This is a genomic window from Bisgaardia hudsonensis, from assembly GCF_004345785.1.
In the GTDB taxonomy this organism is placed as follows: domain Bacteria; phylum Pseudomonadota; class Gammaproteobacteria; order Enterobacterales; family Pasteurellaceae; genus Bisgaardia; species Bisgaardia hudsonensis.
Window position 1 is genome coordinate 318,449 of record NZ_SLXI01000002.1, and the last position, 115,343, is coordinate 433,791.

Genomic DNA, 115,343 nt, shown 5'->3' on the forward strand with positions numbered 1-115,343 from the left:
TTGGTTATCGTTATAACAAACATCAATTCAAAATTAAAGGGCACTTTAATCCCCGTAGTCAAAAAGGTGGTATTGAAGCAACTTATACTTACCCATTAACAAAATACATTAGATTATATACACAATATTATGGTGGGTATGGTGAATCATTAATTGATTATCAAAAAAATATTCAAAGAATTGGTATTGGTATATCACTTAATAATGTTTTTTAATAAAAATATTATTTATCAAATAAATAACAATCCGCACGTAAAACGTGCGGTTTTTCAGCTACCCTATAAGGGCTTAGTACTTCACATGCCCCTCAAGGGGCATGTGAAAACTGACAACCGTACTATAACTCTATGGCTCACCCCTTAAAGGGGTCTATATATTCCTTCTTCGATAAATTATCCTGAAGCATGTCTTCCTTTTCTTGGTTCCTTATATATTCTTCTACTACCTTAGTATTTAAACCTACTGTACTTACGTAATAACCTTTAGACCAAAAATTCCTATTCCCATACTTATATTTTAAGTTCGCATGCCTTTCAAAAATCATTAACGAAGATTTCCCTTTTAAATATCCCATAAAACTTGAGATGGCTATCTTAGGCGGAATTTTTAATAACATATGAATATGATCTTTCATTGCATGTGCTTCGATTATTTCTACATTTTTGTACTTACATAACTGCATTAATATACTCCCTATATCCATACGCAATTTTCCATAAATTGCCTTTCGTCTGAATTTCGGAATAAAGACTATATGATACTTACAGTTCCATCTTGTGTATGATAGACTTGAATCGTCATTGGATTTATTTGCCATTGGCACATCCTCCTATATTTTGAATTTGGTTGTCAGCCTTCTTCATTATATCGGAGGATTTTTTCATCGCTAAAGCTCTTTTATACCATACGCATAGCGTATGGTTTTTATAGATAGACACCGTCTATCTATAATAAAAATAGTTGCAATATAAGCAACTATTTTTATCCGATTAAATACGTCTAGCTTGCCAGTAAGTTTTTTTCCAGTAAGGACTATTTAGGGAAGAATAGATTACACCACCTTTAGTAGAAGCATGAAGAAATTTATCTTCTTTGACATAAACACCAACGTGATAGCCATATGGACCTCGTCCAGTTTTAAAAAAAACTAAATCACCTGTTTGGATTTCATTTCGATTAATTTTATAGCCCATTTTAGCTTGCTCTTTTGTTGTTCTTGGTAAATTTATACCAAAACGATCAAAAAATGTAGTTTGAACAAAGCCAGAACAATCTATTCCTTGACGAGTACGACCACCTAACCGATAAGGTGTTCCTGCCCATTCCCGTTGTTGTTCTGTCAATAAGGTTATAGCCATTATAGGATCATTAAATGTACCTTTATAGTCAATAGAATGAGTTATTACTCTTTTATTGGTTGTTGTACTACAAGCAGCCAGTAATCCAAATGTAACAATAATAAAAAAACATTTGCAGAATTTCATGTTAACCTATGTATATGAAAAGAATTTTTTATTTTCTAATAAAAATAGAAGGCTCAAAGTATTTTGAGCCTTCTATCATTATAATAAACTAATTTTGAGGTTTTGTTTTAACTACCCTAGAACGCAATTTTTGACCTGGTCTAAAAACCACAACTCGACGAGCTGAAACAGGTACGCTCTCCCCTGTTTTTGGGTTGCGTCCAGGTCTTGAAGATTTATCTCTGAGTTCAAAATTACCAAATCCAGATAATTTTACATCTTCTCCATTTTCTAATGATAAGCGAATTTCTTCAAAAAAATTCTCCACAAAAACTTTAGCATCGTTTTTGTTTAAATTGTATTTTTCAATCAAGTTATTCGCAATTTGCATTTTAGTTAAAGTCATAAATTCTAATCCCTCAAGTAAGCATTAAAACGTTGTTCTAATTCAGATAATACAACAGAAATCACTGTATTAATATCTTTTTCTTCAAGTGTTTTTTCTAGATCTTGGATTGTTAAACTAATCGCTAAACTTTTTTTATCTTCAGGTAGGTTTGCACCTTGATAAACATCAAATAAAGTTACATCAACTAGTTGTTTTCCCCCGACTTCAAAACAAGCCTTACATATCTCATTTGCTGGTATATTTTTATCTACAACAATAGCTAAATCACGTTTGTTTGCAGGGAAACGAGATATTTCTTTCGCATCTGGTATATGACGTTTTGCTATCGGTGCCCATAATATTTGGAAAACAACTGGTTTACCTGATAAGCCGAGCTGTTGAATAACTTTAGGATGTAATGTACCAATAAACCCTATTTCTTGCCCTTCAAGAAGAATAGCGGCTGATTGTCCAGAATGTAGCGCTGGATAAGTTTTTGCTACAAATTCCAAATTATGTTTAACTTCAGTTAATGATAAAATTCTTTCTAAATCCCCTTTTAAATCAAAGAAATCTACTTGCTCACCTTTATATTCCCAATGAGTTGGGCGCTTATCTCCAACGATAACACCACCAATAACATGCTCTTGTCGAATACCATTTTCTGCTGTCTCATCAACAATAAAGCGTAATCCACTTTCAAATAAACGAATACGTGACTGTTGTCGGTTTTGATTATAAGCAACAACACCTAATAAACCAGTTAATAATGACACTCTCATTGCCGACATTTCACTAGAAATTGGGTTAGGTAAAACTAATGCTTGTTGTTCTGGATGTAAGATTTTTTGTATTTCAGGATCTACAAAGCTATAAGAAATAACTTCTTGATAATCACTGTCTACAAATGCCGTACGAACTCGAGAGATATCAAGTAAATTCTCGGGTGATTTTTTCATTTGTAAATGAGCAAGTGGCGCATTATTTGGGATACTATTATAGCCATAAATACGTGCTATTTCTTCGATTAAATCTTCTTCTATTTCAATATCAAAACGCCAGCTAGCAGAAGTTACTGACCAAATATCATCACTATAAGAAACAGCTAACCCTAATTTTTCAAGAATTTCTGTTACCGTATTTGTTTCAATATGATGACCGAGTAAATTATCTAATTTACTACGTCTTAGCTGTACTTGTTTTAATTTAGGTAAATGCTCTATATTAATTGATTCGCAAATTTCAGCCGCTTCACCACCACAAATATCAAGTAAAAGTGAGGTTGCCATTTCCATTGCTTTATATTGTAATTCAAAATCAACCCCACGTTCAAAACGATGTGAAGAATCAGTATGTAAGCCATATTCTCTAGCTCGCCCAGTAATAGCTAATGGTGCAAAAAATGCAGCTTCTAAAATAACATTCTTCGTTTCAGTATTTACCCCACTTTCCTTACCACCAAAGATCCCTGCCATTGCTAAAGCATTATTTTGATCCGCTATCACTAATGTATTAGAGCGTAGTTTTACTGTATTTCCATCAAGTAGCACCAATTCTTCCGCTTCTTTTGCCATACGCACTTCAATAGGTTGCGTGATTTTATCAGCATCAAATGCGTGCATCGGTTGACCTAGCTCAAGTAAAACATAATTAGTCACATCTACAATAGGATCAATAGAACGAATACCACAACGACGTAATTTCTCTTGCATCCAAATAGGTGTTTTTGCATTCACATTTACATTTTTTATATAACGAGCTAAATAACGAGGACAAGCCTCTGGAGCAGAAATATTAATCGCTATTTTTTCATTGATTGTAGCTTTAACCGATGGAAATTCTGGTGTGTGAATAGGTAATTTATTTACCACGCCAATTTCACGGGCAATCCCCGCAATGCTTAAACAATCAGCTCGATTAGGTGTTAAACTAATTTCGATACTTTTATCATTTAATTTTAAGTATTCACGTAAATCAGCCCCTATTGGTGCATCAGCTGGTAATTCAATAATACCATTTTGCTCACTAGAAATACCAAGTTCAGTAAATGAGCAAAGCATTCCTTCTGAAGGTTGACCTCTTAATTTTGCTTTTTTTATCTTAAAGTCACCAGGTAATACCGCACCAACAGTTGCACAAGCCACTTTTAAACCCTTACGGCAATTAGGTGCACCGCAAACAATATCTAATAATTCTTCATTACCAATATTTACCTTAGTAACTTGTAATTTATCAGCATCAGGATGGCGACCACATTCAACGACTTCACCTATTACAACACCAGTAAATTCACCAGCAACTTCTTCAATACCATCAACTTCTAAACCAAGCATAGTAATTTGTTCGCATAATTGCTCAGTACTAATTGCTGGGTTTACCCATTCTCTTACCCATAATTCACTAAATTTCATATAATATCCAATCCTTTTTATATTCGGCTAAAGCTCAACGATAATTACTTAAATTGCTTTAAGAAACGAAGGTCATTTTCAAAAAATGAACGTAAATCCGTGACGTTGTAACGTAACATTGTTAAACGCTCAACCCCCATACCAACAGCGAAACCAGAGTATTCATTCGGATCAATACCAACATTTCGTAAAACATTAGGGTGAACCATACCACAACCTAATACTTCTAACCATTTACCATTTTTCCCCATTACATCCACTTCTGCTGAAGGTTCAGTAAATGGGAAATAGGAAGGACGAAAACGCACTTGTAAATCTTCTTCAAAAAAAGCACGTAAGAAATCATGTAATAACCCTTTCAACTCAGTAAAATTAGCTTTTTTATCCACATAAAGTAATTCTATCTGATGAAACATTGGTGTATGAGTCTGATCATAATCATTACGATAAACACGACCAGGTGCAATAATTCGAATAGGTGGTTGTGTTTTTTCCATTGTACGAATTTGAACACCTGAAGTTTGTGTTCTTAATAGACGGTTTGCATCAAACCAAAATGTATCGTGATCAGCTCTTGCTGGGTGATGTTTTGGAATATTTAACGCATCAAAATTATAATAATCCGTTTCAATTTCAGGACCTACTTCAACGGTAAATCCTAAGTTTGCAAAAAACTTAGTGACACGCTCAATCGTAATTGATACAGGGTGTAAACCACCTAAATCAGTTTTTCTACCAGGTAAACTCACATCAATACTTTCTTTTGCTAATTGTGCATTTAATGCTTCCTCTTCCCATTCTGCTTTTTTAGTATTTAATATAGCTAATACAGCTTGCTTAGCTTCATTAATTTTAGCACCAATGATAGGGCGTTCTTCAGCTGTAACATCACGCAAACCTTGCATGAGCTGTGTAAAATGGCCTTTTTTACCGAAATATTCTACACGAATGGCATCTAATGCTTCTAGGCTTTTATCTTGCAATTCATCAATTGCTTTTTTTGCCTGTGCTGTAATCTCGTTTAGGTTTTGCATTCCTGTCCTCTACTTTATTTGAAAATCTTAATTGTAAAAAATACTGCTAATAATAATACTAACACCTTAAAAAATCACGTTTTTATTCAATAAATATTCGTATTATTTATTATATTGTATATATTTGTGATTATTTTTTATAAAACTTATATGATTCGATCATTACTCTCTTTTTTTGAATAAAAAATCCCAAAAATTATTTGATTGTTGACGCTCTGTTCTTGAATCAATGCGTTGATTAATTAACCGAGAAAGTGGTATTTCATCTTCTTTATAATCTCTATTTTCCTCTTCCACTAAAGATCGATTAAATAAAATTTCACAAGTTTGAAATACATCCTCTACTGTCCAAATAAAAAATTGTTTATTTTTGACCGCACTTATTACATTTTCAGATAAACTAATCTGCTGAATTACTGTCGCTGGAATAATAACACCTTGTTTACCGGTCAAACCTCGTCGTTCACAAATTGTAAAAAATCCCTCTATTTTATCATTTACACCGCCAACTGAATGAACAAGTCCAAACTGATCAATCGCACCAGTTATCGCAATGGATTGTGACAAAGGCAAGTTTGATAAAGCACTTAATAGAACACAAAAACTTGCAAGGGAAGCACTATCCCCATCAATTTCAGCATAGGATTGCTCAAATACAATTGAAGCGGAAAATGGTAATTGTGCGGGTAGTTCCAAAATACTGGCTAAACAAGTTTCTGAGATCATCGTACCTTTACTATGAATATTGCCAGCTAACTCATTTTTACGCTCAACATCAATAACCTCACCTTCACCAAATTGAACAGTACAACTAATACGAGAAGGCTCTCCAAAGGATAAAGGTGTTCCTGAATATTCAATTACGGATAGCCCATTTATTTGACCAACCATTTCTCCTTCAGTTGCTACATAAACTTGCTCTTGCAAAATATCAGAATAAGTTTGCTCTCTTAAAAATCCGTGTTGTAATAATTTATTTTGTAAATAAATTTCAAAATCTTTGTCTGTTAATTGAGGTTTATTAACTAAAAGTGCGGTAGAAATTAGAATTTCTTTCAATCTTAAGGGCGAAATGCTAACAGTATTACGATCTTCGCTTTCTCTTACTAGTAATTGATATAATTTATTTAATCCATCTAAATCAAGAGAGCATTGACATTCTGTTGCTATATTTTGTATATAATTAGCCCATAATGTTTGATTTTCTTGTGTTTCTAAATTAAAAAAACTCTCTATTTCACCATAATGTGCCGTATGGTATAAAGTTTCATCAAGTTCTTCTAATGCAGCTAGCTCCGAACGTGTTCCTAATATAATAATTTTTAAATCTAATTTATAACTAGGGATTTCACAAGGTAATGTTTTTAATGGATGTAATGAATACCAATCAAATAACCCCGTTTTTAATAATTGTTTTAATCTTGCCCAAATTTCAAATTGATTTAATAACTCACCAGCACCTAAAATCAATACCCCTTGATTTAATTGATGGACTAATCCTGGGTTTAATTGCAGTTCTTTTGAACTAGGATGTATTCTAATTGAACCAAATAATTGATTCTGGTCAAAATAAAGTGCAGTCGCCACCGTTTTTTTTGCAACAAAATTATCTTCTTTAGATTCTGCTGGAATGACATAAATAGATGGAAAAGAAAAACTATCGCCTTGTTCAACAATGTATTTTACACCTACAATGGCGTCTGTGTTTTTTCTATATTTTGACTCTATATAGGATTCTAGTAATGGTGCATATTCTGCCTGATCATCGGCTTTTAAAATTAAAAGGTTACTCTTAGGATATTTTAAAAATTGATCGACAGCAAGCGAAGCTCTTTGCTGTAAAGATAAAAAATCTATATTCTCATAAAGTGGTAATTTATCTAAAACTAAAGTAGGCAATAAGTCTTGCCAACCTAAAGCTCGTTCAGATACGAAAGGTAACATCATTGCAGTCTCTCATAAGCTAAATATTGATATAAACGAGCATTATCGCATATTTCTTATTAATTATTTATATAAGAATTACAGTTTACTGGTAAATTTTAACAATAACCTGTATATTAATATAAGTTACAATGTCACGAATTTGGGATTAAATATAATGAAATACCAAAAATTAGATAATCAAGAAGCAAATTGGAAATGGGTATATCTGATAAAAAAACATCGAGATGGTATAAATATCACGAAATATCAGGAGCGTAGCTTACAAGATAATATAGTACTTCAATTACTTGATTATCAAAATAATCCACAACATATTGAAGAATGGATACAGCAACATCTCTCTCCTGATTTAGTTATAAAATTAGATCAGGCTATCCGAGCAAGGCGAAAGCGATTTTTTAATGCTGAAAAAAAGCTAACTAAGAAAAAATCAATAGACTTGGAGTATTCTGTTTGGTCAAGATTATCTAAATATTCAAAAAAAATGAAAATGACTTTATCAGAAACCATTTCTTATATGATTGATGAAAGGGAAAGTAAAGCATTATATGAAAGTCAAATGACTGCAATGAAAGCGGATATTAAAGATCTCTTAAAATTAAAAGATTAATTTTAAGTTTTAATAAAAAATAAAAGACAAGATATATAACACCTTGTCTTTTATTTGATGACTAAAATAGTTAATATTATTCAACAATAGGAATAATTTTTGTTGCGTGTGAGCCTTTATCTCCATGCACCGCTTCAAAATGAACTCTTTGTCCTGCTTTTAAAGAGCGATACCCATCCATTTCAATAACAGAATAATGAGCAAAAATATCAGCATCACTGCCTTCTGCGGAGAGAAAACCAAATCCTTTTGCATTATTAAACCATTTAACAACACCAACTTCCATAATAACCTCTTTTATGTGGTTTAACGTCTGAGGCCTAAAATCCTTAACAGACAACTTAGTTACTAAATAAGGAAAACCCTTATCCCCTTGCTAAGCACAAATATTCAATTAATTTACTTTTTTTTGCAATCACATTTATTTAAAAATCTAATGTAGATCACAAAAATACCCTAATTTTTTATTGTATTAGTTTAAATAAAAAGATTATCTTCTTTCCTTAGCGATTTTTTTCTTCTCTTAATTCTTTTGCAACAATAGCAATAGCTTGAGCAACAGAAACCCCCTCAGCCATTAATTGTTGAATTTTTTCTACCGCTTTTTGTTGCTCTTGATGTGTTAAACCTAAGAGTGTTTTATCTAACATTATTTGTTCCCATTATTTTTAGAAAATACAGTAACATTATTAAAGCCATTCTCTTTTAAGTATAAGGCTTGTAATTTACTCATCACACCACGCTCACAATATAAAACATAATTTTTAGTTTGATCCAATTCAGGAAATTGATTAGATAAACGATAGAATGGCAGTTCTATCACCTTATTATTCGGTATAACGAGAGGATTTTCTTCTGTTTCTTCAGGACTACGAATATCAATAATAATATCATTGTTAGACAATGTTGAGGTAACATCAACTTCAACCACATTTTCTTTTGTCTTCTCTGCAATTTGGCGAATATCTAAATATTGTGCATTTTCTACCGCACTTTCTAAAATAGAAAAATCAAAATTTAATTCTTCTGCTTCAATTTTTTCTTTAATTGCTTTTACTGTCGGATTCTTAGATATAACACCACAGAATTCAGGCATTGATTTTGCAATATCATCTGTACCAATATGTTTTGCTATCGCTATAATTTGTTCTTTATCATGAGTAATTAAAGGTCTTAACACTAAGGTATTTGCAGCCTCATCAATTAAACGTAAATTAGTTAATGTTTGGCTGGAAACTTGCCCCAATGCTTCCCCTGTCACAATAGCTTGAATACCAAAACGCTCAGCCACTTTACTCGCTGCTCGTACCATCATTCGTTTTAATACTACCCCCATCTGACCGTTATCAACTTTTTCAAGAATTTCACCAACAACCTCTTCAAAATTAATAGCAACAAAACGGACTTTATGTGAACCACTAAAGCGTTCCCAAATTTGATAAGCCATTTGCTTAACGCCAATTTCGTGGGTTGCCCCCCCTAAATTAAAGAAGCAATAATGAACTCGAGAACCACGACGAATTAGCATATAACTAGACACGCTTGAATCAAAACCACCAGAAATTAGCGATAATACGTCTTCTTGAGTACCAATTGGATAACCGCCAATACCTGGATGACGAGCTTTAACCAACATCATATTGTTATTTTCAATATCAATACGTACCGTTACATCTGGTTTAGTTAGTTTTACTTTAGCACTTTCAATGGCTTGATTTAATCCACCACCTACATATCGTTCTACATCTAATGATCTAAATTCATGCTTTCCTTTACGTTTTACTCTTACAGCAAAAGTTTTGTTTTCTAATTCACTTTTTACTTTTTCTAAGGTTTCTTCAAAAATATCATGTAATGTTACAAATGGCTTTTCCTCCACTTCTAAAAAATGATGTATTCCCGGAATACGAGTCAACAATTCGATCAATAACTCTCGATTCTCTTCATTTTTAGACCGCACTTCTATGTAATCCCAATGGCGTACTACCGCCACGGAATCATCATATTTATTCAAAATATTACGAATATTACTAGTCAAAATTTTTACAAATCTTTTGCGAACACTTTCGCTTTTAATCATAATTTCAGGGAAAAGCTTGATTATAAATTTCATAAATATCACTCAATTTAAATTAAAATAATGGCAGTTATTCTACAATAAATTGAAAAAATCCCCTATTTACTTTAGTTAATATCAATCAGAAAATAATCTATTTATTCAAATTTATTTATAAATTTACAAAAAAATGTTTAGTCTTTCACAAAATTACATTGTTTTTTTAACAAGTCTAAAAAAATAAAGTACAATAGCAAATTCAATAAGTAAGTAATAAGAGATAAATATGGCAGAAAAGAAAACTTTAGATTTTGAAACAACATTAGCAAAGTTAGAAAATATTGTTTCTAAATTAGAAAGTAGTGAGCTTTCCCTTGATGAATCCTTAAAAGAATTTGAAAATGGGATAAAATTAGCTAAGCAAGGGCAAGAAAAACTACAACAAGCGGAACAAAAAATACAGATATTGTTACAAAAAAGCGGCCTTGTAGAATTATCCGATTATCAACCCGATGAATAATTAGTAGGCTTGAAATGCGTCAATTCAATGAAGATCTTCAACAAACTCAAGAGCGTATTAATGTATTTTTAGAGAATCAATTTCTAAATTTAGATACTTCGCCGTCCCCTCTTTCTGAAGCAATGAAGTACGCTTTACTCTTGGGAGGAAAACGTATTCGTCCTTTTTTAGTTTATGAAACAGGAAAAATGCTGGGTGCGGATATTCAGCAACTTGATTATATTGCAGCAGCCATTGAGTGTATTCATGCTTATTCACTCATTCATGATGATCTTCCTGCTATGGATAATGATTCCCTTAGACGTGGTCAAGCAACTTGCCATATTGCTTTTGATGAAGCGACTGCTATTTTAGCAGGTGATGCACTACAACCTTTTGCATTTGAACTACTGACCAAGATACCAAATTTATCCTCCGAACAAAAATTAAAACTAATAGAAACACTTGCAAATGCTTCTGGCATCAACGGAATGTGTTTTGGGCAGAGTCTCGATCTTATCTCTGAGCAAAAACAAGTTACGCTTGATGAATTAGAACAAATTCATCAGAATAAAACGGGGGCATTATTAAAAGCTGCCGTAAAATTAGGATTTATTTGTTCTCCACATTTTCAAGATAATAATATAGATAAAAAGTTAACTGATTATGCCGATGCTATTGGACTGGCTTTCCAAGTCCAAGATGATATTCTTGATATTGAAGGTGATACAGAAATAATAGGAAAAAATGTAGGGGCTGATATTCTTGCTGATAAGAGTACATACCCTAAATTACTCGGTTTAGAAGGTGCGAAACAAAAAGCACAAAATTTATATCTAAAAGCGATTGAAGCATTAAATAGCATTGGTTTTGATACCTATGTACTCCAAGAATTAGCTAAATTTATTATTACAAGAAAAAGCTAACGAATATAACAACTAATTTATATTGGTTTCTTAAAGAAACTAAAACTACTCGAATATTGGACAAATAATAATGAAGAATTATCCACTTTTATCATTAATAGAAACCCCCGAAGATCTTCGCCATTTCAGTAAAGATCAGCTACCGCAAATATGTGATGAATTAAGGGAATATCTATTAGAAAGTGTTAGTCAAAGTAGTGGACATTTAGCCTCAGGACTAGGAACTGTTGAATTAACAGTTGCACTTCACTATGTATTTAAAACCCCCTTTGATCAGCTTATTTGGGACGTGGGACATCAAGCTTATCCCCATAAAATACTTACTGGCCGTAAAAAGAGAATGTCAACAATTCGACAAAAAAATGGCTTACACCCTTTCCCTTGGCGAGATGAAAGTGAATATGATGTATTAAGTGTCGGACATTCTTCGACTTCTATTAGTGCGGGATTAGGTATAGCAATTGCCGCCGAAAGAGAAAATGCAAATCGTAAAACTATTTGTGTGATTGGTGATGGTGCAATTACCGCTGGAATGGCATTTGAAGCACTAAATCATGCAGGTTCATTGCATACTAATATGTTAGTTATTCTTAATGATAACGAAATGTCTATTTCTGAAAATGTAGGGGCATTAAATAATCATCTTGCTCGCTTATTATCAGGGTCTTTCTATTCTAATTTACGAGAAAGTGGCAAAAAAATTCTATCAGGCGTCCCACCAATTAAAGAATTTGTGAAAAAAACCGAAGAACATGTAAAAGGTTTTGTGTCGCCAATGGGAACGATGTTTGAGCAATTAGGATTTAATTATATTGGTCCTATTGACGGACATAACATAGAAGAACTAATTAGTACCTTAAAAAATATGCAATCTTTAAATGGACCTCAATTTCTGCATATAAAAACACAGAAAGGCAAAGGTTACGCCCCAGCAGAAAAGGATCCCATTAGTTTTCACGGCGTACCTAAGTTTGATCATACTATTGGAAAATTACCTAAAGTAAAAGATGCTCCACTCACCTATTCACAAATATTTGGGAACTGGCTCTGTGAAATGGCAGAACAGGATCAAAAACTAATTGGTATTACTCCCGCAATGCGAGAAGGATCAGGTATGGTTGAGTTTTCTCAACGTTTTCCAAAACAATATTTTGATGTTGCTATTGCAGAACAACATGCGGTTACTTTTGCTGCAGGATTGGCGATTGCAGGCTATAAACCTATTGTTGCAATTTATTCCTCTTTCCTTCAACGTGCTTATGATCAACTCATTCACGATGTAGCAATACAAAATTTGCCTGTTTTATTTGCAATAGATCGTGCAGGGATTGTAGGGGCAGATGGGCAAACTCATCAAGGTGCTTTTGATATTAGTTTTATGCGTTGCATTCCTAATCTCATTATTATGACACCAAGTGATGAAAACGAATGTCGCCAAATGCTATATACTGGCTACCATTGCGGTAAACCTGCAGCAGTGCGTTATCCAAGAGGAAATATTATGGGCGTAACGCTGGAAAAAATGAACGTTCTTCCTATAGGTAAATCAAAAACTTGTCGTCGAGGTGAAAAAATTGCAATTTTAAATTTTGGTACTCTGTTAGCCGATGCCATCGCTGTTGCAGAAGAAATTAATGCTACAGTTGTAGATATGCGATTTGTAAAACCATTAGATAAGGAATGTATCATTGATATAGCGAACAATCATCAACTAATTGTAACCCTTGAAGAGAATGCAATACAAGGTGGTGCTGGTAGTGCTGTTGCAGAAGAACTATATCGACAACAACTTAATGTAAAATTATTGCAATTAGGGTTACCAGATTATTTTATCCCACAAGGGACTCAAAAAGAGATTTTAGAAGACTTAAAACTAGATAAAAATGGTATTAAACAACAAATTTTAAATTTTTTATAAATTTTATGAACTATTTTAATATTAAGTAGTCTTAGTTAATGCTAGTACGCTGCAATATGCAAATGCAGTTGTCTTTTTCAAATCTTCTTGTATAAAATATTTTGCCACTTACAACTGTAAGTGGCTTTTTTATGAATTTAAAAATATAAAAAATATGAGGAGATCCCCATATTTTTTATAATATTAATTAACTAACAAGGTTGATTACCGTACTCTTCTTTTCTTAACAACGTTTTTAAATCTTCTTCAAACTGAGTAAGAAGTTGTTGTGCATTTTCTAATGATTCCCCTCGAACATCTAAATAAAACTTAATTTTAGGTTCTGTCCCTGAAGGACGAGCAATTAAACGGCTACCATTTTCTAATGTAAAAATTAAGATATTATTTTTACGTTCAGTTTTTTGATGATCAATAAATTCAGCAACTTTACGTTCTCCAATATGACTAGGTGGATTATTTCGTAATGCTTCCATTAATTGAGTAATCTTTGATAAATCAGTAACACGAATAGACACTTGACCACTTACATAAGCACCAAATTCTTCGATAAAATCATCAATATAATCTAATAACGTTTTATTTTCTGATTTTAAATGGCGAACAAGATCAAGTAATACTACTGCGGCAGAGATACCATCTTTATCACGAACTTTATCGGGATCAACTAAATAACCTAATGCTTCCTCAAACCCAAATAATAATCCTTTTACCTTACCAATATATTTAAAACCAGTTAATGTTTCCTCAAATCCTAGTTCGTATTTTTGTGCTATTTTAGCTAAAGCTGGTGATGAAACTAATGAACAAGCTAACACCCCATTCTTATTTTTTGCCTGTTGAGCTAAATGCCAACCTAATACACAACCAACAGTATTTCCATGCAATATTTTCCATTCCCCTACTCTATCAGGTATTGCTACGGCCAATCTATCTGCGTCAGGATCATTGGCAATAATTAATTCTGCATTCTTTTCTTTTGCTAGTTTTATGGCTAAATCTAATGCGCCTTTTTCTTCAGGATTAGGGAAATTTACCGTAGGGAATGAGCTATCAGGATAAGCTTGTTCCTTAACAATATGTGGTTGTGGCAATCCTGCTTTTTCAAGTGTTTTACTTAGTACTTCATAACCTACACCGTGCATTGCAGTATAAACATAGCTAATATCTATTTTAGGTTCTTTTGCTAATGCCGCAGTTTTTTCAATATAAGCATTCACTACCTCATCATTTAATACTTCAAAATTTTGACTACGAGGCAAGTCAGAAATACTCCCTAATGCAACTTGGTCAATTAATTTTGCTATATCTTTATCTGCTGGTGAAACAATTTGTCCTCCACCATTTTCTTTACCTAAATAAACTTTATAGCCATTATCTTCAGGTGGATTATGGCTAGCGGTTACCATTACACCGGCGGTTGTATCAAAGTGATTAACTGCATAAGCTAAAACAGGAGTAGGTAATTTTCTTGGTAACAAATAAGCCTTGATTCCAGCACCAGCCATAATCTCAGCAGTATCACGAGCAAAAATATCAGAATTTTTACGACCATCATAACCAATCACAATTGAAGGCTCTTTATCATAATCTTTTAAATATTTAGCTAAGCCAGCAGCAGCTTGACTGACTAAAACTCTATTCATACCCATTGGTCCTGCTTGTAAAGGACCACGTAATCCAGCTGTACCAAATTGTAATCTATCAGAAAAACGAGATTGTAAATCCAATAATGATTTTTCATCGCCTGCTTTTGCCTGATTAATTAAAGTTTCTAATTCAGAATAAGTTTCCTTATCTGGATCTTGATTTAGCCAATTTTGAGCAATATCTAACAATTCTTTCATAAATAATCCTTCCTTATTTTGTAACACTAATAAACAATATGATCTAGTCTATATAAAAAGGTAACTAATTAAAATCATCATTTTAATATTTTTATCAATTATTTGACCTAGTTAACATAGCAAACGTTTACCTAAAAATAGAGAAAATAAAATAAGTTTTATTCCACTCGTTCTCCATGAATACTAATATCTAATCCTTCCCTTTCTTCATCTCGTTCTACACGTAATCCATTGCACAATCTAGCAACAACTTTGAGAATAAAGAAACTCATTACAGCAGAATAAGCAATTACAATTCCAGCATCTTTTAATTGAATAATTAATTGTTTATAAACTGTTGTATTACCAGAAAATATACTATTATCAAAAAAGATACCAGTTAAAATAGCACCAATAATTCCGCCAAAACCATGAATACCAAAAGCATCAAGCGTATCATCATAACCTAACTTATGTTTTAACCTAGTCACTGAAAAATAACAAGCAATGGTTGTTAGTAAACCAATAAAAATTGCCCCCATTGGATTGACAAAACCTGCTGCTGGCGTAATTCCAACTAATCCAGAAACAGCGCCAGAAGCTAAGCCTAATGATGTTGCTTTACGATGTTCAATACCTTCACAAACTAACCAAGTCAACGCACCAATACCAGCTGAAACTTGAGTAACAACCATTGCCATACCTGCCGAAGCATTAGCACTTAAAGCCGATCCAGCATTAAAACCAAACCAACCAATCCATAACATTGAAGCACCAATTAAAGTAAATACCATATTATGTGGAGCCATACTTTCTCGCCCATAGCCAATACGCTTACCTAACATAATTGCAGTAACTAAACCAGCAATACCAGCATTAATGTGTACTACTGTACCACCTGCGTAATCAAGTACTCCACCTTGAGCCATAAAACCACCACCCCATACCCAATGACAAATCGGTACATAAACAAGCAAAAACCAAGCTCCCGAAAACCATAGCATAGCTGAATACTTCATTCTTTCTGCAAAAGCACCAGAAATAATTGCTACCGAAATAATAGCAAATGTCATTTGAAAAAACATAAAAACAGATTCTGGAATAGTTTGTGCGTTAGGTGCAATAGTCAATAATCCTTTAGAAAGATCTAGTCCCATACCAGATAAAAATAATCGATCTAAACTGCCAATAAACCCATTACCTTCAGTAAAAGCTAAAGAATATCCAGCAACAATCCACAAAACAGAAACTAACGCCGTAACAGAAAAGCTATACATCATTGTACTTAGTACATTTTTTTTACGTACCATTCCCGCATAAAATAAGGCTAAGCCAGGAATTGTCATAAATAAGACAAGAATAGTTGAAATCATTACCCAAGCAGTATCACCAGTATCAAGTTTGCTAAACGGTTGCCACCAATCTGTTTTTGCCTTAACAGTTGATGAAAAAATAAAGCCAGATAATAAAGTCATTAATAAATATAATTTTTTCATTTCAAAAGTCCTTTTTATTTATATTTCTTTTCTTAAAGAAATAGTATCAGTTGCATATCAAATAATGCACTCTAAACTATCAATAATTTTAAATAAAAAATAATTTATTTAATTAAAAAAATCAAATAAAGTTTATAAAAAAACTATAATAAAAATAAAATAACAATATAAAATCTAGAAAAACACAAATATTATTAGATAAATAAAAAAGCGGACAACTTATCCGCTTAATTTAATTAGATATAAACTACTAATAAAAATTAACTACGCAACCCTACTCCACGACTAATTAAATAGTAAGAAAAACTATAAAGTGCGGTAATAAATAAAGCTAAAACGATGAATGTATAACTTAGATCAATATCGCTAATTCCCAAAAAGCCATAACGAAAACCGTTGATCATATAAACAATGGGATTTAATTTAGATACCCCTTGCCAGAATTCAGGCAATAATGAAATCGAATAAAATACGCCACCAAGATAAGTCAATGGTGTTAATACAAAGGTAGGAATAATACTAATATCATCAAAAGAACGAGCAAAAACGCCATTAATCAATCCACCTAAAGCAAAAGTTGCCGTCGTTAATAATAAAGTAATAACAATCACTAACCAAGATTGGATATCAAAAGAAACAAATAACATTGATACAATGGTAACAAGAACACCAACTGCAATCCCTCTTGCCATACCACCACAAACATAGCCTAAAATAATAATATGTGGAGAAACAGGGGAAATAAGTAATTCTTCAACATTTTTTGCAAATTTTGTACTATAAAATGATGATGCAACATTAGAAAAAGAATTAGTTAATGCAGACATCATAATTAATCCTGGTACAATAAATTGCATATAGCTAAAACCATTCATTTCGCCAATACGACTACCAATTAACTGTCCAAATATTACAAAATATAAGGTCATCGTAATAACAGGGGGTACTAAGGTTTGAATCCAAATTCGAGTAAAACGGCGAATTTCTTTGGTTAAAATTGTTTTAAATGCCACCCAAGCTAATGTCATTATACTTCTCCTCCTGTTGTAGAATGTTTATTTAAAGACATAGAAACAAATAATTCTTCTAAACGATTGGACTTATTACGCATACTTAATACTTTAATACCTTGCACTGTTAATTGCTCAAATAAATGATTTAAACCTTGCTCACGTTTTACCTCTACTTCTATTGAATTATCGTCAATAAAAGTGACATTGTAACTATTTATTTCTTGTAAATTATGATTAATCGATAAATCAAGAATAAAGGTTTCTGTTTCTAATTTAGCAAGTAAGTCTTTCATCGGCATATCTACCACTAAACGTCCTGATTGAATAATACCAATATTACGACAAAGCATTTCGGCTTCTTCAAGGTAATGAGTTGTTAAAATAATTGTTGTACCTTGCTCATTCAGCTCTTTTAAAAAAGACCACATCGAACGGCGTAATTCTATATCTACCCCAGCCGTCGGCTCATCTAAAATTAACAATTTAGGTTGATGAATTAAAGCCCTTGCAATCATTAGTCGGCGTTTCATACCGCCAGATAACCGCATTGCTTGTTGTTTACGTTTATCCCATAAATCTAGCTTTTTAAGCCAAATTTCTGCTTGTTTTAAGGATTCATTTCGTTCAATACCATAATAACCAGCTTGGTTTGTTAAAATATCAATCACTCGTTCAAATTGGTTGAAATTAAATTCTTGTGGCACTAACCCTATACATTTTTTTAAGTCAGCAACTTCTTTATCTAAATCATAACCAAAAACGCTCACTTGTCCTGATGTTTTATTTACTAAAGAACTGACGATACCAATAGTTGTTGATTTTCCCGCACCATTATGTCCTAATAACGCATAAAAATCGCCTTCTTTTACTTGTAAATCAATTCCTTTTAAAGCGGTTACACCATTTTTATATGATTTTGTTAGCCCTTTAATTTCTAATGCAAACATTTATTAAATCCTTGTTATATCAAATTTTGAGAGATCAATTCCCTCCCCTGTATTATAAAATTTTGCTAAGGCTTGGCGTAAAGTTTCTGCTCGTTTTGGTAAACCATTTTTAGCATAAAATTTAACTTGTTCATAAACAGCTTGCTTAAAAGGTTGTGTATCCCCTACCCCTCCATTTAAATTATCACTACTTGCAAAATAGCGGAAACCAGCTGCCGTTGCTAATATCCATTCTAATGCTTGCGGTTTGACTTCCACTTGTTCAAATTCTCGCTGTTTTTCTTCAGTTCGTCCATCTGGTTCATACCAATAACCAAAATCTTCTAATTTTCGACGGGCTTCACCTGCAATTAACCAATGAGATATTTCATGCAAAGCACTACTATAAAAGCCGTGAGCAAAATAAATCGCGTGATAAGGGCGTTCTTCATTAGCTGGTAAATAAATAGGCTCATCACCGCCCTTAATGAGTTTTGTATTAAACTCTTTTTCAAAACATTGATCGAAAATAGCAATAATATCTTCTAATTTATGTTCCATTTCATACTCCTTAAAATATCTTGCAAACCTTTCATTACTATTTTTCGCTAATTTGGCACTACAATTATATTTATTAAAAAAATAAAAACTATATGATACTTACAGTTCCATCTTGTGTGTGATAGACTTGAATCGTCATTGGATTTATTTGCCATTGGCACATCCTCCTATATTTTGAATTTGGTTGTCAGCCTTCTTCATTATATCGGAGGATTTTTTCATCGCTAAAGCTCTTTTATACCATACGCATAGCGTATGGTTTTTATAGATAGACACCGTCTATCTATAATAAAAATACCGCTCTTTCGAGCGGTATTATCTTTCAGGGTTACTCTTCGTTGAATAATTTCAATTCTCGAGAGCGAACTTGATTTTTCAACATTTCTGTAAATTCTTCAATTGTGAATGTACCTAAATCAGCCCCTTTACGAGTTCTTACTGCTACTTTGCCTGCTTCAATTTCTTTATCACCACAGACTAACATATAAGGCACTCGACGTAAGGTATGTTCACGAATTTTGAACCCAATTTTTTCATTACGTAAATCTGATTTAGCTCGTAAGCCTGCATCAGAAAGTGTTTTTACTACTTTTTGTACATAATCAGATTGGCTATCAGTAATATTCATTACCACAGCTTGCACAGGTGCTAACCAAGATGGATAGAATCCCGCATATTCTTCCGTAATAATACCGATAAAACGCTCTAATGAACCTAAAATCGCACGATGAATCATTACAGGAGTTTTACGGTCATTATCTTCTGCCACATAAGAAGCATTTAATCTTCCCGGTAAGGCGAAATCTAATTGAATTGTACCGCACTGCCATTCACGATCTAAACAATCACGTAAAGCAAACTCAATTTTAGGACCATAAAATGCACCTTCACCTTCTTGAATTTCGTATTCTAATCCATTTGCTTTAAGTGCTGCGGCTAAACCAGCCTCTGCACGATCCCACATTTCATCTGCACCAATACGACTTTCTGGACGAGTAGAAAGTTTTACACGAATATCTTGGAAACCGAAAGTACTGTAAATATCATAAACCATTTTAATACAGCTAGTAACTTCGCTTTCAATTTGTTCTTCTGTACAGAAAATATGTGCATCATCTTGAGTGAAACCACGTACTCGCATTAGTCCATGTAAAGAACCAGATGGCTCATTACGATGGCAAGAACCAAATTCTGCCATACGTAAAGGTAAATCACGATAAGATTTTAAACCTTGATTGAAAATCTGTACATGTCCCGGGCAGTTCATTGGTTTGATAGCATACTCACGATTTTCTGATTGAGTGGTAAACATTAAATCGCCATAATTTTGCCAATGCCCTGTTTTTTCCCAAAGTACACGATCCATCATAAATGGACCTTTTACTTCTTGATAATCATATTCTTTTAATTTTGTACGTACAAAGGTTTCTAACTCACGGAAAATTGTCCAACCATCATTATGCCAAAATACCATTCCAGGTGCTTCTTCTTGCATATGATATAAATCTAGAGCTTTACCAATTTTTCGATGATCACGCTTGGCCGCTTCTTCTAAACGTATTAAATATTCTACTAATTGTTTTTTATCTGCCCAAGCCGTACCATAAATACGTTGTAACATTTTATTTTTACTATCGCCACGCCAATATGCTCCAGCAACTTTTTGTAATTTAAAATGATGGCAGAAACGCATATTAGGAACATGAGGTCCACGACACATATCGATGTATTCTTGATGATGATATAACGCTGGTGTCGCCGAACGTTCAATATTCTCATCTAAAATTGCCATTTTATAGGGTTCATTACGCTGTTCAAAAGTATCTCTAGCTTCTTGCCAAGATACAGGCTTTTTAACCACATCATAATTAGTTTTTGCCAATTCAAGCATACGTTTTTCTAATTTATCTAGATCTTCTTGTGTTAAAGAGCGGTCTAAATCAACATCATAGTAAAAACCATTTTCAATCGTTGGACCTATTGCCATTTTCACATCTGGAAATAATTGTTTAATTGCGTGTCCAAGCAAATGGGCAGTTGAATGACGAATGATTTCTAGACCATCTTCATCTTTTGCTGTAATAATTTCTAGACTTGCGTCTTCATTAATCATATCACAGGCATCACGACGCTCACCATTAACTCTTCCAGCGATAGTCGCTTTAGCAAGACCAGCACCAATACTTTGTGCAACTTCTAATACAGAAACAGGATGATCGAATTGACGTTGAGAACCGTCTGGTAATGTAATAATAGGCATTTTTAATCCTTATACAGTGGTAACCCATACGAAAGGCTACTTGTCGTTAATTGAATAAAACAAAACAAGGGATAAATTATCCCTTGTATCAATTTAGTGCTATTTTGCACCGCACTTTTATTTATACCCACAATGTATAATAAAAAGCGCAGTATGATTTTATCATAGATTTTACCAAACCCCCAACTAGATTGCACGATCAGTATAAAGATCAATTTTCGTCAATTCTGACATTCTCTCTATATACGCTTTAATCTTTGTAGGAAAAATAAGTCCTTTCACACAAGTTAAATTACGTAACATTGGGAATAAAATAATATCTTCAAAAGATAACTTTCCGTTAAATGCACTCTCACTAACAAATAATTTTTCTAATTCAGCTAGATCATTTTCTAATTGTTTAATATATTCATCACTTTTAGCCAAATGTTCATTGAAGCTACCAATACTTGCTGTTTTTTTCTTAATAAAATAATCCACTGCCGTTTCTGTTACGTATTCCTTCAATCCCAATTTAATCACTCTTGGATGAAGTAAATAATAATAGTAATTCCCTACTTTTTTAACCCAATTATCAAATTCGGAACGAGTTTCCTCAGAAAGCAATTTTTCACCATAATTATCATCGATATAACGAACAATATCTAAGCTTTCAGGCATTGCTGAACCATCATCTTTAATTAAAATAGGCACCATTTTTTTACCTACTAAACCAATTGGTGTTTTTTCATCATCATTGAGTAAAGTAATATTTTCAACGGGAATATTTTTTAAACCAAATATCATTCTAGGGCGAACACAGTAGGGACAATGATCATAAATATATAATTTCATATTAATTTCCTTTATTAAATAATATCAAGATGAATATTAACATAATATAAATTTATAAAAATTCAATAGTGAGTTACAAAAATTTGAACTTTATCACAGATAATTCTCAATATTCTATTTATTATTGAGCATAAGCTAGACAAAATAAGGAGGTTTATGATGTGGAAATCAATTTCTCAAGTATTAGCCGATCAATTTGGAGCTTATTATTTTATCAAAACTAAGCAAAAAATACATACAGGTGAAACAAACGAAACTTGGTTAATTAATGATGGAATTCAGCCTGTTTTTGTCAAAATAAATGATAGATCTTATCGTTCTATGTTTCGAGCTGAAGCGGAACAATTAGAAAGATTATATCAAACTAAAACAGTTAATGTTCCCAAAGTATATGGAGTCGGAATATCTCAAAGCCATAGCTTTTTATTATTAGAAGCCTTACCTATTCAAAAAACATCAAATCAAAATATGGGCATTTTTGGTCAACAATTAGCAAAATTACACTTATTAGATGGATCTGAAAAATATGGATTGGATTTTGACACTTGGTTAGGTTCTATTTATCAACCTAATGATTGGAAAAATAATTGGTCAACTTTCTTTAGCGAATATCGTATTGGGTGGCAATTACAACTATGCTACGAAAAAGGCATAGATTTTGGAAATATAGAATTAATAATACAAACAGTGACTAAAAAATTAAATAAGCACCAACCTAAGCCATCTCTAGTGCATGGCAACTTATGGACTGAAAATTGTGCTTTAGTAAATAACCAAATTTTTACCTATGATCCGGCTATATATTGGGGAGATAGAGAATGTGATTTAGCTTTTACTGAATTATTTGAGCCATTTTCAAAAGAATTTTATGAAAACTACAATAGCATCTATCCTGTTGATAAAAATTTTAATGAGCGTAAAAAAATTTATCAACTTTATTATCTATTAAATTTTAGTCATCGATTTCCTAATCATTATATTAACTTGACGAAAACTTTTATTGACGATTTATTGAAATGAAATAAAAAGGCTTTTTGAATGATTAACCAAAAAGCCTTTTGTGGAATTAAACTAAATTATTTTTGATAGTATGGAGCAGGTCCTGTTGTACCACCCATCATCTCACCAGAAACGTTTTCTTTAATAATAGTACCTGATGATGAAATCTCAACACGACGATTAGGACGTAAACAATCTCTTAACGCCTTACCTTTTTCCCCACTACAAACTTTAACTTGTTGAGTTTCTCCATAGCCTACAGCAGTAATTTTAGCAGTTACACCATCTTGAATCAGACGAGCTGCAACTCGATCTGCACGACGTTGAGATAAATCTAAATTATAACTATCTGAGCCTAATGGATCAGTAAAACCAGCAACTTTCACTGTTTTTGCACTAGATTTAATCAACTGCACAGCAACATTGTCAACAACTTCTTTACCTTTTGCTGTCAAAATATCTTTATCAAAATCAAATAAGAAATCACCACTGAGAGTAAAAGAGGTATTACCATTACAACCATTAGGATACCAGAAGAAGCTTTGAGCATTCATATTTTTATCAAATAAAATTTTATATTGACAAACTTTGTGTACGCCATTTTCACGGTAATTAAATGCATAATCCCATTCACGAACACCATATAAACCTTCCGCGAAATGTGGACGCCCTAATAAATTATAAAGTTGATCTTTATTCATTCCTCTTTCAACCATGCGAACGTTATCCCAGTTTGGCCATGAACCAAATTGGCTTCCATCGTGGTTAAATACTGACTCATCAACTTTAGGCCATACCAAATTATCTGATGTACCCTCGTCAGTTACTTTACTTAGGTTTCCGCAAGCAGCTAAAGTCGCAATAGCAACAGCTGATAATAAAACACGTGATAGTTTCATATTTTTCCTCAATTATTATTTTCAATGTGTAAATATCTCAATAGATGAAAGTATAAATGTATATTAGATAAAACTAACACTAGCCTATTACTATAACAACCAATAATTCATTATAATCATAACTTTCATAATATTGTACTTCACCTATACATAATAATGTTATTTAGGATTAAAGTAAATTGATTAATATTAAATATTAATCAATTCTATATTATTTTTGTCAACTAATGCAAAGAACTATAGCGATAAATTTAAAAAAAACTTCTTTGATTACGATTTAATACTTTCAGTAAAATATTATCGGCACTTTCTTCTGTTTGTTTAGCAAGTTTTTGCAATAAAGATTTCTTAATTTCATATTTTACAGACAATACCACTTTCTCTTTAATTGCATTTAAAATAACGTCATCACTAGTTGAAATTTCATCGACTAATTGTAAGTCTATTGCCTGTTGACCAAACCAATGTTCGCCTGTAGCAACTTTATCAATATCCAGTTTTGGTCGATTTTGAGCAACAAAAGACTTAAATAAATTATGTGTTTCTTCCAATTCTTGCTGAAATTTTTGTTTACCCTTATCGGTATTCTCACCTAATATAGTAACTGTTCTTTTATATTCGCCTGCGGTCATTACATCTACATCCACATCGTGTTTTTTCAATAAACGGTGAATATTAGGTACTTGAGCGACAACCCCAATAGATCCTACAATAGCAAAAGGTGCTGAAATAATTTTATCCGCCACACAAGCCATCATATAACCCCCACTTGCAGCCACTTTATCAATGGCAACCGTTAATTTTATATTATTTTGTTTAAGTCGCATTAATTGTGAAGCAGCTAAACCATATTCATGAACGATTCCACCTGGACTTTCTAATTTAAGTAATACTTCATCTTCTGGTTGAGCAACCGCCAATATTGCACTGATTTCTTCACGTAATGCAGCACTTTCTGATGCGGAAATATCACCTTTAAAATTTAAAACAAAAAGATGAGGTTTTCTTTCCTCCTTAAGTATTACTTTTTTCTTTTTATCTTTTTTTGCTTGTATTTTTTCTTCTTTTTTCTTCAATTTCTCTGCTTGTTTAAGCACTTCTTCACTTAAATGGAAATCCCGCAATTTTTCGGTATTTTCTTGATAATTTTTAGATAAATCAATAATTGATAATTCACCAACTGCCTTTTTATTTTTCATTTTTAATGAAAAAATAACCGCACTTATTCCCGCAACGATCAAAATAATCGTTAATATTTTTAAAATAAATAATCCATAGCCTACAAAAAATTCAGACCACATAATACCACCTTGTTGTAATGTTATATTGAGTAAAATAATGGCTATCAATCATAACGAATTTTCATAAAACTTCAATTTTATTTCTGAAATAAATCCTTTAAATAAAATTAGGCGATAATTAAATAGAACTATCGCCTAAACTTTCTAGTTATATATTGAAATAGATAATATAAATGATTAAAGCTTAATTGGTGTCGCAGTTTTTTCTAACACATCAAGTAATTCACTGATATTTTTCTTACCTTGTGTTTTTAACCAATCTCTAGCTGAATCAACACCTTCATTTTTATAAGCTTCTGTTGCTCCAGCCCAAGTTGCTCGACCACATAGAACACCATTAAATTCACTACCTGCTTCTTTAGCAAAAAGGAGTGTTTCTTGGAATAATTTTGCAGAAACACCTGCACTTAAGAAAATAAATGGTAATGTTGTCGCTTCACTTTGTGCTTTAAAAAATGCCTTAGCTTCCTCTTGTGTATAAAGCACTTCTCCAGTAGCAAATCCTTCAACATAATTCATATCAACAGGAACTTCTACTTTTAGTACATCAACACCAAAACGTGGTTTTGCAAAGAATTTCATTGCTTCAATCACTTTACGAGGTTTAACTTTAGCATAAAATGCTTTATCATCATTTGTAGCATCATAAGCAATAATTTCCAGAAATAAAGGTAACCCTTCAGTATGGCATTCAGAAGCAACACGCTCAACAAAAGCAGCTTTACGATCATTTATTTCAAAGGCTTCATCAATATCAAAATAAATTAGTAATTTAACTGCTTCCGCCCCTTTTTCTTTCAAACGGTACACAGAAACATCATCTATTAAATCAGGAAAACGACCAACTGCGGTCTTATCATAGCCTGTTTTTTCATAAGCCATAATTAAACCACAATTCCCATCGCGTTTTTCAGATGCAGCCCAACCAAATTCAGGATCTAATAGAATAGATGAAGCGTAAGGTGTTAGATCTTGAGAGATTAATGTTTTAAACTCACTTACTTGCTGTGGTGTAATATCATCTCCCATCATTCGACGTAATGCACCACGTTGATCAATAGCGAGTGCTGCGATCACCCCATCTTTAGTACAAAGTTTTTTTAATAATTCTTGCTTCGCCATTTTCTTCTCCTTATTCATCATCATTAGACGTTAAATTTTTTAATTGATAAGCTACATCGTAAATTTGATCTTTGGCATTTTCTAATAACCCATCAGTACCTTCTTCACTCACATAGCTAATAACCATAGGTAAATTCATTCCACTGTATAATCCTGATAATTTACTTAAATAACGCATAGCAACATTGCAAGGTGTTCCGCCCATAATATCGCAAAAGACAACATCATCACCTGTCGCTTTTTCTAATGCATCTTCAAATTTTTTTTGAAAATCTTCAGCACCTTCTTCTGGATATAAACAAACTGTTTGTGCATTATCAATTTTTCCTAAAATCATTTCTGCGGTTTCTAATAATCCTTTAGCAAATTCACCATGACTAATCAAAATCAAACTCATATATTTCTCCTATAATAACTAAGTTTATAAATTCTTACTGTCTAACTGTTTATAAATCGGTCTATCACTAAATTTCAGTGTTTCTGGTCTTATCCCTTCAGTTTCAAAAATAATAATTTTATTATCCCCTTTATGAAGTAAGGGAGCTGGTAAATAAAGATAACAAGTAGGTCCTTCATTCCAATAACGTCCTAAATTTTCACCATTAACTAAAATCACACCTTTTCCTAACTCACTTGTATCAATAAAAGTATCTTTAGGCTCTTGGTCTAGAGTTAAATTAAATTCATAGAAAGAAGGTGTTTGGGGATCACTAGCACTAGAAAAATCAATTTTATCCAACTTTTCAAAATCAATCGCATATTGCTGCCAACCTGTATGAAAATGCAAATCTAATACTACTCCTGCAGCAATACCTTTTCGTTGTGTAGGTGAGAGTAACTTACCGCCATAATTCACTCGCCCCATATTTTCAACCAATAAATCTAATTGAAACTCGTCATTCGGTGTTTTCAACATAATTTCATGACCAATTTCATGTTGATATTGTGTTGCCACTTTTTGATAGTCATTAAATACCTGTACACGATCTCGACATTGATAAATTCTTAATTTAATTTCATCGCTATATACTTTAGGCTTAGCTCGATAAAGAACATAGCCATAGTAATGCCCTAGATCTTCCATTGTTTGTGTAATAGGACTTTCACTATATTTACTGATCCTCTCTAACGTACTAAATAAAGAAACTTCATTTTGTAAAGATAATGTTGGATAAGCGACTATCTCAGGTAAAATAGGTTCATTGATTTCACTTGCATCTGGATAAGTAGCTAATAATTGTTGTAATAAATAATATTTTTCTGACGGCTCTCCCCACTCACGTACAGGTGCATCATAATCATAAGAAGTTACTTGTGGTAAGTCTGTATCTAAACGTGCAGAGCAACCATTCCAAAAACCGAAATTCGTGCCACCTTGAAACATATAAAAATTAATACTTGCTCTATCTAAAAGAGCTTTTACACAATCGACTAAGTCCCGAGGCTCACGTGTTATAACAGGCTCTTTCCACCGATTAAACCAACCATCCCAAAATTCCATACACATTAAGGGATAAGACTTTTGATGATTATCAAAATAACGTTGTAATTCATCTAAATTCTCATTAGAGCGAGAACCAAAATTGCCCGTAGGTAAAATATCATCTTCAATCAAAGCACCTGCTTCTAAAGCATTTTGCCAAGCACCGTCAGAAGTAAAGAGCGGTACATTTACTGCGTATTTTTGCATTAATGAACGAATAGCTCTTAAATAAGACTTATCATTACCAAAAGAACCATATTCATTTTCAATTTGCATCATTAAAATATTACCACCTTCAGTAATTTGATAAGGTGTTACCATTGATAATAATTTAGAAAAATAATGATCAACTTGCTCTAAAAAAATGGGATCATTTTGACGTAAATGAATATTAGGAATAGTAAGTAACCACGCTGGTAATCCACCAAATTCCCACTCGGCACAGATATAAGGTGTTGGACGTAAAATAACATAAAGCCCTAACTCTTGTGCAATCTGTAAAAATTTCACAAGATCTGCTCTGCCATTAAAATTAAATTCATTAGGTTTTGGTTGATGTAAATTCCACGCTATATAAGTCTCAACCGTATTACACCCCATTGCTTTTAAATTATATAAAGTTTTGTGCCAATACTCAGGTACAATTCGGAAATAATGTACAGCACCTGAGATAATTTTGAATGGTTTACCATTTAATAAAAAATCTTTTTGTCCTATCTCAAATTTCATTTTTCGTCCTATTTTTAAAATGTAACCTTTTAATAATATCCAAAATTTCCAACATATTTTTTCCTTTATAATCAGCTAAAGTTTGATCTATTGCTATCCTTGTTTCTTCATAAGCAATAACGGTTATTCCCGCTTTTTTGGCAGCTTGAATACCATGAGAGGAATCTTCAATAGTTACTGCTTTATTAGCAGGTATTGAAAAATGTGCTAAAACTTTTTGATAGATAGCTGGATTAGGTTTACTTTGAGGTAATTCTTTACCACTTATAATAAAATCAAAGTGCGGTCTAATTTTGCAAAGAATTAAAATATTTTCTATTTGCTGTCTTGAGGAAGAAGATGCTATAGCTAGCTTAATATTTTGCTGTTTTGCAAAATGAATAATTTCGATAATATCTTTTCTAAAAATGGAAATATAATCAATTTCTTTTATATGCTTTTGTACATATTCAGATAACATTTTACCAATGTCATTGACTGATAAATCTGTTTGACTAAGTGTTTTAATGGCTAAATAAAGATCATCATAAGAACGCCCTATAATCGCAGAATATTCTTGATGACTAATTGGTGATTGTCTTGTTTTAATTTCATCAATAAAATTTTTCAAATGTTCAAATCCAAAATATTCGGTATCAACAATTACGCCGTCCATATCAAATATAATAAGATCTAACATTGTATTTCCTTGTTCATGTATTTTTATGATAAGTTAAAAATAATGTTCCCGCTTAATATTCATATTAAAGCGGGAACATTTGTAGCATTAGCCTTTCGCTAATAACCCTGCCCAAGAAAGCAAAATACATAATGCAATAATAATCATGATCGCTTTATTGGAATTCATTTTTGGTCTACCAAGCAACCAATAGATAAAAAATACAACTAATGCCGGCACCAATCTTGGTAAAATTAGATCCAAATTTTCCTGTGCAGAAACTACTTTTTCACCTATCGTTGCAGTGAATGGCACCATGACATTAACCATAGTGGCACACATTACTCCTACAACGAAAACCCCTAAAACAGTCGCTGCATTAGTTAAAGCATTTAATTTATGCCCTAGATTAGTCACTAAATGTACCCCCTCACGATAGGCAATTTTGAGTTGTACCCAACGGAATACCATTGTCGCAATAGCAACCGCTACCCACAAACCAACACCTAAAGGATTACCGCCTATTGCCATAGTTGCAGCTATCGCCCCCATAATAGCAGGTATTAAGGAAGCAAAAATTGCATCTCCAATAGCTGCAAATGGTCCCATTAAACCAGATTTAATCCCTGCTACAGCTTCCAGTGATTTAACACCTTGTTTTTCTTCAAGAGCTAAGTCAATCCCCTTTACAATCGTATTAAAAAATGGACTAGTATTAAAAAACTGATTATGCATCACCATCATTTTATGTAATTCTGGCGTACGATCACCATACATTTTACGAAGCTGTGGTAGTAAAATCCAAAGATAGCCAGATCCTTGCATACGCTCATAGTTCCAACCTACTTGGTTAAATAACAAGTTACGAATATTAATCTGACGAAAATCTGCATCAGTTAATTTATAACCTTTTGGATTGCCCACTTGTTGATTAGAGTTCGTCATCTTCAATTTCTCCTTTTGTAGAAGTTGTATTCTTTGAAACAGGTGCAGATCCTGACTCTACACTACGTTGATAAACCATATAAGCTAATGCAAAACCAATCGCTGCCATTGCGAGCATAGGCACGCTATTATAAGAACGTCCAAGTGAGGCAGGAAGTAATCCATCTAATGCATTACCAATTGCAGCAACATTACCAAATAAAGTAATAAAAATTGATGTTAATGCAAAACTTAAAATAAGATAAGCTATATGACGTTTCGTTGGTAAATAGCGAAGTAGAATAGCAAATCCAAGTGCGGGTAAAACACCACCAGCTAAGGTTAAACCATCAGCAATAATTTTTAAAACACCATGCTGCATTGCCTCTGCTAAACTAGCAACAAACGGACCTCCAAATAACAAAGCTAATAAAATCGGAATTGCACGAGATAGCCCCCAAGGAACAATACCTAAAAGATAGTTAATACTGATACCACGATAATCATGATTATCAACGTTCTTATCAATACGATGAGCAAAGAATACGTTAGACATTCTGCCTAAAATATCGGTATAAACCATTAATGCTGCAATAGGTACCGCTAACGTGGTTAAAGCAAGTTGTGGATCCATTCCAGCAGAAACTGAGAATGCAGTTGCGATAACTGTGCCTGAATTTGCATCAATACGTGAAGCACCACCAAAAGTACCAACGCCTAGTACCGTAAGTTGCATTGAACCACCAATTAGTAAACCTGTTGTTAAATCTCCCATAATTAAACCTGTAACTAACCCAGCAAATACAGGTGAACCAGCACTAGATACAATAGTTATTTCATCAATAATTTGATAAAATGCGTAAAGCGTTATCAAGAGAATTTGCCACCATTCGATCATAATCGTTACTCCTCTATAAAAGTTTCATTAAATCTACTTTTTCTTCATTAGGTACTAACTGAGCAGTTAATTTAATACCTTTTTCAGAAAGCGTTTTAAACACAGCGATATCATCATCAGTCACATGAACTGTTTTTCTAATTGGACGTGTTTGATCTGTTTTTGGCATATTTCCAGCATTAATCTCTGTTAATACAACACCTTGTTCAACCAGTCTTAATAGAGTTTGTGGATTACGGGTTACAACTAATACTCGTTGAGAATCATAGCGTCCCTCAATAATATTAGTTGCAGCCCTTTCAACAGGTAAGACACTTAAATTTACCCCAGCAGGACAAGCTAAACGTAGCCCAGCTTTATCAATATCATTAGCAGCTGCAACATCATCAACAACCATAATTCTGGTAATATCTAAATAAGATGTCCATAAATTCGCCACCTGACCATGAATCAAACGTCCATCAATTCTCACATTTATTATTGCCATATCAATCTCCTTAACTTACTTATATGAATAAAGGGTAACGCCTTGTACCACTCGATTAACCTCTCCTGTAGGACAAGGATTATCTGTGGTATAACCAAGATGTAATGAACTATAAAAAGAATACAGTTGACCAATGACAAGATAAGGGAAAATTCGAGCCGCATCATCTAATGTAGAAATATCAGTTTTGAATAATCCATTTTCATCACCAAGTAATACTACTTCATGTGCTTTCTTGTCTTTTAATAATTCGTTGTAAAGATCTTTATCGTATTTTTGAGTATATGAATTTTGAGATAAGAAAATAAAAATAAGTGTGTCACCTTGCACCAAGGATTTCGGTCCATGACGAAAACCCATAGTGGACTCAAAGAACCCTAAACGCTCACCAGCAGTTAATTCAAGTAACTTTAATGCTGTTTCTCTTGCTAACCCTTGAAAATGTCCACTACCTAAATAAACAATTCTCTTAAGAGGTAAATGAGCTAATTCCTGAATTTTAGTAATATCTTGTTTCAATAAACATTCAGTAACAGTAACAAAACTATCTACCCAATGATGATCAAAACAGTTGGGAGCAAAGGTTAATAAAGCGGCAAGTATCATATTACTTGCACTTGATGTCATCGCAAATCCTTGATCATGTGTAGAATCAGGTAATGCGAGTGAATAAGCATTTGAATTACCAGAACATTTAATAAAAAGAGAACCATTTATATTATTAGTAATAGCTAAATGATAAACCTCTTTAACAATATCATTTACACGATCAACAGCCCCAATACTTTCAGGACTATTACCTGAACGAGCAAAAGAAACTAATAACGTAGGTTTATCTTCAAAAAGATATTGATACGGACTGGATACTAAATCTGTACTAGCAATAGCCTCTACAACACAGCCTAATTTTTCGCTTAAAATAGGTGAAACAACATTGCCAATAAAAGCTGATGTACCAGCACCAGTAAAAATGATACGCAACTCTCCCCGTTTTGCTCGTTTAACTAACGGTTCAACAAAAGCTCGAACTCCAGTGTTCAAAACAATATCTAATGTTTCACGCCATGTAGCTGGTTGTTGAGAAATCTCTTTTGCTGTCCAAAAAGCCTTTTGATCTTCTAAGGCTTGGTTTGAAATATTAAGAATCATTCCACTTTCCTTACACAATAAGTGAATCTTTTTAGAAAAAATGAAGTAATACTTTGTAACTACGCAAGTAAAACTGTTACGCCTGAATTTTCAAGATATTCTTGATAGTTTTTAGGTAATTGATGATCGGTTACTAAAACATTAATCTGATTCGCTTGACAAATAACAAAATCACTATATTGTCCAAACTTACTAGAATCAGTTACCACAATAACTTGATCAGCCGCCTCACACATCAAACGATTTAAATGAGCTTCTTGCTCATTAAATGTTGTAATACCTTTTTGTAAATCAAAACCATCAACACCAAGAAAAACTTTATCAAAACGATATTGACGTAAATTGTTATCAGCCATAATGCCTGAAAAAGACATTGCATTTTTACGTAATACACCACCTGTCATTCTCACTTCTACATTAGGACAATTAGCTAACTCCACAGCAATATCTAATCCATTTGTTAGTACAGTTAATGCTAAACTACCCAAATGACTTACGATTGCTTTCGTTGTTGTTCCGGAATCTAAAATAATACGGTCACCATCACTAAGTAATGAAGCCGCCATTTTCCCTATTTGGTATTTTAACTCAGGATAATTATTACATTTATCAGTGATAGAAAGTTCAGCAACTAATCTAGAACTTAATACAGCAAAACCATGAGAACGAGTAATATGCCCCTGTTGCTCTAATGCGTTTAAATCACTACGAATAGTAACTGTTGACACACCAAAATACTGAGCTAAAACTTCAACTCTTTGGCTATTGGTTTGTTGTAATAATTCTAAAATATCAGAACGTCTTTCAACTGTACTTTTCATTTTTTCTCCTAGCTAGTAAGCAATCACAAAAACTTCCGATTGCTTTCGTTTAATTATAAAAACAACAAAATCAAAAGCAATCATAAAGTTTAAAAAATAAGATGAAGATCACAAAATTTAAAATATTAATATAAAAATAACCGCACTTTATCTATACAAATAATAAACAATTTAAATAACCACGCCTATTCCTTTAATTTTTTAAATTTACGGTTTTTTAATTCTCCGCTATACTAATGTCAGTATTTTTAGGAGTATCAACAATGAAAAAAATTGAACAACTTTTTGCGAATAATTACAGCTGGGCAATCCGAATGAAAGAGGAAAATACCCAGTATTTCAAAGAGTTGGCAGAACATCAAACACCACATTACTTATGGATAGGTTGCTCTGATAGTCGAGTACCTGCCGAGAAATTGACAAATTTGGGACCAGGAGAATTATTTGTACATCGTAATGTAGCTAATCAAGTGATTCATACCGATTTAAATTGTCTTTCTGTTGTTCAATATGCTGTTGATGTATTAGACATAGAACATATCATCATCTGCGGTCATACTGATTGTGGTGGAATAAAGGCGGCAATCTCAAATCAAGAACTAGGATTAATCAACAACTGGCTATTACATATTCGTGATATTTGGTTTAAACATAGTCATTTACTTGGAAAATTATCACCAGAGAAACGAGCTGATATGATGACAAGACTTAATGTTGCAGAACAAGTTTATAACCTTGGGCGTTCTTCTATTGTACAGTCAGCCTGGAAAAGAGGTAAAAAACTTTCATTACATGGTCTAGTCTATGATGTTAAAGATGGTTTCCTTGTTAATCAGGGCGTAATGGCAACAAGTAGAGAAACATTAGAAATTTCTTACTCAAGTGCAATCTCTCGTTTACTTACCGTAAAAGAAAATGAAATTATGGATAAAGATCATAAAATGAGTGAATAAATCCCAAAAAATAAAATATAATCTAATAAAAAATCTAAAGGATAATCTAATGCAAAAAAGTGCACTATACCCAACAATTTATGTTTTAGGAAATGGTCAACTTGGTAGAATGTTACGTTATGCTGGTGCCCCACTTGATATAAATGTACAACCATTACCTTTTGACGCCCCTGTATTCGATCTACCTAAAGATAGTATTATTACGGCTGAAATTGAACGTTGGGAAAAAACACCATTAACAGAAATGCTCGGAAATCATAGTAATTTTATTAATCAATCCATATTTGGAAAATTAGCTGATCGACTAACGCAAAAATCCTTACTTGATGAACTCAATCTCAATACCTCAACTTGGACATTACTTAAAAATACTGATCAATGGCAAGAGATTTTTAACAATATAGGTGAAAAGGTTGTCGTTAAACGTCGAACAGGTGGCTATGATGGCAGAGGACAATGGATTGTAACTCAAGACAATAAAGAACAAATTAGCGATGATCTTTTAGGTGAAGTCATTGTCGAAAAGTTCATTCCTTTTGATTATGAAGTTTCCATTGTCGGAGCAAGATTTAAAAATGGAGAAACAAGATTTTATCCAGTAACCCATAATCTACAACAAGATGGTATTTTACGTTATAGTGTAGTTGATACTTCATTCCCTGCACAAGAAGCCCAACAAAAACAAGCAGAAGCAATGCTTAGTAAAATTATGCACAAATTAAATTATGTTGGCGTGATGGCGATGGAATGTTTTGTTGTTGGTAATGAACTATTAATCAATGAACTCGCACCAAGAGTACATAATAGCGGACATTGGACACAATTAGGTTCTTCAATCAGTCAATTTGAACTACATCTACGCGCATTACTCGATCTCCCTACACCAAAGCTTGAAATCACCGCACCAAGTGTAATGATTAATCTAATTGGTACAGAACATAATCCTCAATGGTTAAATACCGCATTTTGTCAACTTCATTGGTATGGAAAAGAAGTTAGAACAGGTAGAAAAGTCGGACATATTAATCTTTCTCATCCAGATAAATCTATACTAATTGCTCAGTTAGAGAAATTATCTAATGAATTACCAAAGGATTACCAATCTGGTTTAAATTGGGCGATAGAAAAATTAAAATAGTCTAAATTTTTATATAAATAATTAGTAAAGATCTAATATAATATAAAAATAAAAAGATTATTTTAAATAAAACTTGATTAATAATATATTAATCATATAAATTAGAAAAACACGACATTCAATAATAAATAAAGGAAGTATTATGTTTAAAAATATTACCGCAGCACCCGCTGACCCAATTCTAGGTTTAGGTGAAGCGTTTAAATCTGAAACACGTCAAGAAAAAATTAATTTAGGTATTGGTGTATATAAAGATGCTAATGGCGATACACCAATAATGACTGCAGTCAAAGAAGCAGAACAACGCCTATTTGATTTAGAATGTACGAAAAACTATCTTGCCATTGATGGCGTTGCAGAATTTAATGCTCGAACAAAAGAATTACTCTTTGGTGCAAACTCTGAGATTGTGACAAAAAATAGAGCAAAAACAGTACAAAGTCTAGGTGGAACAGGTGCATTACGTATCGCTGCTGAATTTATTAAACGTCAAACTAAATCACAAAATGTCTGGATCAGTAATCCTACCTGGCCAAATCATAACGCCATTTTTAATGCAGTTGGAATGACTATTCGTGAATATCGCTATTATGATGCTGAACATAAAACACTAGACTGGGATAATCTAATTGCTGATTTAAGTAATGCAGGGAAAGGTGATGTAGTTTTATTACATGGTTGCTGTCATAACCCAACAGGTATTGACCCAACACCAGAACAATGGAAACAACTTTCAGAAATGTCTGAAAGAAATGGTTGGTTACCACTGTTTGATTTTGCTTATCAAGGCTTAGCAAATGGTTTAGAGGAAGACGCGATTGGTTTACGCACTTTTGCAGCAAATCATAAAGAACTATTAGTTTCCAGTTCATTTTCTAAAAACTTTGGTTTATATAATGAACGTGTTGGTGCATTCACACTTGTAGCTGAAAATGAAACAATTGCAGCAACTGCACTAACACAAGTTAAATCCATCATCAGAACGCTTTATTCAAACCCAGCCTCTCATGGTGCCGCAACCGTGTCAATCGTATTAAATGATGATAAATTACGAACAGAATGGGAAACAGAATTAGCTGAAATGCGCCAACGTATTAAAAAAATGCGTCATTTGTTTGTTGAATTACTTAAAGAATATGGTGCAACAAGTGATTTTAGTTTCATTATTCAACAAAATGGAATGTTCTCATTTAGTGGATTAACTCCTGAACAAGTAGATCGTTTGAAAGATGAATTTGCAATTTATGCTGTACGCTCTGGTCGTATTAATGTTGCAGGTATCACAGAAGACAATATTCGTTATTTATGTGAAAGTATCGTAAAAGTACTTTAATTCTACTTCAGATAAAAACTGTAATAAAAACAGCTACACTTTGATTGCTAGATCAAAATGATCTGCACTCCAACAATTGGATATTCCAAATTAGGGTGCAGATTTTTATAGGTAAACATTATCACATATCATTTAAACATCAAATACAATGTGAAGAACGACAAAAAAGTATTTTTATAAAGTGATAAAACAGTTATTCCTTATATATAAGAATTAGGTCTTCGTCTATATGTAAAAGTTAAACACCATTAAAAAGTAGAAAAAACAAGTTATATTGCCACTAGTTGATTTAATCAAAATTCTTTTGCAGTAAAGTTAATTACCATGTCACTGAATTTAAAGTTTAGCAAAAAATTATCTTAAATTGATAAAGATAATTTACTAGTCGTTCATATAAACCGAGGCTATCTATGGAACAGAATGTTAATCCATTAAAGTGGTTCATTTTATATAATAATTGAACTCTTTTTTATCCTATTAAAATCAGAATATTTTTATCATTATCACTTTTCAAATATTGAAGAGTCAGAATAAGTTTCATATAAATATCATCGTTATTATAAACCGAGCTTAAAAATTAACAATTACACTTCTAACATAAATGTTTCTCGCAATTCTTGTAATTGATCTCTTATGGCTGCGGCTTTTTCAAATTCAAGATCTTGAGCATATTTATACATTTGAGTTTCTAATTTTTTAACTTGTAGTTGATATTCTTTTGGATTTTTTGGTATTGCATAACTACCATTATCTTCTTCAATTTTTGAAATCCGTTGTTTTGATTTTGATTTATAATTAGCTCCCTGACCAATATCTAGTAATTCGCCAACTTTTTTATTTAATGCTTGAGGAACTAATCCACGATCTTCATTATACTTGATCTGCTTTTCTCGACGGCGGCTTGTTTCAGAAATAGCCTTTTCCATTGAATTCGTGATTCGATCTGCATATAAAATTGCTTTTCCCCGTAGATTACGTGCTGCTCGCCCAATCGTTTGAATTAATGAACGTTCAGAGCGTAAGAAACCTTCCTTATCCGCATCTAAAATAGCGACTAAAGAAACCTCAGGAATATCTAAGCCTTCTCTCAATAAGTTAATACCAACCAAAACATCGAATTCCCCTAAACGTAAATCACGAATAATTTCAACTCGTTCAACCGTATCAATATCAGAATGCAAATAACGTACTCTTGCCCCATGATCTTCTAAATAATCAGTTAAATCTTCAGCCATTCGTTTCGTTAAAGTAGTCACTAAAACTCGTTCATTTTGATCCGCTCTTTGTCTAACTTCTGATAATAAATCATCAACTTGAGTTGCCACAGGACGAATTTCAATTTCAGGATCAAGTAATCCTGTTGGACGAACAACTTGATCAATTATCTCACTACCCGATTTTTCTAGTTCATAATTACCTGGTGTAGCTGACACATAAATAGTTTGTGGTGCTAATCGTTCAAACTCCTCAAAACGCAATGGACGGTTATCCAAAGCAGAGGGCAAGCGAAAACCATATTCAACTAGAGTTTCTTTACGAGAACGATCTCCTCGATACATTCCCCCAATTTGTGGAACAGTAACGTGAGATTCATCAATAATTAATAATCCGTCAGAAGGAATATAATCAAATAAGGTTGGTGGTGGTTCGCCTTCATTACGTCCTGATAAATAACGAGAGTAATTCTCTACTCCAGAGCAATAACCTAACTCATTCATCATTTCAATATCAAATTGAGTGCGTTGTGTGATACGTTGCTCTTCAACAAGTTTATTATTTTCTAATAAGAATTGACGACGATCAGCTAACTCAACTTTAATTTTCTCAATCGCATCTAATACTTTCTCTCTCGGTGTTGCATAATGAGTCTTTGGGTAAATCGTATAACGAGGTACAGCACCAAAACTCGTACCAGTTAAAGGATCAAACAAACTCAAACGTTCTATTTCATCATCAAAAAGTTCTATTCTAACGGCACGATCATCTGATTCAGCGGGAAAAATGTCAATAATTTCACCACGAACTCTAAATGTACCTCGCTGAAATGCTTGATCATTACGTGTATATTGTAACTCCGCTAATTTTGCCAAAATTTGTCGCTGACTAATAATCGCCCCTGATTGCAAATGTAGCATCATTTTCAAATAACTATCAGGATCACCTAGACCATAAATTGCCGAAACAGACGCAACCACAATAGTATCTCTACGTTCCAAAAAAGATTTGGTTGCGGATAAACGCATTTGTTCTATTTGATCATTAATAGAAGCATCTTTTTCAATAAAAGTATCACTACTTGGTACATAAGCTTCTGGTTGATAATAATCATAATAGGAGACAAAATACTCTACTGCGTTTTCAGGAAAAAACGCTTTCATTTCAGCATAAAGTTGTGCGGCTAACGTTTTATTTGGAGCAAGCAACATCGCTGGGCGATTTAATTTTGCAATAACATTAGCAATAGTAAAGGTCTTACCTGATCCTGTTACACCAAGTAAAGTTTGATGGGCTAATCCATCATTGAGATTTGTTACTAATTTTTTAATTGCTTCTGGCTGATCCCCTGATGGTTGAAAATCAGAGTGTAAAATAAAAGGTTTTTTATTTATTTTATTCATTATTTTAATAAAGGCTTTTATAAATTATGTTAACTGAAAGTCTAGCATATTTGTTTAGAATATTTAATTAAAATAGTAAGTTTTACACAGACTTAATTTTGTCAATATTTAAAATAAAAAAATTTTTTAATTTTTTAAAAAAAACATCTGGATTTTATATATCTTATTGAAAAATAATAAAAAGTTATTTTACAACCAATTTCATTCTCTCTTATCAGTCCCCTATATTTTATAAGGGTTTAGCAATTTTAAAAACATTTAATCCACAAAGTTATCCACAGCCTCTGTGGAAATAAAATTTGTATTATTTTTTTAAATAATTTTATTTTCAAAACTTGACAAGATCTATGAATATTCATATCATACGCCACATTCCTTGTGATATAGAATTATTCCTCCTTAGTTCAGTCGGTAGAACGGCGGACTGTTAATCCGTATGTCGCTGGTTCAAGTCCAGCAGGAGGAGCCATTTTTCTTTTGGTTAGTTTTTATTTGTCTCCTTTTATAAAAACTATTTTTTTCAAAAGAGCTTATTAGCCCATATTTTTTATGGGCTTTATTTTATCTCTTTGATTTTCTTGTATTTCATATTTTAGTTTAAAGAACATATATGCTATTACCTATTCTCTCTATTGTTATTGGATTATTTTTCTTACTATGGAGTGCCGATCGCTTTATTGATGGAGCAGCTTCTCTTGCAAACAGATTAGGTATGCCTTCTTTGCTCATTGGTATTGTGATCATCGGATTTGGTACATCAGCCCCAGAAATGATTGTTTCCGCTTTTTCCGCTCTCAATAAAAATCCAGGTATTGCATTAGGTAATGCTTACGGCTCTAACATTACTAATATTGCTTTAATTTTAGGAACAACAGCCCTTATAAAACCGATTATTGTACAATCAATTGTTCTTAAAAAAGAATTTCCAATATTAATTACCGTAACCTTGCTATCAGCCTATCTAATTTATGATTCAGAAATATCTTTATTAGATTCCATCATATTACTTACTATATTCACTCTCTATATGATGTGGACTATTTATCAAGGTATCAAAGATAAATCCGAAGATAAACTCGCTGAAAATATTGATCAAGAATTAACTGATCATCTTACAATGCCATTAAAAAATGCGATTATCTGGCTTATCATTGGTATGTTAGTATTACTAGCTAGCTCAAAACTTCTTGTTTGGGGAGCGGTAGAAATTGCTACCTTTTATGGAGTCAGTGATCTAATTATTGGTTTAACAGTTGTTGCCGTAGGCACATCATTACCAGAATTAGCCTCCTCTATTGTTGCGGCAAAAAAAGGCGAAGCAGATCTTGCAGTCGGTAATATCATTGGCTCGAATTTATTTAATACACTTGCAGTTGTCGGCATTGCGGGCTGTATAACGCCAATATCTGTTGAACCTGAAGTATTTACACGAGATATGCTGATAATGCTTTCTTTAACCTTTTTACTGTTTATATTTGGATACAGTTTTAAAAATAAACAAGGAAGTATCAATCGAATAGAAGGTGGGTTATTTTTGTTAACTTATATAGCCTATAATACTTATCTAATTTATAGCGTTATTTCTTAATCTCAATGGCTTAAACTCAATAACAAAAAATAAAGACAAGTTATTTCCCATTATTGAGTTCTTCTATTAATTGTTATCTTGCAAACAAAATAGCACCACCAGTTACAGGTAGTGTTGTGCTATACAAAAATGCTATTGCAAAAAATAATAAAATCGATCCTGCAACAAATTTCAAAACATAACTAACTTGTTGTTTTCTATTATGAGAAAAGTAAAATGCTCCCAACTTTTCTGCACTTCTTCTCGCATATAGCACCATTAAAGCAAATCCACTCAAAGTAATCGATGTCCCAACTCCCATTGCTAAAGTTGCCCAAATCCCCCACCAATAAAGATCAAGCATATAAGAAAGAAACAAGATAAAAATTGCACCCGAACAGGGTCGCATACCAATACTTAAAATTACCAAAAATTGAGATTTAAAACTTGAAATATTTTCTAATTGTTGTGCATTCGGTAAATGTTGATGCCCACAACCACAACTTTCAGTATGAATATGATTTTTTTGATTATTTATAACCGCACTTTTTTGAATAGACAAAGAATTTACTGAAATCGGTGCAATTGAATGGATTTTAAAAGATTGTTTTTGTGATTTATAATGATTAAACCCTGCCTTAATCCCTTGATAAATCCATAATAATGCCATAATAAGAACTAAGGAATAAGCGGTACGTTCTAACCATAATTGGCTTAATTGAAAATAACGAGAAGATAATTGCAATCCAACAACAACAATAGAAGTAGCAATAATCGCCACTAATGCTTGCATTAAGGAAGATAAAAAGGTTAATCGCATACTGGTTTTCACACGAGAATGATGCGTAGAAAGATAACTCGCAATCACAAATTTACCATGTCCTGGACCTAAAGCATGTAGTATCCCATAAGCGAAACTAATAAAAATTAATAAACTGCCAAATTTCCATGAGTTCTCTTTAATTTGATGCAAATAACTTGAGATAAGTTGATTAAACTCTCTTTGCCAATCAATTAATTGAGAAAAGAGATAGGGGAATAAATAAATAATTCCCAACAATAATAAAACTAATAATAGTAAATATTTAATATTTATTCGCATTTAATTACAACTCTCTGTGCAAATATTTTTCCCAATGAAGTATCAACATTAACCTGATTTTTATCCAATGATGAAGCATATTCTTTTATTTTTTGATCAACATTAGGCTCAACAACTCTTCCCTTACAATTTTTAGGTAATTGAGAAAAATCAACTACCTTTTTAATTTGTTCCTTATCGTAATACATCGAAACATAATAGCTTTCATCATAAGTGGATAATTCAAAAATATTATTTTCTAATTTTTGAGGTTGCGATAATAAGAAATCAAAATAGTACAAAGCCTCTGTACCATTAGATTTCATACCATAATTTTTAGGCTTAGAAAGATATTTAATTTTATTCCCTTGTTTATCAAAAAAGTAACTAAAATAATGCTCACTAGTAATATTTTTCATCATACTATCAACAAAAGCTTGTCGTTCTTTAGGATCTTTTATTTGTTTCAAATCATACAGCACTCCTGCTGAACTCACTTCATCTAATACCCATTGCACAGAAAATCCCATAAGATTTCCTTTTTCCACAAGCACTTTATTAGTCATTGAAATAAAAGCGTGAGGATGAGCAATTGTATAGCTAGAAAATGTCAATAAAAATACAGAAAATAAAAAAGAAATAATTTGTTTTTTCATCTTATACCTTATGAAAAATCAATTGGTGCAAAATACTAGCATAACTATAGTAGGAATGAAATAGAACTTAAAAATTGCTAAGATGATGAAAAAATAAATATGAGATATTTAATTTATGACTTATATCAAAAAAAATATAAAATCACAGTATATTTATAACTATTTATTATGTAATATAACAAATATCAAGTTTAGCTTGATATTCATAAAGTTCCTAAATAATCATAAATAAATAACTAAACTAATTTTGCCACCCTATTATAAGGGTGGTTTTTTTATGCCGGATTTAACCTTACATATTTATAAAATTTCAAGTAAAATAACCGCACTTTTTAACATTTAATGAGAATAATTATGTCATCACAATTTGTTTATACTATGCATAGAGTGGGTAAAGTTGTTCCACCAAAACGACATATTTTAAAAAATATTTCCTTGAGCTTTTTTCCTGGTGCAAAAATCGGAGTATTAGGGCTAAATGGTGCGGGTAAATCAACTTTATTACGTATTATGGCGGGCATTGATAAAGATATTGAAGGGGAAGCTCGCCCACAACCAGGTATTAAAATTGGCTATCTTCCACAAGAGCCTAAACTCGAACCACAACAAACAGTACGTGAAGCAGTAGAAGAAGCCGTTTCTGAAATAAAAAATGCACTGACAAAATTAGATGAAGTCTATGCTCGCTATGCAGATCCTGATGCAGATTTTGATAAATTAGCAGCAGAACAAGCAAAGTTAGAAGCTGTCATTCAAGCCCATGATGGACATAACTTACAAAATCAACTTGAACGTGCTGCCGATGCTTTACGCCTACCTGATTGGGACGCTAAAATAGAACATCTATCTGGAGGGGAACGTCGTCGTATTGCCCTTTGCCGTCTATTACTCGAAAAACCTGATATGTTATTACTTGATGAGCCGACGAACCACTTAGATGCGGAGTCAGTAGCTTGGTTAGAACGATTCTTACATGATTATGAAGGAACCGTTGTTGCAATCACCCATGACCGTTATTTCTTAGACAACGTAGCAGGTTGGATTTTAGAACTAGATCGTGGTGAAGGTATTCCTTGGGAGGGCAACTATTCCTCTTGGTTAGAACAAAAAGAAAAACGTTTAGCACAAGAGCAAGCGACCGAATCAGCTCGTCAAAAATCCATTGAAAAAGAACTTGAATGGGTACGTCAAAATCCAAAAGGTCGTCAAGCAAAAAGCAAAGCACGTATGGCACGCTTTGAAGAATTAAATAATGGCGAATATCAAAAACGTAATGAAACCAATGAACTCTTTATTCCACCTGGTCCACGTCTTGGGGATAAAGTAATTGAAGTACAAAACTTGGTGAAATCTTATGGTGAGCGTACCTTAATTGATAATCTATCTTTTAGTATTCCTAAAGGGGCGATTGTCGGAATCATCGGTGCAAATGGTGCCGGTAAATCAACGCTATTCCGTATGCTATCAGGACAAGAAAAACCTGATGCGGGAACAATCACGCTTGGCGAAACAGTCGTAATGGCATCAGTAGATCAATTCCGTGATGCAATGGACGATAAAAAAACAGTATGGGAAGAAGTTTCTGGTGGTTTAGATATTATGCGTATCGGTAACTTTGAAATTCCAAGTCGTGCTTATGTTGGACGCTTTAACTTCAAAGGAGTTGATCAGCAAAAACGTGTTGGAGAATTATCCGGTGGGGAACGTGGTCGTTTACACTTAGCTAAATTATTACAAGTTGGTGGTAATGTCTTATTACTTGATGAGCCAACCAATGACCTTGATGTTGAAACCTTACGTGCATTAGAAAATGCTATTTTAGAATTTCCAGGCTGTGCAATGGTTATTTCCCATGACCGTTGGTTCTTAGATCGTATCGCCACCCATATTTTGGATTATGGTGATGAAGGAAAAGTCACTTTCTATGAAGGTAACTTTACAGATTACGAAGAATGGAAAAAGAAAACTTTTGGTGCAGAGGCAACACAACCTCATCGTATTAAATATAAACGTATCAGCAAATAATTTTAAATATAATAAGGGCGAAAATGCCCTTATTATATTTAAATTGTAAATTCTGTAATAATAAAACAAAAAATAATGATGAAAAAAAGTGATGGCGTTTTAGATCCACATAAAGACAAAGAATTAGAATTAATGCTAGATGGTAAAAAAATCTCGCACTTTTTTATACTGATTCAGAAATTCCAGATAAATTCTTACCCTATTTAAAAAATGGTATTTTTAAATTAAAAGTATTGTCCTTCACATTTCGATCTAAAAATGATTTCCATTACTATATTATTTACAGACCCGAACATATAGATTATGCGGAAGAACTCGCATTGGTACTCAATAAAAGCTTTGGTAAAATCGATCTAGATTTAGAAAGAAAGATAGGACAATTACTTGGATATAATGAAAATGATATAGAATTTTATATTCAAAATGCTTTGCTTCATTTTAAGCATCAAATGTAACAACAACTTTACTTAATAATGTATAAAATCAATATTTAACAATCGTATTTACTACTAATGATATTTTTTATACTTTTTTCTAAATTCTTCTGGGCTTAATAACCCATCAAACTGCCACAAACCTAATTTATTTTTTCTCGCTTTTTCTTCCGCTTGAATATATGCCTTATCTTTAATATATTTTTTATATGCATAAGCATTCCCCGTTGCCACCATAATATAATTCACGGAATAAGACTGATTGTATAAAAATACTTCACCAAGTAGACGTTTATATTTATCTTTTTTAGCATAAGATACCAATACATAGCGACCATTTAACAAAGATCTCAAATAATTTTGACTAGCCTTTCCCCAGCGTTGTCGCTTTTCAGGTGCATCAATATTTGCCAATCTGACAATCTTTTTTACATTATTTATCTCACATTTTATGGTATCACCATCAATAACATACAATACTTTACAAACAACATTTTGATTATGCCCATCAATACGGTTATAAGTAGCCCAAACAGGCATACTCATAGATAAAATGAAAATAAAAAATAATTTTATTAATAAAAATACTTTTAACATAATCTCTCTTAATCCAGCAATTAATTACAATTCTTATTATTTACAATAAACTTGTTCAAAACACACGAATAACCACTGAAAATTATCATAAGTGCGGTGCTTTTTTAGTATATTTCAAAAAACTGTCAGTTTACTTTGATCATTGTATATTCTGTAGATCAAAAATGGTCTAATCCCTTTTATATAGGAATTAGACCATTTATAGAAATTTTAATGCTATTTATTTTTCAAATTTTGGATTTTATTAATAACATTACTCGTTGAGCAACCATTTTCAAAATTAAGCACCCTAACATCGCCACCATTTGCCCATACTTCCTTACTCCCCGCAATATCTTCAGGCTTATAATCACCACCTTTTACTAACAAATCAGGTAGAATTTCACCTATTAAGCGTTGTGGCGTGTCTTCATCAAAAGAAACAACCCAATCGACAGAGGACAAACCTGCAAGCACCGCCATTCTAGCAGAAAGATCATTAATAGGACGATTTTCCCCTTTTAAACGTTTCACTGAATTATCTGTATTTACTGCAACAATTAAGCGATCCCCTAATTTTCTTGCATTATCAAGATAAGAGACGTGTCCAGGATGAAGAATATCAAAGCAACCATTTGTCATCACAATCTTTTCACCACGTGCTTTGGCTAAGGCTACCACTGATTTTAGATCGGTTTCAGACATCACACCAAAACCATCTACATCACGTCCATGAATCGCATTTTCTAATTCTACGGTAGAAACGGTTGAAGTACCTAATTTCCCCACAACAATACCGGCAGCAACATTAGCAAGATAACAAGATTCCTCTAAACTTCGACCATCAGCAATTGCGGTAGCTAATGTAGCAATGACCGTATCGCCAGCCCCTGTTACATCAAACACTTCTTTTGCTTCTGTTGGTAAATGATAAGGAGCTTGATTTGCTCTTAATAAGGTCATTCCTTTTTCTGAACGTGTAATCAAAAGGGCGGATAAATCAAAATCGTTAATAAGCTTCAAGCCTTTTTCAATAATATCCTCCTCTGAATGACAAACACCAACTACGGCTTCAAATTCAGACATATTAGGCGTCAATAAGGTAGCACCACGATAACGTTCAAAATCAGTACCTTTAGGGTCAATTAGAACAGGAACATTTTCTTGACGAGCAATCTCAATCATTAATTTAACATCATTAAGCGTTCCCTTTCCATAATCAGATAAAATTAAAGCACCACAATTTTTGACCGCACTTTTTAATTTCCCCAATAAACTATCACTTTTCACATCATTAAAGTTTTCTTCAAAATCAAGGCGTAATAATTGTTGATGACGAGAAAGCACACGTAACTTGGTAATGGTAGGATACCCCTCTAATTCAACAAAATTACAATGAATACTCTGTTGATTAAGTAGCCTAATTAATGATTGTCCAGTTTCATCGTTACCAATTAATCCAAGTAACTCTACTGCGACATTAAGAGAGGAGATATTCATTGCAACATTAGCTGCACCACCTGCTCTTTCTTCATTACTATTTACCTTAACAACTGGAACAGGGGCCTCTGGTGAAATACGATTCGTTGCGCCAAACCAATAGCGATCAAGCATCACATCGCCTAGTACTAATACTTTTGCATGATTAAATTGAGCTGAATATTGTGCCATTTTCTTCTCTTACTTAAATATAAATAAAAATTTTACTAATTTTAACACAGGAAAAATGCTATTTCCTAAAAATTTAGTTAAACTATTCAACCATATTCATCAACACTATCGACTTAACTTATGGCTAAAACATTATTACCTACATTTAACAAGTCTTTCTTACTCCCTAAATATTGGGCATTTTGGTTCGGTTTAGCTATCTGGCGACTGATTTTATTACTTCCCTATCCTATACTAGTAAAAATTGGTGGATTACTAGGGAAATTATTTGCCTTCTTAAAAGTGGGTAAAAAAAGAGCTAAAATTGCAAAAAGAAATCTTCAACTTTGCTTTCCAGAATATAGTGATGAACAGATTGAAAATATTTTACAAGAAAATTTACGATCCGTTGGTATGGCGATTATTGAAACTGGTATGGCCTGGTTTTGGTCGGATAAACGTATCAAAAAATGGTGTAAAATTGAAGGTGCTGAACATTTAAAAAATAATATTCAAGATGGCATTATTCTAGTCGGCGTACATTTTCTTACTTTGGAACTAGGAGCGAGAGTTATCGGTTTATCTCAACCAGGAATTGGGGTATATCGTCCGAATGATAATCCTTTTATGGATTGGCTACAAATTCGTGGACGTATGCGTTCCAATAAAGATATGCTTGATCGTAAAGACTTAAGAGGAATGATTAAAGCAATTCGCAATGGTGAAATGATTTGGTATGCGCCCGATCACGATTATGGTCGTAAAAGTGCTGTTTTTGTGCCATTTTTTGCGGTTAAAGAAGCGGCAACTACCACTGGAAGTTATTATTTACTACGTTCATCACCAAATAGTAAAGTTATTCCATTTTCGCCAATTCGTAACAACGATAACTCAGGTTATAAAATTATCGTTTCTCCACCAGTAGATTTTCAGGATCTAACGGATGAAACAGCAATAGCCATTAGAATGAATTATATCGTAGAAAAAGAGATATTACGTGGTATCGAGCAATATATGTGGTTACATAAACGCTTTAAAACTCGCCCAAATGAAACTGATCTCAGTTTCTATGAATAAAAATAACACATTATTTACTAGAAATTTAAGCATGAGTTTAATAATATCTCTGGTATGATAAAAAATAACTTATGCTTAACTATTTACTTACAACCTTCGCTATTACGACTTTATCTACTTGTTCATCAATAAATAATGCCATTTTGGTTGTATATTAAAAAAATATAGATTTTTCGGCATTTACCAAAATCATTTTTCTTAATTCATTTGGTATCCCTATTTCTCATTCGAGAACAAATCAAAAAAAGATTGAGAAAAAATAAAACAATCCAATCTAAAAGAAAACGGTCTGATTTTTTCCGGAAAAATCGACATATTGATATTTACATAGGAAACAGGCAATTTATGCATTCTAGCTCATCACAAGGTGTCACGATTAGTTCTTTAGATAATTTATATTGGAAAAGAACCTATACCCAGTCTAGACGTATCTTATAATTATATTGACTTACTACTACTCTGCTTATAGATTATTAACAGAATATATAAATATCATTATTAGGCTTATTCCCTAAAATAGGATCCTATACTACTAGGATTCACTTATATATTAGGCTGTTCTTATTTTAATTTATAACTTAATAAAGGTAATTATCATAAATTAAATAACCTAAAAAATACCTAAGCCCATGTCCTATTAATTGCTTAGCTAATAACATATGAAATAAAGGAAATAATATGAAAAAACTTAATGAATTAACACAAGAACAACTTAGAATTTGCATAAATAGTGGAACAGAAAAACCCTTTACAGGAAAATTCTTAAATGAAAATCGTATAGGAACATATCGCTGTGTCCGTTGTCACAATCCATTATTTCGATCAGATACGAAATTTGATGCAGGCTGCGGTTGGCCTAGTTTTTATGAAACAATTAGCAAAAATTCCTTGCGCTATATTGATGATTATAGCCTAGGACGTCATCGTACCGAAATTCGCTGTGGTAACTGTGACGCACATATGGGACATGTTTTCCCCGATGGTCCAGCACCAACAGGATTACGTTTCTGCCTAAATTCTGTTGCTTTAAATTTTAAATGGGATGAAACAGGTGAAAATATAGATGGTTAATCAATAACAATAACCTTTATAAGAGTATTAATAAAAAGAGCTAGATTGCAATATTTATAATCTGGCCCTTCGGTTATTAAGGTAAATAATTAAGCCACAAATTTCATCTTTTTTTGAGGTCTCATTTGGTGAATATTATTTGTAATTACTCCAACGATTGGTAGGCTATGCCAATCTTCTACTTTTATCAGCTGCTGTTTATTATCTACAGGTAAAAAAATAAATTGTTTATCTGTGTGAGCAATAAATTCGTAAATACTAAACTGATTATTCTTTTCTAAAACAATTAAATCATTTATTGTTAATTCACTAACTTTTTCAACAACTAATATATCACCTATTTCAATTCCCCAACTAACCATTGCTTCATTTGTAACTTGAATAAAACAAGTTTTATGTGGACGCTTTATGCAAAACAAATTTAGATCCAATTTTTGCTTGATATTACTGATAGTTTGTTCTGTATCTTTAAAAAAAGGTATTGGTCTATAAGAAATAATATTATCTACTTTGGCAATGATATTCGGGGTATTCATAATAAGCTCCTATCTCACTTATACTTTTGTTTTTGATGACTTATATTCAACTATTATTTATTTAACTGTTTATACTCAACACCTACCACACTGTGTTTTTATACAGCTAAATAATACTGTTTAAATACACAGCATGTCAATTGAAATAATTATCTTTTTTTAAGCATTTTTTGAATATTATATGGTTAAGTCTTTTTTTTTGATGAAAATACATTATTTTTACTTTTTTATGTTTTCTTTGAGTTCATTTTAAGTTATCTTTTGAAACTTGGGGGATCTTTAATTAGGTCTGATGATTAACAATAAGTATTAATTACACAACATTATATTATCAATTATGAATCAATCTCGTTTATTCTCATTATTTTTTCACGGAAGTTTAGTTAAAAGAATTTCTATTGGTCTTCTTTTAGGTATTTTATTAGCCTTAATCTCGCCCGCTCTACAAGGTGTTTTAGGCGTTAATCTTGCCGAACAAGTTGGTTTCTTAGGTAAAGTCTTTGTGCGTTCATTACGTGCTATTGCACCTATTTTAGTTTTCTTATTAGTTATTTCGGCTATTGCTAATAAGCAAATTGGTGGTAAAAGTAATATGAAATCAATTATTACTTTATATTTAATAGGTACATTTTTTGCTGCGTTAGTGTCTGTATTATTCAGCTTTGCACTTCCAACTGAAATAGTCTTGAAAACACAAGAAAATTCTTTATCACCACCAAGTGAAATTTCAGAAGTATTAGGTACACTCGTTTTAAATGTCGTTGATAACCCTGTTAATGCGTTATTTAGTGCAAACTTTATTGGTGTATTATCTTGGGCAATTGGTTTAGGTTGGGCATTACGACACGCTTCTGATACAACTAAAAATGTAATGAATGATTTTTCTGAAGCAATTTCAAAAATTGTTCACGTAATTATTAGTTTTGCACCTATTGGGGTATTTGGTTTAGTCGCAGAAACATTAGCCGATAAAGGATTAGGAGCATTATTAAATTATGCCCAATTACTTTTCGTATTAATTGGTTCAATGCTAATCAGTGCATTTGTCGTGAATCCAATTTTGGTTTATTGGAAAATTCGATCTAATCCATATCCATTAATCTTTACTTGTATTCGTGAAAGTGGATTAACCGCATTTTTAACACGCAGTTCAGCAGCAAATATTCCAGTTAATATGGAATTAGCTAAACGTTTAAATCTTGATGAAGAAACTTACTCTGTTTCTATTCCATTAGGTGCAACGATTAATATGGCTGGTGCTGCAATTACAATTACCGTTTTAACACTTGCAGCCGTGCATACCTTAGGTGTTGAAGTGTCTTTCTTTACTGCTGTATTATTAAGCCTTGTTGCGAGTATTTGTGCTTGTGGTGCTTCAGGTGTAGCAGGTGGCTCTCTTTTATTAATCCCACTTGCTTGTAGTTTATTCGGTATTTCAAATGATATTGCAGCTCAAGTTATTGGGGTAGGTTTTATTATTGGTGTACTTCAAGACTCAGCAGAAACCGCATTAAACTCATCAACCGATGTAGTATTTACAGCTGCTGTTTGTATGGCTGAAGAACGTAAAGATGCTTAATTAAATTCTTTATTTTGTAATAATAAGGCGGATCAGTTGATCCGCTTTTTTTATAATAAATAATCATAAAAATAACTATTTATTATGTACAAAGCATAGACTAATTTGCTAGACTTCCAGTGAGAATTTTCTCTTTATAATTAAGGATTTTATATGGATATTTTAGATATATTACCTATAACCACTATCTTGTTTGTAGTACTAATCATTGTGGTACTTTATTCTACATTAAAAACTGTTCCACAAGGTTATCATTGGACGATTGAGCGTTTTGGTCGTTATACCAGAACCTTAACACCTGGTTTAAATTTTGTAGTGCCTTTTGTTGATCGTGTTGGTCGTAAAATCAATATGATGGAACAGGTGTTAGATATTCCCTCCCAAGAAGTTATTTCTAAGGATAATGCTAATGTTTCAATTGATGCCGTTTGCTTTGTTCAAGTTGTCGATGCGCGTCGTGCTGCTTATGAAGTAAATCATTTGGAACAAGCTATTATTAATCTAACAATGACTAATATTCGTACGGTATTAGGTTCAATGGAACTTGATGAGATGTTATCACAACGTGATAATATTAATGGACGTTTGTTATCTATCGTTGATGAAGCGACAAATCCTTGGGGAGTAAAAGTAACCCGTATTGAAATTCGTGATGTTCGTCCACCTCATGAACTCATTGATGCGATGAATGCTCAGATGAAAGCAGAACGCCAAAAACGTGCTGAGATTTTAGAAGCGGAAGGTATTCGTCAAGCACAAATTTTACGTGCAGAGGGAGAAAAGCAATCTCGTATTTTAACTGCAGAAGGGGAAAGACAAGAAGCCTTTTTACAAGCAGAAGCTCGGGAGCGTGCTGCTGAAGCAGAGGCAAAAGCTACTCAGATGGTTTCTGATGCGATTGCACAAGGGGATACTAAAGCAATTAATTACTTTATTGCTCAAAAATATACTGAAGCTCTTAAAGATATTGGTCGTGCAGAGAATAGTAAAGTTGTTTTAATGCCGTTAGAGGCAGGAAATTTAATTGGTTCTGTTGCAGGAATTGCAGAATTATTAAAAGGCGATAAAAAATAAACGATTAAGTTAATTCGGACGTATTAAAAGTGCGGCCGTTTTTTAAAAAGTTTTTGTAACAACGATGATAGGATTATAGTTATGGAATGGCTAACGAATTGGACCCTTTGGCATTGGTTAATTTTAGGATTTGCTTTGCTCATTGGTGAAATTATTATTCCTGGTGTTTTTCTACTATGGTGGGGGCTAAGTGCTATTGTAATTTCTGCTGTAATGGCAATTTTTCCAAACTTATCTTTAACGACATTGACGATTATTTATGCTATTTTAGCATTTTTACTCAGTCTGCTTTGGTGGAAATATCAATCTAGTAAAGATAAAAAAGATCAGATGAATTCATCACTTAATCAACGTGATCATGCGATGTTAGGAACAAGAGGAATTGTAAAAGAAATTTCAGAAAACAATATTGGTCGAGGTCATTTTGGTGATACAACTTGGCGTATTCAAGGCGATAATTTGCAGATAGACGATGTTGTTGAAGTTTATGATGTTGAAGGAATTACTTTATTTGTGCATAAAGTAGATAAATAAAAAAGATAACAATAGAGATACACACAATGAAACATTTAGTTATTTTTGCTCATCCAAATAATGAAAGTAGTTTTAATAAAGCTATTTTAGAAACAACCTTAAGTGCGAGTAATGAATTAGGCGTAGAAACAGAGGTAAGAGATCTTTATACCCTTGATTTTAATCCTATTCTCTCTTGGAATGAAATTTTGGGCTCTCACCAAAAAATTATTCCTTCTGAAGTAAGATTTGAACAAGAATTGATTAATCAAGCTGACTTAATAACTCTGATTTATCCCCTTTGGTGGATGGGATTTCCTGCTATTTTGAAAGGCTATCTTGATCGCATTCTAAGTCATGGCTTTGCCTATAAAACTGAAAATGGGGTTTCTGTGGGCTTATTACATGGTAAATCAATGCAACAATTTATTACCATTGGTAATAATCTTGAGAAGTATCAATCTCAAGGATTTGACCATTCTTTATGTGATTGTTTGGTTGATGGGCTTTTTAATTATTGTGGCATTACTGATATTCAACATAATTTCTTTGGTGAAATTCACGGAATCAATGATGATGAAAGAAAAAAAATATTAGATATTGTTTATCATAAAACAATTAAAAATTTAACCGCACTTTTAGAAAATAAATAGTTTAGAGTATTACTTAATGACAAAAGATAATAATATTAACAATTTTTCACTTATCAGCCGTTTATTTGGTAATTTATTTTATCGTTCTCCAAATGATCCCACTTTAGCCAATGTTTTTTTATGGTTAAAACAAAAAGGACTGTCATCAATTTGGTGCTTGGAATTAGATAAAGAAAGCCAAAAAGCACTAGATAATCTACAAATGGAAATTGATTTATCGGTGTTAAAACAAGAATACCAAACATTATTTATTGATAATTCAAAGGTTTCAATAAAGATCTCTGATTACGGTATCAGTAGTGCTGATTTTCTAAATTTTAGAGCGATAAGAGGAATGCCTCTAGAAAGTGCAGATAATTTTGGACTCGTTTTCTTAACTGCTTCTTGGATTGAAGATAATTTAGATTCTGTTGATGCTCAGAAAGAGCTGTTTGAAAAATTCTTATTACCTTGTGCAAGTCAATTTTTAAAGCAGGTAGAATTAAAGGCAAGCTTACCTTTTTATAAATCTTTAGCATTACTTTCTCGTGAAATTTTATCTGCGATGGCGGATGAATTAGAGGAAATTTAGTTAAGTAAATAAGATGAAATAACAATCCGCACGTAAAACGTGCGGTTTTTCAGCTACCCTATAAGGACTTAGTACTTCACATGCCCCTCAAGGGGCATGTGAAAACTGACAACCGTACTATAACTCTATGGCTCACCCCTTAAAGGGGTCTATATATTCCTTCTTCGATAAATTATCCTGAAGCATGTCTTCCTTTTCTTGGTTCCTTATATATTCTTCTACTACCTTAGTATTTAAACCTACTGTACTTTTAATAACATATGAATATGATCTTTCATTGCATGTGCTTCGATTATTTCTACATTTTTGTAATTACATAACTGCCTTAATATACTCCCTATATCCATACGCAATTTTCCATAAATTGCCTTTCGTCTGAATTTCGGAATAAAGACTATATGATACTTACAGTTCCATCTTGTGTGTGATAGACTTGAATCGTCATTGGATTTATTTGCCATTGGCACATCCTCCTATATTTTGAATTTGGTTGTCAGCCTTCTTCATTATATCGGAGGATTTTTTCATCGCTAAAGCTCTTTTATACCATACGCATAGCGTATGGTTTTTATAGATAGACACCGTCTATCTATAATAAAAAAGCCTTTCTTATTTATTTTTATAAGAAAGGCTCATTGTGTATTACTTAATATAAATTAATTAAGTTATTTTTTCACTGCTTTTGGATTTGGTAAATCGGTGATCGATCCTTCAAATACTTCTGCAGCTAATCCTACTGATTCATGTAATGTTGGGTGAGCATGAATAGTTAAGGCTAAGTCTTCTGCATCACAACCCATTTCAATAGCCAAACCAATTTCACCAAGTAATTCACCGCCATTAGTACCGACTATTGCCCCACCAAGAATACGATGTGTTTCTTTATCAAAAATAAGTTTAGTCATACCATCGGCACAATCAGAAGCTATCGCACGACCAGAGGCAGCCCAAGGGAATTTTGCTACTTCATAGTTAAGTCCCTCTGCTTTACATTCTTTTTCAGTTTTTCCAACCCAAGCCACTTCAGGTTCAGTATAAGCAATAGAAGGAATTACTTTTGGATCGAAGTAATGTTTTTTCCCTGCAATAACTTCTGCAGCAACATGACCTTCGTGAACGCCTTTATGAGCTAACATTGGTTGCCCAACAATATCCCCAATAGCAAAGATATGTGGTACATTTGTTCTCATTTGTTTATCTGTTCGGATAAACCCACGATCGTCCACTTCTACACCAGCAACACCCGCATCAATTAATTTGCCATTTGGTGTTCTACCGATTGCAACTAATACCGCATCATAACGACGTGTTTCATTCGCAGCTTTGCCTTCCATAGAAACATAAATACCATCTTCTTTTGCTTCAACTGCTGTTACTTTTGTTTCTAAAAGTAAATTAAATTTATTTTCGATACGTTTGGTATAAATTTTTACCATATCTTTATCTGCAGCAGGTATCACTTGATCAAACATCTCTACCACTTCAACTTTAGAACCTAGTGAGTGATAAACTGTTCCCATTTCAAGCCCAATAATACCCCCCCCCATAATTAATAGGTTTTCTGGTACTTCTTTTAACCTTAACGCATCTGTTGAATCCCAAATGCGTGGATCTTCATGGGGAATAAAAGGTAATTGAATTGGACGAGAACCCGCTGCGATAATAGCATTATCAAATTTAACGGTGATCTCACCTTCTTCACCAGCTACAATAATACTATTTGGTCCAGAAAATTTACCATAGCCATTAACCACTTGAACTTTACGCATTTTAGCCATTCCTGCTAAACCACCAGTAAGTTGATTAATCACTTTTTCTTTCCAACCACGAATTTTATCTACATCAGTACTTGGTTCACCAAATACAATTCCATGTTGAGCTAATGCTTTTGCTTCTTCAATTACTTTTGCTACGTGTAATAATGCCTTTGATGGAATACAACCTACATTTAAACATACACCACCTAAAGATGAATAACGTTCAACGATGACCGTTTCTAATCCTAAATCAGCACAACGAAATGCAGCAGAATAACCAGCTGGTCCCGCACCAAGTACAACGACTTGAGTTTTAATTTCTTTGTTCATTATTTACCTCGTTAAAACTTTACGATTTAATACCGCACTTTGTAATAGGGTATGATTAACACACCCTATTCTTTACTTCATTACATTACTAAACGGCGTAGATCACTTAATACTGCATTTAAGAAAGTAATAAATCTTGCACCATCAGCACCATCTATTACTCTATGATCATAAGATAATGATAATGGTAACATTAATCTTGGTGTAAATTCTTTACCATTCCATACTGGTGCCATTTCTGATTTAGAAACACCTAAAATCGCTACTTCTGGAGCATTAACGATTGGAGTGAAATGTGTACCACCAATACCACCTAAACTTGAAATAGTAAAGCAACCACCCTGCATATCAGATGCAGTTAATTTACCCGCTCTTGCTTTCTTAGAAATAGCAGCTAATTCACGAGATAATTCAATAATGCCTTTTTTATTCACATCTTTGAATACTGGAACAACAAGACCATTTGGCGTATCAACTGCCACACCAATATTGACATATTTCTTCAGAGTTAAGCGTTGACCATCTTCTGATAATGAACTATTAAAACGAGGATAAGCTTCTAATGCTTTTGCTGCAGCTTTCATAATGAAAACTAGTGGGGTAATTTTTACCTCTAGTTTTTGTTTTTCAGCTAATACATTTTGTTCTTTACGGAATTTTTCTAATTCCGTAATATCTGCTTTGTCCCATTGTGTTACGTGTGGAATCATTACCCAGTTACGATGTAAATTCGCCCCTGAGATTTTTTGGATACGACCTAATTCGACGTCTTCTGTTTCACCAAACTTACTGAAATCAACTTTCGGCCATGGTAATAATCCTAATCCAGCACCATTTGCTGCTCCTGTTGTTGCTGTTGCAGAAACACTACCACTTTCCACCGCTTTAATTGCAGCTTTAACATAAGCTTGTACGTCTTCTTTAAGAATACGACCTTTACGACCAGTACCTTTTACTTTATCTAAATTCACACCAAATTCACGAGCTAAACGGCGAACTACTGGCGTTGCATGACTAAATTCTTTACTTGTTGTTACATCAACTTGTGCTACTGGTGCAGTAGTTGCTGTATTTTGAGCTACTGTTGTAGCTGGTTGAGCTGGTGTTTGTTGAGCTGGAGTAGCTACTACAGGAGCAGAAACAGTGCCAACTACTTCAAAACGCATAATCAATGAACCAGTAGATACTTTATCACCAGATTTCACCAGAATTTCTTTTACTACACCAGCAAATGGTGCAGGCACTTCCATTGAAGCCTTGTCGCCTTCAACTGTAATAAGAGATTGTTCTTCTGACACCGTATCGCCAACTGCTACCATTATCTCAGTAACATTAACTTCATCACCACCGATATCAGGTACATTAACATCTTGTATTGCACTTGTCGTTGCTGTTGTTGATGAAGGAGCAGCCACTTCTTGAGTAGGCACTTGTGCCGATGAAGTTCCTGCCACTTCAAATTTCATAATTAACGATCCTGTAGAAACTTTATCACCAACTTTAATTAAAATTTCTTTTACTACACCAGCAGTTGGTGCAGGAACTTCCATTGATGCTTTATCGCCTTCAACATTAATGATTGATTGTTCTTCTGAAACGGTATCACCTATATTGACTAAGATTTCCGTTACATTAACCTCATCACCACCAATATCTGGCACATGAATTTCAACAACTGAGGTTGCTACATTATTATTTGTTGATGCAGATGCTGGTGCTTCAGTCTCTAAAGCTGTGTTATTATCTGCACTTTCTAAAATAAACATTGGTGTACCCGTTGTCACTTTATCGCCTTCTTTTACTAGAAGTTCTTTGATTATGCCAGCTTCTGGAGAAGGTACTTCCATTGAAGCTTTATCACCTTCAACATTAATCACTGATTGATCAACAGCGACAGTATCACCTACTTTTACCATTACTTCCGTTACGGTAACTTCATCCCCACCAATATCAGGGATTGCAATTTGTTTAGCCATATTATCTTATCCTTTATCATATTGCAGTGGGTTAATACCCACTGCTTTCTCACACTATTTACATAAAATCAGAAATAGTTGTTACAAATTATGCATATAATGGATTAATTTTTTCTGCATCAATACCATATTTAGTAATTGCTTCAGAAACAACTTTAGCATCAATTGAACCTTCTTTTACTAGTTCAAACAATGCAGCTACAACGATATAGTGTGCATTTACTTCAAAATGTTCTCTTAAGTTCTCACGACTGTCTGAACGACCAAAACCATCTGTTCCTAATACGCGATAACTTTTCGCTGGTACATAAGCACGAATTTGATCAGCAAATAATTTCACATAATCAGTTGCCGCAACAGCTGGAGCCTCGTTCATAACCTGAGCAATATAAGATACTTGAGGTTTTTCTTGTGGGTGTAATAAATTCCAACGTTCTGTATTTGCGCCATCACGAGCTACTTCGGTAAATGACGTTACACTATATACATCTGAAGTAATACCAAAATCATCTGCAAGTAATTTTGCTGCTTCACGAACATGACGTAAAATCGAACCTGAACCTAATAATTGAACTTTGCCTTTACCCTGTCCTGTAACCGTTTCAAACTTATAAACACCTTTACGAATACCTTCTTCAGCACCCTTTGGCATTGCTGGCTGATCATAAGTTTCATTCAATGTAGTGATGTAGTAATAAATATTTTCCTGTTCTGGACCATACATACGACGCACACCGTCTTGCATGATAACAGCAACTTCATAAGCAAATGCTGGATCATAAGAAATGCAATTAGGGATAACAGAAGCTTGAATATGGCTGTGGCCATCTTCATGCTGTAAGCCTTCACCATTTAATGTTGTACGACCAGATGTACCACCAATCATGAAACCTCGAGCTTGTTGGTCGCCCGCTGCCCACATTAAATCTCCAACACGTTGGAAACCAAACATTGAGTAATATACAAAGAATGGAATCATTGGAACATCATTTGTTGAGTAAGATGTTGCCGCCGCTAACCAAGATGCTGTTGCACCTTGCTCATTAATACCTTCTTGTAATACTTGACCATCAACAGCTTCACGATAGTAAGATACTTGTTCACGATCTTGTGGGGTATAATTCTGCCCATGTGGATTGTAAATACCAATTTGACGGAAGAGGCCTTCCATACCAAATGTACGCGCTTCATCTGCAATAATTGGTACAATATGTTTACCAACAGATTTATTTTTTAGTAATACATTTAATGAACGCACAAATGCCATCGTAGTCGAAATTGGACGAGATTGAGCTTCAAATAATTGAGAAAACTCTTCTAAAGCTGGAATAGCTAGCTCTTGAGAGAAACGTTTTAAACGAGTTGGTAAATACCCCTTCAATGCTTGACGGCGTTCATGTAAGTATTTGTATTCTTCTGAACCTTCTTCAAATTTAATGTATGGTAATTTTTCGATTTCATCATCAGATACATTAATGTTAAAACGATCACGCACATGTCTAACACCTGACATATCCATTTTTTTCACTTGGTGTGCTATATTTTTACCTTCTGCTGCATCACCCATTCCATAACCTTTAATTGTTTTTACTAATAAAACAACAGGTTTATCTTTAACTTGTTTTGCTTTGTTAAATGCCGCAAAAACTTTTAATGGGTCATGACCGCCACGATTTAATGCCCAAATTTCATCATCAGTCATTTCAGCGACTAATGCTTCTGTTTCAGGATAACGACCAAAGAAATGTTTACGAACATAAGCACCATCTTTGGATTTCATTGTTTGGTAATCACCATCAACAACTTCCATCATTAATTGTAATAATTTACCTGATGTATCACGTTGTAATAAACGATCCCAACGACGTCCCCAAATAACTTTGATGACTTCCCAACCTGCACCATTAAATAAACCTTCAAACTCTTGAATGATTTTACTGTTGCCTGTTACTGGTCCATCTAAACGTTGTAAATTACAGTTAATAACAAAAACAAGGTTATCTAATTTTTCACGAGCAGCAAAAGAAATAGCACCTCTAGATTCCACTTCATCCATTTCGCCATCACCAAGGAAAGCATAAACTGTTTGATCCGTTGTATCTTTCAAGCCTCTATTGTGTAAATATTTTAAGAAACGAGCTTGATAAATAGCATTAAGTGGTCCTAACCCCATTGATACGGTTGGGAATTGCCAAAATTCTGGCATTAATTTTGGATGAGGGTAAGACGAAAGTCCTTTACCTTTCACTTCTTGACGGAAGTTATCTAATTGTTCTTCTGTTAAACGACCTTCTAAGAATGCTCGTGCATAAATTCCTGGCGAAATGTGTCCTTGGAAGAAGACTAAATCTCCCCCATTTTTTTCATTACGAGCCTTAAAGAAATGATTGAAACATACTTCATAAATTGTTGCTGAAGATTGGAATGATGACATATGACCACCAAGCTCTAAATCTTTTTTAGAGGCACGTAACACCATCATTATTGCATTCCAACGCACTGCTCCACGAATACGACGCTCCAAATCTAAATTACCAGGATAGTTAGGCTCTTCAGAAGTTGGAATAGTATTAATATAATCAGTTGTCACCCCTGTTGGTAATGAAACTGAATTAGCTCGAGCATGTTGAATTAATTGTTCGATAATAAATTGTGCTCTTTCAACACCTTCTTCACGAATAACCGAATCGATCGCCAATAACCAATCACTGGTTTCGACAGGATCTACGTCATTTCTAAGAATGTCTGACATAGTCTTTTCCTTATTTACTAAGTTAAATGTTAAGTTTAATTTACAGCTGAAAATTAAACGACAGATTAAGAACTAAATTCTAATAATTAATTTGTTTTGCTCCATAAAAAAGCACGTTACAAATTTTTAACAAATTCTGTAAATATTAGTAGATTTTTTAAAATAAAGATAGTAATTTTTCTTCATAAAATAGGGAAAATATCATTTTTAAGCAAAAAATTTAAGATTAATATTTATTTTAATAACATTCTCTCTTATTTTAACAGAATAAGATTATTTGATGATTTCTCCCATAATTCTAATGGAGTGATATTTACTTAAGTTTAATAAAATATAACTTTGGTTATAGATAAAAAATAAGCACACTAAGTTATTTAAACTGTGTGCTTATTTCTTTTATCTATAATATCTAGGCTTTATTTATTTAAAACTAATACAACACTTTCTCCTGCAACAACAGTACCAGATTTTTTATCCATAGTATTAATTTCATCCATATTTGAAATTACTACAGGTGTAAGTACTGATTTAGCCTTGCTTTCCAAAAATGCTAAATCTAACTCGATAATAGTATCACCATGTTTCACTTCTTGTCCTTCTTGAGCAATACGAGTAAAGCCTTCGCCTTTTAATTCAACCGTATCAATACCAAAATGAACAAATAACTCTACGCCATCTTTAGATTCCATAGAGAAAGCATGGTTGGTTTCAAAAATTTTACCAATTACACCATCAACAGGCGCAACTAATCTATTATCAGTTGGACGAATAGCTACACCATCACCAACAATCTTTTCAGAAAAAACCACATCAGGTACATCTTCAATACTGACAATTTCTCCTGAAACTGGTGCATAAATTTCGCAGGTAGTCGCTTTACCTTCCTTTGAACCAAAAAATAATTTATTAAATCTATCCAAAAAACCCATTTTAAATCTCCTACTAAATAAAGATCGCTTTATTCTAGCCTAAAAATTTTACTAATGGTATTAATTAAGTGCTTTTTCTGTTAAAAAAACATTAATTAATCTATCAATATCTTCACTTGTAGGTTGTTCAAGTGCCTGAGCAGCTAATAATTTAGCATCCTGATAATTCACATTTCTAATTAGTTTTTTAATTCTAGGAACAGAAATTGCACTCATACTAAACTCATCTAATCCCATACCTAAAAGTAATAATGTTGCTTTTTCATCTCCAGCTAACTCTCCACACATACCAGTCCATTTACCCTCTGCATGAGAAGCATCAATAACTTGTTTAATTAAGGAAAGAACCGAAGGGGCCATTGGATTATATAAGTGTGAAATCAGTTCATTTCCCCTGTCCACCGCTAATGTATATTGTGTTAAGTCATTAGTTCCTATACTAAAGAAATCAACTTCTTTTGCTAAGAATCTTGCATTAACCGCAGCTGAAGGAGTTTCAACCATTACTCCAATTTGAATATCTTCATCAAAAGCAATATTCTGTTCTCTTAGCTCCTGTTTTAGGGTATTAATTACCCCTTTTAATTCTCGGATTTCTTCCACAGAAATAATCATTGGAAACATTACAGCTAATCGTCCAAAAGCAGAGGCTCTTAATACCGCTCTTAATTGTGCATTTAAAATTTCGCGACGATCCAGAGCAATACGAATTGCACGCCACCCTAAGAATGGGTTCATTTCTTTAGGTAAATTTAAATAGGGAAGTTCTTTATCACCACCAATATCCATCGTTCTCAAGATAACTAATCTTCCATTCATTGCCTCTACAACCTCTTTATAAGCAATAAATTGTTCTTCTTCTGTAGGTAGTTGATCCCGATCCATAAATAAAAATTCTGTTCGATATAATCCAACGCCCTCGGCACCATTACGATCTGCCCCCTCGCAATCGCGGATAGTACCAATATTCGCAACAACATCTACACGATGCCCATCTAAGGTTAATGCAGGTAAATCTTTTAGTTTTGCTAACTCTAACTTTTCTTCTTTTATTTGTTTTTCTAATGCTTTTAAACGATCAATATCTTCTTTACTAGGATTAATATAAATTTGATTATTGACGGCATCTAAAATCAAAAAATCGCCCGAATTAACTTTCTTTGTAATATTATTAGTTCCAACAATAGCTGGAATCTCTAAAGAACGAGCCATAATAGAAGTATGTGATGTTCTACCACCAATATCCGTAATAAAACCAAGCACTTTATCAAGGTTTAATTGTGCCGTTTCTGATGGAGTCAAATCATAAGCAACCAAAATAGCTTCTTCATTAATATCACCTAAATCAACAACTTTCATTCCTAAAATATTTTTAATCAGTCTATTACCAATATCACGAATATCACCAGCACGTTCTCTAAGATATTCATCATCTATTTCAGATAACATCACAACTTGTTGATCAATGATTTTACTCGCAGCAACTGCTGCATTTACTTTATTTGAACGTAAGTAATCTATAATCTCCTCTTCTAACTCTTCATCTTCTAAAATCATTAAATGACCTTCGAAGATTGAGGCTTTTTCTTCGCCCAAAGTTTTAGCTGCTTTATCTTTGATTGATGTAAGCTGTTCTACAGCAAGCTCTCGTCCTCGATAAAATTTTTCAATTTCATTTTCAATGTCAGACTCTAAAATTTTTTGTGTATCAAGAACAATTTTTTCTTCTTTTAATACAAGTGCTTTACCGAAAACAATGCCTGGAGAGGCGAGAATACCTGAAATCATATGAACCTTCCAAAATTAAGAAATAAAAATTAGTTGCTATAATAAAATATTAGCCATAAAACTACCGCACTTTATTTTAATAAAAAATAAAATTGAGTATTATGGCTAATTTCTAGATTATTCTAAGGTTGGAATAAGAGCAACTAAATGATCGACAGCTTTTTGTTCGTCTTCACCTTCAGCTGAAATAGTAATTACTGTACCTTGTGTTAAACCTAGAGTTTGTAATTTGAATAAACTCTTAGCACTTGCACTTTTTCCAGCCGAAGTTACAGTAATATCAGAAACAAATGCTTTAGCTTCTTTCACAAACTGTGCTGCTGGGCGAGTATGTAAGCCACTTGGTGCGGTAATTTCAACATCTTTTGAGTACATAATTGTATCCTGTTATAAGTAAGTAAATTCTTCATAATTAAAAATCTGGATAACAATATTGCTATCGCTACCTAATTAATTTTATATTTATTTTTAAATAAAAAATAAATTAGTGCTAGTATCAGACTTCAACGTAAAATAATCAAGAAAAAACACACTAACTTTTGAAGTAAATCACAAAAAAAGATTTTTTTGTGCAATATTTAGACACTTTTTAACCTTATTTTAACGATATTAACTTGTAGAAAAATGTCGTTGTGCCTTATTTTCAGCCAAACTAGCCACTAATCGATGATAATTTTCAAATCGAGTTTTATGAATTTTACCCATTTTTACTGCTTCACATATTACACAACCTGGATCATTTAAATGTTTACAGTCTCGAAATTTACAAGCACCTAAAAAATATTGAAATTCCCTATATCCTTTGGTTATTTGTTCAAGCTCTAAATGCCATAAACCAAATTCTCTAATTCCTGGAGAATCAATTAAGTTCCCTCCTTGAGGCAAATGGTACAAAGTTGATGATGTTGTTGTATGTTGTCCTAATCCTGAATTTTCACTTACTATATTAGTAACGGCGTTGACTTCTGGTAATAACATATTGATTAAACTTGATTTTCCAACACCGGATTGCCCAACAAAAATTGATGTTCCAGAAGAAAGCAACACTTCCAGTTTATCCATATTCTCTTTTGTTTCAGCAGATATAATTAATGTCTGATAACCAATGTCCTCATAAATTTTTAATTGCTGTTCAACTTCTTTTCGTTGTAATTCATTAAGAAGATCGCCTTTATTAACAACGATAACAGCAGGTATGTTTGAGGTTTCACAAATTACTAGATAACGATCAATAATATTTAAAGATAAGCTAGGAATTACCGCAGAAACAATGATAATACGATCAATATTTGCGGCAATAGGTTTTAAACCATCATAGTAATCTGGTCGAGTAATTTCATTTTCCCTAGGATAAATTCCTTCAATAACACCACTAATACCTTGTAATTGTTCATTCCCTTTACGCCAAATGACTTTATCGCCAACCACTAAACTTGATAAGCTACGACGCATATTACAACGAAAAATCTCGCCATTTTCAGTTTCAACATCAGCATGTGCTGAATATCGAGTTACCACTGTACCATTTTGAGAGTTACCTAACATATCATCTTGCCAATCAATATCTTTTTTATTTTTTCGTTGATGGCGTTTTAAATTCTTTATATTGTTAGACTGAATTCTACGTTGTTGATTTTGTGTTAATTTACGTTTGCTCAAAGATAAATCCTTAAAGTGCGGTCATTTTTAGGTTAGAATATTAAAAAACTAGTTATAGGATACCCTAAAATATGCAATTAGATAAACAAAATCTTATTTGGATTGATTTAGAAATGACAGGTCTTGATCCAGAAAAAGAACGTATTATAGAAATCGCTACTATTGTAACTGATAAAAATTTAAATATTCTCGCCGAAGGTCCAGTAATAGCAATACACCAATCTGATGAACTATTAGCTAATATGAATGAGTGGTGTGTTAAAACCCATAATGCAAATGGGCTAGTTGAAAGAGTAAAAAATAGTAAATTAAGTGAACGAGCAGCAGAATTACAAACCATTAATTTCTTAAAAAAATGGGTACCTAAAGGTGTATCTCCGATTTGTGGTAATAGTGTTTCTCAAGATAAACGTTTTTTATTTAAATATATGCCTGATCTTGCTGATTATTTCCATTATCGTCATTTAGATGTGAGTACCTTAAAAGAATTGGCAACTCGTTGGAAGCCAGAAATTCTAGCTGGATTTAACAAAAAAAATACCCATTTAGCTTTAGATGATATTCGTGAGTCCATTGCAGAGCTTGCTTATTATCGCAAAACTTTTATCAAAATTGATGAATAATTTCGCAACTACTGTATTTTTTCATTGAACCACTTGCACCTAATAAAAATATTTGTATAATGTCGTCCGTTCAGTAAATGAATGGCATTTTAGCGGGAATAGCTCAGTTGGTAGAGCACGACCTTGCCAAGGTCGGGGTCGCGAGTTCGAGCCTCGTTTCCCGCTCCAATCCATCTCATTCATCTCTTTTGCGGGAATAGCTCAGTCGGTAGAGCACAACCTTGCCAAGGTTGGGGTCGCGAGTTCGAGCCTCGTTTCCCGCTCCAATTAAATATCTGAATTATTTTGCAACAATAACACTGATTAAGTTATTTATGTTAGCAACATTTACACCTACAAATAAATCAAATTGGTAATAATAAAAAAGCAATATGATTTATTCTCATATTGCTTTTGTTCTTCTAAGTTTAATTAAAATTTATTTAAATACTTTTACACGATTTTCAAGCGGTTGAAATGTTTTTTCACCTGCAGGTTGAACTATCCCACCAAAAACCATTTGTGCAACTAATTTCCAATTTTTATCAATATTCCAAGTTGTTGCAACTTGTTCATCAATAATTGGATTATAGTGTTGTAAGTTTGCACCAATATCAATACTTGCTAATGCTGTCCAAATAGCATATTGATGCATTGCACTTGCATGTTCTGCCCAAACAGGGAATCTATCAGCATAAGCTGAGAAATTATCTTGTAATCCTTTTACCACATTTTGATCTTCAAAGAACAAAATAGTACCAGCTCCAGCTTTAAATAAATTCAATTTTTCTTCAGTTGCTTTAAATTTCTCATCATCTGCAACAATACCACGCAATACATCTTCTGCTATTTGCCATACTTTTTTGTGTTCTTCACCAAATAATACAACAACACGTGATGATTGTGAGTTGAATGCTGATGGTGTATGTAATACTGTATGTTCGACTAAATCAATAAGTTGTTGCTGATCAACAGGTAATTGATCGTTTAATACATAAATTGAACGGCGTTTTTCTGCATTTTTTTGTAAAATTTTTAAATCTGACATAATTTTTCTCCTGAAATATACTTAATTTTAAATAGTGCCATTTTTTAATTATTGTTCTCAATAATTACATTGGTACATCCATAAGTAATACTTTTGCATTATCTAATACATCAACGGTAAAACTTTCTGTATCCCAAATACCTAGACCGTCACGTGCATTTAATGTTTTCCCATCAATACTTACCGTACCTTCAATAACAAAAACATAAACACCATTGTTAGATTTTTTAATATTGTAATTTCTACTTATTCCTTTATCAAATTTACCTAAGCTAAACCATGCATCTTGATGAATCCATACACCTTGATCATCTGGATTTGGAGATAACACTTGATTAAACTCATTTGCTTTCATTATGTCGCTGAGTTTAATTTGTTGATAGCGTGGCTCTACTCTATTTTTATTTGGTAATACCCAAATTTGTAAAAATTTAACTGGTTCAATTTCATCACCATTCATCTCTGAATGAACAACGCCAGTTCCAGCTGACATGACTTGAATTTCACCATTTTCAATAATACCTTGATTTCCCATACTATCGCCATGATTAAGTTTTCCAGATAACGGAATACTAATAATTTCCATATCACGATGTGGGTGTTTTCCAAAACCATATCCACCAAGTACATAATCATCATTAATAACTCTTAATGCACCAAATCCCATACGTTCTGGATCATAATAATTAGCAAAACTAAAAGTGTGTTTGCTTTTCAACCAACCATGATCAGCATTACCACGAGAATCAGCAGAATGATAAATTGTTTTCATAATAAGTCCTTAGTTGTTGTTTGAAATAATAAGAAAACACATACTTTTTATGTGTCCCCCTTAATTTGTTGGATTTATTCTATCTATTGATGAGATGAAGATAAATAACCATAAAATCAAATCATAATTCTTTAAAGCAGAACAATAAAATAATGTTCCTATCAATAAAATTAAAATATCTAATGACCGATATAGTTATCAAAACAAAAAATCGGGCATTCATAACAAAAATATCTCCTTAATTTCGGTTTGTTTATGTGAACTAATTCACAAAAAACAAACCAAAAATTTTATTTTATTGATAATACGAAATAAAAATTTCAAAATATTCTTCAGTATAAACCAATCTTGATTTTGAGGAGATTTTATGAAACAGAAACGCTACTGTGCTGACTGGAATTCAATTAAAACCCATGAGGTACCCAAATGGTATGAAGATGCAAAATTTGGTATTTTTATTCATTGGGGAATTTACTCGGTACCAGCATTTGCACCACCAACTTGCCAATTGGGTGAAATTGATATTGATGAAGAGTGGTTTTGTAATAATCCCTATGCGGAATGGTATTCTAATTCAATTAATGTTAAAAAAGGTCCTACTTATGAACATCATTTAAAAACTTATGGTGAAGATTTTACTTATAATCAGTTTATTCCTCAATGGAAAGCAGAAAAATGGCAACCAAACCAATGGGCTGAATTATTTGCACAAGCGGGAGCTAAATATGTCGTCTTAACAACAAAACATCATGATGGCTTTTGCTTATACCCAAGTAAACATACTGATTTTAACTGTATGAATAATGGACCTAAACGTGATCTAATGGGTGAACTAACTGAAAGTGTTAGAGAAAAAGGTCTACGTATGGGAGCCTACTATTCAGGCATTATTGATTGGCAATATGCCTCCGATCCAATTTTCACAGAAAGTCAAAATTTTTCTAATGCCTGTCCTACCTATGAATATGCTGATTTTGCTTATAAACAAGTGATAGAGCTAATTGATCGCTATAAACCTGATGTGCTATGGAATGATATTGGTTGGCCAAAAGTTGGTGAACATATGTTACCTCACCTTTTTGCTCATTATTACAACACTGTATCTGAAGGGGTAGTTGATGATCGTTGGAATAAACTTTGGTGCGATTTTACCTCAAAAGAATATAAATATGGTATAGCCTCGAGAGATAAAAAATGGGAAATGTGTCGAGGTATGGGATTATCTTTTGGTTATAACCAAATTGAAGATGAAAGCCACCTTATTTCAGTGAAAGAATTAATTTCATTACTTGTTGAAACAGTATCAGATAACGGTAATTTATTACTCAATATTGGACCTAAAGCCGATGGCACTATTCCAGAAGAGCAAGTCGAACGCTTGTTAGCGTTAGGTCAATGGTTAAGAATAAATGGTGAAGGTATTTATTCCTCTCGCTGTAGTCAACATCTCACTACAAAATATCAAGAAATCACTTATTATCATACGCGTGTAAATAATGATTTATATCTATACTTAGATGGATTAAAAGAAGGTAAAAATATTATTCCGCTTTCACTCTATGGTGATATTCAAGCCCTGCATCCTGATGTGCAATTCCATATAGAAAACACCCTACAAGGACGAGAACTTCATATTGATAATTATCAGGATAACTGGTTTACCCTTGGATTTAAATCACCAAAAGGAGAAAAATAATTATGGCAACAATATCAGAACGTTTTATTGATTTTATGAATGCAAAAGTTGCGCCAACAGCAAAACGCATGGAAAACCAACCGCACATTTCTGCAATTAGAGATGGTTTTATTGTTGTATTACCATTCTTAATCGTTGGTAGCTTCATTATGATTTTATTAATTCCACCTTTTGATGAAAATACAACTAATGCTTTTGGACAAGCCTGGTGGGCGTTTTCTCATTGGGCAAGTGATTATGGTTGGCGATTCTTCCAAGTATCATTTAATGCCATTTCATTATTTACTGCCGCGAGTATTGCTTATAATTTAGCAAAAGCCTACAAGAGAGAACCACTTCCAGCTGCATTTTTATCTGTAATGGCTTTTTTATTGGTTGCAACTCCAATAAAAGATGGTGCAATGGATATTAAATTTTTTGGTGGAATTGGTTTATTCTCCGCAATTTTTATTGCTATTTATACTGTTGAATTAACAAGATTACTTGAATATTTAAATATAAAAATTCGGTTACCAAAAGAAGTACCTACCGCTGTTGCTGAATCTTTGAATATAGTTATTCCTATTTTAGCAGTCTTGCTTACACTTTATCCTTTTGCTTTATATATTGAACATTCAACTGGTACAACGATCCCGCAATTAATTATGGATTTTATGGCTCCATTAATTAAAGTTAGTGATTCTTTAGGCGCTATTTGCTTATTTGTATTCGCTACCCATTTATTATGGTTTTTAGGTATTAATGGTTCATTGGTGTTAATGCAATTATGGACACCATTTTTACTTCAAAATATGGCAGCTAACTTAGCGGCACTACAAGCTGGTGATCCTCTACCTTATATTGTTACCAATTCTTTCTGGGATTTTTACATTGTTCATGGTGCTTCTGGTGGAGTTATTGCATTAGCGTTCCTATTAGTACGTAGTAAATCAGCTCATCTACGTTCTATTGGTAAAATTGGCTTAGTTCCATCCTTCTTTTCTATTGGTGAACCTATAGTGTATGGTGTGCCAATGGTTGTAAATCCAATGTTCTTTATTCCATTAATTTTTGCCCCAATGGCGAATGCAATTATTGCTTATTTGATCTTGGATTTTAATCTCATTCATCGTGTTTATTTAATGGCGCCTTGGACAACCCCTGCCCCAATAGGTGCTTATTTGGTTTCAGGTGGTGATATATGGGCTCCAATACTTAGTATAGGATTAATTGTATTAGATATAATTATTTATTATCCATTCTTTAAGATTTATGAAAAAACTTGTATTGCTAAAGAGCAAATACAACATACTGAAGCAACAATAAAGTCATAAATCAATCTTAAAGTTAAAATAATACAGTGATAATTTTAGCCAATCTCTCAAAATGAAAATATAAAATTGTTCATTTTAGGAAATTGGCTAATATATAAAGGTTATATTGATTTTATGATAATTTTTTATTCAACCAAGCATCGATAGAATAAGTACCAGCACCATAAGCAACGAGCATTAAAAAACCACCGGCAATCGAAACATTCTTCATAAACATAATCATTTGTATCTGATTACTAAAATCAGCATGAAATATTATTGCAGATAAAAGGTTAAACCCTACCATTAACAATGCAAATAAACGAACTTTAAAACCCAATAAGATAGCAAGTCCACCAAATATTTCAAAAGTGATCACTAAAGGCAACAGCATTCCTGGTACCCCCATTGACTCCATATAACCTTGAGTCCCTGAATATGCAGCTATTTTGTCAAATCCAGATGTAATGAAAATTGCTGACAGAAAAAATCTACCAATCACTACTATTAAATTTTGTAACTTTTCCATAAATGTTCTCCTAAATGATTAAATTAACAGTATTAAAAAATAAATTTATTACTATTTATAAATAGTGGTCACATTGTATCTATTGACGAAAAAGAGATAAACTACGATAATCGCAAATTAGTGTTCATCTAAAAAGAACAATAAGAGTAAAAAATGGGTCAATTAGAAGATATGCAAATATTTATCCGCATTGTTGAGGCGGGTAGTATTACTAAAGCATCGGAGCAACTCAATCTAGCAAAATCAGCTGTTAGCCGCCGATTAAATGATCTAGAAGAACGTTTAGGGGTTCAACTCTTAACAAGGACTACAAGACAATCTCATTTAACTGATGCAGGTAAGTATTATTATCAACAAACTAAAAATATTTTAGAAAAAATTGATGAACTTAATGAAGAAACAACTCATTCGCTTACTACGGTAAATGGGACACTGAGAATGACTGTTCCACTATCTTTTGGTTTAATCTATTTCTCTGATATTATTGATGAATTTTCTAAGGAGCACCCTAATTTAAACTTTGAATTAGATTTTTCAGATAGAATTGTAGATTTAGTGGAAGAAGGCTTTGAGCTAGCTATTCGAATTAATAAACTAGAAGATTCAACTTATCAAGCAAAACGTTTAACGCCAATCAAATTTGTTTTATGTGCTAGTCCTGATTATTTAAAAAATAAAGGGACTCCTCAAAAAATTGATGATTTAAAAAATCATACTTTTTTACAATATAGTTTAGATAAAAGTATTACATTAACACTTACCGATCCACAAGGAATTACGCATCAATTACCCGTTACTTCTAAAATAAAAGCAACAAATGGTGAATTTTTGGTTGATATGGCAATAAAAAATCATGGCATTACTTATATTCCAACTTTTATTGCTTACAATGCACTAAAAAATGGCAAACTAATTCCTTTACTCACAGAGTATAAACTACCAAGTTTAACAGCCTATGCCGTTTATCCTAGAAATCGATTTTTATCTTTACGTTGTCGTTATTTGATTGATTATATTAATAAGCGTTTTAGTAATGATAATCACTGGAATGGTACATTTTGATATATTAAATTTATTATGTAAATAAAAAATGGCATAAAACAATGTTTATGCCATTTCGTGTTTTACCGTAACTAAATAACTATTAGAAATAAGCCACCATTCTTTTTGGGTGAATTACATTATTTTCAACAATTGCGACACCTAGAAAAATATTCTCGTGAGAAAACAACCGCACTTGTCCTGATTGAGCTTGAACATTATCAAATTTGACCCGTTGTCCAAAACCTACTGCTTTCGTCTGAGCTTCATCTAATTGTAAACGAGGTAAACGAGAAACCGCACTATCTATTGATAATAAATGTTGATCAAGCAAATCAAGATTATTTTGCTCGGCAAGTTGTTGTAATTCATCAATAGTTACCATTTTCGATGTTGGATAATCAGCAACGGACAAACGTCTTAACATTGTAACATGTGCCCCACAACCTAGTACTTCACCTAAATCATCAATTAATGTTCGAATATAAGTGCCTTTTGAACAATGTACTTCTAAAGTTAAATAAGGTGCTTCATAGCTGATAAAAACTAACTCAAAAATATGTATCGGACGAGCTTCTCGTTCTATAGTAATACCCGCTCTCGCATATTCATACAATGGTTTACCTTGATATTTTAAAGCCGAAAACATTGTTGGCACTTGCATAATTTCACCACGAAATTGCTCAAGTGCGGTCAAAATTTGTGAAGTTTTGAGATTAACTAATCTTGTTTCTACAATAGAACCTTCAGAATCTGAGGTGTCGGTTCGCTCCCCCAATTTAGCTGTTACTCGATAAGTTTTATCTGAATCAAGTAAAAATTGAGAAAATTTAGTAGCTTCACCTAAACAAATAGGTAACATTCCTGTGGCTAAAGGATCTAATGCCCCTGTGTGTCCTGCTTTATTTGCTTTGAAGAGACGTTTTACTTTTTGCATAATGTCATTGGAACTCATACCTTGAGATTTATCCAATAAGAATATACCATTTATATCACGCCCTTTTTTAGTTGGTCTGCTCATTATATCTCTTTATTATATAATCACTTATTATTCATCATCAATATGACGATCTTTATCTTTACGAACAATATCAGTAACGAGATTTGACATACGCATACCTTCAACAAGTGAATAATCATAAATAAAACGTAATTCTGGAACAATGCGTAAACGCATTGCTTTAGCTAATAATGTTCTAATGTAAGGTGAGGCTTTTTCTAACCCTTTTATACCATTTTCTATTGCTGTTTGATCATCATCAAATAAAAAAGTAACAAAAATTTTGGCATAAGATAAATCTCTTGATACTTCCACATCAGATACTGTTACCATACCAATTCTAGGATCTTTTACTTCTCTTTGAAGAATAATCGCAACTTCTTTTTGTAATTCTTGAGCAACACGATCTGAACGTTTAAATTCTCTCATGATATTTCTCTCCTTAAATAATAAAGCGGCTCGATTTACAATAACAAATCTTACCGCTCTAACTACATTAATGAAATAATTAGTAATAAATACTCATATTTTTATAATGTAATTAAATTGAACGTTTCACTTCAACGATTTCAAAGACTTCTATTTGATCGCCAACTTTTACATCATTATAATTCTTAACGCCAATACCGCATTCCATACCATTACGAACTTCTGGTACATCGTCTTTAAAGCGACGTAGTGATTCTAATTCACCTTCAAAAATAACAACATTATCACGTAATACACGAATTGGATTATTACGTTTAACAATACCTTCCGTTACCATACAACCAGCAATAGCACCAAATTTAGGATGACGGAATACATCACGAACTTCCGCTAAACCAATAATTTCTTGTTTAAATTCTGGTGCAAGCATACCACTCATTGCGGCTTTGATTTCATTTAATAATTCATAGATTATAGAATAATAACGCAAGTCAATACTTTCATTTTCAATAATGCGACGTGCGGAAGCATCAGCACGAACATTAAATCCTAATACAATAGCATTAGATGCGGTAGCTAAAGTTGCATCTGTTTCTGTAATTCCACCAACTCCCGATCCAACAACTTTTATTTTCACTTCATTCGTTGATAATTCTTGTAATGCTTGAACAATCGCTTCAACAGATCCCTGTACATCAGCTTTTACGATAACATTAAGTTCAGATATATCACCTTCTTCCATATTAGTGAACATATTTTCAAGTTTCGCTTTTTGTTGACGAGCAAGTTTTACATCTCTAAATTTACCTTGACGATATAATGCAACCTCACGTGCTTTTTTCTCATCACGTACAACTGTTGCTTCATCTCCAGCAGAAGGTACACCAGAAAGCCCTAGAACCTCTACAGGAATTGATGGACCTGCAGTTGTAACATCTTTACCATCTTCATCTCGCATTGCTCTGACTTTACCATATTCAAAACCACAAAGGAGAATATCACCCTTGTTTAAAGTACCCGATTGAACAAGGATTGTTGCAACTGGCCCACGACCTTTATCAAGATATGATTCAATAACTACACCACTCGCCATACCATCTTTAATTGATGTTAATTCAAGTACCTCGGATTGTAATAAAATTGAATCTAACAACTCATTAACGCCTGTTCCTTTTTTCGCTGATACGTAAACAAATTGTACATCACCACCAAATTTTTCAGCGACTACATCATATTGTAATAATTCAGTTTCCACACGATCAGGGTTAGCTTCTGGTTTGTCGATTTTATTCACTGCGACAACAATCGGCACTCCAGCAGCTTTTGCATGTTGAACGGCTTCTATTGTTTGCGGCATTACGCCATCATCAGCAGCGACAACTAAAACAACTATGTCAGTTGCTTTTGCTCCACGAGCACGCATTGAGGTAAAGGCAGCATGTCCTGGAGTATCTAAGAAAGTAATGGTTTTACCATCAACTTCTACATGATATGCACCAATATGTTGCGTAATACCACCAGCTTCACCATCAGCTACTTTAGCTTTACGAATATAATCAAGTAATGAGGTTTTACCATGATCAACGTGCCCCATAATAGTTACAACTGGTGCTCGTGTTACTTTTTCAGCTTGAATATCACGATCTTCTAATAGTGAAGCTTCAAGTTCATTTTCTTTACGAACAATAACTTTATGCCCCATTTCCTCAGCAACTAATTGTGCGGTTTCTTGGTCTATTACTTGGTTAATGGTAACCATTTCCCCCATTTTCATCATTGTCTTAATGATTTCTGTCGCTTTGATAGCCATCTTATTGGCTAATTCAGCTATGGTAATAGTTTCACCAATCACTACATCCCTGTTTACTGGTGCAACAGGTTTTGTAAATCCTTGTTGTAAAGCACTGCCTTTTTTGGCCATTTTACCTTTACCACGAGCTTTGCCATGTAAATCTTTTTGTCTACGATTTGATTCTCTTTCTTTCTTAGAGCTGTCATCATCTCGACCGTTTTTCTTCGCTTTAACAACCTTATTCTTACCTCGACCACGAGCTTCTTTTTTCAACACTTCTTCATTTTCAGCATCACGAGCATAAACAGAAGTTAAGTGATCATCAGTAAACTCTTCTACTACATTATCAGTAGCAACCACTTCATCTGATGACATTTCAGCATATTTTTTCACCTCTTCTGCTGATTTACGAGCTAACTCTTCAGCTTTTTGACGAGCTAGCTCATCAGCTTTACGGCGTAATTCTGCTTCCTCAGCCTTTAATCTTTCTTTTTCCGCATCAACTACTTTTGCTTTTTTCGTAGTTCCTTTAGAAGAAGCTTTAGTTTCAGATTTTGGTTCTTTATTCGCTTTATTCTGAGATTCTTTATTTTTTGAATCAAAAACAACTTTCTCTTTTTCTCTTTCAGCCTTTTCTTTCTGAAGTTTTTCAGCAGCTAATTGTTTTTCTTCTAATGCTTTCTTTTCAGCTTCAGCTTTCGCTTTTAACTTAGCTTTTTCCGCCTCTTTTTTAGCTGCATCAGTTGGTACCATACGTTTTTTACGTACTTCAACTTTTACTTCTTTGCTTTTACCATCAGTCGTCGTACTACTTACTGTTGTTTTAGTTCTACGTTGTAAGCTTAATTTTTTGGGTGTATCTGATTTTTTTATTTCATCTGTCATAATAGTTATATTCCTTATTCTTTACTGAACCAACAAATATTGCGAGCTGCCATAATAATATCTGCAGCAATCTTCGGTGATAAATCTTCAATATCTGCGAGATCATCAACACCTTGTTCCGCCAGTTCTTCAAGCGTTAAAATTTGCTTCTCAGAAAGTTTTAATGCGATATGAGTATTCATTCCTTCTAAATTTAATAATTGTTCCTCAATGTCAACTTGTTTCAATGCTTCTTCTTCGGCTAATGCTGCTGCCGTAATTGCATTTTTTGCTCTTGTTTGTAATTCTTCAGCAAGATCTTCGTCTTCTAATCCATCAATCGCAGTTATTTCATCAATAGAAATATAAGCTAATTCCTCTAAACTTGAGAAACCTTCATCAATAAGAAGTTGTGCAAAATCTTCATCAAGCTCTAATGCACTCATGAATAAATTCAAAGTCTTTTTATCTTCTGCTTGATGTTTCGTATTTAACTCATCGGTTGTCATCACATTTAATGACCATCCAGTTAAATTCGTAGCTAAACGTATATTTTGTCCATTACGACCTATTGCCTGTGCTAAGTTAGCTTCTTCAACTGCAATATCCATTGAATGATTATCTTCATCAACAATAATTGAACTTACATCTGCTGGAGCCATTGCATTAATTACAAATTGAGCTGGATTGTCATCCCATAATACAATATCAATTCTTTCACCACTTAATTCATTTGTGATCGCCTGTACGCGTGAACCTCTCATACCAACACAAGCACCAACCGGATCGATACGCTTATCATTACTTTTTACCGCTATTTTAGCTCGTAATCCAGGATCTCTCGAAGCGCCTTTAATTTCAATTAATTCCTCACCAATTTCGGGAACTTCCACTCGGAATAATTCAATAAGCATTTCAGGTTTCGAACGAGTAACAAAAAGTTGTGGACCTTTTGTTTCTGTGTTGACTTTATATAACACACCACGAACACGATCGCCCGGTCTAAAGTTTTCTCTCGGAAGCATATCTTCACGTAGAATAACAGCTTCTGCTTGCTGCCCTAGATCCAGTAGTATATTTTCACGATTTACCTTTTTTACTATACCACTAACAATTTCGCCTTCTTGCGTACGAAATTGTTCAACTATTTTATTTCTTTCTGCTTCCCTAATTTTTGTACTAATCACTTGGCGAGCAGTTTGCATCGTAATACGATCAAATGCGATTGATTCAATTTCATCTTCAACATAGTCACCTAGTTGAACGCTTTCATCTTCAAAACGTGCAGCATCTAAAGTAATCTCTTTAGTTGGATAAGCTACTTCATCAACTACTAACCAACGACGGAAAGTATTAAATTCACCTGTTTTGTGGTCAATTACAACGCGTACTTCAATATCTTGATCATGTTTCTTTTTTGTAGAAAGAGCGATTGCACTCTCTAATGCTTCAAAAATTTTTTCTCGCGGTAATAGTTTTTCATTAGATACAGCTTCTGCTGCCAGTAAAATCTCTTTACTCATTATATTTATAATCCTTACTTAAAATTAAAATTTAGGAACTAAATTGGCTTTTTGAACGTTGCCAAATGCTAAAATTTGTTGTTGTTTATCAACTAAAATAGTCAACATATCATTTTCGACTTTTTCTAATTTACCTTGCCATTTACGTCTTTCTAATACTGGAATTCGTAAATGAACAGAAATATCTTGACCAATATAGCGAGTTAACTGTGCTAAAGTAAATAAAGGTCTATCTAAACCAGGAGAAGATACTTCTAAATTATATTTATCATTAATAGGATCTTCCACATCAAGTATAGCACTGACTTGACGGCTGACATCAGAGCAATCATCAATAGTCACTCCTCCTTCCTTATCTATATACAACCGTACGGTTAAAAAACGCCCGATACGCTGACATTCAATTCCCCAAAGTTCACATCCTAAATCTTCGATAGAATCGATTAATAATTCTTGTAACTTTTCTTCTAAAGTTGCCACGTTTTCTTCTCCAAAAAAGTGTTTGTACACTCTCTTATCTATAATATTTAATTATTTTAAAACATAAAAAAAGGGCATATGCCCAATTTTATTAGTTTATGTAAAAGACATAAACTCTGAATAACTCATACAAAAAAACCCCAAAAATGGGGTCCTTTACTAAACTGACATGTAAAGTGGTTGCGGGGGCTGGATTTGAACCAACGACCTTCGGGTTATGAGCCCGACGAGCTACCAAACTGCTCCACCCCGCGTCCGATATTGTTCTACATTATACGCATAAATCTGAAAATATCAAGTTTAATATTACATAATATTTAAATAACACTGTATGCATTTTTTAATCTATTGTTAATAATTAAAATCGCATTCCTGTTCCTAGTCCAATACCAAGACCAATACCTGATGTTCCCCCGCTAGCATTAATTCCGCCACCAACTGCACATCCAGATAAGGTAATAATACATAATATTAACATTAATTTTTTCATAATAAGTTCCTTAGATAAATAATTTCATTTATTTTTTATTATAGTACTAAAATTTTCAAATAAACGATAAACAGCCAAAAGATCGGTCTTTGCAATAGGCTTAAAAACAGATAAAAAATGATATAACCAAGATAATTTTTTCATAGAACTCAATATTGATTGCCATAAATTTTCCGACAATTTCTTTTCAAATTCATTAAGAACTAAAACAATTTGCTCATCTGATAATGTTTTTTCACGACACAAGCTATATACAAATAGAAGTATATCACGCTTCCTTTGATAAAAAAGATCCTTTTTTATATTAGGTGATTCAAAATCAATAAACAATACTTCCCCATTATTCCATATAATATCTCGAATTGCAGGTCTACCATGAGTTAAGTTCATTTTATGTAAAGATAAAATAGCATTTATAACATCAATTAAAATATTATTTTTCATTTTAATAGGACACGAGCAATTGACCATCCACCAACTTACTGTTTTTCCAGAATCTTTTAGCACCAAAAAATCTTTTCCTGAACACACTAATTCAGGAACTGGAGCTTTTTGCTCTGCTAAGAATTTTAATTTATTTAATTCCCTTATAAACGACTTTTTAGGATTAGGTTTTAATATTCTCCAAATCCCTTTTAATTCTTCCGGCTGTTTTAGCCAATAAGACTGAGCATTATATTGAAAACAATAAATCCGTTTTCCTTTCTGACTAACTAATAATGATTTGATATACTGCTCAAATTCTATTTGTGTTTTTAACATTAGCTTACTTGTTAATAGTGAATGCGAGAACGTAATTATATTTCATATTTTGCTTAAAAGCACATATTCTAGTATAACTATATAAAACTTAGGAGGTCATTATATATGTTTTTTCGTCACTTATTATTTTTAATACTCAGTTTATTATCATTCAATTTATTTGCCAATCCTCTGTCTATCTCTGAAAATGAGATCAATAAATATTTATCAAATAAAGTTTCATTAAAAGATACCATCGCTTTTCCTGGACTTTTTGCAATTGATTACCAACTCTCAAATTTATCCGCAAAATTAGGAAAAAATAATTCCAAAAAGATCGAAGTAGGTGGTACTGTTACTGGTAATTTTAAATTAGGAACTAAAGATTTTGATGGTAAAATTAACTTAACTTTTGACACTATCCCCTATTATGATCCAGAAAAAGCTGCTGTTTACTTAAAAGATATTCGTATTTTAAGTTGGTCAGGATCACCTGATAAATATATACGAGAGCTACAAACAATTATGCCTTTCCTATCAAAGAATCTTTCTCAACTAGCAAGTTATGTACCAATTTATGAACTTGATAGTAGCAAACCAAGAGATGTCATTATTAAAAAATTTGCAAAAGGTATTCTCGTAGAGGAAGGAAGACTAGTCTTGGAAACTAATTTTTTATAGGACTAAAACAAATAAAATAACAAAAGATCCATTGCATATCTCAATATTATAAAAATATTTTCATACGCAAACCTTTGCTTTTTTATTTACTATTTCAATATATTATAAATCCTTTTATAATCTAATTTGATTTTAAAGAGGATTTAAATATGAATTATGTTGAAATTTTAGGTTATCTTGCAATGATAACGGTATCATTTTCATTTTTACTAAAAGATGTTATAAAATTACGCTTTGTTAATGCGATTGGTTGTACTTTATTTATTATTTACGGTTTACTACTTGGCTCTTACCCTGTTGTCGGTTTAAATATTTTTGTTGCTTGTACTAATGCCTTTTATATTTTTAAAGAATTAAAAAATCATTCAAAATAAATTTTACCAATATCTAAAATGAAAAAGAGAGCAAATAAAATGCTCTCCTTTATTGTTTACCTTAAATATCCATTACTTCCATAATCTAGGGTCTAAACCTCGTTTTAATAAACTAGGGTGATCTTCAACCTTAAATTCTGGCTCTTTACCCGCTTTTAACTGTTGTTGATAATCTTTTAATAATAACCAAACAATTGGAGCAAGAATTACAATAGAAACTAAGTTTATCATTGACATAATTGCCATTACTGTATCAGCAAAACTCCAAACAATTGTCCCTGAATTAACAGCACCAAAATAAACGAAGAATAAAACAACTAAACGGAATAATAAGACAAATATTGGATTATTTTTGATAAATCGAATATTACTTTCAGCATAAGCATAATTTCCAATAATAGAAGAAAAAGCAAAAAGTAATAAAATAAATGCAAGAAAATGCACGCCAAATTCCCCAACATGATATTCAAGGGCATTCTGTGTTAATGAAATACTCTTCAATGATTCACCACCGTAATCATCAGAAAGTAAAATAACAATCGCCGTACAAGTACAAACAATAATCGTATCAACGAAAACCCCTAACATTTGGATCAAACCTTGACTCGCAGGATGTTTTACATCAGCAGAAGCTGCCGCATTAGGTGCCGATCCCATACCTGCTTCATTTGAGAATAAACCACGTTTAATCCCCATAAGCATTGCTTGAGAAAATAATGTCCCAAATATACCACCTGCCATCGCATCAAAATTAAAAGCACTACGTACAATATTGGAAAGTACTTCTGGTACTTTATCAATATTCATCCCTAAAATAATAACAGCCATAATCAAATAAAATAGCGCCATCATTGGTACCACTTTTGCTGAAACCTTGCCAATTCGTTTAATCCCACCAAAAATAATCATTGCGGTCAAAGCAACTAGACCAAGCCCCACATAATGAGGATCCCACTTCCAAGCGTTATGAGTCGCTTCAACAATAGAGTTAGATTGAACAGCATTGAATGCAAATCCAAAAGTAAAAATAAGTGCTATCGCAAAACACACAGCTAACCAAGGTGCTTTTAACCCTTGTGTAATATAATAAGCTGGACCACCACGAAAAGTACCATCTTTATCTTTTACTTTAAATAATTGCGCTAAAGAGGATTCTGCAAATGCACTCGACATACCAATTAATGCCGTCACCCACATCCAAAATACCGCACCTTCTCCACCTAATGCAATAGCTGTCGCTACACCACCGATATTTCCCACACCTACTCGACTAGCTAATCCCGTCGCAAAAGCTTGGAAAGGAGTAATAGATTGTCCTTCTGAGGCACGTCCAAACCACATTTCACGCAAACTTTGGGGAAATAACCTAAATTGAATAACTCCAGTAGTAATAGTAAAAAATATCCCCGTTCCTAATAACGTTAAAACGGTAACATCCCAAAGTGGTCCATCAAATGTATCAATAAACCAAGATAATCCTTGCTCTATAATTGCAACTAAATCAGCAAACATAATTTCCTCTAAATATTAAAATGGTAATCTGATTATAAAATAAAAATTCAATAAACTTAAAGTTGTTATTATTTATATTTGAAAATAACAACAACAAATTAGAAAATATCTAAAAAAATGAGTATTTTTTAAAAAATAAAAACCCTGATTATATCAGGGCTATTTATTAACGAGATAAGAAAAGTGCAGCAGCACCTCGAACACCACCAGAATCACCATATTTAGCTTTCTTAATAAGTGGTACTTTTGCACTACGCATTAAATGATGAGGTAAAGCTTTTGGTAATGCTTCATATAAATAATCAAAGTTTGATAATCCCCCACCTAAAACTAATACATTAGGATCTAAAATAGTAATAATATTTGCAATTGAAACCGCACATAATTCAATAAAAAGCGTCACAAATTCTACCGCACTTTCTTCTTTATTATAAAAACGTTTAATAATTTCTTTTGCAGAAAGCGATTCACCTTTTAAATCTCGATAAAGCATTTCAAAACCTCGCCCAGACAAATAAGTATCTAAACAAGCTTTATTACCACAACCACATTCATAAATAGGTGCCTTATCCCAACCTAACAATTTTAGAGCGTGATAATTAAGCTGAATATGCCCTAACTCCCCAGCCATCCCTGTTTGCCCAGAATAAATTTTTCCATTAAAAATCATTCCCCCGCCAAAACCTGTACCGAGTATTAATCCCAAAACAGAAGAATATTGTTGATTTTCTTCATCCCAAGCCTCTGATAATGCAAAACAATTTGCATCATTTTCACCACGGACTTCTCTATCTAAACGAGCAGATAAATCTTTCAAAATTGGCTTATTATCCGCAACTTTAATATTGGTTATTTCAGCTATCCCAGTTTCTTGATTAATAAATCCTGGCACACCAATTCCTACAGTACCTTTACAAGAAAATTTTTCATCTGCTTTCTTAACTAAATCAACGATTGTTCCTAACCATTGTTCATAACTATCTTTAGGTGTAGGTACTCGCTCTGAATACTGTTTTTCTAATTTATCATTAAATACAGCAAGCTCAATTTTTGTACCACCAATATCAAACCCATATAACATAACTTTCTCCTGTATTCCAAAATAACAGATATTCTAACCGCACTTTCATAGATTTTCTTTGTTAAAAATCATTTTTTATTCAATTGACACTATATTCAAATATGAAGGCGTAAAATATTCAATAAAATAATATTAAGCAAGTTCAGTCAACTTTTGTTGTAACTCTAACTGTTTAAAAGGTTTTACTAAAACAGAAAATTGTTTTGCTTTTTCTAATTGCTCCATATGTCCAGTCATTAAAAGTATTTTTACTTGAGGTAAGTTTTCCTTTACCCATTTAGCTACATCTATACCACTTAAATTACTAGAAAGCATAATATCAGATAACAAATAATCAATTTGCTCGCCTTTGGAAAAATGCTCTAATGCTTTTTCTGCTGATTCACATAAAATGGTTTTATAACCAAGTGAGTTTAATTGTTCAGCAAGAGTATCCCGCAAACTAGCCTTATCTTCTATAACTAAAATAGTATATTGAGTTTCATAAACAATATCTTTAGTTATTAAAAGTGGACTTGTGTAGTCTATTTTTCTTGCAATAGGTAACTGCAAATGAATAGCGGTACCGTTATACAACACCGAATCAATTTTAACTCGCCCTTTTGATTGATGAACAAATCCATAAACCATTGACAATCCTAAACCACTCCCTCTTCCATTATGCTTTGTAGTAAAGAAAGGTTCAAAAACACGTTTTTGTGTTTGTTCATCCATTCCACACCCATTATCAATAATAGAAAGTTGTACCATCTTCTCTATACAATGTGTATGTTGCACATCATAGCATTTGGTACAAATAATAATATTCCCCTTATTATCCAAAGCGTCTTTAGCATTAACTATTAAATTTAATAATGCTGTTTCAAGTTGATTCTTATCAATATACACCAGTGGCAGATTTTCTTCCAAATCTAACTCAACTTTAATAGATGGAGGAATAGTATGCTTAATTAAATCTCGAGATTCCAATACAAGTTGATTAATATCCACAGTTGTAGGATAAAGTGGTTGTTTTCTTGCATAAGCTAGTAATCGTTGAGTTAATGTTGCACTATTTTCCGCAGCTTTTAATGCCCGATGTAGCCGTTTTGCTTGTTTTTCATCAAGTTGTTCAGAATCAATTAAATCTAAATTGCCAATAATGATGGCAAGAAAATTATTGAAATCATGTGCAATACCACCAGTTAAATGACCAATTGCTCGCATTTTTTGACTATGAGCAATTTCATTTTCTAATTGTTTTCGCTGAGTTCTATCAATTAGAAAAGTAACTAGTCCATCTTTTAATGGGCTAACCCGCCATTCTAATATCTGTTGTTTGAATTCAATTTCAAGGAAATCTTGTTCTTGTCGAATTTTTTTTAACAATTTTAAATCAATCAATTGATCTCGACCAATAACTTTAGCTTGTTGAGCATTGAAATACTCAACAAGTGTATTAATACTTTGCTCCTTATATTCTGTAAAAAAATCCTGTAATAAACTCTTAAATTGAGCATTGTGAGAAACCAAATTCAATTGATTATCAAAAATAGCTAATCCATCTCTCATAGCTAAAAATGTTTGCTCTAATAATTCACTTTTTTCCTTCAATAAAGAGTCCGTCTGCTCCAAAGTAATCACATTTTGATGAAAAATATCAAATGTACGAGCTAAATCACCAATTTCATCTTGTGTTTTCTGTTGGGGTACAACAATATCTTTATCTCCTTGCGATAAGCGTTTTAGTGCATTCGTAATTGAGTATAAACGCTTGCCAATCAAAGTATAAATATACTTTCCTAATACAATGATTAACAAAATAGTAAATAAAGAAAAAAATAAAATATATGAACTCTGCGTCGATAGCCTCTGTTGAATTTGACTGGATGCTATTTGCACACTTTCAACCTTTTCTTTTGCAAGATGAGTATATTGCTCATCAATTTTTTTCACTAAAGCATCAATTTGAAAAGTTAGAAATTTAATTCTAAGATTAATTTCAGCCAAATTATTAGCACAAGTAATAAGGATAGGGAATTGCTTCTCTAACTTAGAAAGTTCAATATGAATATCTATATTTTCACCAGTATTTGGAAAAAACAACAAACTAGATTGAATGCTTGAAAATACGCTTATTGAAAAATTACTTTTTGCTGCATCTTCAATTAATTTCTCAACTCTATCAAGCTGGGGAATAAAATCTGCAGAGAGCTTACTGCGTTTTTCCAAACGTTTAATGTGTTGAATATAAAGTAAACCTTGATTTAAATTACTAAGAATATCAGTATGAATGATATGACGCTGATGAGTTTGTAGTAATAATTCTTGTACACTTTTTTCCAGCAATCCAATATTGCTAACTATTTGCGCAAATAGCTGATCTTGTTCTAAAGTTGATTGTTTCGCTTCGATTAATAGCTTTTGTAATTGTTTCGTATGTAGTGCTAGAGCCTTTGATTCCTCTTGATATTCAAGAGCCCCCATTGTTTGGGTTAAACGTTTTGCATAAGTTGAAATTTGTGCTGTTTTCACTCCTAGTATCATGGATGAAAACATCTGATTAAGCGAGCGATCACGTAAATCAGATAACGAATTATAAGTAGTATTTAACCCTACTATAGCGGTTGTACTAATAAAAATAATCAGCGATATAGCTATAATCAGAAAGAAAACTAAACGGAAACGTACACTATATGGCTTTGAGAAAAAAAAAGTTCGACAATTTTTCATTTATTTACTCTCATATTGTATGCCCTACTATTAAATATGATACAAATAAAATTCCCTTATCGAGAATACATAATTTATAACTAATTTACATAAATTAATTTTGAATAATGTGTATTTTGTGATCTAAATCTCAAATTCAATAAAAATACTAGATTATGACAATTATGAATGAAATTCGACATTTTCCATTCATACTCTTATGATTAAATGAAAAGCATGTTGAATTAAAAAAGAGAATTATTGGATGGACAACATTAGTTCAGCTTCACAAAGCTCTCCTATCTTACAAATGAAAGGCATTGCAAAACGTTTTGGTACATTTTATGCACTACAAGATGTGGATTTATCCGTTTATTGTGGTGAAATTCATGCATTAATGGGAGAAAACGGTGCAGGTAAAAGTACATTAATGAAAATTTTAGCTGGAGCTTATACTTCATCATCAGGAGATATTTTGATTGATGGAAATACCTTCCCAATTACCTCTCCAAAAGATGCGATTAAAGCAGGCATTACGCTGATTTATCAAGAAATTCATCTCTCTGCAAATTTAACGGTAGCTGAAAATATTTTTCTTGGTCGTGAAATCAAAAATATGTTTGGCTTAGATCTTAAAACTATGGCTGAAGAATCACAAAAAGTCCTCAATCGTTTAGGTGCTCAATTTTCTTCAACTCAAAAAGTATCCTCTCTAACGATCGCAGAACAACAACAAGTTGAAATAGCTCGGGCATTACATCGCAATAGTCGTATCCTTGTAATGGATGAACCCACTGCTGCACTATCTTCTCGAGAAACAGAACGTTTATTTGAATTAATCAAAAAACTACGAAGTGAAGGAATGGCAATCATTTACATTAGCCATCGAATGGCTGAAATATATGAACTTGCAGACCGTGTTAGCGTATTACGAGATGGAAAATACGTTGGTTCATTAACTCGAGAAAATCTTAACTCTGCCACACTAGTACAGATGATGGTTGGACGTCCATTAACTGATTTGTTCAATAAAGAAAAAGTTTCGATAGGAAAAGAAGTCTTGCGAGTAGAAAAATTATCAGATGGTAATAAAGTACAAGATGTTTCCCTAACAATACATGCTGGTGAAATTATTGGCTTATCTGGGCTTGTCGGTGCTGGTCGTTCAGAACTAGCTCATTTACTATTCGGAGTAAAATCAGCAATAAAAGGAAAAATTTATTTAGAAAATAATGAGATTAATTTTAATTCCCCGAGAGACGCTATTACACATCGTATAGCACTATTACCTGAAAATAGAAAAGAAGAAGGTTTGTTTTTAGATCTCAATATTTTAAAAAATATTACAATGGTAACAATGGAACGTGATGCCACAATGCTTGTAATTAATCAGTCTAAGGGTAAACAAATTACACAAACAGCGATTGATGGGTTAAAAATGCGTGTACCTAGCGAAAATGTAAATGTTAGTGGATTATCAGGAGGTAACCAGCAAAAAGTATTACTTTCTCGTTGGGCTGCAATTGAACCGAAACTATTTATTATGGACGAACCAACTCGGGGTGTTGATGTTGGTGCAAAAAGTGAGATTTATCGAATGATGATTGAAATGGCTAAAAGAGGCGTTGCAATTTTGATGATTTCCAGTGAGTTGCCCGAAATTGTAGGAATGAGTGATCGGGTATATATCATGCGCGAAGGTTATACAGTCGGTGAATTAAAAGATAAAGATATTAATCAAGAGCGTATTATGGCATTAGCTTGTGGTGCAGAATAACAAGATATGATATTTAGGAGAAAGAATATGACGACATCAACAAAATTCGAATTTAAAAAACTAGCACTCTCTGATGCAATGCAGGCAATGGGGATTTTACCAATTCTAATTCTTATAATGATTGTTTTTTCATTTGTTGCACCAAATTTTATGACTGAAGCAAATGTATTAAATATCACTCGGCAAGCCTCCATAAATATCGTTCTTGCAGCAGGAATGACCTTTGTAATACTAACTGGGGGAATTGATCTTTCTGTTGGCTCTATTCTTGGTGTTACAGCTGTTGTTGGTTTAGTTACATCATTAAATCCAGCATTAGCTGAATTTGCGGTCCCCCTTGCCCTACTTGCTGGACTAGGAATGGGAATATTTAATGGTTTACTTGTAGCCTATGCAGGCCTACCTCCCTTTATAGTAACGCTGGGAACCTATACAGCACTTCGTGGTGCAGCCTACCTAGTCGCCGATGGAACAACAGTTATTAATTCAAAAATATCCTTTAGTTGGATAGGGAATGGTTATTTAGGTTCAATCCCTTGGTTAGTAATTATTGCATTTGCTGTTATTGCGATTTGTTGGTTTATTTTACGACGTACTACTTTAGGCACACACATTTATGCCGTAGGCGGTAATTTACAAGCTGCACGCTTAACAGGAATTAAAGTTTCTTTTGTTTTAATATTCGTTTATGCGACCAGTGGTTTATTATCAGGACTTGGTGGTGTAATGAGTGCATCTCGTTTATACAGTGCTAATGGTAATCTTGGTGTTGGCTATGAATTAGATGCAATTGCAGCCGTTATTTTAGGTGGAACAAGTTTTGTTGGCGGCATTGGTACTATTACAGGTACTCTGATTGGCGCACTGATTATTGCTACCTTAAATAACGGCATGACGTTAATGGGGGTGTCTTATTTTTGGCAACTCGTTATCAAAGGAGGGGTTATTATCGTCGCTGTATTGATCGATAAATACCGTACTCGTTCAGCTTAAATAATATCTACTTATGAGGAGAGAATTATCATGAAATTAAAAACATTAGCAGTATCTTTAATGCTAGCACTCGCACCATTCGCACAAGCAAAAGAGTTAAAATCAATAGGCGTAACAGTTGGAGACCTAGCAAACCCATTCTTCGTACAAATTGCAAAAGGTGCTGAATTAAAAGCCAAAGAACTTGCTGGCGACAACGTAAATGTGGTATCTGTTTCAAGTGGCTATGATTTAGGGCAACAAGTTGCTCAAATTGATAACTTTATTGCAGCTAAAATGGACATGATAATACTAAATGCCGCAGATTCAAAAGGTATTGGACCTGCGGTTCAACGTGCTCGTGATGAGGGAATTGTTGTTATAGCAGTAGATGTAGCAGCTGACGGAGCCGACGCTACCGTAACATCAAATAACTATCAGGCTGGTGAGATTGCCTGTCAAGTCATTGTAGAGAAACTGAATGGAAAAGGAAATGTAGTAATAATCAATGGCCCACCAGTATCAGCAGTGCAAGACCGTGTTCAAGGTTGCCAAGATATATTTTCAAAACATAATGAAATTAAAGTGCTATCTCACAATCAAAATGCAAAAGGTAGTCGTGAAGGTGGTTTAGAAGTGATGACCTCATTATTAATTGCTCATCCTAAAATTGATGCTGTATTTGCAATCAATGATCCAACAGCTATCGGAGCTGATTTAGCTGCAAAACAAGCACAACGTAATGAATTTTTCATTATGGGCGTAGATGGTTCTCCTGATGGAGAAGAGGCATTAAAATTATCAGATAGTTTATTCCGAGGAACGCCTGCACAAGATCCACAAGTGATGGCTGCTGAAGCAGTAAAAATTGGTTATGATATTTTACAAGGCAATCCAGCTCCTAAAAATCCAGTATTAATTCCTGTGCATTTAGTTACACGTGATAATATCAAAGATTATAAAGGTTGGACTGTAAAATAATTTACAACATATACCCCTCTCTCTTTTAACAAAGAGAGAGGAATATATTTATATCTAACATTGCTCAACGATTACCGAAAATAGATATCCAACACCACGCACAGTCTGAATATAAGTTGGTGTCTTTGGATTTGGCTCAAGTTTTTTACGTAATCGCATAATTAAAACATCAATAGTGCGGTCAAAAATTTCAAAACTTTCACTATGTGTAAGCTCTAATAATTTTTGACGAGAAAGTACTTTTTGAGGATTAGAAACAAGTGCGTGTAGTAGTGTATATTCACCTTGTGTTAGCATCATTTCCTGTTTTTGTGGAGAATATAGTTTATGATTTTCAGTATCGAGAATCCAATGATTAAATATAAATCCTTTGTAGGGGGCATTAATCATAAGAGACTGTGGTTGACTACGACGTAAAATAACTTTTGCTCTAGCCACTACAACACGAGGATAAAATGGCTTTGGAATATAATCATCCGCCCCCATTTCCAATCCTACAACAATATCTGATTCAGAACCTAAACCACTTAGCATTATTACAGGGGTTGTAGTTATTAATTTCAAACGTTGTAATAACTCTAAACCATTGATATCAGGTAAAATTAAATCTAAAAAAATCAACGAGAAATTAGGAGTAGATTCCAATAAATTCAATGCTTGTTTACCTGTTTGAGCAGTAGTGACAGAATAACCATGATCTTCAAAAATATCACTAAGAAGTTCACAAATTTGAACATCATCGTCAATAATAAGAATAGTGGAATTATGTAGCATTACTGGACTCATTCATTAAATAAACACTTCCAGAGTATATATAATTTATTGGTAAAATACTATTATTCAAGAAACAAAGTTAAAAATAAATGAGGTAGCAGTTATGAGAATTGGTATTGATTTAGGTGGTACAAAAATAGAAGTAATAGCTCTATCTGATCATGGTGAAGAACTATTCAGAAAAAGAGTACCAACACCTAGGGGCTCTTATGAGTCAACATTATTAGCTATTAAAGGTTTAGTTGATGCTGCTGAGCAGGCTACAAAACAAACTGGAAGCGTTGGTATTGGTATTCCAGGTACAATATCACCTTTTAACAATAGAGTAAAAAATGCAAATTCAGTATGGCTAAATGGAGAATTACTTGATAAAGATCTTCGTCAATTATTAAATAGAGAAATTCGTATTGCAAATGATGCAAATTGTATGACAGTATCAGAAGCAACTGATGGTGCAGGAGCTGGAAATCGCATTGTTTTAGCCTTAATTTTAGGGACTGGTTGCGGTTCTGGGATCGTCATTAATGGTAAACCACATAATGGTAGTAATGGTATTGGCGGTGAATGGGGGCATAATCCATTACCTTGGATGGATGAAGAAGAACAAAAAATAGCACACGAAAACGAATGTTATTGCGGACATCATGGTTGTATTGAGCAATTTATCTCTGGCACAGGTTTATGTGATGACTATGAACGTCGTTCAGGTCAACGTCTCAAAGGTAATGAAATTGTTATACTTGCGGAACAAGGTGATGAACTTGCAGAAAAGTCATTACAAGCCTATGAACGCCGTTTGGCAAAAGCATTATCTGCCTATGTAAATATATTAGATCCAGATGTTATCATTTTCGCTGGCGGAGTTTGTAATATCGATCGCCTTTATACTAATGTTCCTAAACTAATGCCTGAATATATTTTTGGTAAGGAATTTCAAACACCTATCCGTAAAGCGTTACATGGTGATTCAAGTGGAGTAAGAGGCGCTGCTTGGTTATGGCCATTAAAAAATAAACCAGAATAGTAATAGGATGAAATATGTACATTGGTATTGATTGTGGTACACAAGGCACAAAAGTTGTTGTTGTAAATTATCAACAAAAAAAGGTACTAGGTGTTGGCTATGCTCCACATAATATTATTGAAAATAGTCAAGGTAAACGTGAGCAACAGCCACTATGGTGGACAAATGCACTTATTGAAGCATTTCATCAAGCAATAAAACTATCTGAAATTGATCCGCTCTTAATCCAAGGTATCGGTATTTCTGGTCAACAACATGGATTAGTTATGCTAGATGATAATGATCTACTATTATACAATGCTAAACTATGGTGTGATACCGAAACTAGTTTAGAAAATATTGATTTTATTAAATTAATTGGAGGAGAAGAGAAAGCATTTTCTCTATTAGGCATTTTACCCCAAACAGGTTATACAGCCTCAAAAATACGTTGGTTTAAAAAGCATTATCCTGAAAAATATCGACGTATTGCTAAAATTATGTTACCACATGATTATCTTAACTATTGGCTCACTGGCTGCTTTAATACGGAATATGGTGATGCATCAGGTACAGGTTATTTTGATGTCATTAATCGCAAATGGCATATTGAAGTATTTCATTTACTTGCACCTGAATTAGACCCACAAAAAGTTTTACCGCAATTAGTTTCTTCGGAACAGAAAATTGGAACAATCAAACCATCCATTGCAAAATTATTAGGATTATCAGAATCTGTAATTGTATCTACAGGTGGTGGGGATAATATGATGGGAGCTATAGGTACAGGGAACATAAAACAAGGTATTGTCACGATGAGTTTAGGTACTTCTGGCACACTTTACACCTATACTGACAAACCGCTTACACATTTGCCAATAGAAATAGCAAATTTTTGTTCTAGTACGGGAGGATGGTTACCTTTAATTTGTACAATGAATATGACTTCTGCAAATAAGAATCTTATGAGCTTATTACATATTGATGTTAATCAATTTAATGAATTAGTTCAAAATAGTCCTATTGGTGCAGAGGGAATAACTATATTACCTTTTTTTAATGGGGAGCGTGTCCCTCCACGTCCTCAAGCTAAAGCTACTATTTTTGGATTAGATACAACCAACTTTACTCAAGCAAATCTTTGCCGAGCAATGATGGAAGCAACAAGTTTTACTTTACGTTATGGATTAGAATTATTTCATCAAGCTGGTTTATCCACAGAACAAATTCGCTTAATAGGAGGTGGAGCGAAAAGTAAAATATGGCGACAAATGATTGCGGATATAATGAATACTGAAGTAGTTTGTTTAAAAGAAGATGAGGCTGCAGCATTAGGAGCAGCTATTCAAGCAATGTGGGTCAATCAAGAAGATAGCCTTGAAGCCCTATGTGATATATTTATACATATTGAAAGGCAATCAATTAGAAAACCCAATAAGCAAAATGTAATAAAATATAACGAACTTTATCAAAAATACTTAGTAATGTTAGCTAAATGAAAATAAGGACAATATTGACCTAATATTGTCCTCAATAGATATTTTACCATCCTTGCAATTAAGATATTAAATCTTATTAAGATACTTATTTCTAATAGAAGTAAAATGAATAATGCAATAGAATAATCCTATATGCACAAGCCAAGCAATTATCGTTGATGTTAAAAGATCAATGGGATAGTGCATACCTAATCGTAAACGACTAACTAACATTAAAATAGCCCAGATACTAATAAATGCAGTAATCCATTTTAATTTAGGATTTTCACGTCCTAAAATTTTTGAAAATCCAGTTGCAAGTAACAACCAAGTAACTGCAAATATGGTATGTCCAGAAGGAAAAGAATAGCCTGTTTCTTTTGCTCTATGTTCAACTAACCAGCTTGGCACATTATCAAAATTAACTGAATGATAATAATGCTGAACTATATTAGCTCTTTTCTCTTTAGATTGATCATAAAAATATTCCGTCATCATATTCGAATGTTCACTGATAGCGGAAATAAATGGTCTAGGCTCAGCAAAAACTGTTTTTAACCCAGATTTAATTCCTTGTGTCAAAACCACTGAGAATGCCATAGTGATAATCACTAAAATCGCTTGTTTTTTATTAGAAATACTGACAAAGTAAATGAGAGCAAAAAAACCACAGGTTATAATGGCATAAGGAACACTTCCTGTCTCAGTAATAAGATAAAGCAAATAATCAAAACGAGTTAATGACATATTTTCTTGCCAATGCCAACCGATTGTTAACGTAAAAAGTGGTACCAAACAAAGTAATAAAGTATATAATGACAATCGTATTAACATTTTATCAACCTTTAAGAATCATAAAGTGTGTATTCTAGCATTTCTATATAAAAAGAATAAGGATTTATTATGTCAACAATTCAGCTTGTGACAGAAGCAAATTTACCAACTGAATTTGGACTATTTCGCATTGTAGGATTCGAGTTTCCTGATACCAAAAAAGAACATATTGCATTAGTAATGGGTGATGTAGCACAATCAGAAGAGCCAATACTTGCTCGTATTCATTCAGAATGTTTAACTGGTGATGCCTTACATAGTTTAAAATGCGATTGTGGTTTTCAATTAGCTGCGGCATTAAAACAAATTAGTGAAGTAGGTAAAGGTGTACTCATTTATCATAGAGAAGAAGGACGTGGAATAGGTATTATTAATAAAATTCGAGCTTATTCATTACAAGATCAAGGTATGGATACTATTGAGGCGAATCTTGCATTAGGTTTTGCTGCTGATGAACGTAATTTTAACGTTTGTGCCGATATTTTTAACTTACTTGGTGTAAAAAAAGTTCGTTTATTAACCAATAATCCACAAAAAATTGAAACAATGAAACAAGCTGGTATCAATGTTGTTGAACGCATACCGTTAAATGTAGGAGAAAATCGTTACAATACGGAATATTTAGATACCAAAGCAAAAAAAATGGGGCATTTTATTATTCATAATGGACATAAACATTTAATGGATTGTCCTTATTGTCAAGAAGAAGTCCCTAAAAAATAATTAATTTAAATCTCTTTTAAATAATTGGTTTTACCACTACTTATTACAAGAGAAAAAACTGTCTTTTAATAGAAAAAAGCATAAAATGAGTATCTAATTTGCACCAGTACAAAAATGTTGTTAAAGTGCTACCGAATTTTATTTATTCATTATTAGGAAGAGATGAATGAACCAAGAATATTTAGATTTTGAACTGCCTATTGCAGAACTAGAAGCAAAAATAGAAGCGTTACGCTCCGTAACGGATCAAGATGAAAAAATCAATCTTGATGATGAAATAGAACGCCTACGTAAAAAAAGTATTGAATTGACGCAAAAAACTTTTGCAAATCTCGATGCTTGGCAAGTATCACAAATGGCTCGCCATCCGAATAGACCTTATACTTTAGATTATATAAAAAATATTTTTACTGATTTCCAAGAACTTGCAGGCGATCGTGCTTTTGCAGATGACAAAGCTATTGTTGGTGGACTTGCTCGATTGAATGGTCAGCCAGTTATGATTATCGGTCATCAAAAAGGTCGAAGCGTAAAACAAAAAGTATTACGTAATTTTGGTATGCCTGCGCCTGAGGGATACCGTAAAGCATTACGCTTAATGCAAATGGCTGAGCGTTTTCATTTACCTATTTTGACATTTATTGATACACCAGGCGCATACCCTGGTGTGGGGGCGGAAGAGCGAGGACAAGCTGAAGCTATTGCACGTAATCTTAGAGAAATGTCAACTTTAAAAGTTCCTGTTATCTGTACAGTTATTGGAGAAGGTGGTTCAGGTGGTGCTTTGGCTATCGGCGTTGGCGATAAAGTAAATATGTTACAATATAGCACCTACTCTGTTATTTCCCCTGAAGGTTGTGCCTCTATATTGTGGAAAAGTGCAGATAAAGCCTCTACCGCAGCAGAAGTAATGGGACTTACGGCTCAACGATTAAAAGAATTAAAGCTAATTGATAATATCGTGCCAGAACCTCTCGGCGGTGCACATCGAAACTATGAAGAAATGGCAGAAAATCTCAAAAAACGTTTGTTAGAAGATCTGACCGATCTACAAATTTTAAATATAGACGGACTACTATCAAGACGTTATGAACGCTTAATGAGTTATGGTTATTGCTAAAAAACATTATAAATTTAACCGCACTTTTATCATAAAATACAGGAAAACATAATGAAAAATATTCTTTCTATTCAATCTCACGTGGTTTATGGCTATGCAGGAAATAAATCAGCAACGTTTCCAATGCAATTATTAGGTGTCGATGTATGGGCATTAAATACCGTGCAATTCTCTAATCATACCCAATATGGCAAATGGACAGGAATGGTCATTCCTAAAGAACAAATTGGCGAAATAGTGCGTGGTATTGATGAAATTAATGCACTATCTGAATGTAATGCCGTACTTTCTGGTTATATCGGATCGGCTGAACAAGTAGAAGAAATTGTCAATGCCTTTCATTATGTTAAAAAACGTAATCCAAATGCGATCTATTTATGCGATCCTGTAATGGGACATCCAGATAAAGGTTGCATCGTTGCTGATGGAGTAAAAGAAGGTCTAATTAATATCGCTATGCCTCAGGCTGATATTATTACACCAAATCTAGTAGAACTCAGAGAGTTGAGTGGTTTGTCGGTTAATAATTTTGAAGAAGCTATTGAAGCCGTAAAAATTATTCTGAGTAAAGGACCTAAAAAAGTCTTAGTTAAACATCTTAGCAAAGTAGGTAAAGATTCAAGCCAATTTGAAATGTTATTAGCTACATCTGAAGGTATTTGGCACATTAGTCGACCATTACATAACTTTACCAAAGAACCTGTTGGTGTTGGCGATTTAACCGCAGGATTATTCCTTGCTAATTTACTCAATGGAAAATCCGATCTTGACGCTTTTGAACATACGGCAAATGCAGTTAATGATGTAATGGAAACCACCCACAATGCTGGAGTTTATGAACTCCAAACTATTGCCGCAAGAGATTTAATTATTAATCCTCAAAGCCATTATAAAGCAGTGAAGATTAGTTAATTGATATAAAAAATAAGTGGATATTTTTATATCTGCTTATTTTCTTTCTTTTAATATGATACAATACACCTATTCTTTAAAATAACACGTTCAACTACACTTTTATCGTTCCCTTAAACTTTCATCAATAGTGGCTTTTAATGGGCTAAATAGATAATCAATAACACTGCGTTTACCTGTCTTTATCTCTGCGGAAACTGCCATGCCTGCCATTAACTCTACTGATTTTCCCTCAATATTCATTGTGCTTTGATTAATTCGTATTGTTGTTGCAAAAACAGCTCCCAATTTCTCATTGTCAATAGCATCAAAACTAATGTTTTTTACTTTACCCGTGAGATACCCATAGCGAGTATAAGGAAAAGCCTCTATTTTAATCACCACTTCTTGTCCTGTTTTTACAAAACCAATATCTTTATTTGTAATCATTGCTTCTATTTCTAGATAATCTTGTTTCGGTACGATTACCATTAAAGATTGAGCAGTAGTAACTACCCCTCCAATGGTATAAGTTTGTAGCTGTTGTACTGTTCCTTCCACTGGTGAACGAATTTCTGTAAACTCTTGACGTTCTTTTGATTTTGCTACTTCGAAAGAAAACTGAGTTACACTATCATTTGCATTACGTAACTGTTCTAATATATCTCTCCGAAAAGATTCAACATAATAGTTATAATCTTCATTAGCTTGAGTCAAACTGGCATTAAGCTCATTTAATTTACTTTGCTGTATCTTCAAATTATTAACTAACTCAATAAACTGAGATTCCTGTACATAATATTCTTGTTTTGAACTATGTCCCTGTTTATAAAGCTTTTTCATCCCATCTCTTAATTCCTTATTATATTTCTCCATTTTTTGTAATTTTGCTACTTCAATTTCTGTCGTTTTAATTTCTGCCTTTCTTTGTTCAATTGTTGCTTTCAATTTTTGTTTTTGAGCCTTCCACGTTGTATATTGGCTTTGAGCTAGTAATTGTTCTTGTTTGAAGAATAAGTAATCATTAGAAAATAGTAGTTTGCTTTGCTCATCTTCTTCTAATATAGGTGAGGTTTCTATATCTATTGCATTCAATAATGCTCGTTGTCTAAGTTGAGAAAGTTTTGCTGCTTTTAATACTTCCTCTGATTTTGAATAATCAGATTCTGCACCTAGTGCAACTAATTCCATTAATAATTGACCTTTTTTAACTTCCTCACCATTACTTACATACACTTTTTTAACTACCGCTGTTTCAATTGGTTGAATAATTTTACTGCGTCCACTTGGGGTAATTTCTCCAGGAGCAACAACCACAATATCCACTTTTCCAAACCAAGCCCATAAAATTGCTAATAATAAAAATAAAATTATTAATCGACCTACCCATCTTGGTAACACAGAAACTGGAGTATCAATTAATTCTAAGTGAGCGGGAAGAAAGGCATTCTCATCCGATTTACGCTCTGGGGTATCGAGCTGTTTACGTATTTTCCATGTTTCTTTAAAAATACCTAAATAACGCTTGGCTAAATCACATAATCCCTGCCACCATAAATTCATAAGTTATTCTCCCTAATTGACTTGTAGCTTATGTAAATAATGATACAAACCATTTTTCTCTAATAATTGCTGATGATTTCCTTGTTCAATTAAATGTCCTTTATCCAATACTAAAATTCGATCACTACGTTGAACAGTTGAAAGTCTATGGGCAATAATAATAACCGTTCTTCCTTGGCAAATATGTTTCATATTTTGCATAATAATATGCTCTGACTCATAGTCCAGTGCACTCGTTGCTTCATCAAAAATAAGGATTTTAGGGTTAGTGACGAGTGCTCTTGCAATAGCAATACGTTGACGTTGTCCCCCAGATAAACTAGCACCATGCTCACCGACAATAGTATTATAGCCTTCAGATAATTCGGCAATAAATCCATCTGCACCAGCTAGTTTTGCTGCTTGTATTACTCGCTCCATTGGCATGGCTGGTTCACTTAATGCAATATTATCCCTAATAGAGCGATTAAGGAGAATATTGTCTTGTAATACCACTCCAATTTGACGACGTAACCATGATGGGTCTATTAAGGCGATATCATGCCCATCAATTAATACTTTTCCATCAGAAGGAACATACAAACGTTGAATCAGTTTTGTTAACGTGCTTTTACCTGACCCCGATCTGCCTACAATACCAATTACTTCACCTGGATTGATATGAAGAGATAAATGGCTAAGTATTTCATTGCCATTTGGACGATATCGAAAAGAAACCTCTTGGAATTTAATATCCCCTTTAATTTCTGGAGGTGTTAGTTGATTAGTCGGATTTTCAGTTGGAGTGTTTAAAATATCACCAAGACGACTTACAGATATTCCTACTTGTTGAAAATCCTGCCAAAGTTGAGCTAAACGAATGACAGGTGCGGCTACTTGACCTGCTAACATATTAAAAGCAATTAACTGTCCTATCGTTAAATCACCACTAATCACCAAATGAGCACCTAACCACAAATTAATTACCATAACTAATTTTTGTATTAATTGCACACCCTGCTGACCAATTGTTGCAAGCTTGGTTACTTTAAAACTAGCATTGACATAACTTGCCAGTTGTTTATCCCAATGTGCAGTCATCTGTGGACTAACCGCCATTGATTTTATAGTATTCATCGCACTAACAGACTCTACTAAAAAAGACTGATTATCTGCATTACGAGCAAATTTATCATTTAAATGATGGCGTAATATGGGACTAATAATAGCAGACCAAATCGCATAACAAGGTAGTGAAATTAATACTACAACCGTTAACCAAAAACTGTAATACCACATTACTGCAATAAAAATAAATGAAAACATTAAATCTAAAACGGATGTTAGAGTTTGACCTGTTAAAAAATTTCGGATTTGTTCTAATTCTCTTATTCTGGCAACAGTATCACCCACTCTACGGTTTTCAAAATAAGATATTGGTAAAGTTAATAAATGGCGAAATAATCTAGCCCCTAACTCAACATCAATTCGACTCGTTGTATGAGAGAATACATAAGTTCTAATCCCCCCAAGAACAATCTCAAAAATAACAACTATCGCCAACGCTATTGCAATCACATTTAAGGTACTAAATCCACGATGCACCAATACTTTATCCATAACTACTTGAAAAAATAGAGGTGTAATCAGTGCAAAAATTTGCAACATAATAGAAACTATTAAGACTTCAAAGATAATTTTTCGATATTTAACGATAGCAGGGATAAACCAAGAAAAATCAAATTTTGCTAAACTACCAAGAACAGAAGCCCTAGAGGCAACAACGATCACTTCTCCTTGATAGCGTTCAGTAAATTCTTCTTCTGTTAATACACTAGGATTTTGAGTATCTAAATCGTGTATAAGGTAACGTCCATGCTCTTCATCAATACGAGCTAGAATAAAATGTTTGCCATCATCTCGCCAAACCATTACAGGTAAAGATAAAAAAGATAAACGTTTTTGTTCTTTTTTTATATTTTTAGCTTTTAAACCTAATTTTTTTGCAGCCAGCAACCATCCTTGCTTACTCAGCCCTGTTCCATTAACATCAAATTCATGTTGAATTTGATGAGGGTTAACAGAGATACGATGAAAATTTGCTAATAAAACAAGTGCAGATAACGCTAAATCTGAAGGCTTTTGTATAGACATGGTCGAATCCAATTAAGTGTAATTATTTTCATTATGAATAAAAATAAAATAGTAGCCAAAATCATGATGTTATAACCGAGTTAAAACTATAAAAAAATTTAACCGCTCTTTTAAAAATAAAAAAGCACTCTAATAAGTAAAATCTATTAAATACTAAAGTGCTTTCTAACAAAATTATCTAACCATAATAACTGGTTACGGCAAGAGAATTGATATATTGCTCAACTTCGCTACGTGGTACAGAAAGTATATCACTACTATGAGAAGCTTCAAACGTAGCCATTGCTGATACCAACTTCTCAACCTCCGCAGAGGTTAACACTTTGTTATCATTAAGTTCTACACGTTCAATTTGATAATCTTTATGTAAATACCAGTTATTGACGGTTATTGTATCTGATGTTTCTAAGTTGGTAATTAATAAATGGCTATCCTTTTTAGAAAACCAAAGATTTTTAGGATCATTTAAATCCGTAAAGCGTATCGTATCAATATCATGTACTCGATGATTATAATCCGAATATTCATAAACAATATCTTGACCATGTCTTTTACTAAAGACATAAGTATCTGCACCATAACTACCTTTTAGAATATCATTTCCTTTACCACCTTCTAAAATTGAATCCCAATCTTGATAATCTTCTACTATATCATCACCTTCTGTGCCATAAAGATGAATGCCCTCTTTAATAAGAGTAGATAAATCAACTTGGCGATCAGTAAATTCAAAACGGTTAATCTGATAATCTTCGTGGTCATAAAAATCTTTAATAGTGATGGAATCATCGCCGTTATAATCAAATAGTAATAAATCATCGTCTACCCTACGATATTTCACTTCATCAGAAGCAACATCCGTAAAGCGTATCGTATCAATATCATGCGCTCGATGATTATAGTCCGAATATTCATAAATAGTATCTTGTCCATGTCCTTTACTAAAGATATAAGTATCTGCGCCATAATTCCCTTTAAGGATATCATTACCCACACCGCCGATTAGCATATCATCACCATTCTTAGCATCTATAATATCGTTACCTAAACCACCTTCAATAATTGAGTTTGCATTCCAATCTATAATCGTATCATCATTTTCTGTACCATAAAGAGACATTCCTTGCTGACCCAATTCTTTAAGACTAATGATTTTATCCGAAAATTCAAAACGATCAATTTGATAATCCTCATGATTATAGAAATATTTGATCATAATAGAATCATCACCGTTATAACCAAATAACAATAAATCATCTCCTATTCGACGATATTTAACTTCATTGGAGGTAACATCTGTGAAACGAATAGTATCAATATCATGGGCTCGATGATTATAATCTGAATATTCATAAATAGTATCTTGTCCATGCCCCTTACTAAAGATATAGGTATCCGCTCCATAGCTACCTTTTAATACATCATCTCCTGCTCCACCTTCTAAAATAGAATCCCAAGTAGAATGATCGACTATCGTATCATTACCATCTGTTCCATAAAGATGAATCCCCTCTTCTATCAATGTGCCTAAATTAATTTGGCGATCACTAAACTCAAAATGATTGATTTGATAATCTTCATGATCAAAGAAAGATTTTATTGTAATAGAGTCCTCATCATTATAACCAAATAACAATAAATCATCCCCTATGCGACGATACTTCACTTCATCAGAAGCAACATCCGTAAAGCGTATCGTATCAATATCATGCGCTCGATGATTATAGTCCGAATATTCATAAATAGTATCTTGTCCATGTCCTTTACTAAAGATATAAGTATCTGCGCCATAATTCCCTTTAAGGATATCATTACCCACACCGCCGATTAGCGTATCATCACCATTCTTAGCATCTATAATATCGTTACCTAAACCACCTTCAATAATTGAGTTTGCATTCCAATCTACAATCGCATCATCATTTTCTGTACCATAAAGAGGCATTCCTTGCTGACCCAATTCTTTAAGACTAATGATTTTATCCGAAAATTCAAAACGATTAATTTGATAATCCTCATGATTATAGAAATATTTGATCATAATAGAATCATCACCGTTATAACCGAATAACAATAAATCATCTCCTATTCGACGATATTTAACTTCATTGGAGGTAACATCTGTGAAACGAATAGTATCAATATCATGGGCTCGATGATTATAATCTGAATATTCATAAATAGTATCTTGTCCATGTCCCTTACTAAAGATATAGGTATCCGCTCCATAGCTACCTTTTAATACATCATCTCCTGCTCCACCTTCTAAAATAGAATCCCAAGTAGAATGATCGACTATCGTATCATTACCATCTGTTCCATAAAGATGAATCCCCTCTTCTATCAATGTGCCTAAATTAATTTGGCGATCACTAAACTCAAAATGATTGATTTGATAATCTTCATGATCAAAGAAAGATTTTATTGTAATAGAGTCCTCATCATTATAACCAAATAACAATAAATCATCTCCTATGCGACGATACTTCACTTCATCAGAAGCAACATCCGTAAAGCGTATCGTATCAATATCATGTGCTCGATGATTATAGTCCGAATATTCATAAATAGTATCTTGTCCATGTCCTTTACTAAAGATATAAGTATCTGCGCCATAATTCCCTTTAAGGATATCATTACCCACACCACCAATTAGCGTGTCGTCACCACTTTTAGCATCTATAATATCATGACCTAAACCACCTTCAATAATTGAGTTAGCATCCCAATCTACTATCGTATCACCTTCTGCTGTACCGAAAACTCTCATACCTTGCTGACCTAGTTCTTTCAGGCTAATGGTTTTATCAGTAAATTCAAAACTATTGATTTGATAATCTTCATGGTTATAGAAATATTTAATGGTAATTGAATCTTCCCCATTATAACCAAATAGTAAAAGGTCATTCTCTACTCGACGGTATTTCACCTCATCCGATGCAACATCAGTAAAGCGTATGACATCAATATCATGAGCTCGATGATTATAATCTGAATATTCATAGATAATATCTTGTCCATGCCCTTTACTAAAGACATAAGTATCTGCACCATAACCACCCTTAAGCGTATCGTCCCCTGATCCACCAATTAACGTATCGTCACCTTTTTTTGCGGTTAGTATATTGTTCTCAGAATTCCCTATTAATATGTCATTGTTTTGAGTTGAATCAAGATTAATATGATCTGTAAATAATATGCCCTTTTGCTGTAATCTATGTATAGTATTTTGAGAGCTTTCTTTCCAACTTTCTTCAAAACCTGCTTTCCTAGCAAATTCAAGATATCGGTTTAATAATGCTAAACCATTTTGCCATTCACTTGACATATTTTGATAAGCAAGGTACTCACTTAAATCCGTTAAAGCCTCTTTTGGTGATTCTAAAAATTTTTGATTAAATAATTTTTCTGTCTCAGAAAAATCTAATGCAACAGTACCGTTCTTATAATTAAATCTAATAGAACTCACATACTTCTTTAAACGAGTTTGGAATAATAAAGATTCATAAGCAAACTGTACTGTTCTATCATGAATTCGATTAACTTTATCAGTAATATAGCCGATATCTTTATCCGTTGTATAATAAAGTTGATTAATATTCATACCATACAGTGAATTAATTGCAGAAATTTTTGCTTTATTTTCTTCAAAGCGTTGCATCACTTTAGGATCATGTTGTACATTTCGAAGTGCCTTTAATTCACTCGGCGTAGCTCTCACTACCGTAGCCTTAGGATCATCAGTTTCAACTGTTTTCTCTAACTTTAACCCATAATCTTTGTATTTTTTATCTGTTTTTGCCCATTTTTCTAAAATAGTCGGTAACAAAGCAAGTTGTACGTCTCGTGTTTCTGCATTTGAATACTGTTGTAATAGGTTATTTAGTTCTGGAGACAAACTCGCCGACTCTCTTAAATCTCTAACTCGACCAACGCCCTTTAAATTAATAACTTTTTGCTGTTCCTGTGAGAGAGTTAAATCCTCAGTGAAACGGCTATAAAAAGGATTAAAAGTAAAGTTTAAATCTGCCATAACACCAAATGAGCCATCTTCTTTTTCATACTTACCAAGTTGGCTTAAAACATTACCACCATCTACAACATCATGACGATTTTCATAGTCAGTATACAAGGATTTAACAGAAAAATCAGAAAGACTAAATAGTTCATTTCCTTCACTTATTCCATTCTGATTTAAATCACGCCATAATTGTAATTGTGAAAAGAGAGGGTCTTGTTTATCGACGAGATTATCATTATTAGCATCTAAATCTTTTAATGCCGCAAAACCATGTTCAGAACGAGTCGAGTCAGATAAAGTTATTGTATCGCTAAATAATTCGGAAGCATTATTAATTTTCCCATCACTATTTCTATCTAGTACAAGAAAAGCGTCGTCACTCTTTATCCAACCTGTCGCTGTACGAATACCATCAGAATCATGATCAAACAATGCTCCATTACGTCCGTCATAGCCAATACTATCAATACCATCTCCATCTAAATCCAGTACTAGTGGATCGTAGACTTGGTGATTGCGTCCACGCCTATTGGGTGGCGGTGGTGTATTATTATTCCCATTTGAACCATCAGAATCATTCGAGTCATCAGAATTATTCGAGCCACTAGAATCATTCGAAGAGCCATTTGAACTGTCTGAGGCATTGAAATCATTATCAGAAGGAGAATCTAAATCAGCACCATGATTTCTAGTATCCCCATGTTGAGAATTTCCCCAATCACTATTGCCTACGTAGCTATTATTATTCTTACTATAATCAACTTTTCTTAAAGAAATATTATCTCCCGTATAAAAACTAGCATACATTGATCTTTCTATCTCCATGATGTCAGATAAGATTATACCAAGTTGGCCATTTTTAAAATCTTCAATAGTAATACTATCCCCAACAACTTCACCATTTTTATCAATAGGTGTTATTGTAAGTAAATCAGCACTAAATTCTAAATAACCTTCTTGTGATACTTTTATTTTAGGAGGTAAGTTAAGTCCTGTCAGAGTATATTTATAATTTGTATAGCCATCGTGTGACATATCAAAAAGTTGAACAGAAGAAAATACTGCAGTTTTGCTATCAGGATCATAACTTTCTAAAATCGATCCACTTAATAAACCTTTTTGAATATTTTCTTTAATTTTTTTAATTTCTTTAATTTCTTCAGCAGTCATTTGATGACCATACTGTTCATAGCGAATTCTATCATAAAAAATATCCCCCTCAAGCCTAATATGCTCTCCTGGAAAATAGATTTTTACGTCTTCCTTATCTTCTTCACTTTCTTTACCTTTAGTGTACTCTAGTATTACTTTTGTTGATTCAGAGATCTTATCTTCATCCATGGCAGGAATTAAAGTATTTACACCATGATCATCAATGGCTTGAGAAAGTAAAACAGAAATATTACTTAAAGAAGTAACATAAGTATCATCATTACCATAATGAGGTTGTTCTTCTGGGAGAGTATACTCAAAACCCGTCTTTAATATCACTACTTTTCCATACTGCTTATAAACTTTATCACTGGCAATAAGACGAGCCTTTTCTCCTACATAATTAGTAATATTACTTTTATCATATTGTACTTGACCGCCACTTGATAGAGATGCTAGTTGATTGAGTAATCCACTGTTTTTTTCTAAATCAGCACCCGCACCATTCAAGCCGATAACTTCATCAATTCCACCAACAATAGAATTTAGAGCGATGTTAATTGAATGCCCAAGACTATGACCAACGGCATCCAGAGGGCCTTTTACGATCCCTAGTCCTTGTTTTTTAGAAGTGGTAATTTCGTCTACTTTAGGTTTGGCACCAGGAGCTCTTGCATTAGGTGGAAAATTGATTAGGTCTATTTCATCATAAACCTCCCCCTCTGGGGTTGTAACAAGTTTATAATAATTAAGGGCATCAATTAGTTGATCTTTCGCAAGCCCAGTAAGTACAAGTTGTCCATCGGCTAGAAAATCTCTTAGATCTGCAGTTCCTCTTACCACAAAATGGTATTTATTGGATTTTTTCTCTTTCACCACCATAGCAGAAAAACCACTACTTGTTTCCAACTGCTGGTGAAGCACTTCATAGTTATCTACAAATTGATCGGCTTGGGCTTGGGTAAGACTTCGACCATCCTTAGGATCTTTTAAAGTTTCTTTTATTTTTTCACCATTAATAGGATTACCACTTTCATCAAAAAAATTAATATAAGCTACAGAAGCTAATAAAGCGTTATTTGTTCCACTCATAAGACTCTCCTAGTTAAAAGTATAATTTTGACGTAAATATTCTCTTAATTTATTATAGTTACTATCTTCCTTTGCAATTCCGCCTACAGAATTTCCTCCTCCAGCAAGATAATTTGGGTATGCTCCAGAAGCATCTTCAGAAATAGCAATAGTCTTATGAATAATCGGATCATAATAAAGTCTATAATCTGTTCCCAATGTCCAAAAATAAGGAAGTTCTCGATATTTTTTGTTACGGTAGTGAATAATTCGAGTTTTTTTATCAATATAGCTTGCTTTATATTTTATGCCATTAAATTCAATAAATTCAGGAAAAATAATATCCATATCCTCTCCTTTTATCAGATCATCCCATTCTAAAGTAGAATTTGGATCGGCAATGGTAGTAATACCACGCAATTTACGCCATTCTTCTGGCTTCACATAAATTTGAATGCCTTTATCACCTATCATCATTTGACGGATTGGGGTGGTGATTTCTGCGGTTATCCAACGCATGAAGGGCATGGCCATAAAGAAAAGGATTACAAAAAGACACATACAACAAGGGAAATGAAATCCCGTGTCAGAATTGGGATTGGTAGTTGAGCAAGATTTATCATCACATTTCATTTATGATTCTCCTGAGATAAATTTAAAAAATAAGAGCCAAACTAACAAAATTTGATTATTTGTCAAATAATTAATGTTAACAATCTAATTTATCTCAGTAATTTTAAATAAAAAAACTAAAAATAAAGCACTAACTGCGGTATTTTTTTGAAGAGTTTTTAATCAATAAAGTTAATATAAGCTGCTGAAGCCAATAATGCGTTATTTGTACCACTCATAAAGTTCCCCTAATTAAAAATTATAATTTTGATTTAAATATGTTTTAAATTTTATATAATTACTTCCATTTGAATGAACACCACCTATAGTTTCCCCCCCCCTGCGAGAGGGGTTGGATATTCTCCAAAAGCATCTTCAGAAGAAGCAATTATTTTATGAATAATAGGATCATAAAATAATCTATAAGATGTACCTAAAGTCCAAAAGTAAGGAAGTTCATTATATTTTGTGGCATAATACAAAATGACACGTGTTTTTTTATCAATATAATTTGCCTCATATTTTATCCCCTCAACTTCAATAAATTTAGGAAAAGAAACATCATCATATTCTCCTCCTTCCCAACCAAGATAATAAAAATTATCAAGAGGACCTTCTATTTTAGGAGGGATGGTAGTAATACCACGTAATTCACGCCATTCTTCTGGTTTGAGATAAATTTGAATGCCTTTATCCCCTATCATCATTTGCCGTATCGGCGTGGTGATTTCTGCGGTGATCCATTGCATAAAAGGCATGGTCATAAAGAAAAGGATTACAAAAAGACACATACAACAAGGGAAATGAAAGCCTGTATCAGACTTAGACTTAGTAGTAGAACAAGATTTATCATCACATTTCATTTATGATTCTCCTAAATATTAGAATAGCAAAAAACTAAATTAATGAGCTTTGATACATTAGCATATTTAATTAATGTGAAGCATAATGCAACATTATGAAATATATTACAATTATTTTCACAAAACCTGTGCAATCTTCTTTTAATATCGTTAAACTATTCTCCATTGAATTAATTACTTATTAATCCCATGTTATTTGAAAATTTTTGCAAACAAATTAACCAATATTATCCAAACCAAAATACTTTTCTTGTTGCGTTTAGTGGTGGGCTAGATTCGACAGTTTTACTATCTCTTTTTGCAAAACTTCGTGAAAAACAACCGCACTTTCAAATTAGGGCAATTCACATTCATCACGGTCTAAGTAAAAATGCAGATTATTGGCAACAACATTGCTCAGCAATATGCGAGCACTTAAAGATTGCCTTTATTACTGAAAATGTGAATATTGATTTTAAAAATGGCTTAGAATCAGGCGCAAGAGAAGCTCGTTATTTCACTATTAAAGATCACTTAAACAAAAAGGAAGTTTTGGTTACTGCTCATCATCAACAAGATCAAGTAGAAACATTTTTCTTAGCATTAAAACGAGGTAGTGGCTTGCAAGGACTTTCGGCAATGCAATCCACGAGTATGCTGTTTGATATGCCAATTTTTAGGCCCCTACTCCCCTTTACTCGTCAACAATTAGAAACTTATGCCGAGCAAGAAAAATTAGTTTGGATTGAAGATGAGAGTAATCAAGATAATCAATATGATCGAAACTTTTTACGCAATCAAATCTTACCTGAATTACGTCAACGCTGGGGGCATTTTGATGAAGCGGTACAACGTTCTGCACAACATTGTTTTGAACAACAAACTCTTATTAATGAATTATTAGCGGAAGATTTTCAAAAAAACTTTAATAAAAATGACCGCACTTTTTCCATTGAAAATTTTAAAGATTATTCTCTTATTAAACAAAAAGCATTGTTGCGTTTATGGTTCGCTGAATTTAATTTAGCAATGCCCTCTGTTATTCAACTACAACAAATAATTCAAGATGTAATTTTATCTGATAATAGCCGAGTCCCTATTTTTCAACTTGGTAATAAATTTATTAGACGTTATCAAAATTATCTTTATTTAACTGAAAAATTTGCGGATCTAAGCAAACTTAAAATTGATATACAAAAAAATCAATCTATTGAATTACCTGATAATTTAGGTAAATTTAACTTATTATTACAGAAAGATTATTTATTAGTACAATGGAATGAATATCAAGTAAAACTACCTTTTACTAATTTACCAATACAAATTCGTTTTCAGTATTCTGGAAAAGTGAGATTAAAAAATGGTATTAATGAAGATATTAAAAAATGCTGGCAAAGGGCAAATGTGCCAGTGTGGGAAAGAAAACGTACTCCGCTTATTTTTTATGGGGAAACATTTATAAGTGCGGTAGGTTTTTTCAATAATTTTGTAGAAAATAAATAATAAATATTTAAAAACATATTTTCTAAAATTACGATTAAAGTTTATTTGTAGTGATAGTCTGAATTTGCTATATTCTAGTGGCAATTATCTTTTATTCTAGGGAATTAATAAAATGAACAAAAAAACAAAAATAACCTTAAGACTAACAGCGATCGCTATTGCTTTAGGTATTGGCGCTCAATTTTATACTAACTATAAAATTGATCAGACATTACAGCATTTCCCTTATCATTTAAGAGATCAATTAACTTTAAACATTACTCAAAAAAATAAAAACTTTTTCCAAAGAGAACTTTCTTTTATTTTAGCTGATGCAAAAGCAGATAAAACAGAGATTATTACGACAAAACTTACTGCTTTTCCCTTTGCTATTACAGCTGATTTTCAATTACCAACTAAACTAGTTAAAGAAATAAATAAAAAACTTAATATTACAATTGATAAAAATACAATAAATAGTAAATTTTCAGTTATTGGAGACTATTTACAATCAAATATTATTACCGAATTTAGAGATTTTACGAATAATCCCCAATCGTTTGAAATGAATCTCAATTTTGCATCCAAAACGCAATTTATGGATATCAATGCATCATTAACAGGTTTAAAATATGACGAACAAAATGAAATTAAAAATTTAAAAACAGATCTAACCCTTATACCAATAGGACAAAGTAAATACGATCTTTCTGAGTTAAACATCAATGTTGATAAAGCTAATATTTACCTATTTGATGGTGAAAATACCCATATCACATTAGATAATATTGCCTATGATATGGATAAAAAATTATCTCCAGAGGTCTATGATTTATCAGGAAAACTAACTATTGGTCGGAGTGAAGTATCCTCTAAAAATCCTGATAACCCTGATAATAAAACCTTTATTGCAAATGGTATTACCACAGAATTAACCTTAGCTGAAGTGCCTAATCGTTTAGTTTTTTCAGATATCAAACATTATTTAAATACAGAAAATCTAAATTATGCAGAAGCTGGTAGTTTATTATTAAACCTATTACTTGAAAGTAAAAACACTCATTTTGGTATCTCAAGTACAGAAACGATTTTCCCGCAACAAAATAGTTCACTAAAAAATATTGATTTAAAACTCAATGCAACACAAAACGAAAATAATAAATTCCAATTAGAAACTTCTTTTAATTTCGATAATTTAGATGTCGTGGAAAATAATAAAACAACAATTAATAAATTTGAGCATCATAGTCAGGCTAATTCAATTAATTTCAAAAATTATGTTGAATTTATTCAATTCTTACTTAAGGATAAGCAAAATAATCCTGCAGGAACTGAGATTAAACAACTCTCAGAAAAATTGAATAAATTTTTAGAAAATTATCCTGAAGAAATAAATAGCCAGATGAAGATTGGAACATTTTCAAACGAAGAAATTCAATTCGATCATCTGACAATTAATTCAAAAGAATCACTTACTCCTGATGACCAATATAATTGGGCTTCACAAATTGCCCTTGAAAAATTTGTTTATCCACAAGAACGACTATCAATCAGTGATGTAACATTGAATTTACCTATAGAATTAACACAATATAAATCCCTTGTTTTAAGTTATCTATATTCTTATGCACTTGGTTATGATATAGAAATAGATAAAAAAATAAAAGATAGTTTCAAAAAATTTACATTGAATATTAATAATGCCGAATTATCGCTTAATCTGGGTTCAACAGAAAGTAAGCTATTAGGAAGAATAACGAATAAATTTAATTTGAATTTACCATTACCAGAAAAAGAAGACAAGCTATTATCAACTAATAATTACAGCTTAATAGCACAATATTTAGATAAAATTAATTTTGAAAATACGTTCACCATTGAAAAATCTTTAGTGGATAACCAAGATGAAAGTTTATCACAAAGCTTATTATGGCAAGAAATACTTCAAACAATTAAACCTTTTGGAGAATTAAATCCCTATTTTGTTGAAGATGAAAAAAATTATATTTTCAATATTAAACAAAAAAACAATCAACGTTGGTTTAATGGCAAAACGGAGCAACAACTCATTCAAGATCTATTACAACAAGAACTCCCTGCAGAAGAAAATAATACACTTGATGTAGTTCCAGAAACAGTAGAACCTACAACGATGGAAAAAGAATAAAGCATAAGCCCTAAAATAAATCTCTATTTTAGGGCTTATTTACTATTTAACGCCTTGTCTGAGTTTCTAATTTTCGATACAAGTCTTTGCTATATATCACGCCTGTATCATTCTCATCATTAATGCCGAGCACTGATGAATGCCAGTAATAAGGTATGGTATATTGGAAAATAGGTAAAATAACTACATCTTTTTGTAGCTCATCGACAATTTGTTGATAAAGTGCGGTACGTTTTTCTGGAGAAATAATCTTGATACTTTCATCTAATAATTCGTCTACTCTTGGATTATTATAACCCACTTGATTATCTGCACTATGAGAATGAAACTGGTTTAAAAAAGCAGATGGCTCTTTGTAATCACTACACCAACCAGCTCGAATAAGATCAAAATCGCCAGTAGCCCTTCTTTTTAATAATTCATCATAACTCACTTGAGCCGTATCTATTCTTAATAAGTCAGACTGAGACCACATTTGCGTCAAACGTTTTGCAATATCAGAATGTATTTCACCATTATCATAAACAAGTTTAAAACGAAGTGGTACTTTTTCTGTGATGTTCGCCTCTTTTAATAATTTCTCTACTAATACATAAGACCAAGCCGCTTGGCTTTCTTGTTGCAAAGAACGAGGTAAAATAGAATTAAGTGGCAACATATGATTAGGTGTAATATTTTTATTTGAAATCATTGCCTTTAATGCCTGACGAATGGCTAAATGTTGTAGTTGTTGATGAGAAAAATTAAAGGTATAAAAATAAAGGCACTGTTTTGGTAAAAAATGAATATCTGTTTGGTCTTTATATTTAGGATTTATCCATAAATCAATATTATTAATATTCTTTTCGTCTGTAATTTTTTTATAATCGACAAAATTGAATGAGACATTTTGTTTATCCCAATAATAAGAATTTTTAATTAAATGAACCAAATCATTTTCCTGATTTAATACTTGGTAAGCCCCATTCCCAATAGTTCCTTGCTGTTCACCAAAATACTGTGGCAATAAACTTGAATGTACTAACATTTCAGGTAAATAAGGTGTTGCTTTATCTAATTCAATTAACAATATTCTCTTATCTATTGCAGAGATACCTAAAGGCTCTGTTAATGTCGTATTTTCAATAACCAGCTTAGCATTCTTTATGTTCATAAATGCTAAATAATTTTTTAAAGGTGAGTTTGATAATGCTAATTTTTGCCAACTTTTTACAAAATCCTCTGCAGTAACAGGCTCACCATTAGACCATTTTGCATTTTCACGTAGAATAAATACCCAGTTTTTATTGTCTTCAGTTTGCCAACTTTCCGCTACCGCAGGAACAATATTTCCGTTTGTATCATACCCTACCAATCCTTCAAAAATATCTCTTAAAAATGCACTTTGATTTTGATTTTCTAGTAATTCTGGTCGATTTACTAAGTCTCCATAGACTGCACGTATTAATACTTCACGACTTCGAGATGTAGGTGGGTTATTAGCAAATTTTGGTATATTAGTTTCAGAATACTGTTGATTTGATGAATGATTAACTGGAGAATTATGTTGTTTTTGATCACAAGAAAAAAGCATAAAAAACGTACTATAAAATAGTATTTTTATAATAGAAACTTGTTTTATAAAAAATTTAGGGTATGCCATAACACATTATTAATAATAAAGATAAGTGCCATTATACACAAATCCCAAATAATAATCTGAAATTTAACTTGAAATAAATTAATCTATAATGGATATAGATTGCTCATTAGTCGGTTCTTCTATGGTTTTAATCCAGAAGAAAAAGGCTATATATTTCATTATTAACACAATAACAATAATGGATTTACCGATTATACTTGGGGTAAAAATAAATCCCATCGTCAGTGTTATTGTTGCAAACAATAAAATCCAAAATTTTGCTTTTTTAGTTAAACCTCGTTGTTCTTTAAAACTCTTTAGATGCTTTTTATAAATATTTGTTTGAATAAACCAGTTATGTACTCTATCAGAACCTTTAGCAAAGAAGAATAAGGTAAGAAGTAAAAAAGGTGTTGCAGGCATAAGCGGTAAAATAATACCTAAAATACCTAAACCAAGAAAAATAAATCCTAAAACAATATAAACAATCTTCATCAACACACCTTAAAATAAAAATAATTATCAATTATCCTTGTTTTTTTAGAATTTTCAACTTGAAATATCAAAATTCCCCCTCATTTTATTAGAATACATTTTTATGCTTATAATAATAGGCTATACATTATATTAAGGAACTTTTATGTCTAATCCGTTATTAGTACAAACAGAATTACCACAATTTTCAAAAATAAAGCCAGAACATATCAAGCCAGCGGTAGAGCAATTAATTATAGATTGCCGTAAAACGATTGAAACAGTATTAGAACAGCCAATACTCACTTGGGATAATTTTATTGTTCCGTTAACTGAGGTAAGTGATAAATTAGGTAAGGCTTGGTCACCAGTAGGACACTTAAATGCAGTAAAAAATAGTCCTGAATTACGTGATGTTTATCAATCTTGCCTACCCTTGTTATCAGAATACAGTACTTGGATTGGACAACATAAAGGATTATACGAAGGCTATTTACAACTTAAAAATAGTGCTGAATTTTCTAACTATAGTGTCGCTCAAAAGAAAGCGATTGAAAATGCGCTTCGCGATTTTCAACTCTCAGGTATTTCACTACCAGAACAACAACAAAAACGCTACGGAGAAATCTCAGCTAGACTTTCTGAGTTAAGTTCTCAATTTAGCAACAATGTACTTGATGCGACAATGGGTTGGGAAAAAATAATTGAAGATAAAGAACAATTAAAAGGATTGCCTGAAAGTGCATTACAAGCAGCAAAACAATCAGCAGAAAGTAAGGGGCTACAAGGTTATCGTTTCACTTTAGAATTTCCAAGCTATTTACCTGTAATGACTTATTGTGAAAATCAAGCATTACGAGCAGAAATGTATGAGGCGTTTGCAACTAGAGCTTCTGATAAAGGTCCTAATGCAGGGAAATGGGATAATAGTGCGATTATGCAAGAAATTCTTACACTACGCCTAGAACTCGCCAAATTATTAGGATTCAATGATTATACAGAATTATCACTTTCCACTAAAATGGCAGAAAACCCGCAACAAGTATTAGATTTCTTAGATAATTTAGCAAAACGTTCCAAAGC

The 115,343-nt window shown here is 32.9% G+C and carries 98 protein-coding genes, 4 tRNA genes and 2 pseudogenes (2 of these 104 running past the window's edge); 39 read left to right on the forward strand and 65 right to left on the reverse strand.

Going from position 1 to position 115,343, the window contains the following annotated elements:
- On the forward strand, positions 1-215 hold the final stretch of the coding sequence (locus EV697_RS04040) for a phospholipase A (RefSeq protein ID WP_132022905.1). Its footprint begins 649 nt before the window's first position; only the last 215 of its 864 coding nucleotides appear in the window; the start codon falls outside the window, past its left edge; the stop codon is at positions 213-215.
- 137 nt (positions 216-352) lie between these two features.
- Here EV697_RS04040 and tnpA (EV697_RS04045) read toward each other — a convergent pair whose 3' ends face one another.
- From tnpA (EV697_RS04045) to EV697_RS04070, 6 genes are all read right to left on the reverse strand, one after another.
- Positions 353-817 (reverse strand): IS200/IS605 family transposase, encoded by a 465-nt coding sequence (tnpA, locus tag EV697_RS04045; protein WP_132022907.1) that lies wholly within the window; start codon positions 815-817, stop codon positions 353-355.
- Positions 818-989: 172 nt separating this feature from the next.
- On the reverse strand, positions 990-1,484 hold the full coding sequence (locus EV697_RS04050) for an NlpC/P60 family protein (RefSeq protein ID WP_132022909.1): 495 nt from the start codon (positions 1,482-1,484) through the stop codon (positions 990-992).
- Positions 1,485-1,572: 88 nt separating this feature from the next.
- Complete coding sequence (locus EV697_RS04055) at positions 1,573-1,869, reverse strand: integration host factor subunit alpha (RefSeq protein ID WP_132022911.1); 297 nt, start codon at positions 1,867-1,869, stop codon at positions 1,573-1,575.
- A 5-nt stretch (positions 1,870-1,874) separates the two neighbouring features.
- A complete protein-coding gene (pheT, locus tag EV697_RS04060; protein ID WP_132022913.1) occupies positions 1,875-4,262 on the reverse strand; it encodes a phenylalanine--tRNA ligase subunit beta in 2,388 nt (795 codons plus the stop codon).
- Positions 4,263-4,306: 44 nt separating this feature from the next.
- Positions 4,307-5,296, reverse strand: a complete 990-nt coding sequence (gene pheS / locus EV697_RS04065) for a phenylalanine--tRNA ligase subunit alpha (RefSeq protein ID WP_132022915.1) — start codon at positions 5,294-5,296, stop codon at positions 4,307-4,309.
- A 162-nt stretch (positions 5,297-5,458) separates the two neighbouring features.
- Positions 5,459-7,243, reverse strand: coding sequence for an AAA family ATPase (locus tag EV697_RS04070; RefSeq protein ID WP_132022917.1), 1,785 nt, complete (start codon positions 7,241-7,243; stop codon positions 5,459-5,461).
- Between the two features lie 154 nt (positions 7,244-7,397).
- Between EV697_RS04070 and matP the strand changes: the two genes are divergently transcribed.
- Entirely contained in the window at positions 7,398-7,853 is a 456-nt protein-coding gene (matP, locus tag EV697_RS04075) for a macrodomain Ter protein MatP (protein WP_132022919.1), read from the forward strand.
- A gap of 76 nt (positions 7,854-7,929) precedes the next feature.
- Here matP and cspD read toward each other — a convergent pair whose 3' ends face one another.
- From cspD to thiI, 3 genes are all read right to left on the reverse strand, one after another.
- Positions 7,930-8,139 (reverse strand): cold shock domain-containing protein CspD, encoded by a 210-nt coding sequence (gene cspD, locus EV697_RS04080; protein ID WP_132022921.1) that lies wholly within the window; start codon positions 8,137-8,139, stop codon positions 7,930-7,932.
- A 217-nt stretch (positions 8,140-8,356) separates the two neighbouring features.
- The gene (locus EV697_RS04085) at positions 8,357-8,503 is read right to left on the reverse strand and encodes a YoaH family protein (protein ID WP_132022923.1); all 147 of its coding nucleotides are present in this window, start codon (positions 8,501-8,503) and stop codon (positions 8,357-8,359) included.
- Positions 8,503-9,966, reverse strand: coding sequence for a tRNA uracil 4-sulfurtransferase ThiI (gene thiI / locus EV697_RS04090; RefSeq protein WP_132022925.1), 1,464 nt, complete (start codon positions 9,964-9,966; stop codon positions 8,503-8,505). Before thiI ends, EV697_RS04085 begins: the two co-directional genes overlap by 1 nt.
- A gap of 229 nt (positions 9,967-10,195) precedes the next feature.
- Between thiI and xseB the strand changes: the two genes are divergently transcribed.
- The 3 genes from xseB to dxs all read left to right on the forward strand — a co-directional run bounded on the left by xseB (position 10,196) and on the right by dxs (position 13,252).
- Complete coding sequence (gene xseB / locus EV697_RS04095; RefSeq protein WP_132022927.1) at positions 10,196-10,429, forward strand: exodeoxyribonuclease VII small subunit; 234 nt, start codon at positions 10,196-10,198, stop codon at positions 10,427-10,429.
- A 14-nt stretch (positions 10,430-10,443) separates the two neighbouring features.
- Positions 10,444-11,334: a (2E,6E)-farnesyl diphosphate synthase gene (ispA, locus tag EV697_RS04100; RefSeq protein WP_132022929.1), complete on the forward strand. Its 891-nt coding sequence runs from the start codon at positions 10,444-10,446 to the stop codon at positions 11,332-11,334.
- Positions 11,335-11,404: 70 nt separating this feature from the next.
- Positions 11,405-13,252, forward strand: coding sequence for a 1-deoxy-D-xylulose-5-phosphate synthase (gene dxs, locus EV697_RS04105; RefSeq protein WP_132022931.1), 1,848 nt, complete (start codon positions 11,405-11,407; stop codon positions 13,250-13,252).
- A 191-nt stretch (positions 13,253-13,443) separates the two neighbouring features.
- On the opposite strand, the gene EV697_RS04110 is transcribed toward dxs, so the two are convergent.
- From EV697_RS04110 to grxB, 8 genes and pseudogenes are all read right to left on the reverse strand, one after another.
- Positions 13,444-15,096: a phospho-sugar mutase gene (locus tag EV697_RS04110; RefSeq protein WP_132022933.1), complete on the reverse strand. Its 1,653-nt coding sequence runs from the start codon at positions 15,094-15,096 to the stop codon at positions 13,444-13,446.
- A 158-nt stretch (positions 15,097-15,254) separates the two neighbouring features.
- Positions 15,255-16,571, reverse strand: a complete 1,317-nt coding sequence (locus EV697_RS04115; protein WP_132022935.1) for an ammonium transporter — start codon at positions 16,569-16,571, stop codon at positions 15,255-15,257.
- Between the two features lie 260 nt (positions 16,572-16,831).
- A complete protein-coding gene (locus tag EV697_RS04120) occupies positions 16,832-17,599 on the reverse strand; it encodes an ABC transporter permease (RefSeq protein WP_165906466.1) in 768 nt (255 codons plus the stop codon).
- On the reverse strand, positions 17,599-18,531 hold the full coding sequence (locus EV697_RS04125) for an ABC transporter ATP-binding protein (protein ID WP_132022939.1): 933 nt from the start codon (positions 18,529-18,531) through the stop codon (positions 17,599-17,601). Before EV697_RS04125 ends, EV697_RS04120 begins: the two co-directional genes overlap by 1 nt.
- A 3-nt stretch (positions 18,532-18,534) precedes the next feature.
- Positions 18,535-19,071, reverse strand: coding sequence for an elongation factor P hydroxylase (locus tag EV697_RS04130; protein ID WP_132022941.1), 537 nt, complete (start codon positions 19,069-19,071; stop codon positions 18,535-18,537).
- Between the two features lie 83 nt (positions 19,072-19,154).
- Positions 19,155-19,226: pseudogene (locus tag EV697_RS04135) on the reverse strand (IS200/IS605 family transposase); the annotation flags it as partial.
- A 173-nt stretch (positions 19,227-19,399) separates the two neighbouring features.
- A complete protein-coding gene (thrS, locus tag EV697_RS04140) occupies positions 19,400-21,331 on the reverse strand; it encodes a threonine--tRNA ligase (protein ID WP_132022943.1) in 1,932 nt (643 codons plus the stop codon).
- A 186-nt stretch (positions 21,332-21,517) separates the two neighbouring features.
- The gene (gene grxB / locus EV697_RS04145) at positions 21,518-22,165 is read right to left on the reverse strand and encodes a glutaredoxin 2 (protein ID WP_132022945.1); all 648 of its coding nucleotides are present in this window, start codon (positions 22,163-22,165) and stop codon (positions 21,518-21,520) included.
- A 159-nt stretch (positions 22,166-22,324) separates the two neighbouring features.
- Here grxB and EV697_RS04150 point away from each other — a divergent pair, with 159 nt between their 5' ends.
- Positions 22,325-23,185, forward strand: coding sequence for a fructosamine kinase family protein (locus EV697_RS04150; RefSeq protein WP_132023185.1), 861 nt, complete (start codon positions 22,325-22,327; stop codon positions 23,183-23,185).
- A 56-nt stretch (positions 23,186-23,241) separates the two neighbouring features.
- On the opposite strand, the gene EV697_RS04155 is transcribed toward EV697_RS04150, so the two are convergent.
- From EV697_RS04155 to agaR, 11 genes are all read right to left on the reverse strand, one after another.
- Positions 23,242-24,063, reverse strand: coding sequence for an OmpA family protein (locus tag EV697_RS04155; protein ID WP_132022947.1), 822 nt, complete (start codon positions 24,061-24,063; stop codon positions 23,242-23,244).
- A 251-nt stretch (positions 24,064-24,314) separates the two neighbouring features.
- Positions 24,315-25,364, reverse strand: a complete 1,050-nt coding sequence (gene sohB / locus EV697_RS04160) for a protease SohB (RefSeq protein WP_132022949.1) — start codon at positions 25,362-25,364, stop codon at positions 24,315-24,317.
- A 177-nt stretch (positions 25,365-25,541) separates the two neighbouring features.
- Positions 25,542-26,486 carry a tagatose-bisphosphate aldolase gene (lacD, locus tag EV697_RS04165; protein WP_176672788.1) on the reverse strand — a complete coding sequence of 315 codons (945 nt, stop codon included), beginning with the start codon at positions 26,484-26,486 and terminating at the stop codon, positions 25,542-25,544.
- 10 nt (positions 26,487-26,496) lie between these two features.
- Positions 26,497-26,883, reverse strand: coding sequence for a PTS sugar transporter subunit IIA (locus EV697_RS04170; RefSeq protein WP_132022951.1), 387 nt, complete (start codon positions 26,881-26,883; stop codon positions 26,497-26,499).
- A 24-nt stretch (positions 26,884-26,907) separates the two neighbouring features.
- Positions 26,908-28,698, reverse strand: coding sequence for a glycoside hydrolase family 35 protein (locus EV697_RS04175; protein ID WP_132022953.1), 1,791 nt, complete (start codon positions 28,696-28,698; stop codon positions 26,908-26,910).
- Positions 28,688-29,377 carry an HAD family hydrolase gene (locus EV697_RS04180; RefSeq protein ID WP_132022955.1) on the reverse strand — a complete coding sequence of 230 codons (690 nt, stop codon included), beginning with the start codon at positions 29,375-29,377 and terminating at the stop codon, positions 28,688-28,690. The genes EV697_RS04175 and EV697_RS04180 overlap by 11 nt, the downstream gene beginning before the upstream one ends.
- Positions 29,378-29,464: 87 nt before the next feature.
- A complete protein-coding gene (locus EV697_RS04185; RefSeq protein ID WP_132022957.1) occupies positions 29,465-30,301 on the reverse strand; it encodes a PTS system mannose/fructose/sorbose family transporter subunit IID in 837 nt (278 codons plus the stop codon).
- Complete coding sequence (locus EV697_RS04190; protein ID WP_132022959.1) at positions 30,288-31,178, reverse strand: PTS mannose/fructose/sorbose/N-acetylgalactosamine transporter subunit IIC; 891 nt, start codon at positions 31,176-31,178, stop codon at positions 30,288-30,290. The genes EV697_RS04185 and EV697_RS04190 overlap by 14 nt, the downstream gene beginning before the upstream one ends.
- Positions 31,179-31,191: 13 nt before the next feature.
- Positions 31,192-31,665 (reverse strand): PTS sugar transporter subunit IIB, encoded by a 474-nt coding sequence (locus EV697_RS04195; RefSeq protein ID WP_132022961.1) that lies wholly within the window; start codon positions 31,663-31,665, stop codon positions 31,192-31,194.
- 15 nt (positions 31,666-31,680) lie between these two features.
- On the reverse strand, positions 31,681-32,814 hold the full coding sequence (locus tag EV697_RS04200) for an SIS domain-containing protein (RefSeq protein ID WP_132022963.1): 1,134 nt from the start codon (positions 32,812-32,814) through the stop codon (positions 31,681-31,683).
- 59 nt (positions 32,815-32,873) lie between these two features.
- Positions 32,874-33,635 (reverse strand): transcriptional repressor AgaR, encoded by a 762-nt coding sequence (gene agaR / locus EV697_RS04205; protein ID WP_132022965.1) that lies wholly within the window; start codon positions 33,633-33,635, stop codon positions 32,874-32,876.
- 263 nt (positions 33,636-33,898) lie between these two features.
- Between agaR and can the strand changes: the two genes are divergently transcribed.
- The 3 genes from can (at position 33,899) to EV697_RS04220 (ending at position 37,059) form a co-directional block, all read left to right on the forward strand.
- Positions 33,899-34,588, forward strand: coding sequence for a carbonate dehydratase (can, locus tag EV697_RS04210; RefSeq protein WP_132022967.1), 690 nt, complete (start codon positions 33,899-33,901; stop codon positions 34,586-34,588).
- Between the two features lie 49 nt (positions 34,589-34,637).
- Positions 34,638-35,726, forward strand: a complete 1,089-nt coding sequence (gene purK, locus EV697_RS04215) for a 5-(carboxyamino)imidazole ribonucleotide synthase (RefSeq protein ID WP_132022969.1) — start codon at positions 34,638-34,640, stop codon at positions 35,724-35,726.
- A 142-nt stretch (positions 35,727-35,868) separates the two neighbouring features.
- Positions 35,869-37,059, forward strand: coding sequence for an amino acid aminotransferase (locus EV697_RS04220; RefSeq protein WP_132022971.1), 1,191 nt, complete (start codon positions 35,869-35,871; stop codon positions 37,057-37,059).
- Between the two features lie 584 nt (positions 37,060-37,643).
- Here EV697_RS04220 and uvrB read toward each other — a convergent pair.
- Positions 37,644-39,680, reverse strand: coding sequence for an excinuclease ABC subunit UvrB (uvrB, locus tag EV697_RS04225; protein WP_132022973.1), 2,037 nt, complete (start codon positions 39,678-39,680; stop codon positions 37,644-37,646).
- A gap of 390 nt (positions 39,681-40,070) precedes the next feature.
- On the opposite strand from uvrB, the gene EV697_RS04230 reads away from it, so the two are divergent.
- Positions 40,071-40,146: transfer RNA gene (locus tag EV697_RS04230), tRNA-Asn, on the forward strand.
- A 141-nt stretch (positions 40,147-40,287) separates the two neighbouring features.
- Positions 40,288-41,265, forward strand: a complete 978-nt coding sequence (locus EV697_RS04235; RefSeq protein ID WP_132022975.1) for a calcium/sodium antiporter — start codon at positions 40,288-40,290, stop codon at positions 41,263-41,265.
- A gap of 73 nt (positions 41,266-41,338) precedes the next feature.
- Here EV697_RS04235 and zevB read toward each other — a convergent pair whose 3' ends face one another.
- Complete coding sequence (gene zevB, locus EV697_RS04240; RefSeq protein WP_132022977.1) at positions 41,339-42,346, reverse strand: zinc transporter permease subunit ZevB; 1,008 nt, start codon at positions 42,344-42,346, stop codon at positions 41,339-41,341.
- Entirely contained in the window at positions 42,337-42,981 is a 645-nt protein-coding gene (zevA, locus tag EV697_RS04245) for a zinc transporter binding subunit ZevA (protein WP_132022979.1), read from the reverse strand. Before zevA ends, zevB begins: the two co-directional genes overlap by 10 nt.
- 354 nt (positions 42,982-43,335) lie before the next feature.
- Between zevA and ettA the strand changes: the two genes are divergently transcribed.
- The gene (gene ettA / locus EV697_RS04250; protein WP_132022981.1) at positions 43,336-45,006 is read left to right on the forward strand and encodes an energy-dependent translational throttle protein EttA; all 1,671 of its coding nucleotides are present in this window, start codon (positions 43,336-43,338) and stop codon (positions 45,004-45,006) included.
- 509 nt (positions 45,007-45,515) lie between these two features.
- Here ettA and EV697_RS04260 read toward each other — a convergent pair.
- The gene (locus tag EV697_RS04260; RefSeq protein WP_132022983.1) at positions 45,516-46,037 is read right to left on the reverse strand and encodes a thermonuclease family protein; all 522 of its coding nucleotides are present in this window, start codon (positions 46,035-46,037) and stop codon (positions 45,516-45,518) included.
- Positions 46,038-46,253: 216 nt separating this feature from the next.
- Complete coding sequence (gene hldE, locus EV697_RS04265) at positions 46,254-47,687, reverse strand: bifunctional D-glycero-beta-D-manno-heptose-7-phosphate kinase/D-glycero-beta-D-manno-heptose 1-phosphate adenylyltransferase HldE (RefSeq protein WP_132022985.1); 1,434 nt, start codon at positions 47,685-47,687, stop codon at positions 46,254-46,256.
- Positions 47,688-47,807: 120 nt separating this feature from the next.
- Between hldE and EV697_RS04270 the strand changes: the two genes are divergently transcribed.
- The 3 genes from EV697_RS04270 (at position 47,808) to msrB (ending at position 49,814) form a co-directional block, all read left to right on the forward strand.
- Entirely contained in the window at positions 47,808-48,743 is a 936-nt protein-coding gene (locus EV697_RS04270; RefSeq protein ID WP_132022987.1) for a Kdo(2)-lipid IV(A) acyltransferase, read from the forward strand.
- 345 nt (positions 48,744-49,088) lie between these two features.
- Positions 49,089-49,181 (forward strand): hypothetical protein, encoded by a 93-nt coding sequence (locus tag EV697_RS09960; protein WP_236824050.1) that lies wholly within the window; start codon positions 49,089-49,091, stop codon positions 49,179-49,181.
- Between the two features lie 240 nt (positions 49,182-49,421).
- On the forward strand, positions 49,422-49,814 hold the full coding sequence (gene msrB, locus EV697_RS04280; RefSeq protein ID WP_132022989.1) for a peptide-methionine (R)-S-oxide reductase MsrB: 393 nt from the start codon (positions 49,422-49,424) through the stop codon (positions 49,812-49,814).
- Between the two features lie 89 nt (positions 49,815-49,903).
- Here the strand turns inward: msrB and EV697_RS04285 are convergent, their stop codons facing one another.
- Complete coding sequence (locus tag EV697_RS04285) at positions 49,904-50,350, reverse strand: LexA family protein (RefSeq protein WP_132022991.1); 447 nt, start codon at positions 50,348-50,350, stop codon at positions 49,904-49,906.
- A gap of 337 nt (positions 50,351-50,687) precedes the next feature.
- On the opposite strand from EV697_RS04285, the gene sstT reads away from it, so the two are divergent.
- The 5 genes from sstT (at position 50,688) to EV697_RS04310 (ending at position 54,740) form a co-directional block, all read left to right on the forward strand.
- Positions 50,688-51,929 (forward strand): serine/threonine transporter SstT, encoded by a 1,242-nt coding sequence (gene sstT / locus EV697_RS04290; protein WP_132022993.1) that lies wholly within the window; start codon positions 50,688-50,690, stop codon positions 51,927-51,929.
- 153 nt (positions 51,930-52,082) lie between these two features.
- Positions 52,083-53,003 (forward strand): SPFH domain-containing protein, encoded by a 921-nt coding sequence (locus EV697_RS04295; protein WP_132022995.1) that lies wholly within the window; start codon positions 52,083-52,085, stop codon positions 53,001-53,003.
- Positions 53,004-53,084: 81 nt separating this feature from the next.
- Positions 53,085-53,537 carry an NfeD family protein gene (locus tag EV697_RS04300; RefSeq protein ID WP_132022997.1) on the forward strand — a complete coding sequence of 151 codons (453 nt, stop codon included), beginning with the start codon at positions 53,085-53,087 and terminating at the stop codon, positions 53,535-53,537.
- 26 nt (positions 53,538-53,563) lie between these two features.
- Positions 53,564-54,169, forward strand: coding sequence for an NAD(P)H-dependent oxidoreductase (locus tag EV697_RS04305; protein WP_132022999.1), 606 nt, complete (start codon positions 53,564-53,566; stop codon positions 54,167-54,169).
- A gap of 16 nt (positions 54,170-54,185) precedes the next feature.
- Entirely contained in the window at positions 54,186-54,740 is a 555-nt protein-coding gene (locus EV697_RS04310; RefSeq protein ID WP_132023001.1) for a TorD/DmsD family molecular chaperone, read from the forward strand.
- 132 nt (positions 54,741-54,872) lie between these two features.
- Here the strand turns inward: EV697_RS04310 and tnpA (EV697_RS04315) are convergent.
- The 8 genes and pseudogenes from tnpA (EV697_RS04315) to rsgA form a co-directional block, all read right to left on the reverse strand.
- Positions 54,873-55,201: pseudogene (gene tnpA / locus EV697_RS04315) on the reverse strand (IS200/IS605 family transposase).
- Positions 55,202-55,405: 204 nt separating this feature from the next.
- Positions 55,406-56,827, reverse strand: coding sequence for a dihydrolipoyl dehydrogenase (gene lpdA, locus EV697_RS04320; RefSeq protein ID WP_132023002.1), 1,422 nt, complete (start codon positions 56,825-56,827; stop codon positions 55,406-55,408).
- A gap of 80 nt (positions 56,828-56,907) precedes the next feature.
- A complete protein-coding gene (aceF, locus tag EV697_RS04325; RefSeq protein WP_132023004.1) occupies positions 56,908-58,803 on the reverse strand; it encodes a pyruvate dehydrogenase complex dihydrolipoyllysine-residue acetyltransferase in 1,896 nt (631 codons plus the stop codon).
- An 88-nt stretch (positions 58,804-58,891) separates the two neighbouring features.
- Positions 58,892-61,555, reverse strand: coding sequence for a pyruvate dehydrogenase (acetyl-transferring), homodimeric type (gene aceE / locus EV697_RS04330; RefSeq protein WP_132023006.1), 2,664 nt, complete (start codon positions 61,553-61,555; stop codon positions 58,892-58,894).
- A gap of 416 nt (positions 61,556-61,971) precedes the next feature.
- Complete coding sequence (gene crr / locus EV697_RS04335) at positions 61,972-62,475, reverse strand: PTS glucose transporter subunit IIA (RefSeq protein WP_418883956.1); 504 nt, start codon at positions 62,473-62,475, stop codon at positions 61,972-61,974.
- A 69-nt stretch (positions 62,476-62,544) separates the two neighbouring features.
- On the reverse strand, positions 62,545-64,272 hold the full coding sequence (gene ptsI / locus EV697_RS04340; RefSeq protein WP_132023010.1) for a phosphoenolpyruvate-protein phosphotransferase PtsI: 1,728 nt from the start codon (positions 64,270-64,272) through the stop codon (positions 62,545-62,547).
- A gap of 117 nt (positions 64,273-64,389) precedes the next feature.
- A complete protein-coding gene (ptsH, locus tag EV697_RS04345; protein ID WP_132023012.1) occupies positions 64,390-64,647 on the reverse strand; it encodes a phosphocarrier protein Hpr in 258 nt (85 codons plus the stop codon).
- A 234-nt stretch (positions 64,648-64,881) separates the two neighbouring features.
- Positions 64,882-65,931 carry a small ribosomal subunit biogenesis GTPase RsgA gene (rsgA, locus tag EV697_RS04350; RefSeq protein WP_132023014.1) on the reverse strand — a complete coding sequence of 350 codons (1,050 nt, stop codon included), beginning with the start codon at positions 65,929-65,931 and terminating at the stop codon, positions 64,882-64,884.
- A gap of 71 nt (positions 65,932-66,002) precedes the next feature.
- Between rsgA and orn the strand changes: the two genes are divergently transcribed.
- The 3 genes from orn to EV697_RS04365 all read left to right on the forward strand — a co-directional run bounded on the left by orn (position 66,003) and on the right by EV697_RS04365 (position 66,820).
- Positions 66,003-66,554 (forward strand): oligoribonuclease, encoded by a 552-nt coding sequence (orn, locus tag EV697_RS04355; protein WP_132023016.1) that lies wholly within the window; start codon positions 66,003-66,005, stop codon positions 66,552-66,554.
- A gap of 92 nt (positions 66,555-66,646) precedes the next feature.
- Positions 66,647-66,722, forward strand: a tRNA-Gly gene (locus tag EV697_RS04360).
- A gap of 22 nt (positions 66,723-66,744) precedes the next feature.
- Positions 66,745-66,820, forward strand: a tRNA-Gly gene (locus EV697_RS04365).
- 152 nt (positions 66,821-66,972) lie between these two features.
- Here the strand turns inward: EV697_RS04365 and EV697_RS04370 are convergent.
- Complete coding sequence (locus EV697_RS04370; protein ID WP_132023018.1) at positions 66,973-67,581, reverse strand: nitroreductase family protein; 609 nt, start codon at positions 67,579-67,581, stop codon at positions 66,973-66,975.
- 64 nt (positions 67,582-67,645) lie between these two features.
- Positions 67,646-68,353, reverse strand: coding sequence for a pirin family protein (locus EV697_RS04375; RefSeq protein WP_132023020.1), 708 nt, complete (start codon positions 68,351-68,353; stop codon positions 67,646-67,648).
- Positions 68,354-68,720: 367 nt separating this feature from the next.
- Here EV697_RS04375 and EV697_RS04380 point away from each other — a divergent pair, with 367 nt between their 5' ends.
- Together EV697_RS04380 and EV697_RS04385 are read left to right on the forward strand one after the other, a co-directional pair.
- Entirely contained in the window at positions 68,721-70,049 is a 1,329-nt protein-coding gene (locus tag EV697_RS04380) for an alpha-L-fucosidase (protein ID WP_132023021.1), read from the forward strand.
- Positions 70,050-70,051: 2 nt separating this feature from the next.
- Positions 70,052-71,362: a PTS sugar transporter subunit IIC gene (locus EV697_RS04385; protein ID WP_132023023.1), complete on the forward strand. Its 1,311-nt coding sequence runs from the start codon at positions 70,052-70,054 to the stop codon at positions 71,360-71,362.
- A 112-nt stretch (positions 71,363-71,474) separates the two neighbouring features.
- Here EV697_RS04385 and EV697_RS04390 read toward each other — a convergent pair whose 3' ends face one another.
- Positions 71,475-71,870, reverse strand: coding sequence for a DoxX family protein (locus EV697_RS04390; RefSeq protein WP_132023025.1), 396 nt, complete (start codon positions 71,868-71,870; stop codon positions 71,475-71,477).
- Between the two features lie 153 nt (positions 71,871-72,023).
- Between EV697_RS04390 and EV697_RS04395 the strand changes: the two genes are divergently transcribed.
- Entirely contained in the window at positions 72,024-72,932 is a 909-nt protein-coding gene (locus EV697_RS04395) for a LysR family transcriptional regulator (RefSeq protein WP_132023027.1), read from the forward strand.
- Positions 72,933-73,014: 82 nt separating this feature from the next.
- On the opposite strand, the gene truB is transcribed toward EV697_RS04395, so the two are convergent.
- The 8 genes from truB to EV697_RS04430 form a co-directional block, all read right to left on the reverse strand.
- Complete coding sequence (gene truB, locus EV697_RS04400; RefSeq protein WP_132023029.1) at positions 73,015-73,932, reverse strand: tRNA pseudouridine(55) synthase TruB; 918 nt, start codon at positions 73,930-73,932, stop codon at positions 73,015-73,017.
- Between the two features lie 27 nt (positions 73,933-73,959).
- Positions 73,960-74,343, reverse strand: coding sequence for a 30S ribosome-binding factor RbfA (rbfA, locus tag EV697_RS04405; RefSeq protein WP_132023031.1), 384 nt, complete (start codon positions 74,341-74,343; stop codon positions 73,960-73,962).
- Positions 74,344-74,452: 109 nt separating this feature from the next.
- On the reverse strand, positions 74,453-77,017 hold the full coding sequence (infB, locus tag EV697_RS04410) for a translation initiation factor IF-2 (RefSeq protein ID WP_132023033.1): 2,565 nt from the start codon (positions 77,015-77,017) through the stop codon (positions 74,453-74,455).
- A 14-nt stretch (positions 77,018-77,031) separates the two neighbouring features.
- Complete coding sequence (gene nusA, locus EV697_RS04415; RefSeq protein WP_132023035.1) at positions 77,032-78,519, reverse strand: transcription termination factor NusA; 1,488 nt, start codon at positions 78,517-78,519, stop codon at positions 77,032-77,034.
- Between the two features lie 24 nt (positions 78,520-78,543).
- On the reverse strand, positions 78,544-78,999 hold the full coding sequence (gene rimP, locus EV697_RS04420) for a ribosome maturation factor RimP (protein WP_132023037.1): 456 nt from the start codon (positions 78,997-78,999) through the stop codon (positions 78,544-78,546).
- Positions 79,000-79,176: 177 nt separating this feature from the next.
- Positions 79,177-79,253: transfer RNA gene (locus EV697_RS04425), tRNA-Met, on the reverse strand.
- Between the two features lie 104 nt (positions 79,254-79,357).
- Positions 79,358-79,489 (reverse strand): hypothetical protein, encoded by a 132-nt coding sequence (locus tag EV697_RS10035; RefSeq protein WP_257793052.1) that lies wholly within the window; start codon positions 79,487-79,489, stop codon positions 79,358-79,360.
- A 24-nt stretch (positions 79,490-79,513) separates the two neighbouring features.
- Positions 79,514-80,251, reverse strand: coding sequence for a BUD32 family EKC/KEOPS complex subunit (locus EV697_RS04430; protein WP_132023039.1), 738 nt, complete (start codon positions 80,249-80,251; stop codon positions 79,514-79,516).
- A 105-nt stretch (positions 80,252-80,356) separates the two neighbouring features.
- On the opposite strand from EV697_RS04430, the gene EV697_RS04435 reads away from it, so the two are divergent.
- Both EV697_RS04435 and EV697_RS04440 read left to right on the forward strand, forming a co-directional pair.
- A complete protein-coding gene (locus EV697_RS04435; RefSeq protein ID WP_132023041.1) occupies positions 80,357-80,911 on the forward strand; it encodes a YceB family lipoprotein in 555 nt (184 codons plus the stop codon).
- A 149-nt stretch (positions 80,912-81,060) separates the two neighbouring features.
- Positions 81,061-81,285 (forward strand): YgjV family protein, encoded by a 225-nt coding sequence (locus tag EV697_RS04440; RefSeq protein ID WP_132023043.1) that lies wholly within the window; start codon positions 81,061-81,063, stop codon positions 81,283-81,285.
- A 72-nt stretch (positions 81,286-81,357) separates the two neighbouring features.
- Here the strand turns inward: EV697_RS04440 and EV697_RS04445 are convergent, their stop codons facing one another.
- The 3 genes from EV697_RS04445 to EV697_RS04455 form a co-directional block, all read right to left on the reverse strand.
- Positions 81,358-82,797 carry an alanine/glycine:cation symporter family protein gene (locus tag EV697_RS04445; protein ID WP_132023045.1) on the reverse strand — a complete coding sequence of 480 codons (1,440 nt, stop codon included), beginning with the start codon at positions 82,795-82,797 and terminating at the stop codon, positions 81,358-81,360.
- Positions 82,798-82,963: 166 nt separating this feature from the next.
- Positions 82,964-83,878, reverse strand: coding sequence for an N-acetylglucosamine kinase (gene nagK, locus EV697_RS04450; RefSeq protein ID WP_132023047.1), 915 nt, complete (start codon positions 83,876-83,878; stop codon positions 82,964-82,966).
- A gap of 132 nt (positions 83,879-84,010) precedes the next feature.
- Positions 84,011-86,590, reverse strand: coding sequence for an ATP-binding protein (locus EV697_RS04455; RefSeq protein ID WP_132023049.1), 2,580 nt, complete (start codon positions 86,588-86,590; stop codon positions 84,011-84,013).
- A 244-nt stretch (positions 86,591-86,834) separates the two neighbouring features.
- On the opposite strand from EV697_RS04455, the gene EV697_RS04460 reads away from it, so the two are divergent.
- Genes EV697_RS04460 through EV697_RS04470 form a run of 3 tightly spaced genes read left to right on the forward strand, consistent with a single transcriptional unit; the run spans position 86,835 to position 90,299 of the window.
- Positions 86,835-88,346: a sugar ABC transporter ATP-binding protein gene (locus EV697_RS04460; RefSeq protein ID WP_132023051.1), complete on the forward strand. Its 1,512-nt coding sequence runs from the start codon at positions 86,835-86,837 to the stop codon at positions 88,344-88,346.
- A 27-nt stretch (positions 88,347-88,373) separates the two neighbouring features.
- Entirely contained in the window at positions 88,374-89,339 is a 966-nt protein-coding gene (locus EV697_RS04465) for an ABC transporter permease subunit (RefSeq protein WP_132023053.1), read from the forward strand.
- Between the two features lie 30 nt (positions 89,340-89,369).
- Entirely contained in the window at positions 89,370-90,299 is a 930-nt protein-coding gene (locus EV697_RS04470; RefSeq protein WP_132023055.1) for an ABC transporter substrate-binding protein, read from the forward strand.
- Between the two features lie 54 nt (positions 90,300-90,353).
- On the opposite strand, the gene EV697_RS04475 is transcribed toward EV697_RS04470, so the two are convergent.
- Positions 90,354-91,085: a response regulator gene (locus tag EV697_RS04475; protein WP_424945009.1), complete on the reverse strand. Its 732-nt coding sequence runs from the start codon at positions 91,083-91,085 to the stop codon at positions 90,354-90,356.
- 91 nt (positions 91,086-91,176) lie between these two features.
- On the opposite strand from EV697_RS04475, the gene mak reads away from it, so the two are divergent.
- A complete protein-coding gene (gene mak, locus EV697_RS04480; RefSeq protein ID WP_132023057.1) occupies positions 91,177-92,097 on the forward strand; it encodes a fructokinase in 921 nt (306 codons plus the stop codon).
- Positions 92,098-92,111: 14 nt separating this feature from the next.
- Complete coding sequence (gene xylB, locus EV697_RS04485; protein ID WP_132023059.1) at positions 92,112-93,575, forward strand: xylulokinase; 1,464 nt, start codon at positions 92,112-92,114, stop codon at positions 93,573-93,575.
- A 66-nt stretch (positions 93,576-93,641) separates the two neighbouring features.
- Here xylB and EV697_RS04490 read toward each other — a convergent pair whose 3' ends face one another.
- A complete protein-coding gene (locus tag EV697_RS04490; protein ID WP_132023061.1) occupies positions 93,642-94,388 on the reverse strand; it encodes a phosphatase PAP2 family protein in 747 nt (248 codons plus the stop codon).
- Between the two features lie 69 nt (positions 94,389-94,457).
- Between EV697_RS04490 and ribA the strand changes: the two genes are divergently transcribed.
- The 3 genes from ribA (at position 94,458) to pdxY (ending at position 97,143) form a co-directional block, all read left to right on the forward strand.
- Positions 94,458-95,111: a GTP cyclohydrolase II gene (gene ribA, locus EV697_RS04495; protein WP_132023063.1), complete on the forward strand. Its 654-nt coding sequence runs from the start codon at positions 94,458-94,460 to the stop codon at positions 95,109-95,111.
- A 166-nt stretch (positions 95,112-95,277) separates the two neighbouring features.
- On the forward strand, positions 95,278-96,231 hold the full coding sequence (gene accA / locus EV697_RS04500; RefSeq protein ID WP_132023065.1) for an acetyl-CoA carboxylase carboxyl transferase subunit alpha: 954 nt from the start codon (positions 95,278-95,280) through the stop codon (positions 96,229-96,231).
- Between the two features lie 51 nt (positions 96,232-96,282).
- Complete coding sequence (gene pdxY / locus EV697_RS04505) at positions 96,283-97,143, forward strand: pyridoxal kinase PdxY (protein WP_132023067.1); 861 nt, start codon at positions 96,283-96,285, stop codon at positions 97,141-97,143.
- 102 nt (positions 97,144-97,245) lie between these two features.
- Here pdxY and EV697_RS04510 read toward each other — a convergent pair whose 3' ends face one another.
- The 5 genes from EV697_RS04510 to EV697_RS04530 all read right to left on the reverse strand — a co-directional run bounded on the left by EV697_RS04510 (position 97,246) and on the right by EV697_RS04530 (position 108,537).
- Entirely contained in the window at positions 97,246-98,685 is a 1,440-nt protein-coding gene (locus tag EV697_RS04510) for an HlyD family type I secretion periplasmic adaptor subunit (RefSeq protein ID WP_132023069.1), read from the reverse strand.
- A 12-nt stretch (positions 98,686-98,697) separates the two neighbouring features.
- Positions 98,698-100,818: a type I secretion system permease/ATPase gene (locus EV697_RS04515; protein WP_132023071.1), complete on the reverse strand. Its 2,121-nt coding sequence runs from the start codon at positions 100,816-100,818 to the stop codon at positions 98,698-98,700.
- A gap of 178 nt (positions 100,819-100,996) precedes the next feature.
- On the reverse strand, positions 100,997-107,083 hold the full coding sequence (locus EV697_RS04520; RefSeq protein ID WP_132023073.1) for a calcium-binding protein: 6,087 nt from the start codon (positions 107,081-107,083) through the stop codon (positions 100,997-100,999).
- Positions 107,084-107,092: 9 nt separating this feature from the next.
- Positions 107,093-107,695: a hypothetical protein gene (locus tag EV697_RS04525; protein ID WP_236824080.1), complete on the reverse strand. Its 603-nt coding sequence runs from the start codon at positions 107,693-107,695 to the stop codon at positions 107,093-107,095.
- A gap of 302 nt (positions 107,696-107,997) precedes the next feature.
- Complete coding sequence (locus EV697_RS04530) at positions 107,998-108,537, reverse strand: hypothetical protein (RefSeq protein ID WP_132023075.1); 540 nt, start codon at positions 108,535-108,537, stop codon at positions 107,998-108,000.
- A gap of 189 nt (positions 108,538-108,726) precedes the next feature.
- Between EV697_RS04530 and tilS the strand changes: the two genes are divergently transcribed.
- Positions 108,727-110,019, forward strand: coding sequence for a tRNA lysidine(34) synthetase TilS (gene tilS, locus EV697_RS04535; protein ID WP_132023077.1), 1,293 nt, complete (start codon positions 108,727-108,729; stop codon positions 110,017-110,019).
- A gap of 112 nt (positions 110,020-110,131) precedes the next feature.
- Positions 110,132-112,165 (forward strand): YdgA family protein, encoded by a 2,034-nt coding sequence (locus EV697_RS04540; protein ID WP_132023079.1) that lies wholly within the window; start codon positions 110,132-110,134, stop codon positions 112,163-112,165.
- Between the two features lie 46 nt (positions 112,166-112,211).
- On the opposite strand, the gene EV697_RS04545 is transcribed toward EV697_RS04540, so the two are convergent.
- Together EV697_RS04545 and EV697_RS04550 are read right to left on the reverse strand one after the other, a co-directional pair.
- Positions 112,212-113,738 (reverse strand): peptide ABC transporter substrate-binding protein, encoded by a 1,527-nt coding sequence (locus tag EV697_RS04545; protein ID WP_165906468.1) that lies wholly within the window; start codon positions 113,736-113,738, stop codon positions 112,212-112,214.
- A gap of 147 nt (positions 113,739-113,885) precedes the next feature.
- Entirely contained in the window at positions 113,886-114,281 is a 396-nt protein-coding gene (locus EV697_RS04550) for a YbaN family protein (RefSeq protein WP_132023083.1), read from the reverse strand.
- Between the two features lie 145 nt (positions 114,282-114,426).
- Here EV697_RS04550 and prlC point away from each other — a divergent pair, with 145 nt between their 5' ends.
- Positions 114,427-115,343, forward strand: the beginning of a protein-coding gene (gene prlC / locus EV697_RS04555) for an oligopeptidase A (protein ID WP_132023085.1). 1,126 nt of this gene lie beyond the right edge of the window; 917 of the gene's 2,043 nt are visible here — the first part of the coding sequence; the start codon lies at positions 114,427-114,429; the stop codon falls past the right edge of the window.

Coding starts and splice junctions, on each gene's coding strand:
- EV697_RS04220 (WP_132022971.1), top strand. CDS start 35,869: ATGTTTAAAAATATTACCGCAGCACCCGCTGACCCAATTCTAGGTTTA.
- EV697_RS04260 (WP_132022983.1), bottom strand. CDS start 46,037: ATGTTAAAAGTATTTTTATTAATAAAATTATTTTTTATTTTCATTTTA.
- EV697_RS04515 (WP_132023071.1), bottom strand. CDS start 100,818: ATGTCTATACAAAAGCCTTCAGATTTAGCGTTATCTGCACTTGTTTTA.
- EV697_RS04430 (WP_132023039.1), bottom strand. CDS start 80,251: ATGTTAAAAACACAAATAGAATTTGAGCAGTATATCAAATCATTATTA.
- EV697_RS04370 (WP_132023018.1), bottom strand. CDS start 67,581: ATGTCAGATTTAAAAATTTTACAAAAAAATGCAGAAAAACGCCGTTCA.
- aceE (WP_132023006.1), bottom strand. CDS start 61,555: ATGTCAGACATTCTTAGAAATGACGTAGATCCTGTCGAAACCAGTGAT.
- thrS (WP_132022943.1), bottom strand. CDS start 21,331: ATGCCTATTATTACATTACCAGACGGTTCTCAACGTCAATTCGATCAT.
- EV697_RS04540 (WP_132023079.1), top strand. CDS start 110,132: ATGAACAAAAAAACAAAAATAACCTTAAGACTAACAGCGATCGCTATT.
- EV697_RS04390 (WP_132023025.1), bottom strand. CDS start 71,870: ATGGAAAAGTTACAAAATTTAATAGTAGTGATTGGTAGATTTTTTCTG.
- zevA (WP_132022979.1), bottom strand. CDS start 42,981: ATGAAAAAACAAATTATTTCTTTTTTATTTTCTGTATTTTTATTGACA.
- EV697_RS04055 (WP_132022911.1), bottom strand. CDS start 1,869: ATGACTTTAACTAAAATGCAAATTGCGAATAACTTGATTGAAAAATAC.
- zevB (WP_132022977.1), bottom strand. CDS start 42,346: ATGCGAATAAATATTAAATATTTACTATTATTAGTTTTATTATTGTTG.
- EV697_RS04200 (WP_132022963.1), bottom strand. CDS start 32,814: ATGATTCTTAATATTTCAAACCAAGCCTTAGAAGATCAAAAGGCTTTT.
- EV697_RS04380 (WP_132023021.1), top strand. CDS start 68,721: ATGAAACAGAAACGCTACTGTGCTGACTGGAATTCAATTAAAACCCAT.
- truB (WP_132023029.1), bottom strand. CDS start 73,932: ATGAGCAGACCAACTAAAAAAGGGCGTGATATAAATGGTATATTCTTA.
- EV697_RS04305 (WP_132022999.1), top strand. CDS start 53,564: ATGAAACATTTAGTTATTTTTGCTCATCCAAATAATGAAAGTAGTTTT.
- EV697_RS04300 (WP_132022997.1), top strand. CDS start 53,085: ATGGAATGGCTAACGAATTGGACCCTTTGGCATTGGTTAATTTTAGGA.
- EV697_RS04310 (WP_132023001.1), top strand. CDS start 54,186: ATGACAAAAGATAATAATATTAACAATTTTTCACTTATCAGCCGTTTA.
- ribA (WP_132023063.1), top strand. CDS start 94,458: ATGTCAACAATTCAGCTTGTGACAGAAGCAAATTTACCAACTGAATTT.
- EV697_RS04440 (WP_132023043.1), top strand. CDS start 81,061: ATGAATTATGTTGAAATTTTAGGTTATCTTGCAATGATAACGGTATCA.
- EV697_RS04470 (WP_132023055.1), top strand. CDS start 89,370: ATGAAATTAAAAACATTAGCAGTATCTTTAATGCTAGCACTCGCACCA.
- tnpA (WP_132022907.1), bottom strand. CDS start 817: ATGGCAAATAAATCCAATGACGATTCAAGTCTATCATACACAAGATGG.
- xseB (WP_132022927.1), top strand. CDS start 10,196: ATGGCAGAAAAGAAAACTTTAGATTTTGAAACAACATTAGCAAAGTTA.
- pheS (WP_132022915.1), bottom strand. CDS start 5,296: ATGCAAAACCTAAACGAGATTACAGCACAGGCAAAAAAAGCAATTGAT.
- EV697_RS04195 (WP_132022961.1), bottom strand. CDS start 31,665: ATGGCAATAATAAATGTGAGAATTGATGGACGTTTGATTCATGGTCAG.
- EV697_RS04530 (WP_132023075.1), bottom strand. CDS start 108,537: ATGAAATGTGATGATAAATCTTGTTCTACTACTAAGTCTAAGTCTGAT.
- ptsH (WP_132023012.1), bottom strand. CDS start 64,647: ATGTACTCAAAAGATGTTGAAATTACCGCACCAAGTGGCTTACATACT.
- can (WP_132022967.1), top strand. CDS start 33,899: ATGAAAAAAATTGAACAACTTTTTGCGAATAATTACAGCTGGGCAATC.
- ptsI (WP_132023010.1), bottom strand. CDS start 64,272: ATGATTTCAGGTATTCTCGCCTCTCCAGGCATTGTTTTCGGTAAAGCA.
- EV697_RS04125 (WP_132022939.1), bottom strand. CDS start 18,531: ATGTTTGCATTAGAAATTAAAGGGCTAACAAAATCATATAAAAATGGT.
- EV697_RS04510 (WP_132023069.1), bottom strand. CDS start 98,685: ATGAATTTATGGTGGCAGGGATTATGTGATTTAGCCAAGCGTTATTTA.
- cspD (WP_132022921.1), bottom strand. CDS start 8,139: ATGGAAGTTGGTGTTGTTAAATGGTTTAATAATGCAAAAGGATTTGGT.
- EV697_RS04545 (WP_165906468.1), bottom strand. CDS start 113,738: ATGCTTTTTTCTTGTGATCAAAAACAACATAATTCTCCAGTTAATCAT.
- orn (WP_132023016.1), top strand. CDS start 66,003: ATGCAATTAGATAAACAAAATCTTATTTGGATTGATTTAGAAATGACA.
- EV697_RS04445 (WP_132023045.1), bottom strand. CDS start 82,797: ATGTTTGCTGATTTAGTTGCAATTATAGAGCAAGGATTATCTTGGTTT.
- pdxY (WP_132023067.1), top strand. CDS start 96,283: ATGAAAAATATTCTTTCTATTCAATCTCACGTGGTTTATGGCTATGCA.
- EV697_RS04170 (WP_132022951.1), bottom strand. CDS start 26,883: ATGAGTTTGATTTTGATTAGTCATGGTGAATTTGCTAAAGGATTATTA.
- msrB (WP_132022989.1), top strand. CDS start 49,422: ATGAAAAAACTTAATGAATTAACACAAGAACAACTTAGAATTTGCATA.
- EV697_RS04395 (WP_132023027.1), top strand. CDS start 72,024: ATGGGTCAATTAGAAGATATGCAAATATTTATCCGCATTGTTGAGGCG.
- sohB (WP_132022949.1), bottom strand. CDS start 25,364: ATGTGGTCTGAATTTTTTGTAGGCTATGGATTATTTATTTTAAAAATA.
- hldE (WP_132022985.1), bottom strand. CDS start 47,687: ATGGCACAATATTCAGCTCAATTTAATCATGCAAAAGTATTAGTACTA.
- tilS (WP_132023077.1), top strand. CDS start 108,727: ATGTTATTTGAAAATTTTTGCAAACAAATTAACCAATATTATCCAAAC.
- EV697_RS04115 (WP_132022935.1), bottom strand. CDS start 16,571: ATGAAAAAATTATATTTATTAATGACTTTATTATCTGGCTTTATTTTT.
- mak (WP_132023057.1), top strand. CDS start 91,177: ATGAGAATTGGTATTGATTTAGGTGGTACAAAAATAGAAGTAATAGCT.
- nagK (WP_132023047.1), bottom strand. CDS start 83,878: ATGTTATATGGGTTTGATATTGGTGGTACAAAAATTGAGCTTGCTGTA.
- EV697_RS04295 (WP_132022995.1), top strand. CDS start 52,083: ATGGATATTTTAGATATATTACCTATAACCACTATCTTGTTTGTAGTA.
- EV697_RS04110 (WP_132022933.1), bottom strand. CDS start 15,096: ATGAAAGAATTGTTAGATATTGCTCAAAATTGGCTAAATCAAGATCCA.
- EV697_RS04385 (WP_132023023.1), top strand. CDS start 70,052: ATGGCAACAATATCAGAACGTTTTATTGATTTTATGAATGCAAAAGTT.
- EV697_RS04375 (WP_132023020.1), bottom strand. CDS start 68,353: ATGAAAACAATTTATCATTCTGCTGATTCTCGTGGTAATGCTGATCAT.
- lpdA (WP_132023002.1), bottom strand. CDS start 56,827: ATGAACAAAGAAATTAAAACTCAAGTCGTTGTACTTGGTGCGGGACCA.
- EV697_RS09960 (WP_236824050.1), top strand. CDS start 49,089: ATGCATTCTAGCTCATCACAAGGTGTCACGATTAGTTCTTTAGATAAT.
- EV697_RS04235 (WP_132022975.1), top strand. CDS start 40,288: ATGCTATTACCTATTCTCTCTATTGTTATTGGATTATTTTTCTTACTA.
- lacD (WP_176672788.1), bottom strand. CDS start 26,486: ATGGCGAAGCAAGAATTATTAAAAAAACTTTGTACTAAAGATGGGGTG.
- aceF (WP_132023004.1), bottom strand. CDS start 58,803: ATGGCTAAACAAATTGCAATCCCTGATATTGGTGGGGATGAAGTTACC.
- grxB (WP_132022945.1), bottom strand. CDS start 22,165: ATGAAATTATATATTTATGATCATTGTCCCTACTGTGTTCGCCCTAGA.
- EV697_RS04180 (WP_132022955.1), bottom strand. CDS start 29,377: ATGTTAGATCTTATTATATTTGATATGGACGGCGTAATTGTTGATACC.
- accA (WP_132023065.1), top strand. CDS start 95,278: ATGAACCAAGAATATTTAGATTTTGAACTGCCTATTGCAGAACTAGAA.
- EV697_RS04120 (WP_165906466.1), bottom strand. CDS start 17,599: ATGACATTAGCTTGGGTGGCATTTAAAACAATTTTAACCAAAGAAATT.
- EV697_RS04070 (WP_132022917.1), bottom strand. CDS start 7,243: ATGATGTTACCTTTCGTATCTGAACGAGCTTTAGGTTGGCAAGACTTA.
- EV697_RS04085 (WP_132022923.1), bottom strand. CDS start 8,503: ATGTTAGATAAAACACTCTTAGGTTTAACACATCAAGAGCAACAAAAA.
- EV697_RS04475 (WP_424945009.1), bottom strand. CDS start 91,085: ATGAGTCCAGTAATGCTACATAATTCCACTATTCTTATTATTGACGAT.
- thiI (WP_132022925.1), bottom strand. CDS start 9,966: ATGAAATTTATAATCAAGCTTTTCCCTGAAATTATGATTAAAAGCGAA.
- EV697_RS04455 (WP_132023049.1), bottom strand. CDS start 86,590: ATGAAAAATTGTCGAACTTTTTTTTTCTCAAAGCCATATAGTGTACGT.
- EV697_RS04460 (WP_132023051.1), top strand. CDS start 86,835: ATGGACAACATTAGTTCAGCTTCACAAAGCTCTCCTATCTTACAAATG.
- EV697_RS04550 (WP_132023083.1), bottom strand. CDS start 114,281: ATGAAGATTGTTTATATTGTTTTAGGATTTATTTTTCTTGGTTTAGGT.
- ettA (WP_132022981.1), top strand. CDS start 43,336: ATGTCATCACAATTTGTTTATACTATGCATAGAGTGGGTAAAGTTGTT.
- EV697_RS04050 (WP_132022909.1), bottom strand. CDS start 1,484: ATGAAATTCTGCAAATGTTTTTTTATTATTGTTACATTTGGATTACTG.
- ispA (WP_132022929.1), top strand. CDS start 10,444: ATGCGTCAATTCAATGAAGATCTTCAACAAACTCAAGAGCGTATTAAT.
- purK (WP_132022969.1), top strand. CDS start 34,638: ATGCAAAAAAGTGCACTATACCCAACAATTTATGTTTTAGGAAATGGT.
- EV697_RS04155 (WP_132022947.1), bottom strand. CDS start 24,063: ATGAAACTATCACGTGTTTTATTATCAGCTGTTGCTATTGCGACTTTA.
- EV697_RS04465 (WP_132023053.1), top strand. CDS start 88,374: ATGACGACATCAACAAAATTCGAATTTAAAAAACTAGCACTCTCTGAT.
- dxs (WP_132022931.1), top strand. CDS start 11,405: ATGAAGAATTATCCACTTTTATCATTAATAGAAACCCCCGAAGATCTT.
- sstT (WP_132022993.1), top strand. CDS start 50,688: ATGAATCAATCTCGTTTATTCTCATTATTTTTTCACGGAAGTTTAGTT.
- EV697_RS10035 (WP_257793052.1), bottom strand. CDS start 79,489: ATGAAAAAATTAATGTTAATATTATGTATTATTACCTTATCTGGATGT.
- EV697_RS04435 (WP_132023041.1), top strand. CDS start 80,357: ATGTTTTTTCGTCACTTATTATTTTTAATACTCAGTTTATTATCATTC.
- agaR (WP_132022965.1), bottom strand. CDS start 33,635: ATGAAAAGTACAGTTGAAAGACGTTCTGATATTTTAGAATTATTACAA.
- EV697_RS04130 (WP_132022941.1), bottom strand. CDS start 19,071: ATGGAACATAAATTAGAAGATATTATTGCTATTTTCGATCAATGTTTT.
- EV697_RS04525 (WP_236824080.1), bottom strand. CDS start 107,695: ATGAAATGTGATGATAAATCTTGCTCAACTACCAATCCCAATTCTGAC.
- EV697_RS04175 (WP_132022953.1), bottom strand. CDS start 28,698: ATGAAATTTGAGATAGGACAAAAAGATTTTTTATTAAATGGTAAACCA.
- EV697_RS04150 (WP_132023185.1), top strand. CDS start 22,325: ATGTGGAAATCAATTTCTCAAGTATTAGCCGATCAATTTGGAGCTTAT.
- EV697_RS04520 (WP_132023073.1), bottom strand. CDS start 107,083: ATGAGTGGAACAAATAACGCTTTATTAGCTTCTGTAGCTTATATTAAT.
- matP (WP_132022919.1), top strand. CDS start 7,398: ATGAAATACCAAAAATTAGATAATCAAGAAGCAAATTGGAAATGGGTA.
- nusA (WP_132023035.1), bottom strand. CDS start 78,519: ATGAGTAAAGAGATTTTACTGGCAGCAGAAGCTGTATCTAATGAAAAA.
- EV697_RS04190 (WP_132022959.1), bottom strand. CDS start 31,178: ATGATCGAATGGTGGCAAATTCTCTTGATAACGCTTTACGCATTTTAT.
- pheT (WP_132022913.1), bottom strand. CDS start 4,262: ATGAAATTTAGTGAATTATGGGTAAGAGAATGGGTAAACCCAGCAATT.
- xylB (WP_132023059.1), top strand. CDS start 92,112: ATGTACATTGGTATTGATTGTGGTACACAAGGCACAAAAGTTGTTGTT.
- infB (WP_132023033.1), bottom strand. CDS start 77,017: ATGACAGATGAAATAAAAAAATCAGATACACCCAAAAAATTAAGCTTA.
- EV697_RS04285 (WP_132022991.1), bottom strand. CDS start 50,350: ATGAATACCCCGAATATCATTGCCAAAGTAGATAATATTATTTCTTAT.
- EV697_RS04185 (WP_132022957.1), bottom strand. CDS start 30,301: ATGACGAACTCTAATCAACAAGTGGGCAATCCAAAAGGTTATAAATTA.
- EV697_RS04270 (WP_132022987.1), top strand. CDS start 47,808: ATGGCTAAAACATTATTACCTACATTTAACAAGTCTTTCTTACTCCCT.
- EV697_RS04490 (WP_132023061.1), bottom strand. CDS start 94,388: ATGTTAATACGATTGTCATTATATACTTTATTACTTTGTTTGGTACCA.